The sequence below is a fragment of the Selenomonas sp. oral taxon 920 genome (assembly GCF_001717585.1).
GTDB lineage: Bacteria > Bacillota > Negativicutes > Selenomonadales > Selenomonadaceae > Centipeda.
Genome location: NZ_CP017042.1, coordinates 1,303,358 through 1,416,512, shown reverse-complemented (window position 1 = coordinate 1,416,512; position 113,155 = coordinate 1,303,358). Strand labels below are relative to the sequence as shown.

Here is a 113,155-nt window from a genome sequence, read left to right as displayed (position 1 = left end):
GGGGTGTCAAACCGTTTGACACCCCTGAGATACTCTCAAAAGAAAAAATGTGAGAGTTTAGGAAGCTATACGGGAACTGGTTTTGAAGTGGTAAACTAAAACTGGACACAGAGGGGGTAGAAAATGGACACTGTTTGCAGTATCCTGTACACAGGATGACAGGCAGCGGACAGCCTATCTCCCGATGCAGACAGGAGGTTGCCACGTGAAGTACACCAAGGAGCAACGTTTGGACATAGGCCGTCGGATCTACGACGGCGAGCTTACGAGATATGAAGCAGCAGAAGAATATGGGATCAGCGAGCAGACCGCACGGGATTACATGCGCCACTACCGGGATGCCAACCAGCTCCCGCCGAAAAGGGGTGTGCGCAGCTGCTTGGGTCTTGCCAAGACCAAATCCATACCAGTTCCCACCGGCCTGGAAGATCTCCAGTCCATGACGAAAGAAGAACTCATCGACGCCCTCGTTATGGCAAGGATCACAGAGGCACGCTTAAAAAAAGGTTATCTGGTGGAAGGAGTTGGTGCGGAAAAGACGTTCATTCCTATCGGCAGGAAGAATACCAAGTAGTCATGGAGCTTTCCGGACAGTTCCCCATCCGGCTGCTCTGTACAAAGACCGGAATCCCACGCAGCAGCTTCTACAACTGGAAGAAGAGCGTGGAACATCCACCCGAACAGAAGAAACGGCTTGTGCAGAGCATCGGATTGTTTCAGGAATACCATGGGCGCTTTCCCTCCCATGGCTACCGCTGGCTGAATGCCAAGATCCGATTGGACAAAGGAATCGTATTTTCCGATCCCTATGCCCATAAATGCTGTAAGATCGCAGGGATCAAGAGCCTTTGCAAACATTACAGCTACAAGAAGGAGGGCGATCCGTCCAGAACCTATCCGAACTTGTTGCTTGCAGGAATCAACATCACCGGCCCCATGGAATGTGTGGTGAGTGATATGACCGCTTTTTATGTGGAGCGCACATACTACGAGCTCACACTATATATGGATTTGTGGAATGACGAGCTCATTGCCCACGCGCTCTCATCCAAGCGCGGCGATCGCATGACCTACCTCGACGGCTTGCAGGACGTGCTTGCGTTCAAGAAGCAGTATCCGAATCAGAAGCTCATCCTGCACAGCGATCAAGGCTCTGTTTACGCATCCAAGAGCTACAACGAACTCCTGCCCATGTACAACATTGTCAGGTCAATGTCCAGAGCCGGCACACCGACAGACAATGCCGCGATGGAGGCGATTAATGGTTGGATCAAGGCCGAACTCTTTACAGATTTCCATATTACTTCGCCGGAGAATGTCCCCGCTCAGGTATCCGACTACATTCGCTTCTTCAACGCGGAGCGCCCTGCATATGCCCTTGGATACCTTACGCCGAAGCAGTATCGGGAGCAGTTCGCGCCAAAGCACGAAGGTGCGGCTCCTTGATACGTGTCCTTTGAATGGAGGTCATGGATATTCTGTGTATCACATCTTCGATGAATATGTACAGTATCTCAATTCTAATGACTAATTTTTAGGTTTTTGTGTCCAGTTTTTGTTGACTAGTGCAATATTGGAAAAACACCAACTCCGGGATACGAATATAAGCCTATTATCTATACAAAAGCAGATGGCACAAAATTTGTTAGAATCGTTGAAGTAGAAAAGAACGCCTCTACGAAAACTCCAGATGAGGATGGGTTTACTAAAACAAATATTATTGATGACAAAAATTCTAGCCACACCGAAGAAAGGATATATTGGGGACCATGGCGACGTACTACACAGATCGCAGAGAACCCAAAGGAAGACACAGAACAAGAACATTCGGATGAAGACAATACCGCAACGACAATCCAAAAGAATGATGTAAACAACAAGGATAGTAAGGGTAACCGATCAAATGATAAACAGGGTGAGAAGACTCGTGGGAATAGCACAGAAACTACAGGAAATCCGAAGGACAATTCTAAAAAAGAAAATACAGATCCAAATAGAGAGAGACGTGTTGAATTAGGGAAAACAATAGGAATAGAGACCTTTAAATTTGGGGGAGATTTACCTGTTACACTACTAAATAAACAGGCAGATAGTCTTGCAAAGGAGTATAGAAGCCTACAAAAAGAAATCCCTGCGTATGTAGTGAAACAGGGACGTCTGACAAAAGTAGGTGTGTTAAGTCCACTAGGGCTTATTTATGATACTTATCAAGATGCACAAAAGTATAATGGTGAGAAGTTTGTTGTAGCCACAGTGATAAACGGTGCCTCTTTTGCGTTTACATTGGTGGTTGATAACGCCTTAGTAGGAACTGGAGTTGGGGCGCTTGCCGTCCCTATTGCTAATAGTAGTATCGCAATACTCACAAATTCTACAAAAGAGTTTTTATTGGGAGATACTAATAAAAAACAAGGGAGAAATTGATGGAACTCGCATTAGACGTATTTTTCCTCATAGTAGGAGGATTATCTTTTAGGAATTTATATAATCGGCATATTGATTGGAAATATAAAGATGAGCGAGGATATCTTATAAATGTTTGGATATTCTTCATCAACTATCCAATCATGTTTTATCTTATGGATAGGATGGTCTTTTTTGCAATGACGAACAATATGCATGAAGGTTTTTTCTGGCTAAGCATGATGTGTTTTAGTTTTAATCTTCATGTCATATCTTTCTTTAATGCAAAAATCATTGCAATGAAACATGGAGCAGAAAGCAACTGGCCACCTTCAATTTTATTTTCTTTTGAAACAAAAAAAGACATAAGGAGATATCAAATCGTTGCAACGTTTTCTTCCTTGGTGGGTGCTTTGGGGATGCTGTATGTGTATCTAAATTATTGAGAATAATTGTATCTATGATGGGGCGGCTATAGATATTATTGCAAATACAGCGGAATAGCACACCTCTCAAAGAGGCTGTCAAAGAGTGGTTCCAACTGAAACAGATGAAGGGAAAGCTGCTGAAAAAACAAAATAGAGATAACAAGGACGATGCTACATGGATATCCTTATAGGTTTGTTTTATTCTGTCTTGATATTAAGATTCATTCAAACAGTATATTGGTATAGAAGAGGTGAGGCTAGTATACAAGTGTTGCAATGTATGACAGGAATAGCTATTGCCTTTCTTTTAATGGCGCTATTTCCTATTTTGCCCCTTGAATTGTTGTTAGGCGGCCGTCTCGTACAGATAGGCGCGGGAAAGGGGGGCGGGTCTTTTTTACAGGGAGTGCACTAGTCAACAAAAACTGGACACAAAAACCTAAAAATTAGTCATTAGAATTGAGATACTGTACATATTCATCGAAGATGTGATACACAGAATATCCATGACCTCCATTCAAAGGACACATATCAAGGAGCCGCACCTTCGTGCTTTGGCGCGAACTGCTCCCGATACTGCTTCGGCGTAAGGTATCCAAGGGCATATGCAGGGCGCTCCGCGTTGAAGAAGCGAATGTAGTCGGATACCTGAGCGGGGACATTCTCCGGCGAAGTAATATGGAAATCTGTAAAGAGTTCGGCCTTGATCCAACCATTAATCGCCTCCATCGCGGCATTGTCTGTCGGTGTGCCGGCTCTGGACATTGACCTGACAATGTTGTACATGGGCAGGAGTTCGTTGTAGCTCTTGGATGCGTAAACAGAGCCTTGATCGCTGTGCAGGATGAGCTTCTGATTCGGATACTGCTTCTTGAACGCAAGCACGTCCTGCAAGCCGTCGAGGTAGGTCATGCGATCGCCGCGCTTGGATGAGAGCGCGTGGGCAATGAGCTCGTCATTCCACAAATCCATATATAGTGTGAGCTCGTAGTATGTGCGCTCCACATAAAAAGCGGTCATATCACTCACCACACATTCCATGGGGCCGGTGATGTTGATTCCTGCAAGCAACAAGTTCGGATAGGTTCTGGACGGATCGCCCTCCTTCTTGTAGCTGTAATGTTTGCAAAGGCTCTTGATCCCTGCGATCTTACAGCATTTATGGGCATAGGGATCGGAAAATACGATTCCTTTGTCCAATCGGATCTTGGCATTCAGCCAGCGGTAGCCATGGGAGGGAAAGCGCCCATGGTATTCCTGAAACAATCCGATGCTCTGCACAAGCCGTTTCTTCTGTTCGGGTGGATGTTCCACGCTCTTCTTCCAGTTGTAGAAGCTGCTGCGTGGGATTCCGGTCTTTGTACAGAGCAGCCGGATGGGGAACTGTCCGGAAAGCTCCATGACTACTTGGTATTCTTCCTGCCGATAGGAATGAACGTCTTTTCCGCACCAACTCCTTCCACCAGATAACCTTTTTTTAAGCGTGCCTCTGTGATCCTTGCCATAACGAGGGCGTCGATGAGTTCTTCTTTCGTCATGGACTGGAGATCTTCCAGGCCGGTGGGAACTGGTATGGATTTGGTCTTGGCAAGACCCAAGCAGCTGCGCACACCCCTTTTCGGCGGGAGCTGGTTGGCATCCCGGTAGTGGCGCATGTAATCCCGTGCGGTCTGCTCGCTGATCCCATATTCTTCTGCTGCTTCATATCTCGTAAGCTCGCCGTCGTAGATCCGACGGCCTATGTCCAAACGTTGCTCCTTGGTGTACTTCACGTGGCAATCTCCTGTCTGCATCGGGAGATAGGCTGTCCGCTGCCTGTCATCCTGTGTACAGGATACTGCAAACAGTGTCCATTTTCTACCCCCTCTGTGTCCAGTTTTAGTTTACCACTTCAAGAGAGATTCCATTCGCCCCACCTAGCGACTGGAATCTCTTTTTTGTTGCAAAGAATCATTAGGCAACACACCCTCTCTTGTGTTATAATTTTCTTATATTTGAAACGTAGGAGGGAAGGCCGTTGTTTGCAAAGACCTATGGTGCGACGACCCTCGGGATTGATGGACGAATTATCGACGTTGAGGTGGATGTGTCGCCCGGGCTGCCGGGCTTTGAACTGGTGGGGCTTCCCGATACATCGGTGAAGGAATCGAAGGAGCGGGTACGCACTGCGATTCGGAACTCGGGCATTCAGCTGCGGCAGGAGCGGGTGACGGTGAATCTTGCGCCCGCCGATGTGCGAAAGGACAGTTCCGGGCTTGATCTGCCGATTGCCGTCGGACTCCTTGCATCCTACGGTATGGTTCCGGAGGCGGCGGTGCAGAGTGCACTTTTCTCAGCGGAGCTTTCTCTTGACGGAAACTGCCGTCCAATCAGCGGCATTCTCCCAATGGCAATCAGGGCGCGGGAACATGGTCTCACAGAGTTTTACGTTGCACCGTCCAACGCAGATGAGGCACTCCTTATTGACGGGCTGAAGGTCTATGCGGTCGAGAATCTGGCGCAGCTTGTGCGGCATCTGACTGGTACGGAGACGCTGACTCCTGCAACACCGAATCATATCGAAACACAAAAAGACGCCGCTTTCACCGATGACTTTGCAGATGTGCAGGGACAGTATCAGGCGAAACGTGCGCTTGAGATTGCAGCGGCAGGAGGGCATAATGTTCTGATGGTCGGTGTACCCGGTTCCGGCAAGACGATGCTCGCCCGTCGGATGAGTTCGATTCTGCCGGAGCTGACGAAGGAAGAAGCCATTGAGATCACAAAGATCTACAGTATTTCGGGACTGCTCGGCAAGGATACAGGGCTTGTGACGACGCGTCCCTTCCGCAGTCCGCATCATACGTCATCGACGGTGGCGATGATCGGCGGCGGGAGCATCCCGCGTCCGGGCGAGGTGACACTTGCGCATCACGGTGTGCTCTTTCTGGATGAGCTGCCGGAGTTCAGCAAGAAGACGCTTGAGGTGCTGCGCGAGCCGATTGAGGATCGCCAGATTACGGTATCGCGTGCAAACGCGACGCTGACCTTTCCCTCTAGTATCATTTTGGTAGCGGCAATGAACGACGTAACGTCGATAACGATACAATGTAATGATGAACGAGAGACTGCTTGATACTTCATCAAATTTTTATTTCTTGGGGAAATTATAGGACGATTTATGGGGAACAATTTACCCATAGAATCCACACTCAAAAACGGCGCGTAGCTTTTAGCTGCACGCCGTTTGGTTTATCTTCATGGTTTCGGTGGTTTTTCTTGTATTGCCGCTTCACCGGGCTGTGAATGTCTTTTCACAAATGTGCCAGAAGTTCCTGTAGGAGAGCCTCATCTTGCAAAAGCGTGATGGCAAAACATTTCTTTCCGGCATCTTTGAGCGATGCGCCGATGTGATATGCCTCTTGGTGGTCAAGAATAAGGAAACGATCGTGAAAGGCATTGGTGTGATTAATGGTAAGCGTTGGATATTGACGGTTGAAGGTCGCAACATCTGCTGCCGTCAATCTCGTATTGTTGAATGTGTGGATTTCCACGGAAACATTAGCTTGTTTTTTTGCCAACAGATTGAGCGTCCCTATATCCACATAGCCGTCAATGAGAATGATGTCCTTGGCAGCCTTTTGAATCAAGCTCGCCAACAAACTGAAGGCGTCGTAGATTTGCCCGTTGAAGAATATCTTTTGACTGGACTCTGTATGGGCATGGATAAAGTCAAAGACTTGCTCGAATTTTTCATCGGTTTCTTTTTGATAGGTGAGCTGCTTCAACTCTACCCGCTCTATGCGCTCGAAAAGGTGAGCGTTGCCCGCGATGAAATGCCGCATCTCTACAAAAGCATCCATAATATGGATACTGACATCAATGGCAACATCACTGCGAAGAACTGCCGACAGCATAGCTATGCCCTGTTCGGTAAAGGCGTAAGGAGGAATGCGCCGCCCGCCATGTGAGGAACTTGACATCACAATTTGTGATGTCAAGTTTTCCGCTTCCTCTTTGGTTAACTGGAAACAATATCTTTCGGGAAATCTTTTCTGATTCCGCTTCACAGCCTGATTCAGGACTCGTGTCTCCACTTGGTAGAGCATAGCTAGGTCGCTGGCAAGCATTACCTGTTGATTGCGTATGGTGTAAATAAGTCGGCTGATATTTGGAGTGTCCGTGGCCGATGAGATGGACACAGGCTGAATTTCATTCATATTACTTTATCTCCTCTTGAGGTGCCAAAATGGGATCTCAAATTCTGCTGTTGAATAGCAATTAACCAAATTTCCTTGAGGTAGCTTTTACTAATTCTACAGAAATATTGTTGCGGAGAATTGCTGACAGCATAGCTATATCGATGTACCAATGGAGCGTATCTCCTCATTCGAAAATCGTGCTACAATGTCGTGAGTTCCTGCTACGCCTTTATTGTTTCCATCATCATGCGGTAGTGTTGATCTTGCCCCATAATCTCAAACACTTTCTCAAAGGTAGACTTGAGGCTTTGAATATCTTCGGTATCTTCCACGTAGTCGAATCCTGCATTAAATCCCTGTGTGTCAGAGCCGACATATTGTAATAATGCATTGATGGATTGGACAAGTTCTTCATCTCTGTTCCCGTCAGCATCGTTGAATACGGTTTCGTCCTTGAAGATGCGTTCGCGGAGAACTTGCCCCTCGAACCCGCTGATCTGCAGGAAGTAATAGTCCAATATGTGCCGCATAACCCGTTTTAAGGCAATGGCAGACTTTACCTCGCCATATTCATGCCAAAGTGCCGCATAGGAGTTTTGGACAGGATTGTAATTATGGGGGATGGTTGGTTCTTTAGAGTGTGGATTATGCTTGGTGCAGCAGAGAACTTCAGAGATGTTATTGGTCTTTTTTACAAGATAGAAATTCACACATTCCCATTGCTTTATTCTATCATAGGAAATCCCGTGCAGGAAATAGGCGTTGTGAGTCAGAATGAACATTTGCCTGATAAATCGTTTGGCATCCGCTCTTGCCGGATATCCATTGTTGTAACAAATGCCGATCAACTCACGGATAATAGTGCTGACGATGAAAAGCGAGCTACTGTCCATACTGGACACAGGGTCGTCGATGACCACGATCCTGTCTTTGAAAACGGCATCGGCGGATTCTCTTCCCCATACCTTGTGATAGAAATACAGAAAGGCAATAAAGTTTTTCTCGCCCTCACTCAAGCCACGGGCAGGGGAGTTGTCATCACGGACGATGACATACCTGTTTTTATCCTCATCCTTGTTGCCCTTCTTCCTAAGATGGAAGCCTTGGAAGCCCGAGTCGGACAAAGTTTTGTTTATGGCAAGCATGGTGGAATCTATTCCCTTGATCTCCTTGGCAAGGTCGGTTATTTCGTCACTGAGAGCCTTCCCTTTATCAGTAAGGGTTTTTAATTCAGCATTCAAAGCGTCTATTTCGTTTTTATTGTCATGTATCTTCTTTGTGTAGTCTGTCTTGACAGATTTTACCAAGAAGGCCATGTGCTGCCATACGGCAGTCACGCATTCAGTCTGTTTCGTTGCACGGGATTTTACAATTTCGTTGTAAGATTTGATGTCTTGGTTAAATCCATCAATCAACGCAGCTATCTCAGTTATTTTGTCATCAAGTGGTTCTATGCTTTTGACAGTACCCGGAGTTTCGACCTTATCCGCCAAGTGTTCCTTATTCAACTTGATGGCAGTTGCCAGCGCACCAACTTTATCATCATATGCCGAGAAGTCGATTTGAGGAAACGCACCGAGTTTGTTATTTTGCAGCAGGGTAATGAGTGCCGTAGTTTTCTGCTCGTATTCCGATATGAAGCCTTGAAGTTTCTGTATATCTTGCCGATAATGTTCGTCAAAGCAGGCAGCAAATTGCTCTTCAAAATCATCATCGAGCTTCTTCATACAATATGGGCATTTCCCATCCGCCTTATGGGCATAGGTATCATGACTGCGTCTAAGCCAGTCGGTAGCACCGATTCTTTTGATGAATTTGGCATATTCGTTGTCGGAACTGCTGATAATTTTCTCATCTAGCAAGTCAAAGCCGTCGATCTTGTCCTCAGCGAGCAGCTGGGGCTTTTTTAATTCCGTATAGGTAGTGGAGTCGCTTCCGAAAGCAATATCGTAAAGACGATGAAGTTCGTCGAGATTAGCTTCCTTGGCTGTGATGCTCGTTAGCAGTTGGTCACATACGGTTGCTTTTGTAATACGGTTGGAAATCTTTGCTTTGACAGCCTTTGGAAAATCCGCTCTTGGAGCGACCGTGAGACTCCAGAAACGGCTCTCTAACTCTCCCCGTAAAGAAGCAGGTAGTTTTTCTTTCCCTTCTTTGGTTTTCTTTTGGGTAGCATATTGTCCCCGGAGTTTATCGAGTTCTTCCTGTTTGGCAGCAATTTGGTTTTGCTTTTCAATATCCTCGGCATTCATGCTGAATACACCCGGCATGGATCTGTCTTCCTGCAAATTCTCACGAATGAAGTCTTGATTATACACCAACACCTCATAGGCAGATACATCGGGAAAAAGTCCTTCTCTTTTTCCCTTGAAGCACTGAGCAATGGTTGATTTCCCCGCACCGTTCTTACCGAAGAAGAAGTTGATAAGTGTCGGCTCTATGCTCCGATTCTGATAGGTATTGGTGTTTAGGGTGATCTTTTGGACAACTCCGGGTAATTTTTCATCCATGATGCGTACTCCTATTCGGATATCTTTCCATTCCTTACATAATCATCCACTTCAGATATTTTAAACTTGTAGCGTTTTCCCGCTTTATAAAACGGTATCTTATTTCCCCTTATCCATGCTCTGACCGTATCCTTGCTAACGCTGAGATATTCAGCTACATCTTCCAAGTTTACCCATTTTTCAAGTTGCGTATCTTTTTCCATTGGTTGCCTCATAATAGTGGGAATCCCATATCAACAAGTTCAGCGATTAAATCGATTTTCTTTATGCTCCAATGAGAACGATTGAATTCGTTATAAGATGGACTTCCGTATAAATCTAACTCAAATATCGCTTCGTTTATTCTCTGCTGCGGAAGGCGATAAATGACGTGAGGATAGATCATCACGCCGTTTCTTCGGACCTTGATCTGTTTAATATAGCCAAAGCCGACAGCCTGATCCGTATCTGCCCATCCGCCATGTCTGTTCTCATTGGCAAACAGGCATGGAAAGGAAAGCACCTTCTGTACCGTCAAGTCATCCTTCAAAGTCGAAAACATCTCTTTTACATCGCTGTCCATAAACTCCGTCAAGGCTCTGTCAGAAGCCACCTTGAAGGGGGTGAGGTGTTCAATCTCTAAATCTGCGCCCCATACGAACAGGTTGTAATAATCGCGGTTAAAATTTATTCCTTGTGCATTGGGTGTAAGAAGGGGTGGTGGCACATCAGACAATGGAATATTAAGGTGTAGATGGTCGATTTTATTATTGGCAACAAGGTTGTTGATTCCTACAGCAACATTCCTTTGAACATCCGGCACATACGTATTCAGAAGTGGAGGAAGAACGGTTTGCAGTTCATTTGCCAATTTCAAGTTCCTCCTATGATAGCGTCAGATTTTGAATCGTATTTCCGTGGATGTTGTTTTTTATCTTAATGTCGTAGTAGTTGTTGATTGTTGGCTCTTGTGGCTCAATATGAGCAGTAAATTCCTGCGAGTCAAATATCCCATCAGTTTCGGTCTCAGTAGGCTCTTCGATTTTTGCCGATGTTACGTTTATAGACATCGTTATGTCACTTCCAACAGTCCCTCTGTAATCGTTACGTTTAGGATACCACGATTGATATGTTTCCGCTCCCAGCTCGTTTTTCTCGGCGCGGTTCATGATAACGTAGTGCCACACGCCGAGGAGGAATGGCTCAATGTAGATTTTGTCCGTGCTGTCAATATCCTTCTTTGAGATCGGGCTTCCGTCCGGCAAAATATAGAATTCATCTGTTGATTTTATGGTGCCGTCATCCTTAATCATGCCGAGGAGACAACGCACCAATTGCTCTCCGTTTTTGGGAATATCGATGCATTCTGAAACAAAATTGGACATCATATAGAGAGCCTTGGAACGCTCGCTCCGTACGTCTCGGTCAAATTTCATGCGGGAATCGTTGTCGGCGAAACCCGTAAAGGAAACTAAGGAGTTCTGACACACCTTGAACTGGCTGGCGTATGTTTTAATGCTGCCTCCGGCATCGGCAGGAAATTCACCAAGCCTATATATTGACAACAGCCTCCTGAACACTTCACGTTCAGGGAGGCTTTCTTTTTGCCCATTCATATGGTCGGTAGAAGTAGTGGTGCGCTCCATCGCCCGCAAAATCTGGGCGAGAAATGTGCCGCCGCATAAATATGGAATCATGTTTTTCCTGCCTTGTCGCTGCGTGTCAGAAATTAACTCAATTAACTGGATTAACACTTGTAGGGGATTGCAATTAACCCAATTAACAATAATCTGAAGTCAAGAGCTACGGTTAAGAAGCAATCATTTTGTTTCATAACAAACCGTACTTAATCATTATATCACAGATTTACATTTTGCCCACACAGTGAGTGAAATTTCTGTGAGATTCGCCACCTCAATGCTCACCCTTTCCGGAGAGGGTGCCCAGAGCGGAGAGGCGGCAAAATATTAGTCAACGCCAACCTACTGGGGTGGTTGGTCATCAGGAAATGAGGATTCGTTCATGATGGCCAACAAAATACATATGGTGGACTTGTCCTCATTCAGAGGAGTACAAGTCCAATGGAAAATCAGAGTAAAACCGAGAACCTTTTTGTTATTATGGAGCCGGGCTTCGAGTCGCTTTGCGGCTTCGACCCTGCCAATGTTGTAATGTACAAGCCGTACTATGCCAAGGGAACAAGGGCAAAGGCGTATAGGTGCTACAAAACGCAGGGACCTGTCGGCTCCAATCGGGAGTATTGGAACGGAGTGCGTCGGGAAATGCAGCAGGAGGCGCGTGAGAGCCGCTGCATGGTCAGAAGCCCCAAAACGGGGCGGCTCATCCGTTGCGAAAAGGACTGCGACCAATGCCCGGGATTCTTGAACGGCGACATCATCAAGGAGAAAAACCGCTCGGCTTCTACGGAATACATTGCGGAAAAAAACCTTGAAGCCCATCGTGGCGAGTTCAGTGATTCCTGTGGAAAGAGGTCGATTGACAGCCCTTTGGTAACAGGGATGGAGGATGAAGTGCTGGACAGGATTTTGTTGGACGCATTGATTGAAAAGGCGGCTACGCTCAGTCCCAAGCACGGTGAGATTTTCAAGCTGCTCCTTGACGACAATACCCAGCAGGCAATTGCCGACAGGTTGGGTATGAAGCAGCGGACGGTATCGGACAAAATCAAGGCGATCCGCGCCTTGCTTGCACCGGATATGAGGTAAACAGAATAAAGAGGGGGCATCCTATCGCTTTGACAGGATGCCCCTTTTCAATTTTTCTGATAGAAGTGGCACTCGAAACCCTCGGTGCGAAGCAGGAGCCCTTCCGCCCAAGGTGGGGTTCTTTCCATCTGCTCACAAATGAGAGGAAGGGAGACCTGCTCGTCGCATTCGATGATGAGTTCATCATGGACGTGTGCAACAATGTCCATCGTCCGCAGCGTTTGCATGGCATAGCAGAGAATGTCGCGACTGATCGCCTGCGTGACATTCTCCACGAGCTTCGGTCCGTAAGATTCAATCCGTGCCCACTTTTTCGAGAGATCGAGTCCCATGTAAGTGACGGATTCGCCGCCGAACTGATTCTCTCCAATGCGCGGCTTCACATAGGAGAGCCGTCTGCCGCTCGGTAATTCGATGAACATCATACCGCTCTGATAGATGAATCGGATGCCGTGCGTGACCTTTGTGCTGCGTTCCTTGATGCAGTCCTTTGCGGCTCGGTCGACTACCCACCAGAACTCTACAATGTTCGGATTTGCCGCACGCCAAGCATCCACGAGCGGTTTCAATTCATCTTCCTTCATCCCGGATTCCAATGCGCCGAACGCTTTCAGCGCACCGACGGATCCGCCATAACCACAGGCCAGTTCTGCCTGTTTCCCTTTTTGCCGAAGATGCCCGTTCTCGCCATGCTTGACTACATTGCAGTGAAACATTCTGCTTGCCGTGGCGCAGTAGATGTCGCCGTTGCTTTCGAAAACATCCATGCGCCATCGCTCCTTGGCAAGCCATGACAACACTCGCGCCTCGATGGCTGAGAAGTCAGCGACAATGAATTTTCTTCCCTCCTTCGGAATAAAGGCTGTGCGGATAAGCTGCGACAAAACATTGGGAACAGAGTCGTAGAGGACGTTGAGGGATTCGAAATCGCCTCGTCGGACAAGCGTGCGGACATCTTCCAAATGCTCCATGTAATTTTGAGGAAGATTTTGGAGCTGGATGTTCTTGCCGGAAAATCTCCCCGTACGGTTCGCGCCGTAAAATCTGAATGTCCCTCTGGCGTGATGATCCGCACAGGATACATTCTTCATGGCAATGTATTTCTTCACGGAGGACTTGGCAAGCTGCTGCCGCAGGGACAGAACCTCGGCAAGTTCCGGTGGCGCATTCTTCAGAAGTTCCAGCACAGCCTTTTTGTCGAGAGAATCCGTCTCCGCTCCATGCTGAGATAGCCATCCTTTCATTTGCTGCACAGAGTTGGGATTGTCCAGACCTGTGAGTTGTTTCATTCGCCCGGACAGCTCCTCGCGAGATCGGGCATCGATAGCGATGGCGTTATCCACGAACGCCATATCAATGCGGATGCCGCGATCGTTGATTTCCTGGTCGAGATGATATTCATTCCAAAGGAAGTTCGGGACGGGGAACTTGGCGAGCCGATGCTGGATTGCCATCTCGACCTTGACATCGCGCTTGTTGTACGCCTTGAACATTGCCCACTTGTCCGGGGCATGGCTGGGGAGATTGCGGACTCTGCCGCCGTTCGTTTTGGTGGCTGTGCAGGGCGTGCAGAAATAACGGATGAGAGATTTCCCTTCGGACATTTTCTGTTCTTCAAGTCCGAGAACGCGGCCTACGGCGGCAAGGGAGAGGGGAAGACCCATGTACGCCGCCCAAACCATCGTGCAGCGCCAGCTTTCGGGGCTGAGGAAGGCATCCCGGAGTAATCCCATGTCTGAAAGATAGCGTGACAGGCAGATGCGCTCGAAGTTGGCGTTAAACGCCCATTTGATGACATTATCATCGGTCAGAGCCGCCAGAATCTCCTGCGGAATCTTCTCGCCAGCCGCAAGGTCGACGACCTGCACTTCGCCGCCGTCTGCTGCATAGGCAAAGAGCAGTATCTCGAAGCTGGATGATTCTGCATATTTGTATGCGCCGCATTTGGAAATGTCCACATCGGAAAATGTCTCTACGTCAATGGAGAGTGTATTCATTGCGCGTCCTTTCTTGCCAAAAGGCAGCGAGGATTTCTCCCCGCTGCCTTGGCAGAAGCATAGTCTAATCAGCTGAGGAACTCCTCGTCCTCGTCGGCGAAATCGTCCTCGGCGCGAGTCTTGCCTCCCAGCGGCTCACCATCGGAAATCTTCTGCAGGTTGTTGAGTCCGCAAGCGATGCCCTTGTTCCCATTGCTGTTGAAGGCATAGAAGTTGATGCTGGCGCGACCGTAAACACCGGAATACACCTCGGAGCGTTCGAGAATCGGCTGGCGAGCTGCGTCCACGATGCCAGGAGCCGTGGCACTGTTGGCATTGATAAAGTAGCAGCCCTTGTACGTTGCGTCATCGGGACGATCAAGGTCGCCATCGCGCAGAGGCGTCTTGATGCTCGAGAGGGCGGGGACGGACTTGTTGTTGCCTTTCAGCTTGCTCTGGCCTTCCTCGTAGGCGGCCTTGATAGCATCCTTGATCTTTCCCACCGTTACCGTGTCGCTCTTGGGGATGATGAGTGACACGCTGTACTTGGGTGCGCCGCCGTTGATGCTCTTTGGCTCCCAGACGTTGGCGTAGCTCCAACGAGTCTTAACGCCCGTGATAACTTTTGTGGGGGTTGCAAATTTTGCCATGGTGGTTTCCTCCTCAATTTTCCTTGAAATCATCTGCGGCGGTGTTCATGGCCGGACGCTTGTCGCTTTCGGGGACAAGCACCGGCTTTCCGGCCGGCTTATAGATCAGCCCGCCTAAAAGCTCCTCAAACTTCTTTTTGCCAAGAGTTTGGCTCATGGCGGTGATACCGAGGAGCTTCTGTTCGTATGGATCAAAGCCTGCATTCTGCACGGTCTTTGCGACGGTATCCTCATCGGTGTACTTCCTGTTGGAGCGTCCCTCCACCACCTTGAAGCCGTCAAACTTGGTGCCGGAAAGAGCCTTTTGCAGGGCATAGTCCTTGACATCGCTCGCCCAAGATGCCAAATCGTCGATCCTCGGCAGGATGGCGGCGATTTCGCTGTCATCCAAGGTGGCGGGCATCTCGAAGTCGTATTTGGCGAGTTCCAAGTTGTATTCGGCACGTTTTCGGCAGTTCGTCTTGGCTTTGCAGAACTGGCAATGGTCTCCCGCCTTGAATTCACCTTTGCCTTCCTGCGCCAGTTTGGCAGCGGGAGCGAGGGTGTCATTTGCCCATGTGAGCAATTCGTTTTTTTCCATTTTGTATAGGCTGATGTTCGCCCGGCGAGGCTGGTAGATGACGAGGGTGATGCGCTCGATGTTGTAGATTCCGTCGAACAAGTCCACTGCGCCGAGGGCGTAGCAACAAAGCTGGCTGTTCTTCTCAGCTGACACAAGTACACCGAGACCGTGCTTGTAGTCAATGACATACAGCATACCGTCGGCAACAATCACGCAGTCTCCCGTACCGAAACTTCCCTCGATGCCCACATAGCGGGAGTAGTCCAGTCGTTGCTCCACGAGAACGAGCGGATCGTCACAGGATTCCTTGACCTTAGCTACACACTCCATGACGAAATCTCGGTAGCCATCGGAGCATTCATCCATCTCCTCGTCGTAGAAGGAGAGTTGCTTGGTGGGATTTCTTACCTTCCAGCCCAGAGCTTTTTCTACCTTGTAGGCGCAAAGTTCGTGGCAGTCGGTTCCGGCTTGCGCGTATTCACTGGGCTTGTCTGCATATTCCTCACAGAGCCTTGCCGATGGCGGGCAGGCAATCCAGCGTTGGCTCGCCGATGCCGAGAGCAGGGAATGTTTAGCCATCGACTTTCGCCTCCCTGATACTCTCAGCCTCCTTGAGAAGTGCTGCATAGTGGGATGCGTCGATTTCCGACAGGCGGTCGGCTCCGTATTTGGTGATGAGTGCCTTGACCTCTGCACTGAATCCCGCCTGCGCTGCAAGAATAAGTTTGTGCCGAACATCCTCAAGGGACGGCGGCTTTGGCTCTTCCACCTGCAGGCTTTTTGACAGTTCGTCGGCGATGTCCATGATGGATTTCGCCGAGAGCCGCAGGGTTTCAATCTTTGCTGCAAGGTTTTCCATCCTCGCTCCCTCCTTCCGACACTTTGTTCGCGAGTCGCCTAGCAATGACGCTGATGGCGATCAGCACCTCTGCCAGTTCCTTGTCGCTTTGAGTTTCCATGTTGATGTACCTCTCTTTCCGAGGGGCTTTCCCGCCCCTTCACTATTGAAAGGACAGAAACCTGAGTTTTCAGCGGATAAAATTTAAATATTTTTGCCGTTTCTGCCTCTCGCTATTGAAAGGACAGAAACGGCTGTTTTTAGCGAAAAAAATAGAGCCGTTTTTGGCTCTGGAGATTATAAGGAAAGAAAAAATTTTGCGGTTGTATCCGCTAAGAATCCGATCTTCTGTCCTTTCAATAGTGAAGGGCGATGCTGCCCGGTAGTTTGAAGGAGGAAAGCCTTTATGTTCTATGTCAAGGAAAACATCAATGACGCTCTGGAGGTCACGGTGGAAATCAACGATGAGAATGTCTTTTGCCATTGTCCGCGCTGCGGAGCAGAAGTGCCTGTCGACCTCAACGAGTTTTTCGGCGATGCGGAGTTCGACCTGTTCGGCACCGCGATCTGCTGCACGGAATGCAGCCGAAAGGTGCGGTGTGAGAAATGATCGAGCGCAGAAACCACGAGGGCTATGCCGACCCTACGGCATACGCCGCTCTGACTAAGGTAAGCAGGGAGGGCAGATTCGTCTACATCTGCTCACCCTATCGGGACAGCCCGCGGGTCAACGTCATGCGGGCGCGGCAGTACTGTAAGTTTGCTGTCAGCAGGGGGCGCATTCCGATTGCACCGCATCTGTACTTTCCGCAGTTCCTGTCCGAAACGAACGAGCGCGGGACGGCAATGTCCATGAACTTTGAGCTTTTGCGGCTGTGCGGCGAGGTCTGGGTGTTCGGCGAGCGAGTCACCGAGGGGATGGAAGCGGAGATCGCTCATGCCGAGCGGCTACAGAAGAATATCCGTTATTTCACAACGAAGTGTGAGGAGGTTTCGCCATGAAGGTGATTGAGACAGAATACAAGGGCTATCTTTTCCGTTCACGACTGGAGGCGCGATGGGCAGTGTTCTTCGATGCCTGCGGTGTTCGATGGGAGTATGAGCCGGAGGGGTATGTGCTCAATAACGGGCAGCACTATTTGCCTGACTTCCTGCTCCATGATGTAGACGGAAGAGTAGGCGGCGATCTCCATGTGGAGGTCAAGGGGAAGATGAGCAGAGCCGATGCCGCCAAAATCAACCAGTTCAGCGAAGGAAAGCACCCGCTCCTCGTTGTTCCCGGAATCCCCGACGGAGACGATATCGGAGATATTGAATGTTACTGCCAAGAGTGGGGCTATTACGGCTTCCCCAGCTTTGGCGGCGGGCCCTATCCCTTCAACTTTCAGACCATCGACGGAGATTACTTCGTTGCTCACCCCGGCATCAACAAACAGGGCAAATTTGAGCTTTTTGGCGATGACAGCAACTATACGATGGACAGAGATGACGCTGCTACCGTACAAGCGTTCAAGCTGGCAAGGCAGGCAAGATTTGAATATGGACAGACACCGAGGGTGAGGAAGGTGCGTGTATGAGGGAATTAGCATTTTGCCTTGGCAACAGCCGTGCGGCACTCGTTTGGCATCCTGGAAAAATGACGATGGAGGCTCTTTGGGAAAAACTGCAGAATCCCATCCGAACCGCCGAAACCGCTGCGGAATACCGCGCCATGAAGAAAAGCGAAAGGGATGCCGTGAAGGATAAGGGCGGATTCTTTGCGGGAACGCTGAAAGGGACCCGTCGGAAAGCAGACGAGGTCATCAGCCGTTCCATGATTACTTTGGATCATGACCGGCTGAAGCCGGGCTGTTTCGATTCCTTCGCCTTTCAGCATTGTGCCATTGTCTACACAACCCACAGCCATATCCCAGAAGCTCCACGGGCGAGAATCCTTGTGCCTTTGACGCGGGATGTCACCCCGGACGAATACAATGCCATCGCCCGCTATCTTGCAGATGAGATTGGCATGGATACGGTTGATCTCTGTTCCTTTAAGATCAATCAGCTGATGTACTGGCCGACCTGTTCTTCTGATGGGGAGTACATCTGCCGCAAATATGAGGGCAACTGGCTCGATCCCGATGTGTTTTTGGCAGCGCATCCGAACTGGCAGGACTGCAGCTCCCTGCCGACTGCGCAGGGCGAAAAAGAAGCGGTGGAACGGGAGCGCAAAAGGCAAGCCGACCCTCTGACCAAGGAAGGAATTGTAGGAGCGTTCTGCCGAGCGTACTCCGTCCAGGAAGCAATACAGACGTTCCTCTCCGATGTGTATGAGCCGACTGCCGACGAGAATCGGTGGGGCTATACGAAGTCGGCGAGCATCCCCGGCGTGATGATCTATGACGGCAAATTCGCCTACAGTCACCATGCCTCCGATCCTGCCTACGGAAAACTCCTCAATGCCTTTGATTTGGTTGGGACACATATCTTTGACGGTGATTTTACCCGGATGGCTGAATTTGCCGCCAAGGATGAAGATGTGCGTACCCTTGCACTCAAGGAGCGGCAGGAACGGGCTGTCGAGGACTTTGCCGAGGAGGAAGATTGGAAGGCAAAACTGGTGCGGCAGAAAAAGTCCACACAGCTTGAGAACTCCCTCTACAACATCAAGCTCATCATGCAGAATGATCCCTATATGAAAAATATTGTCTTTAATCAGCTGGCAGACGGCATGGAGATCAAGGGCGAAGTGCCGTGGTCACATCCCGGTAAGTTCTGGCGCGATGCGGATGATGCCCAGCTCATCTGTTATGTGGACGATCACTACGGTACGTTTTCGGCACGGAACTATGACATCGCCGTAGCGAAAGCCGTGGACGACCGCTCCTACCATCCGATACGGGAGTATTTTGCCGCGCTGCCTCCTTGGGACGGTGTGGCGCGCGTGGACACGCTTCTTATCGACTACTTAGGCGCAACCGACAACGCATATACCCGTGCCGTCAGTCGGAAAGTGCTGTGCGCCGCCTATCGGCGGATCAAAGAGCCGGGCATCAAGTTTGACTATATGCCCGTTCTGAACGGCGCACAGGGCATCGGAAAATCCACCTTCATTGCCAACCTTGGCATGGATTGGTTCTCCGACAGTCTGACCTTATCGGATATGAACGACAAGACCGCCGCCGAAAAGTTGCAGGGGTACTGGATTCTTGAAATCGGCGAGCTTGCCGGAATGAAGAAAGCCGACCTTGATAAGGTGAAAGCCTTTGTGTCGCGGGTAGATGACAAGTATCGTGCTAGTTTCGGCAGACGTGTGACATCCCATCCGCGTCAGTGTGTGTTCTTCGGCACGACCAACAGCGAGAACGGGTATCTGCGGGACATCACAGGAAATCGCCGTTATTGGAACATCAAACTGAGCGGCAGCAGCAAATATAGGCCGTGGCAGATGACCTCGGAGCTTGTGCAGCAAATCTGGGCAGAAGTGATGATTCTCGCCGATGCCGGAGAAAAGCTGTATCTGCCCCCGGAATTGGAGGAATACGCCAAAGAGGAGCAGCGGGAAGCGATGGAGCACGATGAGCGTGAAGGTTTGGTGCGTCTCTATCTCGATACGCTGCTTCCCGCCAACTGGGACGAGATGGATCTCTATCAGCGGCGGGAGTTTCTGCGGGGCGATGATACGACTCCCGTGGGGACAGACGTGCGCGTGATTGTCAGCAACATGGAGATTTGGTGCGAGTGCTTCAGCAGGAAAAAAGAGGATTTGCGTTCCATGGACAGCTATGCGATAGCAGCCATCATGTCCAGACTTCCTGAATGGGAAAAGCAGCCAACACCCCAGCGCATCGCAATTTACGGACTGCAGAGGATCTATCGCCGCTTGTAACTTGTACGGAAGTTGTAACTTGCAGCAAAGCCCGTACGGTAAGGCTTTGTTACAAGTTACAAGATTTATATATGTAAATAGAAACATAATAATTCCGTACATGAAAAACGCGAATACGCGCATATATGCGTATATAGGGATTTTCTGTAGCCTTGTAACAAGAAACAACGCGAATCCTTTGATATGACTGGATTTAGAGGTGATACAACCTCATGTTACAGGAGGAAAAGTTGTACGAACGGACGATTGAGCAGGAACTTGCAGCACGAGTCAAAGTGATGGGCGGCATCGCACCAAAGTTTACCTCGCCGGGATTCGATGGGATGCCTGACCGTTTGATTCTCCTGCCCAGTGGGAGAATCGGCTTTGTGGAACTAAAAGCACCGGGCAGGAAGCCGAGACCACTTCAGATGGCACGGCACAGACTGCTTCGACGGCTTGGATTCAAGGTGTTTGTGATTGACGGCATCGAGCAGATTGACAGCGTATTGGAGGAAATCGACCATGAATGAACTTACGGTATTGGAACATAACAGCATCCGTGTCATGACCACGGAGCAGCTTGCCGAGGCGTATGGATGCGCTTCGAAGCAGATTCAGCAGAACTTCAGCAACAACCGTGCGCGGTTTATTGCGGGAAAGCATTTCTTTGTTCTGGAAGGGCAGGATTTACAGGCCTTCCGCTTGCAGGTCGAAAATATCGAACTGCAAATTTCCCCGAAAACACGTCATGAATATAGCTGAGATTGGAGGTGATTCCCTATGAAGTTCATACCGCATGATTACCAGCAGTACGCCATCGACTTTATCGAGAGCCATAAAACTGCTGCCGTACTCCTCGATATGGGACTTGGAAAAACGGTGATTACTCTCACAGCCCTCAATGACTTGCTCTTTGACCATTTTGAGATTTCTCGCGTTCTCGTTATCGCGCCGCTTCGTGTGGCACGGAACACATGGCCGCAGGAGATCGAAAAGTGGGAACATTTGAAACACCTCCGCTATTCCGTTGCAGTCGGAGCGGAGAAAGAGCGGATTCAGGCACTTCGGCAGCAAGCCTCCCTCTACATCATCAATCGTGAGAACGTGTCGTGGCTCATCGAGAAAACAGACTTCGCCTACGATGCCATCGTGATTGACGAACTCTCGTCCTTCAAGAATTGGAGCAGCAAGCGATTCAAGGCACTCATGAAGGTTCGTCCCTTGGCAAAGAGAGTCATAGGCCTTACGGGAACGCCATCCGGCAACGGTCTGATGGATCTCTTTGCGGAGTTCAAGGTTCTGGACATGGGACAGCGTTTGGGGCGGTTCATTACGAAATATCGGCAAGATTACTTTGTGCCGGACAAACGAAACGGACAGGTGGTCTTCTCCTACGTTCCCTTGCCCGGAGCCGAGGAGCGGATTTATGAGAAGATCGCTGACATCACCATCTCCATGAAAGCGTCGGATCACCTCAATATGCCGAAGCTGATCGAGAGCGAATACAGCGTCCGCATGGATGAGGCTGAGAAAAAGATGTACGACTCGATGTGTGAGCAGTTGGTTTTGCAGATGAAGGGCGACGAGGTGACGGCGGCAAACGCAGGTGTCCTGTCCGGGAAACTCGCGCAGATGGCAAACGGCGCAGTCTACACCGACGATGGAGCTACGCTGCATATACATGACCGCAAACTCGATGCCTTGGAAGACATCATCGAGAGTATGAACGGCAAGCCGCTCCTCGTTGCGTACTGGTTTCGGCATGACGCAGAACGAATCGAAAAGCGCGTACCGTGTGTCCGACTGGATACAGATGACGCAATCGCCCGATGGAATCGCGGAGAAATCCACGTTGCCCTCATCCATCCAGCGAGCGCAGGTCACGGTCTCAATCTTCAGAGCGGTGGATCGACCCTTGTCTGGTTCGGCATCACATGGAGTCTGGAACTCTATCAGCAGACCGTGGCACGGCTCTATCGGCAGGGACAGAGTGCAAACACTGTGGTGGTGCGGCACATCATTGTCGAGGGCACGATTGACGAGAGAATCCTCCGTGCCTTGAAACGGAAGGACAAGACACAGACGGCACTGATTGAAGCCGTCAAAGCGGAGGTAACATCATGAACTATGAGATTCTGGCAAACGCCATCGTCGAACAGGCGGCAAAGGATTATCGGTGGGCGCGGGCGGCTCTTGCCAAAGACGCAGAGAATGTTGCAGCGACAGCGATGCGCTCTGAGACAGAGCGGTTCTTTCGTTCCGCATGGTTCGGACAGTTGACGCGCATAGATGGAGAATGGCTGCTTGAAAAGTTGGAGGGGGAATTTGCATGACGGCAAAAGAGTATCTGAGTCAGGCATGGAACATTGACCGACGCATCAATGATAAGGTCGCCCATGTGTCGCGGTTGCGTGACATGGCAACAAATGTGAGCACCGTCATCAGCGACATGCCAAAGAGTCCAAGTCCGAATAATCAGCGGATGGAGACCATCATTGCGCGGCTGACTGACACGGAAGATGAGATCAATGCAGACATCGACCGTCTGATCAATCTGAAACTCGAGATCATGAATACGATCTGGCAGATTGAGGACGAAAACGCTCAGATGGTACTAGAGCGTCGCTACCACAGCTTCAAATCGTGGGAAGATATTGCAGCGGATATGAGCGTCAGCATTCGGTGGGTACACAAGATTCATGCGAAGGCACTGGATGAAGTTGAAAAAATTTTAGAAAAAAGACAGCAGAGTTCATCCGAGTTCACATAAGTTCACAAAGGTTCACGTTGCGTTCATAGGGTTGACAGTGATATGATAGACTCAGCAAAAATAGGATATGGAATCAGCCTTCTCGGGGAAGCAATTCTCCGCGAGGGCTTTTTTGATGGAGAAACGCGATGCCGAGAAAGCCGAAGCGTCCCTGTCGCATGATGGGATGTCCGAACCTTACAGACCGAAAAAGCTGCTACTGTGAGGAGCACGAGAAAATGATGCAGCGGCACTATGACCACTTCACGCGCGGGTATGATCAGCACGCCAGATATGGCAGCGCATGGCGCAGGATTCGTGACAGACACTTGTCGGGGCATCCGCTCTGTGAGATGTGCAAAGAGCAGGGCAGATATGTCCTTGCGACGCTCGTCCATCATATCAAGCCGCTTTCTGAGGGTGGCACACATGACGAAGGCAACTTGATGTCGCTCTGCGTATCGTGTCATGAGCGGATTCACCAACGTGGCAGTGGCGACCGCTAGACCCCTAGGGGGCGGTCAAATCTCTAAAACCGCGCCGTTACTGGACCGGGGAGGGGGCGCACGCACAAAAACGTCAGTTCAAACGGGGTATTAAAGGAAGGGGGCGAGAAGATGGCGCGTGACGGAACAAATCGCGGAGGACGACGCATCCGGGCGGGAGACAAACCTGAAGCACTCGCAGACAAAATCGCAGGCGGGCGCATGGCGCACATCATGGAGTTCCCCATGACAGAACTGGACGGCACAGACCTTGTGGATGCCGCCGATCTCTACGGCGAGGAGATGCCAACGCCGAGCGAGTTCCTGTCTGCACGGCAACGCAACGGCAAACCGCTCGGTGCGGATGAGATTTTCCGCGAAACGTGGTTGTGGCTAAAGGAGCGTGGCTGTGAGCGGCTTGTGAATCCTCGCCTCATTGAAAGCTATGCGCAGGCATTCGCCCGCTTCATTCAGTGTGAGGAGGCAATGAGTCAATACGGGCTTATTGGCAAGCATCCAACCACAGGCGGGGCGATTGCAAGCCCTTTTGTTCAAATGGGACAGGCGTTTCAGAAGCAGTCCAATCTGCTCTGGTATGAGATGTTCGACATTGTAAAGCAGAACTGCACGACTACATTCGTCGGCTCGCCGCAGGAGGATCGAATGGAGCGGTTGCTGCGCTCGAGGAAGTAAGGGGGAAGTGATTTGAACAAAACAACATCGGAGATGAAGCTCGTTCCGATTGGCAAACTCGTACCGTATGCAAACAATGCACGGACGCACTCGCCTGAGCAGATCAACAAGCTGCGCGGAAGTTTGCGGGAGTTCGGATTCGTGAGTCCCGTCATCATCGACAAGGACTACGGCATTCTCGCAGGACACGGTCGTGTCGCGGCGGCGCGGGCAGAGGGCATGGAAAATGTGCCATGCGTTTTCGTCGATCATCTGACGGAAGCACAGAAGAAGGCGTACATCCTCGCAGACAACCGCTTCGCACTCGACGCAGGGTGGGACGAAGATATGCTGCGCGTCGAGATGGAAGCCCTGCAAGGCATGGACTTCGACATCGCACTCACGGGCTTCGACGAAGCCGAGATTGCCGATCTGCTCTCTCTGGATGATGGCGAGGCGCAGGAAGATGACTTCGACGTGGAGGCAGAACTGCAGAAGCCTTGTGTTGCTCGGTCGGGTGATGTCTGGCATCTCGGAAAGCACCGTGTCATCTGCGGAGATTCCACACTGCCGGAGACGTACGAGCGTCTGCTCGGCAGTGAGAAGGTCAACCTTGTCTGCACGGACCCGCCTTATTTTGTGGCTCTGGAAAGTTCCTCCGGGAAAATCAAGAATGACGATCTAAATGACAAGGATGCCTACGAGTTCCTGAAATCCGCCTTTACCGCCTTCCACTCGGCGATGGCAACGGACGCTTCCATCTACGTTTTCTACGCAACAGCAAAAGCCCGCATCTTTCATGACGCTTATGAGGATGCGGGCTTTAAAGTTGGCGCAGGTCTGGTGTGGAAGAAAGATCGTCTTGTCCTTACGCGCACGGATTGGAAGTACATTCACGAGCCGATCATCTGGGGATGGAGGAAGGACGGGCGGCACAGATGGTATGGCGATCAGAAGCAGACCACCGTCTTTGCATTCGACCGCATTAAGGACTCGAAGAAGGACGGCTGCGGTCATCCGTCCTCGAAGCCTGTGCCGCTTATTGCGTATCTCATTAAGCAGTGTACGCAGACGAATGGCATCGTTCTCGACGGCTTCCTCGGTTCTGCCTCAACGCTGATTGCTTGCGACCAGTTGGGGCGTATCTGCTACGGTGTGGAGCTTGAGCCGAAGTTTGTGGATGTCGCCGTCGAGCGGTACATCCAGAGCAAGGACGGCAATGCAGAAGATGTGTTTTTGGAACGTGATGGTGAGCGCATTCCGTATGTGGATGTGCCGAAACCAAAGGAGGAAGCATAATGCGTGTGTTTTTGAATCCGGGTCATGCACCAGACGGAAATCCCGACCCCGGCGCGTACGGCTATGGACTGCGTGAGTGCGATGTGGCAAAGAGTGTCGCCGATCTTGCGGCGGACTATTTGAGTGCCGCAGGCGTTGAGGTGGTTGGCTGTCTCCAATCCGACAGCCTCCATGAAGTCGTATCGGCTTCCAACTGTGCGGATGCCGATGTGTTTATCTCCATCCACTGTAATGCCTATAACGGCATGGCACAGGGGACAGAGGTTTGGCACTACTACGGAAGCGGCGAGGGGGAGAAGCTGGCACAGTGCATCCAGAACCAGATTGTGGATGCGCTCGGAACTTTGGATCGTGGAATCAAAGCCGCAAAGCCCGGTGTCAACGGCTTGTATGTTTTGAGCAACACAGATGCGGTCGCTGTGCTTGTGGAGCTTGCGTTTATTGACCATGCGAGTGACGCAGAATTGCTCCGCAGCCGGCAGGATGAATTTGCCCGCGCCATTGCGCGTGGGGTAACGGACTATGAAGGAGCGTGTTGAAGATGAAACTGGAACACATTCAAAACGAACTGAAGAATCATGTGGGAGATTTCGTGCGGACGGAGGCAAAGGAAGCGACCGTCCTCTGGCTGCATGAGAAAGGACTCCCGGCAGCGCGTGAAGTATCGGCGGCATATACGGCAGCACTTCGTGAGAGCGCCGAGAAGGAGACGGGATGGTGCAGATTCCGCGACCGCATATTCCTGCCGCTCGTCATCGACGGGGCAATCTGGATGACGGGCAAGATGCTTGAGCGCATGACCGCACCACGTTCTGTGAAATGATGACACGCTGTGGTTTATCTCACTGAAGCTATGGGTGTATACAACACAATCCGCTTGCTAATTCTTCCCATACGAGTGATGAATGTAATGACCAAAGTTCATAAAGGAGGTTTTCAAAATGAAGGTCAATTACAACATCCAGAAGGAAGAGCGCAAGGCGATGGTCGGGATCGTCAGCAAGGCACTGGGCATCAAGTCCGCTTATTGCGGTGCACCGAGCTTTTCCTACAAGGTCGGCGCATTCGAGATCACGAAGGAGGGCAGCCTTTGCTTCGACGATTCCCTTGACGAAGCAACCGTTGCGCGTGTGCGCACGACACTGCGCGAGGCGGGCTTCATGTCCGAGGATTGGGAGAACGAGGCTTCCTACGCGGACACAGGAGCAGATGATCCGATCCAGACGGGGGCGTCAGTGGAAGATCCTAGCGAAGTTGATCCGGCAGAGGATAAGCTGGCACCAACAGAAACGCCGGCAGAAGTTACTGCGATGGAGGAAGTCGTCGCAGCAACCGATGAGGACAGCCTTTCCATCAGTCTTCCGCGCAGCTTTTTCACTGAGACGGCACTGCAGAATCTCGATGCACTCCTCCTGAGCAAGGGGAGACTTATCCGTCACGCCTTTGACATTCAGGAAGCGACCTACACGCTGGAGGGCGACCGCATCACTTTCGCATGGCTGCATGGCACGATTACCGACGAGACGGCAAAGGCATACGCCGAGTTCATCAGCAAGCTCTGCCTGATGGCGCGGACGCAGAAGCGCGTCACGGCAAAGGAGAAGATTGTGGACAACGAGAAATACGCATTCCGCTGCTTCCTCCTGCGTCTTGGCATGATCGGAAACGCCTACAAACAGTCGCGTAAGATTCTCCTGCAGAACCTCACGGGCAGCAGCGCGTTCAAGAGCGGACATCGGAAGGAGGCTGAGCATCATGCGATTTCCGAGTAGAGAGCAGATCACCGCACTGCGGCAGAGATATCCACGCGGGACAAAGGTGGAACTCCTCGGAATGGACGATCCGCAAGCCCCTCCGACAGGAACGATGGGCGAGATTCTGGGCGTTGATGATGCGGGACAGCTTCTTGTTCGGTGGGAGACAGGATCGTCACTCAGCCTGATCCCCGGCATAGACTCCTTCCGCATCGTACAGAAAGGCGGCAGGTCATGAATGAGAAAGTTTTCGCACAGATCATGGACATCCGCGAGAGCGGACGGGTGAATATGTTCGACGTCCCCGTTGTTCAGCGGATGGCGTTTGAGATGGGATTCTACGAACTGGTCTGCTTCATCGAGGAAGACCGTGCGGCGTATGTACGGTTTATCCTCACGGGTGAAAAATAGCCGACGATTCTAGCGATTCAGCACAGCCTTTCGGGGCTGTGTTTCTCTCGAAAAATAAGTGTAGTTTATCCAAAATATGACTTGCTATATCCTGCGTTTAGAGACATATATGTACATGACCGAAGGGAACAACCTACACACAGAAAGCGAGGAACACAAAATGAGAAAAGCAGAAGCAAGATGGCCGAAGACCACCACGATGGAGCACCTCGATGAGATGCGGTTCGGAACGAGCGGCGCGATCCTTTGCTACGGCGAGCAGATCCTTGTCGTCGGGATGGAGTGCTGGGGCTTCCACGCAGCCATCTACGAGATGGTCGAAACGCCGGAGGAGACGGGACTTGCGGACATCGAATGCCGCCTGAACCTCGTCGAAGCCGCCACGGAGCTTTTCGAGGACGGCGGACACGCGATGGCTTGGTGCATGAAGCGCATCTAAGCCGCACCAAACAACAAAACAGCCCTTCGGGGCTGCTTCTCGTTTCTGTGTTTTTGAGTCGCTGACAGCGGCTCTTTTTTGATGGGGGTGATTGCTTGCGAAAACTGACGGACTACACACCAACGAAGTTCATGGCAGAGGACGCGCACTATGACAAAGCCGCTGCGGATTATGCCGTAGGCTTTATCGAGTGTCTGCGCCATACGAAGGGGACGTGGGCAGGAAAGCCCTTCGAACTCATCGACTGGCAGGAGCGCATTATCCGAGACATCTTTGGAATTTTGAAGCCGAATGGCTATCGTCAGTTCAACACGGCGTATGTTGAGCTGCCCAAGAAGCAAGGAAAATCAGAGCTTGCCGCCGCCGTTGCACTGCTTCTCTGTTGTGGCGATGGCGAGGAGCGTGCCGAGGTGTACGGCTGTGCCGCTGATCGTCAGCAGGCGAGTATCGTATTCGAGGTCGCAGCAGATATGGTGCGTATGTGTCCCGCACTCAGCAAGCGGGTGAAGATCCTTGCCTCCCAGAAGCGGATGGTGTATCTGCCGACGAACAGTTTCTATCAGGTACTTTCGGCAGAGGCATACTCGAAGCACGGCTTCAATATTCACGGCGTTGTGTTTGATGAGCTGCACACGCAGCCGAACCGCAAGCTCTTTGATGTCATGACAAAAGGATCCGGCGATGCGCGTATGCAGCCGCTCTACTTTCTCATCACCACAGCAGGGACGGATACGCAGTCCATCTGCTACGAGACGCACCAGAAAGCAAAAGACATTCTGGAAGGGAGAAAGATTGATCCGACCTTCTATCCTGTAATTTACGGAGCGAAGGAGGATGAGGACTGGACAGACCCGGAGGTCTGGAAGCGCTCGAATCCGTCGCTCGGCATCACGGTCGGTATCGACAAGGTACAGGCGGCTTGTGACTCTGCACGGCAGAATCCTGCCGAGGAGAACAGCTTCCGTCAGCTGCGCCTGAATCAGTGGGTGAAGCAGTCCGTTCGGTGGATGCCGATGGATAAGTGGGATGCGTGTTCCGCCCCTGTTGACGCTGAGTCCTTAGAGGGCCGTGTCTGCTACGGCGGTCTTGACCTTTCCTCTACGATGGACATTACGGCGTTTGTACTCGTGTTCCCTCCGACGGAGGAGGATGATCCGTTTGCCGTGCTTCCGTACTTCTGGATTCCCGAGGAGAATATCGACCTGCGTGTACAGCGCGACCATGTTCCCTATGACGTGTGGGAGAGGCAGGGCTACCTGCAAACGACAGAGGGAAATGTAGTTCACTACGGATTTATCGAGGCGTTCATTGAGCGACTTGGTGAGAAGTACAACATTCGCGAGATTGCCTTCGACCGCTGGGGCGCAGTGCAGATGGTACAGAATCTCGAAGGGATGGGCTTCACCGTTGTTCCATTCGGGCAGGGCTTCAAGGATATGAGTCCGCCGACCAAGGAGCTGATGAAGCTGACCTTGGAAAAGAAAATAGCGCACGGCGGGAATCCCGTCATGCGCTGGATGGCAGACAACATCTTCATTCGCACTGACCCTGCGGGGAACATCAAGGCGGACAAGGAGAAGTCCACCGAGAAGATCGACGGCGTAATTGCCCTCATCATGGCTCTGGATCGTGCGATTCGCTGTGGGAATGATACCTCCGCGTCTGTTTATGATGAGCGAGGAATTTTGTTGCTCTGATGTCTGAATCGTGTTATTCTGAGAATGTCAAAGAATAGATGGGCAAGGGGCAGCTCCACTTTCCCTCCTGTTTTTGCAGTAATGCATAATGACCGCGACCGCCACAATAGAGCCTCTGTTGAGTTGACCGGGCGGATCATTTTCTTTGATGCGCACTTGCGCGTGATGGGAGGCGTTCATTGTGGAAGCCTTGCATGTCTGCGTATGCGTGCTCTTGTCTCCGCCCTGAAATAAGGGGACCGAGCGACCCATCACAAAATCGCACTTTGACGTCTACCGATCTTGGTAGACGTTGTTTTTATGTGCAGGAGCGAGGGCTTTGAGCACGTTCTATGCTTATCGATAATACTCCTTTAGCTGATCCAAACTTAAGTCAAGGCCACATTTTCTAAGGGCTTCAATGCGCTCATAATATAGCTTCTCCAAAATAGGTTCTTTATCCTCGAATCTACCATAATGAAGCAAATTATGACAATGGCTACAAAGAGATACAATGTTTTCCATTACATCCAGACTATAGTTAAAATCTTTGTATCTGCTAATAGGGATGAGATGATGTGGCTCAGTATAACCCTTGCCATTTTTTCTTAGGAAGATTCTATCCTCAGCATTTACTTCACAAATATAGCCAGCACGCTTTAATGCATCGGCTGCTCGTTTTGGATCTCTTTTTGGCAGCTCCCTTCCTGTCGTGGATGATGTTGTAGTTTCCTGTGGGGCCATTTCACCGGACCATTCAGGGGGCTCTGTTTCATCGTCAAGTAAGCTGTTGATCTCTTCTTGCTCTATGACATTATATTCAGGATCTTTATCGCCTAGAATTTCTGTTAATGCGGCTTGAATCGTTTTAAGTAGGCCCGTCTCCTTTTGAATTGCAGCAGCTTTCTCAAGAATAAATACTGCATGTTCAGGTGCAAGGTGACACATGTACTGTTGCTTGCCTCTTCCACTGACCATGAACGCACTGTCTTTTTGGTAATGCTGGCTGAACCATTCTTTATAGTTGGTAATTTTTAGAGGTGTATCAAAAGTGAAGTAACTTGTATCGATCCGATACCCTTCGTTATCCCAATCTACAGATGTATTTGCTGCTTTTAGTGCCGCTGGTTGCATCGCTTCATAACAATCGACCTGAGCAATACTGATTGCCATAATCTTTGTGTTTGAGTTATGTAGAATAAAATCTCCTTTTTTTACATGCGTCATCGTTGTATAGCCAGCATTATTTTTACCGGATTTATTTCTTTGCGGGGACCATACATATCCTCCAGAACATTCTTCATTATACGTTTCCCCTTGAAACACATAAAAGACAGCCATGATTACCCTCCTGAAAATAGCTATTGTATCGTTTCTTTTTGATCGCTAGGATATGGCATTCCGGATATTTGCTCATAAACAATGTTGAACATACTTCGCGCGTAAAGATGGTAGTGCTCTATATATTCTGTATAGCCATATTGCTCAATATATCTCTGACCTTCGGACTCACTATAGGATTGGAGTGTGATCCATTCTCCATTTTCATAAACTTGTGGAGGTTGCGTTCGATTTTTCCTAAAGCGAAATGTTCGTGTTTGATATGTGCTGGTATCACCGGTTATATCCATCGTATACGCAATATATCCAGATGAGCAGGTCTCGTATGTTTCATCCTCATCGTTGTAGGTACAGGAAATTAAATCTACGTATTCGCAATAGTTGGCATGGGCATAAGAGAGCCGGTAGTTTGGATTGTTATCCAGATATTGGGGGGTAGCCTCGACATGAACGGACATAGAAATAAGCGACAAGATAACGAGCAAGAATGGGTATCGGAGTAATTTATTCATAAGATCATCTCCTTTATGGAGAGATTTCGTTAAACAGAAAAAAAATCCTTTTTATAAAGAATGGATGGTGTATATGAATCTATTCAGCAAACTCTTCCGTTCGCGGGACAAGCCCAGAAATCATCTTGGCGGCTTGTCCTTTTTGTTTGGGCAGACTGCGGCGGGCAAGGCGGTCAACGAGCGAACGGCAATGCAGACAACGGCAGTTTATGCTTGTGTGCGCATCCTCGCCGAATCCATCGCAGGGTTGCCGCTCCATGTTTATGCCTACCAAGGGCAGGGCAAGGAGCGTGTGCCGGAGCATCCGCTGTACTTCCTGCTTCACGATGCGCCGAATCCCGAAATGACGAGTTTCGTCTTTCGTGAGACGCTTATGTCGCATCTCCTCCTGTGGGGGAATGCTTACGCACAAATTTTGCGGGATGGCAGAGGACGTGTCCTTGGACTCTATCCGCTCCTTCCGGACAAGATGGAGGTCAGCCGCGACAGCCGCACGTGCGAACTCTACTACACCTACACGAGAAGTACGGAGGAGAATCCAAACTTTGCGGATAAGGGGCAGATTCGGCTGCGGCGTGAGGATGTGCTGCATATTCCGGGACTCGGCTTTGACGGACTTGTGGGTTATTCACCCATCGCTATGGCAAAGAATGCCATCGGCATTGCTCTTGCGACGGAGGAATATGGTGCGGCGTTCTTCAAAAACGGTGCGCGTCCGGGCGGTGTTTTGGAGCATCCCGGTGTCCTCAAAGACCCGTCGAAGCTCCGTGAGAGCTGGCACGCCGTCTACGGCGGTACGATGAACACGGGAAAGATCGCTGTCCTCGAGGAGGGCGTGAAGTATCAGCAGATTGCCATTCCGCCCGAGGAGGCGCAGTTCCTTGAGACGAGAAAGTTTCAGATCGACGAGATTGCTCGGCTCTACCGTGTGCCGCCGCATATGGTCGGAGATTTGGAGAAATCTTCGTTTTCCAACATCGAGCAGCAGTCTTTGGAGTTCGTAAAGTACACCTTGAATCCGTGGGTGGTTCGATGGGAGCAGTCGCTGCAGAAAGCACTGCTGACGGACAAGGAGCGGAAGGATTACTTCATCCGCTTCAACGTCGATGGATTACTGCGCGGGGACTACAAGAGCCGTATGGAGGGATACGCCATCGGGCGGCAGAACGGATGGCTCTCCGCGAACGACATCCGCAGTCTTGAGGACATGAATCCCATCGAAGCGGAGGAGGGCGGCGATCTGTACCTTATCAACGGAAATATGACAAAACTGAGGGACGCAGGGCTGTTTGCCGCTAGGCAGAAGGGAGTAAGTGATGAAACGTAAATTTTGGAACTGGGTACGGAACGAGGGAGAGAAGCGTGTCTTGCTCCTGGACGGTGAGATTTCGGACGAAACGTGGTGGGGAGATGAGGTCACACCTCAGATGTTTCGCGCTGAACTGAACGCCGCCGAGGGAGATATTGACCTCTGGATCAACTCACCCGGCGGAGACTGTTATGCGGCGGCGCAAATCTACAATATGCTCATGGAGTATCCCGGCGAGGTCACGGTCAAGATTGACGGGATTGCCGCTTCTGCCGCATCCGTTGTGGCGATGGCAGGATCAACCGTTGAGATTTCACCCTTGGGGATGTTGATGATCCACAACCCGATGACTGTTTCCATCGGAGACACGCACGAGATGGAGCGGACAATCACATTCCTTGCCGAGATCAAGGAGAGCATCATCAACGCCTACGAGATCAAGACAGGACTTTCCCGTGCGAAGATTTCACGGCTGATGGATGCCGAGACGTGGATGAACGCAAAGAAAGCCGTGGAACTCGGCTTCGCGGATTCCGTTCTCTATGCGGACGTTCAGCGTCCTATGACGGATACGGCAGACGGGCTGATCTTCTCCCGCGCCGCCGTCACAAACTCCCTGCTCTCGAAATTCGGGCAGGGAACGCAAAATACTAATGTCGATGCAGAGCCGTTTAAGAAGCGGCTCTTTTCTATTTCACATTAACGGAGGGAAAAAGATCATGGATAAGATCATGGCAATGCGCGAGAAGCGTGCAGAAATGTGGGAACAGGCAAAGCAGTTTCTGGCTTCTCACGAAAAGGACGGTCGTCTTACGGCAGAGGATGCCAAGGCGTATGAGCAGATGGAGAATGAGGTGCTCGCACTCGGCAAGGACATCGAGCGCATGGAGCGTCAGGCGATCCTCGACGCGCAGCTTGCAAAGCCTGTGACAGCGGCAATTACCAACATGCCGGGGGCAGGTGCAGGATTGCCTCCTGAAAAGACAGGGCGTGCAAGTGAAGGCTATCGCTCGGCAATGCTCAAAGCACTTCGCACGAATTTCCGGCAGGTGGAGAATGTTCTGCAGGAAGGCGTGGATGCAAACGGCGGCTATCTCGTTCCCGAGGAATACGATCAGCGTCTGATCGACGTACTCAGCGAAGAGAACGTCCTGCGTCCGCTTGCGACGGTGATTACCACGAGCGGGGAGCACAAGATCAACATTGCCGCTACAAAGCCTGCGGCATCGTGGATTGAGGAGGGGGCACAGCTCACCTTTGGTGAGGCGACCTTTGACCAGATTGTCCTCGATGCGCACAAACTCCACGTTGCAGTCAAGGTGACGGAGGAACTGCTCTACGACAATGCCTTCAAGCTCGAAAACTACCTCATCGAGCAGTTCGGCAAGGCACTGGGCAACGCCGAGGAGGATGCGTTTCTCAATGGCGATGGGACGCACAAGCCGAAGGGGCTTCTCATTTCGGCAAAGACATCCGTCACTACGACGGCGGCAGACCTCAAGGCGGATGAACTTGTGACGCTCGTCTACAGCCTCAAGCGTCCCTACCGCAAGAATGCGGCATTCATCGTCAATGACCAGACGCTTGCAAGCATCCGCAAACTCAAGGATGCGAACGGAGCGTATTTCTGGCAGCCGTCGTACCAGATGGGCGAACCCGACCGTCTGCTCGGCTACCCAGTGTACTCCTCGGCATATATGCCGGCTATTGCAGCAGGCAAGACCGTCATCGCATTCGGTGACTACTCCTACTACAACATCGGGGATCGCGGCACCCGCTCCCTGCAGGAACTCAAGGAGCTGTTTGCAGGCAACGGTATGGTCGGATATGTCATGAAGGAGCGCGTGGACGGGAAGCTCGTGCTCGAAGAGGCTGTGCAGACGCTCAAGATGAAGGGCTGATGTATGGAATCGCTGATAAATTCAGCACCAAATTGATGGATTTTCGTTTTTGCGGCAAAGAGGGAGGTGGTTCTATGCTTGTGCCGCTTGCAGCAGTCAAGCAGTATCTGCGGATTGACGGGGATGAGGAGGACGATCTCCTCACACATTTTACGGAAACGGCAGAGCAGATTTGTACTGCATTACTGCGCGTGAAGAAGCTGTCCAAGGTTGAAGATCAGGCAATTGTGCGTGTCGCGGTGCTCTATGCCGTGTCCTATCTCTATGAACATCGGGAGGAAGCGGATCACAGAGGGCTTGCCTTGACACTGCGGTCGCTCCTCTTTGGTGTGCGGAAGGAGGTCTTTTAGATGCAGGTGTCTATGAGCGAACTGCGTCACCGAATTTCCATCCTGCGCCCCGTGATGGATACGGACGATGAGGGGAATATCCTTTCATCGTCGGTGCAGGAAGTCGGTAAAGCCTGGGCACTCGTTCTGCCCTTTGCCGCGAAAATCTCCGACGGTTATGCGGAGAAGGTGCAGGAGGTGGATTATCGCATCGTTGTTCGTTACCGTGCGGATGTACGTGTGACGGATATTGTGGAGTGGAGTGGGAAGCGGCTCATACCTATTGCGCCACCGTATCCGCTCGGCGGGAAGAAACAGTGGCTTGTCATAGAATGCAGGGAGTTGGTGGAAGATGGCTAGATATAGAGGATTCGTCTCTGCCGAGAAGATATTGTCCGAGCTTGGCGCGGAGGCGACGGCTGCAGCAAAGGCAGCACTCGCACATGGCGCGGATGATGTGGTCGCGGAGGCAAAGAACCGCTGTCCCGTCTATACGGGAACAGATAAGCGTGTGGTCAAAGGCGCACTGCGAGATTCCATCCACAAGCGACTGCGCAGAAAAGACGGCTCTGTTTGGAGGATTGCAGCGGATGCAGAATCCAGTGACGGCGTATTCTATGGCGTGCTTGTCGAGTTCAGCCCGAGGATTAACAAACCGTTCCTCTATCCGGCACTCGATGCCAAGAAGGACGGTATCCGCTCTGCCATCGTCGATGCCGTGCAGTCTGCCATTCGGAGGCGAGGGAAATGAGTGTCGCAAGGATGGTGTATCAGGCTCTTGTGCGCTCCAAGGCACTGTCTCAGCTTCTCGCACACGGGAAGAAGAGCATCTACCACGGGTGCAGTCCCGACGCAGGGACGTATCCGATTCTCGTCTATTCGGTGATCTCGGATGTTCCCGCCCTTTCGGTAGATGGCACGGAGATGGAACGACGAATCACGGTGCGTATCCACATCCTGACGAAGGACGGACGGTTTCGGGAGATTCACAGAGCCGTGCAGAACGCGCTTCTGCCTCTCGGGTTTGTCCGTGTGCAGACGCAGGAACTGACAGAGAAAGATATATTCGTGGAAATCACAGACTATAAAACAGCAATGGAGGGAGAATAATATGCCAAGTCCAACACCAACAGCAAAGCCTGCAGGGAATCTGACAAGCGGGCAGTTCATCAACATCCAGAAACTTCACATCGCCAAGATGCTCACCGACGAGTCGGGCGGCACAGCGACCTACGAGAAGCCGATTCCCCTCGGAAAACTTCTGCGCAAGGTAGACATCAAGCCGCAGACGAATCAGGCGGAACTATTCGCCGACGGTCAGTCCGTGGATACGGCATCCAATACCGCATCCTACGATCTGACCTTTGACACTGCCGCGCTTCCTTTGGAATACACGGCTTATCTTTTGGGACACAGTATCGAGAACGGTGTGATGAAGGCGGGCAAGGACGATGTTGCGCCATACTTCGCCGTCCTATTCCAGTCGGACAAGCGCAACGGCAAGAAGAGGTTCACCAAGTTCTACAAAGTCCAATTCACAGAACCCTCGGAATCCGGCAACTCGAAGCAGGAGAGCATCCAGTTCGACACGCCGACACTGACGGCAAAGGCAATCTATCGTCTCTCGGACGGGCTGTCCTACGCCAAGGCGGATGAGGAGGCGGCGGGATTTGCCGCAGAGACAGGAACGAAGTGGTACGAGCAGGTCTGAGGGAGGACATGATGGAAACACCGATACTGCATATTGCGGGCAGGGAGATCATGCCGAAACCTCCGAAGATGAAGGTGTGGCGCGAGTTCCTTGCCTTTTTTGATGCCGACAAGGAAGGTCTGAGCCTTGAAGATTTTCTGGACGAGCACGTCCGTCTGATCGTTCTCGGATTCGGACGTGATGATGTCACAAAAGAGGTCATCGACGAAAATGTGGATATCGCAGACATTGTACCGCTTACCCGTGCACTCTTTCGATGGATTCAGTCGTTGACGTTTTCCAAACTGGTGAACCTCCCAAACGGAGAGACGGGGAAAGAGGCGTAGTTCTTTCTCCGTACCAGAATCTACTGCGCTATTATGAGCGGCTGCAGTCCGCCTATGGGTGGACGATGCAGGAAATTGACGCACACGAGGTTGGCTTCCTGCTCGATCAGCTTGTTGTGACCGCTCTTTGTGAGCAACAGCAATCCGAGCGATTTATTGACGACGTGATGTAGGGAGGGAGATGGAGTGGCAAAGCGCGGACAGAAGATTGATGAACTCTATCTCGACATCGGTCTCAACATTGCACAGCTGCAGCTGGACTTTGACACGGCGGGCAAGACCGTCTCGGATTCCATCGCACGGCTCAACAGCAAGGCAAACAACATCCATCTGAAACTCGATGCCGACCTCGCCAAACTCGACGGTGTGGGTACGGAACTCGACAAGATCAAGGTTCGTCATCAGGCGATCAACCGTGAGTTGGACATTCAGCGGCAAAAGGAACAGATTCTTGCCGCTGTTTTGCAGTCTGTCAAGAAGAATGACGGCGTGGACAGCGCATCCTATCGGCGTGCCGAAAGCAATCTCCTGCGTCAGCAGAGAACCGTCGCGCAGACCGAAGCCGAGGTGCGGAAACTGAATAACCGCCTCAAGGAGAGCGCAGTGCTTTCCGGCACGCTCGGTGGGCGTATCTCAGCGGGAATGACGGCGGCGCAAGCGGGTGTTAAAAACCTTACGAGCGGATTCAACGTCCTCTCGGCAAAGATGGCTGCCGTTATGGTTGTGGCTGCGACAGGTGCGGGATTGTTCAATATCACCAAAGACGCGATGCTTGCGGGCGAGAACGTCTACAAACTCACACAGCGGCTTCACGTCTCGGCAGGTGAGGCGGCGACACTCAATCGGGTGTTTCAGCTTGCGGATACGGACATTAAGAGTGTCATACCTCTGATTGCACGTCTGGACAAGCAGGTATCTGCTGCGGGGGAGAGCGGGAATGACACCTCTCGCGCCCTCTCTCGTTTCGGGATTGCCCTCAAAGACCAGCAGGGAAATCTCCTGCCGCTCAACGAGCAGCTGGCACAGCTCGCCAAAGGGTACAAGACAGCAAGCGAAGCGGGGATGGAGGAAGCATATACCGCCGAAGTCCTCGGAGCACGCGGGGCTGCGCTCATCCCCATTCTCGAACAGTATGACGATCTGATGACCATATCTTCTCGCGTCAAGACCACGGGACTGCTTGACCCGGAACAGGCGCATGAGACCTATCTCAAGTGGCGTGCGATGGAGATGGAAGCGGGGCAGTTGAAACTTGCCCTTGGCGCGGCACTGCTTCCTGCCGCCGAAGAACTCATGCCGGAGATCAATGACGGTTTCCAGACGTTCATCGAGACAATTCGCGACAACAAGGACGAGATCAAGGATGCCGTCCTTGGTTGGGGTGAAGCACTCAAGACCGTTGCAGAACTTGCGGGCTTTGTTGGTGAGCAGATTCATAAGGTCAATGAGCACGCTGAGGCGAACAGCTGGCTTGTGAAAAATCACCCCGTGGCATCTCCGCTGATTGCTGTTCCGTTCCTCGGCGGTACGGTTCTTGACGCTATTTACGGCGATGAGTACAAGCAATATCTGGAACAGCAGAAGATTGCCAAAGAGAAAGCTGTGGCAGAGGAGAGCGCCCGTGTCGAGGCGGAGAAGAACGCCAAGGCGCAGGAGCAGAATGCAAAGGCGGCGAAAATCCGTGCGGCAGCCGAGAAAGATGCCGCAAAGATGGTCAGTGAATCTGCAAAGGCGACCGCACAATTGACGGACAACCTGTATGCACTGACACACACGGACATCCAGAACACTCTACACGCTCTGGATCGTGAATCCTTTGAGTTCTTCCGGAAGGGCGCCGATCCGCATCTGATCGACGAATACCGCTTGGCAAAGGAAGCGAAGATTTATTCCGACTTTCAGCGGGATGTTGTGGACAAGGCGAATGCTCTCTACAAGACGGATCTCCAAAACAAGCTGGATTCCATCGCCCGCGAAGCCGATGCCTTTCGTCAGAAGGGACTAGATGAAGTCCAAACGCAGACGTGGCTCAGTGAGAGCAAGGCGCGTGTCATGGAGCAGTGGGAGCGGGATGTTGCCACCAATATTGACTCCATCTGGAAAACAGAACTCGAGAACCGTCTTGCCGAGATTGAGCGTGAGAAGGATGCGTGGGTACAGAAGGGGCTGGATGAGGTCGAAGCGACGCGGTGGGCAGAGAAGGAAAAACTCGATGCCAAACGTAACGCCGCCTTGGAAGTTCTCCGCTCCCAGAAAGAGGAACTGCAGGTGTTCAAGAAGTCCGGGCAGGTCGGATTGATGCAGTACCTTCGCAAAAAGAACAAGTTTACGGCAGAGGACTTGGGGCTGACACCGGAGCTTCTCCAACAGTTTCAGTCCGGGCGTAAATGGGCGATGGAGAATCTCCTGCCGAATTTTGCCCCCGAGAAGCGTGAGGACAATTCACGCATTCGTGTCAATGGACAGGAGTTCTCCTATGCGGGAATGATGTCGGAACTCGGGCGGCAGGTGCAAGGCGTTTCTTCCGCATCCGACGCGCGGAACAGCGGTCAGACTGCTCCATCCATGACAGACAACCGTCAGATTCACATACAGGTGCAAATCGAGAACGCCGTCACGGAGGATAACGAGGGAATGCGTATGCTCGCCGATCATGTCGCCGACCGCATCCGTCCTGCCGTTGAAAATGCCCTAGGGGGTGATTCCAATTCATATTCACATTGGTGAGGTACGGACATTATCCGTTGAAAACTGGCAGACCATTCCCGACGACCGTCAACAGCTTTTGGAAATTGTCGGCGGAGCGGTCGTGCAGGATTTCGGGCATATTGCAGAGGGCGATCGTATTTCCTGTTCGGTCACGGTCACTTCTGCCGCATGGGAAAAGATCAAGGGCTACTGGGACAGCCGTGCAATGGTGAGCGTCACGGATGAGGGCGGGAACATCCTGCCGTCCATGCGTGTGGTGGTGAAGTCTTACGAGTATATGGCTCATTTCCCGAAGGTATATAAACTGTCTCTTGAATTTTGGAGGGTATGACAATGGCAGAACTGCTGCATATCTATATGAACAATCCGACCGAGGGCGGCAAGGACGGGACGGAGGTCAGCTCCGGCACGGAACTTGCGCCCATCTTCGTCCTGCTCGATGCGGGCAAGGGCGAGCAGAAAGTCGTCAAGTGCGCCGTACGCTGCGAGAGTGGATTCCATATTGACGGAACACTTACAATCAAATTCGTCGGCGGTCATGCGGATAAGTGGAAGGTCGCGATGGATAACAAATACACTGCTCAGACGGCGTTGGATTCTGCCGAATGGAAAGACAGTATCTCATTATCCAATGTTGCAGACAGGAATACGATTTTCTGGGTAAAGGCAATCAGCACAGCGGACGAGAAACCGCAGCAGGATGTGAGTGTGGACATTCAAGCAGAGGGCCTTTTGGTGTCGGACTGAGGAGGTTCGTATGGCGTTCAGATACATTAATCCAGGCTATGCAGAGCTGCTCTCGACCAGTGGCGGTACAACGGTGACGGGTAAGCAGTACAGCAAGACGGGTGTATCCTTCTGGCAGCCGGAGGATCATAAGGGCCTCACATTTTCTGAAGTACCCACCGAGTTTTATGCAAAACTAGATATGTACCTCAAGAATCCACAGAACGCATCGGATGTTCGCCTTGAGATTGGTATTGGATTCGGCAACTGGGTCAGAGTGTACCCGCACCGAGGGAAATGGGACATTGAGGGACACGATGCCAGTACCGTATTTGATATTTACGAAACAGCCGATTTTGTGCGCTCAGATGCAGTCAATACGCTGTGGTTTCACATTAAACAGGGAAGAAACAATGACGGCATCTTTCATGTGATCGTCAATGAGCGAGAAATTTGCAACAAACGGGACAGAAATTTTTGGTATGCCAATGATACATATGCGAATACCATCACAGTTCTCAGTAAGAATGATGACATCCTTATCTCGAATCTCATCTTCTCAGATGAGGAAATCAATCCGAAAGAGCAGGTCGTTATGCTGCCAGTCAAAGAGACGCAGACAAATATGACCGACTGCGGGGACGGGAGTTATGAGGCGACGGCTGCGAATCAGGAGCTTTTGCAAACGGTCGATATTGCCGCCCTGTCCACGCAGTATGGCGCAGATTCGCGTGTGACGGGGATTTCACTCATTGGGAATCCTGCCTACCGCACGGCAGAAGGGTTGTGCGCTCTGACGGCGATTGAAAAGAGCGGGGGCACTGTCACCGAATACAGGAGACACGTTGTCGAACAGAATCCGAATTCCACCGTTATGGACACGCGCACTGTCTCCATGACGATTGCGGAAGTCGCAGGGCGGCAGTTTGGATGGAGAGCGGGAACATGAGCATCAAGCTGAAACCTGCCGTCTGCATTTCGTGGCTGCCGATGGGGCGTATTCACCTCAAACCGATTATATACGCCACAGTGATTCCCGTATTCCGTCAGCCCGTGCAGGTCAGCGGAGATACGTCGCGCCGTCTCAACACATCCATCGCCATGCGTGCAGATACCCTGCGCGATATTCGGATTGTCAAGAAAATCACAGTAACGAGTGACACACAGCGGCGCATCGGTCATTGCGAAGCAGCGTTGGCAGATACGAAGCGGGCGCTCATTAAGCAGTCACGTATTGTTGCAGATACGAGGATAGAGATTCCTCATACACTGACCTATGCAGAGTTTAGAGAGCGCGGCATTCGCTCATTCTCCGTGACGCTCGGCGAACTCAGTCTCTCGGATAACATTCAACTCGAAACGGTGAATCCTCTCTCCATTGGCGCGACTGTAGAGGGGCGGGTGATGGACTATGCCTTTCGCTTTCTCGTGGAGGAAACGAGTCAGCGCGGAATCGTGCAGTCTGTCAAGGGAACGTACAGTAAAGACACACTCCTCTACACGCCCATCCATATCTACGTCGAGCGGGCGAAGGTCTCGCGCTATGCGGCGGAAATTGCATCGGCACTCGGGCTTCGGCTTCATCGTCTGACCGATGATTTCACACCGTCGCAGAACTTCGAGGGGAGTGGAATGACGTATCATGACTTTATCTCCGCACTCTTCGGATGGACGGCAAAACTGCCGCAGCGTCAGATCAATGTGTTCATACGGGGCGACACACTCCATATCATTCAGCGCGGTATGGAGGAATCCGTGGTCGATATTACGAACTGGCCGCACGCACAGCCGACCGTAGAGCGAAAACTCCTGCGCTCCGTCTGGCACAGCGCGAACAACAATCATGAAAGTGGAGCGCACAATGAGGAGGATGCCACGCCTGTTCCCTTCACAGGTACGATTTCATTCAAAGAAATCAGCAGAACGTATTCCAACGGCTTCCTCGTGCGCGAGACGAATGAGAACGGATACAGCACATACTCCTATGATGGCGAATATCTTGCCGAGAAACGCACGCACAACACGGACGGCTCGACAAGCCGCACAGATTACGCCTACGCCACTACGGGGCGCGATGTCTATCTCTTCAAGGAGTGGGAACGTACCACCGAGGCGGTCAATGATGGGAAGAAGCACAATGAATATGACTGGGAGGACTGGAACAGAGAAAAGGGAACGGAACGCATCACCTACCACGCGCCGCTCGGCTACGGATGGTATGCGACTACCGTCTATGTGGACGGCGTATTGGAGGGCAGCAGCTTGTCGCAGGGCAAGCCCGGCGGCAAGGCAAGTCAGTTCACCGTCGAACAGTCGAATCTCAGCCTTGGTGCTCATTATGCCAGTGATGATACGCTGCCGTATTCCTCGCTCATCGACACCGAGTTTCCCGTTGTGGGCGCAGAATATTTACGGATGCTGACGAGCGAGATCGAATGGCTCAATCGCAAAACACAGGAGACGGTTACGGTGGAGATTCACGCACGGATTCGTAGCGGCGTTCCGGATATTGACCACATCGTTGATTTCACCGAGCGCATCCGCTTCGAAGGACACGAGTATTTTTTGCAGTCCAATACGGTGGAGCTTACGCCGCGCCTTCTGCGGCAGACCATCAAGATGGTGAGGTGGTTTTGATGCACGGCGTTATGGGGCTTGCGTCAGCAATACGGACGGGGATAAAGAACGCACAAGTGGGTGAATCACAGGCGCGGCGCGGCAGGATTCAGAATGGACGTGTTCATATCGGCGAGCGGTCGTATCCTTTCCGTGCGGCAGTAGACTGCAACACCAGTGACGGATGTCTTGTGTGGGTACAGATTTCTAGGGGCGGTACCGCCGTTATCGTGGGAGCGTGAGACGATGCACAGGGCTAGAGTGAAAGCTGTGAGCGGAAATAAAGTGCTTGCTGACGGATCGTGGCTTACCTGCATAGGGAATCGTTCTGTTTATCCGGGTGAATGGATCTGGACGGATGGTCGCTGCGTCTACGGGCATGAAGCCGAGGGCGGCGGCAGTTATGTTCCGACGAATGTCCTTTCCGGCATACCGCTCCTCCAGATAAAGTGGAAGGATCAAAAAAACCAGATGCTCCATTCATACTATGCAAAAGGAAAGATTCATCCGCTCGGTTTTTCCCAAGAGGATATATGGATGGTCAACAGCAGTCGCCACTTCGCGTATGTTACAGGCTATGGAATGCTTGATGCCGAAATGGATGAGCGGGGAAATCTCTATACCCTTGAAGCTGTCAATGCTCTCGTGTTCCCGCTCATCGGGGCAGATCAGCGTGACAGTATTCTCTCTGTCAAACGCAACGGAGAGATCATCGCCGCATACGATCTTGTGCAGATGTTTGGTGCTCCCGCCGTATCCGGTCCCACTGACCTCTATAGCTGTCAAACAGAAGGCGGGCGGGTGGATAAAGCTGGGAACTTCAAAGTGATGATATGGCACGCAACATCAGAGCATGGGGGAGGCGGAAGTCATGTCAGCACAGACCGTTATGTGTTCTTCGATGGCAGCAATCTTGAGCCTTGGATGGAGAAAACCAAAACAACGTCAAGAGACTCTGTTACAGGGGAATCTCATACTTCGGAAAGCAGATGGAGCGCACCGGATTACAGCATCCGCTATCCTCTCCATGACGGCATGTATATGCGCTTTCCTGCAAATCTTGACTATCTTATCTCTGGGAAAAAGTACATTTCAAAGATTTACAGTGCAAAGGACGAGCTGCTCATGGAACTGGAAACGAATCCGACTGCCCGTACAAGTCTCTGCCCTCTGGGACAGGGGAAATATCTTGTCAGCACGGGATCGCCATTATATTTATGGAAAGACGGTCAGTTTACAGAACTAATGCGTGGATGCTATAACTACCGTCTGCGCAGGATGAGCAATCTCAATAAATGGAAGAAAGCAGGAGGTGTCTGATATGGATCAGATTTTGACAATACGTCTCTATGCGGCGGGCATCGGCATCGTAGTCGGGGAGTTCCTCGGCAGCTTTGACGATCTGCTCTATGCCCTCGTCGTATTTGTTGCGACGGACTACATCACGGGAGTTCTCCGTGCGATTGTGGAAAAGAAACTGTCCAGTACCATCGGCTTCAAGGGGATCTGCAAGAAGGTCTGCATCTTTACTCTTGTGGGTGTGGCGAATGTGTTAGATGTTCACATCATTGGAAGCGGATGCGTCCTGCGCTCTGCGGTGATCTTCTTCTACATCTCGAACGAAGGAATCTCGATCATCGAGAACGCAGCACGGATGGGGCTTCCCGTCCCACAGAAATTGCAGGACATGATGCATAGTCTTAAAAATCAGTAAGATACATAACAACCTCAACGCCCGGCGAATGATCGTCGGGTTATTTTTTTACTTTTTGGGTGACCACAAGAGCCGGTTTTGTCCGCTGCTTCATGAAGGGAGATGTTGAGATGAGCAAGGAAGAAGGGCTTCGGGAAATGACGTATCAGATGGTGATGCGTGCTTCATGGAAAATGCTGCAGAGCGGGCTTTTGTCAGAGGACGAGTATCTTGCGTTTGAAGCGAAAATGCGCGAGAAATATCGTCCCGTCATCGGGCTTCTATTTTCAGATATTGACTTGCTATCGTGCGGATAGTACGGGAATATGGGAGTGGAAAGGAGGGACTAGCATGAAGATACGACGGGTTCAACCAAGCACTGTATTGCAGAAAAAGCTGCGTGTGGCTGCTTATGCGCGCGTTTCTGTGGATACGCTTCACCACTCCCTTGCGGCGCAGGTCAGTTACTACAGTGCTCTCATCCAAAACAATCCTGCGTGGGAATATGCCGGCGTGTACGCAGACGAAGGAATCACAGGGACAAGCACTACACACCGAGATGAGTTCAAGCGACTGATCGCCGACTGCAACGCCGGGAAGATTGATTTGGTGCTCGTCAAAAGCATCAGCCGTTTTGCCAGAGATACCGTGGATTGCCTTCATACCGTTCGACGACTGAAAGAGAAGGGGATTGCCGTCCGCTTTGAGCGCGAGAACATTGATTCCACATCCGAGGACGGAGAACTCCTCTTGACGCTGCTCGCATCTTTTGCGCAGGAAGAGAGCAGAAGCATTGGTGACAACATTCGGTGGGGCGTGCGGCGACGGTTCGCAGAGGGGATTCCGAACGGACATAAAGCACCGTACGGCTACACATGGGACGGAGAGATGTTTCGCATTGTTCCTGCCGAGGGCAAGGTCGTCAAGGAGATTTACCGAAGATACCTTGCCGGGGAATCTGCCTATGCCATCGCAAATAGTCTCGCAGAGCATGGAATTATGGGACGGCAGGGGAGACCCATCGAGCAGACCACGGTAAAGGACATCCTCTCAAATTGCTCCTACACGGGCACGATGGCGTTGCAGAAGAACTACATCACAGAAGGTCATATCCGCAAGCGGAATAAAGGGGAACTTCCCATGTATCTGGTGGAGGGGACGTTCGAGCCTCTGGTGTCAAAGACAGACTTCGATAAGGCGCAGGAGATACGGAAACGGAGAGCCGAACGGGCTGTGAATCGGAATCCTGTTCTTCCGTTCTCCGGAATGGTGAAATGCGGATGTTGCGGAGGCGGCTTCAGCAGAAGAACCGCCGGGAAGTACAGACGGTGGGGCTGCAATACGAGAGAGCGGAAGGGTAGGGAATCCTGTGGTAGCCGTCCAATCAAGGAAGAGGAACTTGTGGCTGCGGTCAGAACCGTCATGCAGAAGGATGAGTTTGATGCCGCAGAACTCAGACGCAAAGTCTCTAAGATCGTCATTCACAATGACTGTGTGGAATTTCACCTAACCAATGGTCGCATAAAAAAGACTGCCCGAATCTACAACGGGCAGCGCGGCAGCAATCCCTTCACGAACAAAGTGTATTGCGCTTCCTGCGACAGCAAGTGTGAGCGCGATACATGGACAAAGAGAACTAAGGTGTGGTCTTGCAGTCAGCCGCGAACAAAGTGTCGACTGAAGCGGCTGCCCGAATCCGAACTCAAAGAAGCGGCAGAATCCTTGTTCGGCGATGGCTACGAGGGAAAGATTGTGCAGAACGTCGAGTGGATTGCCATATCCGATGATGAAGTCATATTTCACCTCAAAGAAGGAGGCGCATACCGATGGCAAAGACAGTGAGGGTCATCCCAGCAAGCCCTAAAATCTTTCGTTCTGAGGTTACGGCAGAACCAAGGCGGCGCAGAACGGCAGGATATGCCAGAGTTTCCACTGACCATGAAGAACAGGCTTCCAGTTATGAGATGCAGATGGCGCATTATAAGAACTACATCGAGAGCCGTGCAGACTGGGATTTCGTCGGCATGTATTCGGATGAAGGGATCAGTGGAACCAACACAAAGAAGCGGGATGGGTTCAACCAGATGATCGAGGATGCCCTTGCCGGTGAGATTGACCTCATCATCACAAAGTCTGTCAGCCGCTTTGCAAGAAACACTGTGGATTCACTTCAGAACGTCCGAAAGCTCAAGGAACATGGCGTAGAAATTTACTTCGAAAAGGAGAACATATGGACGTTCGATTCGCGCGGAGAACTCCTTATCACGATTATGTCCAGCCTGGCTCAGGAGGAGAGCCGCAGCATCTCGGAAAACACCACATGGGGCAAGCGGAAGCAGTTCGCCGAGGGCAAGACCAGTGTGGGCTACAGCGCGTTCCTCGGCTATGACAAGGACTTCGAAATCAACGAGGAGCAGGCGAAAATCGTAAGGCTCATCTACAAACTCTTCCTTGGCGGGCGATCCTTTTATGCCATTACCAAGGAGTTGGAGAAGCGGGGAATCAAATCCCCGTCGGGAAAGGACAAGTGGTACATCTCCACAGTGCGCTCCATTCTTACCAACGAGAAGTATCGTGGCGATGCACTGATCCAGAAAGAGTATACGGCGGATTTCCTCGATAAGACGCGACGGAAGAATACGGGCGAGATTCCGCAGTATTATGTGGAGGAGCATCATGAGGCGATTATCCCGCCGGACTTGTTCGACTTTGTGCAAGCGGAGATAAAGCGTAGAGAGCAGAACGGCAAGCACAGCGGTGTGAGCATCTTTGCGAACAAAATCAAATGCGGCTGCTGTGGCGGTTGGTACGGGGCGAAGGTATGGCATTCGACGGATAAGTACCGCAGAGTCATCTACCGCTGCAACAAGAAATATACCCACAAGGGAAAGCCATGCAATACAAGACATCTGACAGAGGATGAGATCAAACAGATTTTCGTCAAAGCACTGAACTCCTTGGTGGACGTGAAAGAGAACGTAATTGCGGAACTCCGATCCCTGATTGACGACGTTTGCCAAACGGTAGAGCTGACGGAGGAACGTAACAGAGCAGAGCAGGAACTCGGTGTTTTGGCAGAACGGCTTGAAACACTGATTCGTGAGAATGCACGGGTGGCACAGGATCAGAATGCGTATCTGAAACAGGAAAATGAGATTCGCGCACTCTATGTGGAAAAGCAGGGGCATCTAGCGAGGTTGGACGAGCAAATTGCCGAGAGGGAGGGCAAGAGAAAGACCTTGGAGACCATGATTCAAGTGGTATGTGGTATCGACGGGGAGCAGCTTGCGTTTGACGAGGAGCTATGGAGTGGACTGCTCGATCACATTGTAGTTAAGGAGGACGGCGCGGTAGTTGTTGTTTTCAAGGGCGGGATTGAGAGCGGCGTTGATGGATGTAGAGGTTTGTTCTATTTAAGGAAACAAAGCGGATGAAGATTGGTACTCTAAGGGGGACATTGGCAGGGAAAAGATGCGCTGAGAGAAGTTGGACTACAGTTATCAGCGTTTCTTACAATACAGTCAACAAATTAATTAGGAAGTGTTATCCTTAAAGCTTTTCGAGTTGTTTTAAATGATCTTGCACTAATGTGCGTGAATACATTTTAGGTTGATCGGAATCACGAACAATTCGCCATAGGATAGCAGCTGCCTTTAATTTTGATTTGAACTTGTCATTTATGGGATCAGCGCAGAAATCTTTTAAGAAGCGGTTCCATTCGCATACAGAAGAATCATACTTTGCATACGTCGATATCCCCTTATATACATTCAACATGTCCTGTATAGTAAACGATGTGTCGTGATCCGCTTTCACCTTTCGCCATGCGGTCGCCATATCTGCTGTAAATTTAAAGGGAGAAACCCTCGTCAGATTTGAGAAATATGTTCTAAACTTTGTGTTGAACGAAAAGTTGCAAGCAAGTAATGGTGTGTCCAAGGAAATCGCTCCAGATGATATCATCTGCTCTTTTTGGGGAGTGGCTTTGACTATGTTCCCTTTAAAGTATTCTGCAATGTTGTGATTGAGATCTTTTTTTACCCCCCTGTGTGCAATTCCAAGCTTTTTGCAAATCTCTACGAGTTCTGTTCGATACCAATAATATTTTATAAACTCCTCATATGAGCGAATCTCATCAAATGCAGGACGCTGTGTCATAATGACATCTCCTCGTAAATAGCAGGTCAGACGAATAGATGTCTATCATTATATCACATTTATGGTATGACACAACGCATGATTTCGAGATGGAGCAGGCGCGTGTCTTTCGGTGTGGCCGCATCACTGTGGTGGAGGAGTGTACGGATGTGACGGGGATGCCACTTTTATCCTTTGCTCATCCCGCAGAGGATCTCTATTGCCGTGTCGATGCACTCTCCTTTGTCGTCGAGATTACGGCACAGGGACGGGATTTCTTTTATAAAGAACACTATCCATCCATGCGACTTGTGGAGGAGAATGGGCGGTACTATATCCATGGATTTTACAATGTGGGCGAGGAGGAGTTCATCGCGGATTACTTTATCCACTATGGGGATGCAGTGCAAACAGTCGAGCCTTTGGCACTCAGAGATGTGATCCGCACAAGACTGCATACGTTGACGGTGCATTATAAGGAGATAACGTAATTCTTCATTATGTGTAGAGCCTCCCGCATGGGGGCTGCTACAGGCAGATTTTTTCACAAAGAATCATTAGCCATCTTCCCCTATCCTGTGTTATAATTTTCTTATATTTGAAACGTAGGAGGGAAGGCCCTTGTTTGCAAAGACCTATGGTGCGACGACCCTCGGGATAGATGGACAGATTATCGACGTTGAGGTGGATGTGTCGCCGGGGCTGCCGGGCTTTGAACTGGTGGGGCTTCCCGATACGTCGGTGAAGGAGTCGAAGGAGCGGGTACGCACGGCGATTCGGAACTCCGGCATTCAGCTGCGGCAGGAGAGGGTGACGGTGAATCTTGCGCCCGCCGATGTGCGAAAGGACAGCTCCGGGCTTGATCTGCCGATTGCCGTCGGACTCCTTGCATCCTACGGTATGGTTCCCGAGGCGGCAGTGCAGAGCGCACTGTTCTCGGCAGAACTCTCTCTCGATGGGAACTGCCGTCCGATCAGCGGCATCCTTCCGATGGCGATTACGGCACGGGAGAACGGTCTGACGGAGTTCTACGTTGCACCGTCCAATGCAGACGAGGCACTCCTGATTGACGGACTGAAGGTCTATGCGGTTGAGAATTTGGCACAACTTGTGCGTCATTTGACGGGTACGGAGAAGTTGACTCCTTCTGCGCCAAAACCAATCAAAGACACAAAAGACAATGCCTTTACCGATGACTTTGCGGATGTGCAGGGATAGTATCAGGCGAAGCGTGCGCTTGAGATTGCAGCGGCAGGAGGGCATAACGTCCTTATGGTGGGTGTACCCGGCTCGGGCAAGATGATGTTGTATAAATAAAGTTGACAACTTCTCTGCAAGGATTTTAGATAAAGTCAAAGAGGAGAAGGAGAGATCAAAATGGCAACAAACAGACAATACGATCACGAATTTAAGGTGCAGGCAATCAAGCTGGCGCAGGAAATCGGTCAGGCGAAAGCCGCCAAAGAGCTGGGAATTTCCAAGAACACAATGTATACATGGATGCGTGCTCATCGGCTTGGATATTTGGATCTTGGGTGTGGCACGCAAACACCGCAGAGTGCCCTAAGTCTGCACGAGGAACTCGTACAGCTTCGTGCACAACTCAAAGCACAGGAGAAGGAAATTCGACGGCTAAAGAAAGAGAATGACTTTCTGGAGGAAGCAAGCGCTTTTTTCGCCGCGAGCCGTCTGAAGTCAACAAAAACGAACGCATGAAGTTGATTGCGTTCAAGACCTCAGATGGCGCCCTCAAAGGAAATATCAGCTTCTGCTGCAAGATGCTCCATGTCACGAGACAGGGATTTTATCAGTATTTGACGAGCAAAGACCGCCCATGGAAATATCAGGAACTTGCCGACGCCATGATGCAGATTCATGCAGAGGACGAATGCAACGACACCTACGGAAGAATCCGCATGTATCAGGCACTCAAGATCAAACAGCCGGAAGGCGTCCGTATTCCGAGTGAACGAACTGTTTACCGTGTTATGGAAGAGATTGGCTTAAGTCATCGCCCCAATCATAGACCGAACGGTATCACCAAAACAGATCATAAGGCACAGATGTCAGAGGATCTCATGGGGCGCGATTTTACTGCCGACACACCTCTTTCCAAGTGTGTCACTGACATGACAAAGATTCCGGCGTATGACGGAAAACTCTACATTTCAGCACTCTTTGACTGTTATGATGCCAGCGTGCTCGGACTGTCTATGGACACGAACATGAAGGCTTCTCTATGCGTAAGGATGCTGGATAACGCTATGCTCTCCTACCCAAAGCTCAGGGGAGCAATCCTGCACTCGGATCGCGGCAGCCAGTATACGAGTCAGCTGTATCGGGAGGCAATTCATACCTATGGGATTCGTCAAAGCATGAACAGTGCCGGTGGACGCTGTCATGATAATGCGCGCTGTGAGAGTATGTGGGCGCGCATGAAGTCCGAGCTGCTCTATGGACGCTATGACACAAAGAAGATGACAATCGAAGAGTTGAAGGTACTGGTTTGGCGATACTTCATGAGCTATTGGAACAACCGTCGGATTTGTTCAACAAACGGGGGGCTTCCTCCGATGGTGAAGCGGCGTCAGTTCTATGACTCTATTGCCGCAGCTACTTAAGCGTTCATTCCCTTGTGAGAAATTTGTCAACTGTTCTTGACAATATCATCCGTTGTGGTAGAATGGGGGTAATCCATAGTGCTCCTTTGCTGATGTTTTGTAGCAGAACCATTATAGCACGGGATGTCACTATGGATTTTGTTTTTGTTTAGCTGTTCAACTTCATTTTACAACGAACCGAATTATAATAACATGGAATATTTCAACCAATGATTGTACGAGAGGAGAAAACGTGATGAGCAAGGCGATTACAAACGATTTCGAGACACGCCGTTATCGTCTCGCCGAAGTGGCGAAATCGGGCGATGTCGCGACGCGCACACCGATCTACGCGACGGAGTCGACGAGCGGGGTTGTTTGGGTGCTAAAGCCGGGGCAAACAATCAAGCCGCACGGACACGCCAAAGCGGACGATATCTGGATCTGCATTCAAGGTGAGGGCGTTTTCTATCCAGCAATCGGCGAGGAACGCCCTATCGAAAAGGGGGATGTCATCGTCTCTGCAAAGGGGATGTGCCACGGCATGAAGAACACGGGCACAGAGGACTTCATTTTCGTTGGCATCCTTGCCCCCGTTCCGGCAGACTACTTTCCTATCGAAAAATAGCTATTATTTTAATCGCTTAATTTTCTGTGGAAAATTCTCCAGTGGGAGTAGTAGAGCGTTCAAATAGCAAGGTTGAACTTTATTATCAGTATTTTACTAAGATTTCTCACCACAGAGATTCCATTCGCTCTACCTGGACGTCTGGAATCTCTCTTTTTTGTTGCAAAGAATCATTAGCCATCTTCCCCTATCCTGTGTTATAATTTTCTTATATTTGAAACGTGGGAGGGAAGGCCGTTGTTTGCAAAGACCTATGGTGCGACGACCCTCGGGATAGATGGACGGATTATCGACGTTGAGGTGGATGTGTCGCCCGGGCTGCCGGGCTTTGAGCTGGTCGGTCTTCCCGATACGTCGGTAAAGGAGTCAAAGGAGCGGGTACGGACGGCGATTCGTAACTCCGGCATCCAGCTGCGGCAGGAACGGGTGACGGTGAATCTTGCACCTGCTGATGTGCGAAAGGACAGTTCAGGGCTTGATCTGCCGATCGCCGTCGGACTCCTTGCATCCTACGGTATGGTTCCAGAGGCGGCGGTGCAGAATGCGCTCTTCTCTGCGGAGCTTTCCCTCGATGGAAACTGTCGACCGATCAGCGGGATTCTCCCAATGGCAATCACGGCGCGGGAACATGGGTTGACAGAGTTTTACGTTGCTCCCTCCAATGCAGATGAGGCACTCCTGATTGACGGACTGAAGGTCTATGCGGTCGAGAATCTGGCGCAGCTTGTGCGTCATTTGACAGGGGCAGAAACACTGACTCCCGCTGAGCCACAAGCAACAGAACAGAAAAAGGACGCTGCGTTTACCGATGACTTTGCGGACGTACAGGGGCAGTATCAGGCGAAACGTGCGCTTGAGATTGCGGCAGCAGGAGGGCACAATGTCCTCATGGTTGGCGTTCCCGGCTCGGGCAAGACGATGCTGGCACGTCGGATGCCTTCGATTCTGCCGGAGCTGACGAAGGAAGAAGCCATCGAGATCACGAAGATTTACAGCATCTCGGGGCTGCTCGGAAAGGATACAGGGCTTGTGACCACGCGCCCCTTCCGCAGTCCGCATCATACGTCCTCGACGGTGGCGATGATCGGCGGCGGGAGCATTCCGCGTCCGGGCGAGGTGACGCTTGCCCATCACGGCGTGCTCTTTCTCGACGAGCTGCCGGAGTTCAGCAAGAAGACGCTTGAGGTGCTGCGTGAGCCAATCGAGGATCGTCAGATTACGGTGTCGCGTGCGAACGCAACACTGACCTTTCCCTCTAGTATCATTTTGGTAGCGGCAATGAACGACGTAACGTCAATAACGATACAATGATAAAAACATGATATACGAGTAACTGTTATGTAGGTGGACGTAATGAGTCAACAAGAAAAGATGAAAAATGATTTCCTGAAAGAAGTGGAAGGGTATATTTTACAATTATTATACACACAGGATCTTATTTCTGTGCTCAAGGATATTAGAGACCTAGAGCATAAAATGGCTGCTGCACCTAATTTCACCTTAATTACAGAATGTGCTTTATCAGATAGCTATATGTTGGTGTTGATGAGACTGTACGATAAATCAAAGAAAAGCAAAAACATATATTCGTTAATTGAAAAATGTAAGAAAAATAGTTTTCTATTTAAAAATAAAAAGGATGTTCTATCTAAGATTGATGAATTTCAAGATGAACTTGAAAAGGACGAATTTATTTCTCATACGGTAAATGTTCTTAGAGAGCGTCGTGATACCATTTATGCACATAATGACAGTAAATACTTTGGATATAAAATAGAAGAAGATAAGACATATTTGAAAACATTCCACATACAAATTCTAGTTGATTTTACAGAGAGAATATTAACATATATTTTTTCTCAGTTAAGTTCAGAGGTGATGAATAAAGTAAAATATGACAATGATTTAAAGAAAATATTCAAAAAACAGTCATCGAGTATAAATGATAAGGAATAAACAATGGCTCTGCTTTGCTAAAGACCTCGAATATGTCAAAAAAGAGGGGATGAGGTAATGAAAACTTAGATTTACTATTGACGATATAGAGGGGCTACAATCGATTTCTACGAATACTCAGATAGATAAAAAAATCCTCCTGTTGTGGTATAAAGCCACACTGGGAGGATTTTTCATATGGAAGAATTTAATGAAGATACTGTCCCACAATAAGGATTTAACGATTCCCTCTCATGGTGAAATAAAGAGTTTGATCGAAGCGTCTCTCGGGGGGGGTGAGTGTGTGAAAGACACTCTGTAAAAACTTCACACTCGAAGAAACATGTCTCTTCTCTTGAATAAAGCAATCCATTTTGCTATGCCATATGAACTGTCAATCTAGACTGGATGGCAGCGATGAATTTGTCATAAGTCAAATCCTTATCAGGTTCAACTATTTCACCGCTTTTCGGATCTACTCCGACAATCCAAACAGCCTGATAAAGTCTTTCTGATAACAGTCTTTTACACAGTATTCTCAATCTCTCGAAATAGGATGCATGCAAAAACACTTTGTCTATTGGATAAACACTCTTATGTGGCTCTCCGCTTTTCTTAAGACTCTCATTACACATTTTGACTACAAGAACATAACCTATAACAGGCGGCTGTGTATTGAACGGAATGAGTGAATTCTTTACAGCATGATCCAAATCTATAGCACTACCAAGTGACTCTTCTGATCGGTTATTAGCATTGTTTCCGAATGAGCTATTAATGCTTTTCAGCTCAACCGCTGCCAATAACTCGTCATCTCCAAAAGCCAACAGATCCCAATCTTTCGATGGCCTGAACCATCCTGGGAGCCGCAAGCATCCACCTTTATAGTAAACATCTTTATCCACAAAGCCACATGAAATAAGATCCTGCCGAATTGCTTCTGCAATAGGATTCATATGTTTTCCACCTGTTACTTTGCTCCGTTCGCCCTGATCATGGACACCGCGTTCAGCTTGTCTCGTTTCAGCCTCATTCAGATTTCTGTACATTTGAAGAAGCGCATCTTTCACTTTCTGATTCATTATTTACCCTCCAAACCATATGCAACAAGGGCTGCACGGCTTGCCGCAGCTCTATCATTCGTTTCAAATGCAAGTTTTAACTCCTCGGCGGTTTCATCAGGAATATCCTTTGGATTCGGAACATGAATCAAACGAAGATATTGCGCTTGGAAACGTTTTGTACCACCTCTCATCTTTACGCCCAATGCGTCAATAAAGGATTCGGCTATGTCACTCATTAATAAACCGCCGAGTACCTTTATATCCCAATGATCCGATACCAGCCAGTAGCAATTGTGGCATGGATATCTTGTTCCATCACTATATACAGGGTCAGCACTCATAGCCATATCAGGGAATAACAGCATTGGTGCTCCAAGGATCTGCCAGTTTATTTTGTCTATCGTCCTGTACCATGCTTTCTGGTTTTTCTTTGCTACATGCCTTCTTGTAATATCGGATTTATGGGTTTCAAAATATAGTTTTAATCTTGGGAAGTCTGACAAATCAACTAATGAACCATCCTGATTCCATGGATTAACTAACCAATTTGAATCTGTGTTGCCGCGCCTTCTCCAATCTCTCATATTGAACATGGGCAGCATTCTCTCTTCTTCAACAAGATTTGGTGATTTTACGATATACACATCGTCTTTACCGGTGGCAAGACCAATACCAAGTTTTACCCCGGAATCCTCAAGAGATGGGAACTGGTTCATCAGGTTGAGAATGTTTTTAATCTTATTTGGCTCCGATAGCGGAATCATAGCAGTTCCCTTTGGACTGTTAAGTTTCATTGCGGAGAAATTTGTACCCACATAATCACTATCTCCGCTTTGAAGCCACATCTTTAATTCCGGAGCATCATCACTGCTGAAGGCTTGCTTACAATCTGCATATTTGATTTTGCCCTCTAGTTTATCAATGCGGATAATTGAAGGATACGCCGAAACCTCGGTTTCAAAAGCATCTATCCCATGCATTCTGACAATAGTATCCAGATGATATTTCTTAGAAATCAAACCTCTTAATTTTTTTCCATACTGATTCTGCATCCATCTATCCGCACAAATGAAGCCAAGGACTCCATTTTTGTCCTTAAGTGACTTTATTCCCTTTTCAATAAAGCCGACGAATATATCGCACCCTTTTGTCATCGTTGATAGCTGATAGCAGTATTTTTCTCTTGCTTCTGCAGGTATATCGGTCGCTCTTAGATATGGCGGGTTTCCTATCACATAATCGCAAGGAACTGTATCTGCTAAAAGATAATCTCCATGTATTACCCACATGCTTGAAAGTTTTTCAGCTTCTTCATGGTTCATCCCGTTCAAAATAAGAATCTCTTTGGCAATCGAATGCGAAATGGTGACGGAGTTTTCGTCTAACTCATAGCAGACAACGCAATTTTGCAGTGTATTAGCATTAAATTTACCATCTCTTTTGGCAGATTCAATCAGTCTCTCTACAATCTCTCTAACAAAAGAACCATGACCACAAGAAGGCTCAACCACAACGTTTTTCCAAAGAGGAAGATCAGACGTGTAGCCTGCAATATCCAAGACAAGTTTTACTACCCATTTTTTTGTATATATTACTCCGTTATTACCAGCCATCGTAACTCCTACTTTCAGGTAAACTAATGTGTTAGCTGAGCAAACCTAATGGGGTGGGGGAGAGACAAGACTTGACGCAGTCAGTAAAAATGTGCTTTCCATGCGTATATATTCTAACTGACCTTCATGGAAAGCATCTGTTCAATCATCTCATGCACCGACCGACTATTGCTGTGACCTTTGCCAGCTGCTTATCCTTACGGCATAGATATTGGATGGAGGGCGTGTTCATATCGAGGGGGGATCGAATCCTGCATGAGCTTACTCCTTCACGGACTCCATAATATCTTCAATATTGCAGTCGAGAGCCACGCATATCTTCAGCAGGATGTCAGTGGTGATATTCTCGCCCTTGCCCAGCTTGGCGATGGAGGCGGGGCTGATGCCCGTTATGCGCCTGAGATCCTGCCGATTCATGCCTTTGTCGATCAGGAGCTTCCACAGCCTGTTATAAGTTATTCGCATATCCGTCTCCGCTTACTCTACGCCATGCAGAAAACCGGGACGGCCTTCCGTCAGCCCCTTGGTGAAGGTGATGACATTGGCACCTGCTGCCTCGTAGTCCAAATCCGGCAGATTCTTGGAGTTCTCAATGATAATCAGCTGTCCCTCTTCTTGGTGGTTCATGAAATAGCGGAAGAGTCCGGAACACATACTTTCCGGCGCAGAATCCGCTACGCCTTGGTCAAGACCAAGAAGGGGCGTGTCAATGATGAGGAAGCCCGGATAATATTTTCCATGGTGAGCAAGATAGTGTCGGAAGGTAAGTGCAGTTACGCTGTTGACAAAGGACGTATATCCCTGCCCTTCATGGGTAGATTTTTTATGCCCATCAATCTCTATGTCAAAATCGGAGATGTTGAAATTGGCAGAAGTAGGTTCTGGCGAATAGCTGCATTCACGGAGGATTTCCATGTAATATTGGTTGATGAGCCTTTTGAAATCATCGTCAAAATGCTCTCTGGGATGATATTGCCGCACATTTTCTGTTTCGACCGGAGGATTCCGTAAATCTTTCTCCCAGACGGCTGCAAAATCATCGATCACGCTCATCTCACGTTTTAACTGCAGGAAACTTTTGTAGACTGCGAGGGATTTACGCATTTCCTCTGCCTTAGGGCGAAGTTCCTGCTGAATGAGGTTTTCGATGCTGTCCTTCTCGGCATCAAGTTTCGCCATTTCCACCGACATCCAGTTCATTTCCTCGGCGAGCGACTGTTCTGCTTTCGTCAAATCATTCATCTGAGCCAGTATGCGGGACAGTTCTCCACGGGCAGACTCGATGTAGGTTTCATCATCCTTGGGCGTGAAATGACTCTCGCAAAAGGGGCAGACGTTGTTCTTATCGTGAACACTCCGGCTCATCTCGCCGTCAGCAATGAAGGTCAGCCGTTTAATGTCGGCTGTGTACTGACTTTTGAGGGTGGCGTACCGAGACTTCATCAGCTCCGCCTCGGTAACTTTCTCCTGCAGGTCACTCATTTCCTGCACCAGATCCTGCCGGCGGGAGAGTGCTGCAGAGATTGCAGATTCCGTCTGCTCAATCCCTGCAATAAGGGAAGTCATCTGCTGCTCCACATCAATGCCCTGAAATGCCGTCATCTGTTTTTGCAGTACCTTCTTTTTCTCGGCGACGTTGCTGATTTGCCTGTTCACATATCTTGTAACGGCATTTTGCTCTGCAATGCGGATTTCCTTTTTGGTCTGCTCATCCTGCTCGGGAAAATTGAAGCCGGTCATCAGAAACAGCAGGGAGGAAAAGAAGACGGTCTTTTGAATACTTTCCTTCGGCTCCAACACGGATTTCACATTGCCAATGTCATTGTTGAGGAAGATCAGCATATGGAGGAAGGTTCGGAGTGTCAGCGGCGCCCGCTTGAAATCGATGTTCTTGATCACCATGCAGGGGGTGGGAATCCCCATCACGTTCAGGAGCAGATCACTCAGCACCGGTAAAGCGGTGGTTTTACTCTGACTGTGGTTCAGATTGTATTTGCCACTGTACACACCCGGGATGTCGGTCTTAACGTCCACTTGATTTTTGCCAAAATTGCGTGTGATGCCGATCGTTCCTGCGGCCGCCTGCACCAGAAGTTCCACTTGGTCGTAACCCAAGGGCTCGTCTATGGGAGGTTCGCCCATTTTGCCAAGCGCAAAATCAATGCACCGAGCAATGGCGGTCTTCCCAGTATTTGATCGCCCGCAGATGATATTCAGACCGGGGGTGAAATCCACGAAAGAGTCGCACTTGCCTATGCCTCTTGCCGTGACACGGCTAAAATATATTCCGGCCATCCATTTATCTCCTCTTTAGCGCGTCCATCGCCTGTCGCGTAATCTTTGAAAGCAAAGACGCATCGGATGTTTTTCCAAGCATCCGGTGTGTCTTTTTTACTGTCTCCATATATGCTGCAGCGTATTCGGACTGCATGGATTTCACGAACTCACGGCCGCGCTCATTCAGTCCGAACAAGAATCCTCTGGGGGAATGCTCTACGGCAGCAAAGCCGTCCAGCAGGAGGGATTTCAATGCGCCGTTCAATTGCTCCCGTTTGGCGGAGAATTCGCTGAAGCTGAACTGGTTTTCGCCATGCAGGTTTTGTTCTGCCATACCGAAATCCCGTCCATAGACTGTCATAAGGTCATACGCCGCGATGCGGTCAATGGTTATGGAACGGGGCTTTACGGCAGAGAGGATGAGCAAAATGCGAAGTGACACCTCAAAGGACGTATTGAACAGTTTAGGCATCGGTGTTCACCCACGATTTGATTCGCGCATCGTCCACCAAGATATGACAGATGCCCTTTCGGGTTTTGTTTGTGATAAAACCCTTGATATTGACGAGGTTCGACTTGGCAAGTTCCGTACTGGTGATTTTCTTCAATACTTCCTGCAGTCGGTCATAGCCTGTCTCATGATTCTCGTCGAAATACACCATTTCGATGCCGTCATAGGCATCGTCCTTCAGTGCATCAAATTGCCGCTCTCCATCCACAAAGGCATCCCGCACGCTGCGTTCGATGCTTTTTGCATCGAAATATGCCTGCCGCTGCAGCTCTAAATGCCGTTGCAGTTTTTCCGGCAATTCGCCTGTGGTCTTGGGCGTGACTTCCTTTGCGAGCCGCTCCGTATATACCTCGCAGAGCGCATGGATATACGGGAGCGTGGCTTCGTTGATATTCTTGTAGGGTTTCAGGGCGACAGACAGTTTAATGACATCGCCGTCGGGAAGATAGACCGCTCCATCCACAAAGCGGGCGGGTTGAATCGGCACAGGAGGAACAGCTTCGCCGACTTCGTTCCTTCCCTCAAAGAGATCAATTTGGGCGCCGGGGAGTTTTTGCAGTTCCGCTTTGATGATGCTGCAGAAAATCTCGGCGCACGTCTCGTCCACATTGTCTGTGGTGCAATCTACCCTGTATTGAGAGAGGTCGGTGCACAGATTTTTGCGGGCATCGAAGGGGATATCTGCGGCTGCTTCCAAGAAGCGGCTCTTGTCAAGATTGGCATGAACCGCCCGCAGGACAGATTCCGGGATGTCTCTCTTTCCCTTGTACATTTTGTAGGCGGCACTTTTCTCAGATTCCTTGCCGAAAGGGTAGTACTTGTCATCATCGTCCAGACCAACCTCGCGAGAAGAGATCGGTTCCTTCATAAAGAGGGCAAAGAAGTAGGCGCAGAAACTCGGTATCGATTTGTTCTCCGCACCAACGTACTTTCTCATGATCTGTAAAAACAGACTGATGGTTAACACAAAACTCCCCCTTCGCGAAAAGTGGACAGAGTCTGTCCGCTCCCGTCCATCGGAGTCCAATTTTTGAGGGAGCGGATTTGGTATGCTTTACCCGGATGGTGAGAGAACATCATCGCACATAAAACACAGTTTCTATTATATCAGCAGTAAGGGGGAAAAATCTACATTTTTGTTAATGGAATTTATGTGAATGTGAACATTCACAAGCCGTAATCGTAAATCTTGTAAATTTCTCAATGCCTTGAGATGGCCATTAGGGGCGGCGGGAACGCACGAAGAGACGAACTGCACGAGCAGTATTGGCACTTCGGTGTTTCCACCGTGACTTTTTGCGCCCATTTTCAGGCGAAAGAGGCCGGTGTACATCGCGTGCATCGGCCTTTTGTGTTCCTGCCGCCCGCATCCAAGGCGGAAAGGACACGACCATGAAAATCACTCTGTATTACGAAGACAAGCTCCATCCGACTGTTTTGGAAGTTCCCGAGGAGGAATGCACCGTCATGGTGGAGACGGACTATCGGCAGCGTCTGGATGAAGCCGAGGACAAGAACGCAGTTCAGCGGCGCACGGCACAGGAGATTTTGGATGCCGAGGTCAATGCTCCAACCTTCCGAAGGAATCGCACCGAGACGCGCCGTCATGTCCACTTGTCTGCCGATGATCTTGACCGCCGGAGGGCGGATGCCATGCCCGATGTGTCGACGGCTTTGCTCGGCGCGGATTATTCGGAGCTTCATCACGCCATTGCGCAGCTTCGTCCGCAGCAACGGGAGCTTCTGCGGCGTGTGTTCTGGGAAGGCGTGCGCCAGTCGGAGATTGCGCGTCAGGAGGGCGTATTGGAAAGCACCATATCGGAGCGGATGCGGCGCATCTATCAGCGGCTCAGGAAATTCTTGCCCGACAAGAAAAATTTTCTCTAAAAACCATGAAGTTTTGCATTTTCCGTGGCTCTTAGGTGAAGGGCAACATCAAACCGCCCTTCGGAAAGGATGAATCACGATGCATCACACACTCAACATCAAGGTATCCAGGGAGCGCCAGAGCGGTGGGATCATGGCCTGCCACCGGCTCACAGTGCGGGAGCGTCTGCTTCGCTTCTTCCTTGGTTGTCCCGTGAAGCTCACGGTGATCGTGCCGGGAGATTCCGTGGACGAGGTAGCCATCTTCGAGAAGGGGAAGGAGGGTGCATATGCCGGCACGACCGCTTTATGAGCTTGCTGCAGGTTTCAACGCGCTCTTTGACCTCGTCTTGGATGAAACGATGGACTTGGAACTTTTGGAAGAGGGGCTGCAGTCCATCGAGTGCGCCCTTGAGGAGAAATGCGCGGGCGGCATCGCGCTCATCAAATCGCTGGAAGCGTATGCGGAGGCATACAGGAAGGAAGAGAAACGCTTTGAAGCGCAGCGGCAGATTTTAGAGAACCGCATCAAACGAATCAAGGAGTGGTACCGGCAGAACCTCGATGCGATGGGGAAAACCAAAGTTCCCACCAAGTATGGTGTCATGAGCGTTCAGAAGAACGGCGGCAAACAGCCCCTCAAGATTGACGATGCCGCTCTTATCCCGGAGGCATACCTCGTCACTGTGCCGGCGCATAAGGAAGTGAATCGCGAGGCTCTCTATGAGGCATTAAGCGGCGGCGAGGAAGTCCCCGGCGCACGTTTGGAGCCGAGAGGACGGAGTCTTCGGATCAAGTAGGGAGGAAATAGATCATGCTGAACATTACGAAAGGGAAAATTGACCGCGCCCAAAAGGTGGTCATCTACGGGGCTGAGGGGATTGGAAAGTCCGGTCTTGCCGCAAAATTCCCCGATCCGCTCTTCATCGACACCGAGGGCGGCACGGCGCACATGGATGTGCGACGCATCGAGAAACCGCAGTCGTGGGAGGAAATGCTCTCCGTGGTCAAGGAAGTGGCAGCGACCAAGGATGTGTGCAGGACGCTGGTGCTGGATACCGCCGATTGGGCAGAGCAGTTGATCGTTAGCTACCTCTGCACAAAGTACAAGCAGAACTCCATCGAGTCCTTCGGCTACGGCAAGGGCTATACCTATTTGGGCGAGGAGTTTTCGCGGCTTCTCGGCGCATTGGATATGGTTCTGACTTCTGGAGTTCATGTGGTGGTCACGGCACACGCCAAGATGCGGAAGTTTGAACAGCCGGACGAGATGGGGGCATACGACCGCTGGGAAATGAAACTCAGCAAGCAGGTAGCGCCGCTTCTCAAGGAGTGGTGCGACATTCTGCTCTTTTGCAACTACCAGACCTTTGTGGTCACCTCGGAGAACAACACGCAGAAGGCACAGGGTGGCAAGCGTGTCATGTACACATCCCATCATCCCGCATGGGACGCAAAAAGCCGTGTGCCGCTGCCGGAGGTCTTGGATCTGGACTACAAACACATCGCTCATATCTTCTCGCGGGGGCAGACTCCGGCAGCCACAACCGTCAGGCAGACAGCAATGCAGGAGACACTGGCACCGCAGCAGCAGAACCTGCCGGAGGAAGAAAGCGCTGTCGATGTGTTTCGCAGCATTTTGAAGGAGAAGGGTGTCACCGAGGAGGAGGTGCGGCAGGTGGTCGCCGCGCGTGGGAAATACACAGTGGAGACCCCGATTGACTACTACCCCGACGAATTTTTGTACGGCTACGTCATCCGTTACTGGGATCAGATCTTTGACATCATTCAGCAAAACCGTAAGGCGAAAGGTTAAGGGAGGAAATACATCATGGCAGAATTTGTCAACAACAACGTGGGTATGGATTGGTCTGACACCATCGAGAGCGATGGTCAGGAATTCATTCTCCTGCCCGAAGGGGATTACAATTTCGTGGTGTCCGCCTTTGAGCGGGGGCGTTTTCCGGGGAGCGCCAAGATGCAGGCCTGCAACAAGGCTACGCTGACCCTGCAGGTGGAAACGAAGCAGGGCGTCGCCAGTGTCCGCACCGACCTCATTTTGAACCGCCTCGTGGAGTGGCGCATTTCAGCGTTCTTTCGGTGCATCGGCTGGAAGAAGCACGGCGAGCGGCTGGCGATGAACTGGAACAATCTCGAAGGCGCAAAGGGGCGGGCGCACTTCAAGCCCCGCAAATATACAGACCGGGACGGCAACGAGAAACAGACTAACGATGTGGATCGCTTCTACGATTATGACGAGAAGTTCTTTCCGGTCGAGGACTCTGCGGACTTCGGCGGGATTCCCGTCAGCGCGGCGGACATTCCGTTCTGATGGGAGGAGAAGCAAGTGGAACTTAGACCGTACCAGGTCGAGGCGAAGCAGGCAATCCTTTCCGCATGGAGCGAGGGGCATCGAAAGACGCTCCTCGTCCTCTCCACAGGGCTTGGAAAGACGATTGTGTTTTCCTCGGTGACAGAACATCAAGTGAAGTTGGGACACAGAGTCCTCATCATGGCGCATCGTGGGGAGCTTCTCACCCAAGCCGCCGACAAGCTGAAGATGCTCACAGGACTTGACGCTGCCTTTGAGCAGGGGGAAAACCGCAGCCTCGGCAGTTTCTTTCCCGTGACGGTAGGATCGGTGCAGTCTCTTTGCCAAGAAAAACGGCTCTCGATGTTCCCCAGGGATTACTTTCAGGACATCATCGTGGACGAAGCCCATCATTGTTTGTCGGAGAGCTATCAGCGTGTGCTTTCGCATTTTCCAAACGCCAATGTCCTCGGCGTAACGGCAACACCCGACCGTGGAGACAAGCAGACGCTCGGCACATTTTTTGACTCACAGGCTTATGAGTATTCCATGAGCCGCGCCATTCGGGAGGGGTATCTCTCTCCCGTCAAGGCACGGATGATTCCTTTGCAGCTGGACATCAGCAAGGCCGGAATCTCCGGTGTGGATTACAACGCGGCGGACATTGGCTGCGCCTTGGAGCCGTATCTCCATCAGATTGCAGACGAGATGGCGCGTTACTGCAGGGGCAGAAAGACCGTAGTCTTCCTACCGCTCATCGCCACATCGCAGAAGTTCTGTCGGATGCTGAATGACATCGGCATGAGGGCGGCGGAAGTCAATGGCATGAGCGATGACCGTTCGAAAATCCTCGCAGAGTTTGAGCATGGCATGTACGACGTGCTGTGCAACTCCATGCTCCTTACAGAAGGTTGGGACTGTCCCGCTGTGGACTGCATTGTAATTTTGCGCCCCACCAAAGTGCGGAGCCTCTATCAGCAGATGGTGGGACGGGGTATGCGGCTCTTTCCGGGCAAGGAGAACTTGCTGTTGTTGGACTTTCTCTGGCTGACGGAGCGTCACGATCTCTGCAGACCGTCGTCTCTCATTGCCAAGGACGCGAACATCGCCGCAATGATGGATGAAAACCTCCGAAATGACGAGGAAGTGGACATTCTCGAAGCTGAAGAGGAAGCGGAGCGGGACGTGCTGCGTGAACGGGAGGAGGCACTGGCGCGGGAACTTGCCGCGATGCGGAGCAAGAAGAAAAAACTTGTCGATCCCATCCAGTATGCGCTCTCCATCGCCGCCGAGGATCTCACCAGCTATGCACCGACCTTCCCTTGGGAAATGGGACCGCCGTCCGAAAAACAGCTTGCTTTCCTCGAGAATCGCGGCATCCTGCCCGATACCGTGGAAAATGCCGGTCTTGCCTCTCTCCTCATCGACCGTCTGAAACGGCGACAGGAGGAAGGACTCGCCACACCCAAGCAGATCCGCTGTTTGGAGCGTTACGGCTTTCGGCGCGTAGGCACATGGCAGTTCGACACCGCCAGTGCTCTGATCTCTCGCTTGGCGATGAATCATTGGCGCGTCCCCCAGGGGATGACGCCGTCCGTATATACACCGTGAAAGGACGTGATTTTTCATGGACAAGAATATCTTGTCGGCTTTGAAGTACATCAACGTTGCGGAGGTTGACCGCGCCGACTGGATTCAGGTAGGCATGGCACTCAAGGAGGAAGGTTATCCATGCTCCATCTGGGATGATTGGAGTCAGAGAGATCCTCGTTACCATCCCGGCGAATGCGAAAAGAAGTGGGCGGGCTTTAGCGGCACGGCCACTCCCGTCAAGGGTGGCACGATTGTGCAGATGGCGAAAGAGCGCGGCTGGATGCCCTGCGCTGAGGGAGCAATGGCATGGGACGACACCATCGAATATGACGGCAACGACGGCTTCAATGGATTTTCTCCGCCTGATGCGTGGAATCCCGTGCAGGATTTGATCGACTATCTTTCTCTGCTATTTGATCCTGCTGACCGAGTGGGCTATGTCACGGGTGACGTATGGCAGGATGGCGAGGGTAAGTGGCTGCCCAGTAAGGGCGTGTATGACCGCACGGCAGGGGAGCTGATCGCATCCCTCAAGAAGCACGCCAATGACATCGGAGCAACCGTGGGTGACTGGAAACCCGAGGTGGGCGGTTGGATTCGGTTCAATCCGCTGGATGGTGAGGGCGTGAAAAACGACAACGTCACCAAGTTCAAGTATGCCTTGGTGGAATCCGACACACTTCCCATCGCCGAGCAGGATGTCCTCTTCCGCAAGCTGGAACTGCCGATTGCAGCGCTCGTTCATAGCGGGGGCAAGAGCCTCCACGCCATTGTGCATGTGGATGCCATTGACTATGAGGAGTACCGAAAGCGGGTGGAGTTCCTCTATGACTTCATGGAAAAGCAGGGCGTACCCATCGACAAGCAGAACCGCAATCCCTCACGGCTTTCCCGGATGCCGGGGCTTACTCGAAACGGCAATCGCCAGTACCTCGCCGCAACGAACATCGGCAGGAAGTCATGGACGGACTGGATGGATTTCGTGGAGGGCGTGACGGATGAACTTCCACCGATGACCCCACTCTCGGCGTACAAGGACAATCCACCTTTGCTCCCCGAAGAGTTGATCCACGGAATCCTGCGGCGCGGGCATAAGATGCTCATTTCCGGATCGTCCAAGGCAGGAAAGTCGTTTCTCCTCATGGAGCTTTGCGTCTCCATCGCCGAGGGAATCCCGTGGCTGGGGTTCGCTTGCCGCCAAGGGCGGGTACTGTATGTCAATCTCGAAATTGATCCGGCAAGCTGCATCACCCGCTTCCTCAAAATTTACGATGCCCTTCATCTGTCTATGAACAAATCGGAAAACATCGTCATCTGGAATTTGCGCGGACATGCCGTTCCGCTCGACCAGCTTGTGCCAAAACTCGTCCGCCGTGTTCGTGACCTGCACTTTGATGCGATCGTCATCGACCCCATCTACAAGGTCATCACCGGGGACGAGAACAAGGCATCCGAGATGGGGCAGTTCTGCAACCAGTTTGACAAGATTTGCACGGAAACCGGCTGCTCCACGATTTACTGTCATCATCACAGCAAGGGCGCACAGGGAAACAAGCGAGCGATGGACAGGGCTTCCGGCTCCGGCGTATTTGCCCGCGACCCCGACGCCCAGCTCGACATGATCCAGTTGGAACTTGATGACGACATCAAGAACAACCTGCGCGATGGCAAGGCTACCGCTTGGCGATTGGAGTCGAGCCTTCGCGAATTCGAGAACATCGAGTCGGTGAACTTCTGGTTCGAGTATCCCATTCATCGGTTGGACACGAATGGAAATCTCGGTGAGATGCCCGCGCAGGGAACACTGGAGGCGGGACGCATGAAGAACAGTCACTCAAAGACTGCCGAGGCGTGTGCGGAGGAATTCCGAAACGCCTACCAGGCACTCAATATGGACGGAAACGTGACGGTTTCCGACATGATGGGTTATCTCAATGTATCGGACAAAACCGTCTACGCAAGGCTCAAAAAATTGGACGGCGAATTCATCCTCAAAAAAGGTCGTATTTTAAGGAATGACGGGGCTTCCAAGGATTTTGAGTAAATTCTTCTTCTACGCTGTTTATATATACATATAAACAGAAGAAACGTCGTTACCCTCCCAAAGTGGGAAGGACGTACTACGTCCTGTCCTTCCCCTTTGAGGAGAGTAACGTGACAAAACAGCCGAGAGGAACCAAAAGAAAGGCAGGTTTAGAAAATGATATTTTTCCTCGACATCAATCCTCCTACGGTGACCGCGCAGGAGAAATCCGTGCGGATCGTGGGCGGCAGACCGATATTTTATGACCCGACTCCCCTAAAGAAGGCAAAGGTGCTTCTGACCGCACATCTGGGGAAATATCGTCCGACCGCACCTCTGGACGGAGCCTTAGAGCTTCGCACCACATGGCTCTTCTCGGTGGGCAAATCCCATAAAAGCGGCGAGTGGCGCACGACCCGCCCGGACACCGACAATCTGCAGAAAATGCTCAAGGACTGCATGACCAGGTGCGGCTACTGGAAGGACGATGCCCAAGTCGTGCGGGAGATCGTGGAAAAACAGTGGGCGGCAGAGCCGGGGATTCACATTGAGATCAAGCAGCTGGGCTTGCAGCGTACCTCGAACCGCAATGGAGAAGGCTACAGCGACCCTACGGCAAGAGACGCGCTGAGGCACTGCAAGTAAGAAAGGAGCAGATCGCTATGAACATGATTTATATTTCCCATCCCTACACGGGGGCTGAAAAAGAGAACCGCAAGGCAGCAGCGGCGATTGCAGCAGAGTTTTCCAAGAAATATCCGCATATCTTGTTCGTTAATCCGCTCGATGGCATGCGGCACTTGAAGGCCGCCAAGATTCCCTACGATACGGTCTTGGAACAGTGCAAGACGCTTCTCGGCAAATGCAACGGTGTGATCATGGCAGGCAACTGGAAGAACAGCAACGGCTGCATGGAGGAATATCTGTACGCCGTTCATCATCGGCTGACAATTTGGGAAGGTACAGAGGAATTTGACAGCGAGGAAGTCATGCCCCATGACCGCTGCGGAACGCACGCGTCTTGCAAAAAATGTATCTGCACATCCTGCGCCCATCGACTTACATGCTGGAACTGCAACGACTGTGTGCAGGAGGCGGGGCAGACTGTTCCCATAGGATATACAGGTGGCGACGTTTGGCAGCCGGGCTGCTCCCGCTACGAAAAGAAGGGCTGATCATGATGACCGCTAAGGAATATCTGAGCCAGGCATTCAAGATTGACAGAAAAATAGACAGCATGCTGGAACAGTCCGTGCGGCTGCGCAGCATGGCCACCAAGACCACCACCGTTCTTAGCGATATGCCGGGGCGTGCAACAAAGAATCCGCACAAGCTCTCCGATGTGGTGGTGAAGTTGGTGGAGCAGGAGGAAGAGATTGATCGTGAGATTGATCGCTTGGTAAGCCTCCGCGCCGAAATCTATGGCGTGATACAGGCTGTGGAGGATATGGATGAGCGGTTGGTCTTGGAGATGCGCTACATGGGGTATCACACGGTCACGGAGATTGCCAGGCGCATGGAAGTCGGGGAACGGCAGATATACCGTATCCATGAGCGCGGTCTGCAAAGTGTGGTCGTTCCTTCGTGAAGAGAAGGAAATGTCATGAAATGTCAGGGAATGTCATGAAATGTCAAAAAGCGGAAAAATGTCACAAAATGTCAGTGAATGTCAGATTGATGTCAGTATGACCAATGTGATATGATAGACTCAGCAAAAATAGGATATGGAATCAGCCTTCTCGGAGAAGAAATTCTCCGCGAGGGCTTTTTTGATGCCACGAGGAGGTGCGCGATGCCGAGAAAGCCGAAGCGACCCTGCCGCATGACGGGGTGTCCGAACCTTACGGATCGAAAGAGCTGCTACTGCGAGACGCACGAGAAAACGATGCAGCGGCACTATGACCACTTCACGCGCGGCTACGATCAGCACGAGAGATACGGCAGTGCATGGCGCAGGATTCGTGATCGTCATTTGGCAGGGCATCCGCTCTGCGAGCAATGCAAAGAACGGGGGAGATACGTCCTTGCGACACTCGTGCATCATATCCGACCGATTTCTGAGGGAGGCACACATGATGAGAGCAATTTGATGTCGCTCTGCGTATCGTGCCATGAGCGGATTCACCAACGTGGCAGTGGCGACAGATAGACCCCTAGGGGGAGGTCAAATCTCTAAAACCGCGCCGTTACTGGACCGGGGAGGGGGCGCACGCACAAAAACGTCAGTTCAAACGGGGTATTAAAGGAATGGGGGCGAGAAGATGGCGCGTGACGGAACAAATCGCGGAGGGCGGCGTATCCGGGCGGGAGATAAACCTGAACCACTGACAGATAAAATTGCGGGCGGGCGCACGGCGCACATCATGGAGTTCCCAACGACGGAGTTGGATGGCACAAACCTTGTGGATGCCGCCGACCTCTACGGCGAGGAAATGCCAACCCCGAGCGAATTCCTGTCCGCACGGCAGAGGAACGGAAAGCCGCTCGGTGCGGATGAGATTTTCCGCGAGACATGGTTGTGGCTGAAGGAGCGCGGCTGTGAGCGTCTCGTGAATCCTCGTCTCATCGAAAGCTACGCACAGGCATTTGCCCGTTTCATCCAATGTGAGGAAGCAATGAGTCAATACGGGCTCATTGGCAAGCATCCGACTACAGGCGGGGCGATTGCAAGCCCCTTCGTCCAAATGGGACAGGCGTTTCAGAAGCAGTCCAATCTGCTTTGGTATGAAATTTTCGACATCGTAAAGCAAAACTGCACCACGACATTCAGCGGCTCGCCGCAGGAAGATCGTATGGAGCGGCTGCTGAGGTCAAGAAAATAAAAGAAGCATCCATAGATAGATGCTCCGTATTTTTAGTTTAGGTTAATCGAGATACTGGCTCAGATCAAGGACTCCGGCACAATACCAAAACAGACCATTCAAAAAGCCGTTGTCAGATCGGTATGTGCTTTCGGTATCATTCTTTCCGGTATTTGGAGAAACAGAACTCAAGAATTTTATGACCCGTTTATCTGTCTTGTAAGTGCTGAACCGAATGATCGTCGGAGAATGTTTCGCGGCATTTCCGTTACCGTCAGCACCTCCACTGCCATAATAAACAAGGCAAGAAATAATTGCTACACCATCTGCAATCTCGTACTTGCAACTTGTCTTATCAAGAAAGATAGCGCCATATGTAGTGAGTCCAACAAGAGGATAGTTTGTGTCCCCAAACATATAATTCTGCTTTGGAGGTTTGTTGGGCTTTGGCAATGCGGCAACAGTCCGTACGTCATCACCATATTGTTCGACTTTGTTTGTAATGTCATAGCCGTCATATGGACTAGCATATGCTGTTGCAATAAAAAGAATCCAACCGGCAATCAAAGAAAGTACTATCTTTTTCATCACATAATCCCTCTCTTTCCAAACTCTCAACTCTATTTAGTTGATTCGGTAAAACATATAAAAAATCCTGCTTAGTTGAGGAGGTTAAACATTGAACAAAACAACATCAGAGATGAAGCTCGTTCCGATTGCCAAACTCGTGCCGTATGCCAACAATGCGAGGACGCATTCGCCCGAGCAGATTAATAAGCTGCGCGGAAGTCTGCGCGAGTTCGGGTTCGTCAGTCCAGTCATTATCGACAAGAAGTATGGCATTCTCGCAGGACACGGACGTGTTGCGGCGGCACGGGCGGAGGGGATGGAGAGCGTACCGTGCGTCTTTGTGGATCATCTGACGGAGGCACAGAAGAAGGCATACATCCTCGCGGACAACCGTTTCGCACTTGACGCAGGGTGGGACGAAGATATGCTGCGTATCGAGATGGAAGCCCTACAAGGCATGGACTTTGACCTCTCGCTCACAGGCTTCGACGAAGCTGAAATCGCTGACCTACTCTCACTGGATGACGGTGAAGCACAGGAAGATGACTTCGATGTGGATGCAGAACTGCAAAAGCCTTGTGTTGCTCGATCGGGCGATGTCTGGCATCTCGGCAAGCACCGTATTATCTGCGGAGATTCCACTCTTTCGGAGACATACGAGCGGCTGCTCGGCGGAGAAAAGGTAAATCTCGTCTGCACGGACCCGCCATATTTTGTGGCTCTGGAAAGTTCCTCCGGGAAAATCAAGAACGATGATCTGAATGACAAGGATGCCTACGAGTTCCTGAAATCTGCCTTTATTGCCTTCCACTCGGTGATGGCGACCGATGCTTCCATCTACGTTTTCTACGCAACAGCAAAAGCCCGCATCTTTCATGACGCTTATGAGGATGCGGGCTTTAAAGTTGGCGCAGGTCTGGTGTGGAAGAAAGATCGTCTCGTTCTTACACGGACGGACTGGAAGTACATTCACGAGCCGATTATCTGGGGATGGAAGAAGGACGGTCGGCACAGATGGTATGGCGATCAGAAGCAGACCACCGTTTTTGCATTCGACCGCATTAAGGACTCGAAGAAGGATGGCTGCGGACATCCGTCCTCGAAGCCCGTGCCGCTCATCGCCTACCTTGTCAAACAGTGTACGCAGACGAACGGTATCGTTCTCGACGGATTCCTTGGCTCTGCTTCAACGCTGATTGCGTGTGACCAGTTGGGGCGTATCTGCTATGGTGTGGAACTTGAGCCGAAGTTCGTGGATGTCGCTGTTGAGCGGTACATCCAGAGCAAGGACGGCAATGCAGAAGATGTATTTTTGGAACGTGATGGTGAGCGCATTCCGTATGCGGATGTGCCAAAGGAGGGAGCATAATGCGTGTGTTTTTGAATCCGGGTCATGCGCCGGACGGGAATCCAGATCCCGGTGCGTGCGGGTATGGGCTGCGGGAATGTGATGTGGCAAAGAATGTCGCTGATCTTGCGGCGGACTATTTGAGTGCCGCAGGTGTTGAGGTGGTCAGCAACTTGCAGTCCGATAGTCTGCATGAGGTCGTTTCGGTTTCCAACTGTGCGGAAGCCGATGTGTTTATCTCCATCCACTGCAATGCGTGCAACGGTGTGGCACAGGGGACGGAGGTCTGGCACCACTACGGTAGCGGCGAGGGGGAGAAACTGGCACAGTGCATCCAGAACCAAATTGTGGATGCGCTCGGAACTGTGGATCGAGGTACAAAGGGAGCGAAGCCCGGTGTCAACGGTTTGTACGTTCTGAGCAACACGGATGCGGTCGCTGTGCTCGTGGAGCTTGCGTTTATTGACCATGAAGGGGATGCAGGATTGCTTCGCAGCCGGCAGGATGAATTTGCCCGTGCCATTGCGCGTGGGATAACGGACTATGAAGGAGAGTGTTGAAGATGAAACTGGAACACATTCAAAACGAACTGAAGAATCATGTGGGGGATTTTGTACGGACGGAGGCAAAGGAAGCGACCGTCCTCTGGCTGCATGAGAAAGGACTCCCGGCAGCGCGTGAGGTGTCGGCGGCATACACGGCAGCACTGAAGGAGAGCGCGGAGAAGGAGACGGGATGGTGCAGATTCCGCGACCGCATCTTCCTGCCGCTCGTCATTGACGGCGCGATCTGGATGACGGGCAAGATGCTCGAGCGCATGACCACTCCTCATTCTGTGAAATGATGACACGCTGTGGTTTATCTCACTGAGGCTATGGTGTATACAACACAATTTGCTTGCTAATTATCCCGGCTAGAGTGATGAATGTAATGACCAAAGTTCATAAAGGAGGTTTTCAAAATGAAGGTCAATTACAACATCCAGAAGGAAGAGCGCAAGGCGATGGTCGGGATTGTGGGAAAGGTGCTCGAGACAAAGCCCGCCTACTGCGGCGCACCGAGCTTTTCCTACAAGGTCGGCGCGTTCGAGATCACGAAGGCGGGCATCCTTTGCTTCGACGATGCCACCGACGAAGCGACTGTTGCGCGTGTGCGCACGGCACTGCGTGAGGCGGGCTTCATGTCCGAGGACGGCGAGAACAAGGCTTCCTGCGCGGACACAGGGGAAGACAAGCCGATCCAGACGGAAGCGGCAGAGGATGAACTCGCCGCAGTAGAAACGGCAGAGATCGAGCCGAGCCAGACGAAAACAGCTGCGGATGAGCCGACCGTAGTAGAAACGGAAGCAGACAAGCAGATTCAGACGGAAACGGCAGCAGAAGTTGCTCCGACTGAGGAAGCCGTCGCGGAATCCGGCGAGGACAGCCTTTCCATCAGCCTTCCACGTAGCCTTTTCACCGAAACGGCACTGCAGAATCTCGACGCACTCCTTCTGAGCAAGGGGCGGCTCATTCGTCACGCCTTCGACATCAAAGAGGCAACCTATACGCTGACCGACGACCGCATCACCTTCGCGTGGCTGCACGGCACAATCACCGACGAGACGGCAAAGGCTTATGCTGAATTCATCAGTAAGTTCTGCCAGATGGCGCGTACGCAGAAGCGCGTCACGGCGAAGAAGAAGATTGTGGACAATGAGAAATACGCTTTCCGCTGCTTTCTCCTGCGCCTTGGTATGATCGGAAACGCCTACAAACAGTCGCGTAAGATTCTCCTGCAGAACCTTACGGGCAGCAGTGCATTCAAAAGTGGACATCGGAAGGAGGTTGTGGATCATGCGATTTCCGAGTAGGGAGCAGATCGCCGCACTTCGAGAGCGGTATCCGCGCGGGACGAAGGTGGAACTCCTTGCGATGGACGATCCGCAAGCTCCACCGATGAGAACGATGGGCGAGATTATGGGCATTGACGATGCGGGGCAGCTTCTTGTCCGATGGGAGACGGGCTCCTCGCTCAGTTTGATCCCCGGCGTGGACTTATTCCGCATTATGCAGAAGGGCGGTCAGTCATGAACGAGAAGGTTTTCGCACAGATCATAGACATCTGCAATTCGGGGCGAGTGAATATGTTCGACGTTCCCGGTGTTCAGCGCATTGCATTTGAGAAGGGCTTCTACGAACTGGTCTGCTTCATCGAGGAAGACCGTGCGGCGTATGTACGATTTATCCTCATGGGTGGAAAATAGCCGATGATTCTAGCGATTCAGCACAGCCTTTCGGGGCTGTGTTTCTCTCGAAAAATAAGTGTAGTTTATCCAAAATATGACTTGCTATATCCTGCGTTTAGAGACATATATGTACATGACCGAAGGGAACAACCTACACACAGAAAGCGAGGAACACAAAATGAGAAAAGCAGAAGCAAGATGGCCGAAGACCACCACGATGGAGCACCTCGATGAGATGCGGTTCGGAACGAGCGGCGCGATCCTTTGCTACGGCGAGCAGATCCTTGTCGTCGGGATGGAGTGCTGGGGCTTCCACGCAGCCATCTACGAGATGGTCGAAACGCCGGAGGAGACGGGACTTGCGGACATCGAATGCCGCCTGAACCTCGTCGAAGCCGCCACGGAGCTTTTCGAGGACGGCGGACACGCGATGGCTTGGTGCATGAAGCGCATCTAAGCCGCACCAAACAACAAAACAGCCCTTCGGGGCTGCTTCTCGTTTCTGTGTTTTTGAGTCGCTGACAGCGGCTCTTTTTTGATGGGGGTGATTGCTTGCGAAAACTGACGGACTACACACCAACGAAGTTCATGGCAGAGGACGCGCACTATGACAAAGCCGCTGCGGATTATGCCGTAGGCTTTATCGAGTGTCTGCGCCATACGAAGGGGACGTGGGCAGGAAAGCCCTTCGAACTCATCGACTGGCAGGAGCGCATTATCCGAGACATCTTTGGAATTTTGAAGCCGAATGGCTATCGTCAGTTCAACACGGCGTATGTTGAGCTGCCCAAGAAGCAAGGAAAATCAGAGCTTGCCGCCGCCGTTGCACTGCTTCTCTGTTGTGGCGATGGCGAGGAGCGTGCCGAGGTGTACGGCTGTGCCGCTGATCGTCAGCAGGCGAGTATCGTATTCGAGGTCGCAGCAGATATGGTGCGTATGTGTCCCGCACTCAGCAAGCGGGTGAAGATCCTTGCCTCCCAGAAGCGGATGGTGTATCTGCCGACGAACAGTTTCTATCAGGTACTTTCGGCAGAGGCATACTCGAAGCACGGCTTCAATATTCACGGCGTTGTGTTTGATGAGCTGCACACGCAGCCGAACCGCAAGCTCTTTGATGTCATGACAAAAGGATCCGGCGATGCGCGTATGCAGCCGCTCTACTTTCTCATCACCACAGCAGGGACGGATACGCAGTCCATCTGCTACGAGACGCACCAGAAAGCAAAAGACATTCTGGAAGGGAGAAAGATTGATCCGACCTTCTATCCTGTAATTTACGGAGCGAAGGAGGATGAGGACTGGACAGACCCGGAGGTCTGGAAGCGCTCGAATCCGTCGCTCGGCATCACGGTCGGTATCGACAAGGTACAGGCGGCTTGTGACTCTGCACGGCAGAATCCTGCCGAGGAGAACAGCTTCCGTCAGCTGCGCCTGAATCAGTGGGTGAAGCAGTCCGTTCGGTGGATGCCGATGGATAAGTGGGATGCGTGTTCCGCCCCTGTTGACGCTGAGTCCTTAGAGGGCCGTGTCTGCTACGGCGGTCTTGACCTTTCCTCTACGATGGACATTACGGCGTTTGTACTCGTGTTCCCTCCGACGGAGGAGGATGATCCGTTTGCCGTGCTTCCGTACTTCTGGATTCCCGAGGAGAATATCGACCTGCGTGTACAGCGCGACCATGTTCCCTATGACGTGTGGGAGAGGCAGGGCTACCTGCAAACGACAGAGGGAAATGTAGTTCACTACGGATTTATCGAGGCGTTCATTGAGCGACTTGGTGAGAAGTACAACATTCGCGAGATTGCCTTCGACCGCTGGGGCGCAGTGCAGATGGTACAGAATCTCGAAGGGATGGGCTTCACCGTTGTTCCATTCGGGCAGGGCTTCAAGGATATGAGTCCGCCGACCAAGGAGCTGATGAAGCTGACCTTGGAAAAGAAAATAGCGCACGGCGGGAATCCCGTCATGCGCTGGATGGCAGACAACATCTTCATTCGCACTGACCCTGCGGGGAACATCAAGGCGGACAAGGAGAAGTCCACCGAGAAGATCGACGGCGTAATTGCCCTCATCATGGCTCTGGATCGTGCGATTCGCTGTGGGAATGATACCTCCGCGTCTGTTTATGATGAGCGAGGAATTTTGTTGCTCTGATGTCTGAATCGTGTTATTCTGAGAATGTCAAAGAATAGATGGGCAAGGGGCAGCTCCACTTTCCCTCCTGTTTTTGCAGTAATGCATAATGACCGCGACCGCCACAATAGAGCCTCTGTTGAGTTGACCGGGCGGATCATTTTCTTTGATGCGCACTTGCGCGTGATGGGAGGCGTTCATTGTGGAAGCCTTGCATGTCTGCGTATGCGTGCTCTTGTCTCCGCCCTGAAATAAGGGGACCGAGCGACCCATCACAAAATCGCACTTTGACGTCTACCGATCTTGGTAGACGTTGTTTTTATGTGCAGGAGCGAGGGCTTTGAGCACGTTCTATGCTTATCGATAATACTCCTTTAGCTGATCCAAACTTAAGTCAAGGCCACATTTTCTAAGGGCTTCAATGCGCTCATAATATAGCTTCTCCAAAATAGGTTCTTTATCCTCGAATCTACCATAATGAAGCAAATTATGACAATGGCTACAAAGAGATACAATGTTTTCCATTACATCCAGACTATAGTTAAAATCTTTGTATCTGCTAATAGGGATGAGATGATGTGGCTCAGTATAACCCTTGCCATTTTTTCTTAGGAAGATTCTATCCTCAGCATTTACTTCACAAATATAGCCAGCACGCTTTAATGCATCGGCTGCTCGTTTTGGATCTCTTTTTGGCAGCTCCCTTCCTGTCGTGGATGATGTTGTAGTTTCCTGTGGGGCCATTTCACCGGACCATTCAGGGGGCTCTGTTTCATCGTCAAGTAAGCTGTTGATCTCTTCTTGCTCTATGACATTATATTCAGGATCTTTATCGCCTAGAATTTCTGTTAATGCGGCTTGAATCGTTTTAAGTAGGCCCGTCTCCTTTTGAATTGCAGCAGCTTTCTCAAGAATAAATACTGCATGTTCAGGTGCAAGGTGACACATGTACTGTTGCTTGCCTCTTCCACTGACCATGAACGCACTGTCTTTTTGGTAATGCTGGCTGAACCATTCTTTATAGTTGGTAATTTTTAGAGGTGTATCAAAAGTGAAGTAACTTGTATCGATCCGATACCCTTCGTTATCCCAATCTACAGATGTATTTGCTGCTTTTAGTGCCGCTGGTTGCATCGCTTCATAACAATCGACCTGAGCAATACTGATTGCCATAATCTTTGTGTTTGAGTTATGTAGAATAAAATCTCCTTTTTTTACATGCGTCATCGTTGTATAGCCAGCATTATTTTTACCGGATTTATTTCTTTGCGGGGACCATACATATCCTCCAGAACATTCTTCATTATACGTTTCCCCTTGAAACACATAAAAGACAGCCATGATTACCCTCCTGAAAATAGCTATTGTATCGTTTCTTTTTGATCGCTAGGATATGGCATTCCGGATATTTGCTCATAAACAATGTTGAACATACTTCGCGCGTAAAGATGGTAGTGCTCTATATATTCTGTATAGCCATATTGCTCAATATATCTCTGACCTTCGGACTCACTATAGGATTGGAGTGTGATCCATTCTCCATTTTCATAAACTTGTGGAGGTTGCGTTCGATTTTTCCTAAAGCGAAATGTTCGTGTTTGATATGTGCTGGTATCACCGGTTATATCCATCGTATACGCAATATATCCAGATGAGCAGGTCTCGTATGTTTCATCCTCATCGTTGTAGGTACAGGAAATTAAATCTACGTATTCGCAATAGTTGGCATGGGCATAAGAGAGCCGATAGTTTGGATTGTTATCCAGATATTGGGGGATAGCCTCGACATGAGCGGACACAGAAATAAGCGAAAAGATAACGAGCAAGAATGGGTATCGGAGTAATTTGTTCATAAGATCATCTCCTTTATGGAGAGATTTCGTTAAACAGGAAAAAAATCCTTTTTATAAAGAATGGATGGTGTATATGAATCTATTCAGCAAACTCTTCCGTTCGCGGGACAAGCCCAGAAATCATCTTGGCGGCTTGTCCTTTTTGTTTGGGCAGACTGCGGCGGGCAAGGCGGTCAACGAGCGAACGGCAATGCAGACAACGGCAGTCTATGCTTGTGTGCGCATCCTCGCCGAATCCATCGCAGGATTGCCGCTTCACGTTTACGCATACAAAGGACAGGGCAAGGAGCGTGTGTCGGAGCACCCGCTATACTTTCTGCTCCACGATGCACCGAATCCCGAGATGACCTCCTTTATATTTCGCGAAACCATGATGAGTCATCTCCTCCTGTGGGGGAATGCCTACGCACAAATTTTGCGGGATGGCAGAGGTTCGGTCATCGGACTCTATCCGCTTCTCCCGGACAAGATGGAAGTCAGCCGTGACAGCCGCACGGGTGAGCTTTACTACACCTACGCGAGAACTACGGAGGAGAATCCAAATTTTGCGGACAAGGGACAGATTCGGCTGCGGCGTGAGGATGTGCTGCATATTCCGGGACTTGGCTTCGACGGCTTGGTCGGCTATTCTCCCATCGCTATGGCAAAGAACGCCATCGGCATTGCTCTTGCGACGGAAGAATATGGCGCGGCGTTCTTCAAAAACGGTGCACGTCCGGGTGGTGTCTTGGAGCATCCCGGTGTCCTCAAAGACCCGTCGAAGCTCCGTGAGAGCTGGCACGCCGTCTACGGTGGTACGATGAACACGGGCAGGATTGCCGTCCTCGAGGAAGGTGTGAAGTATCAGCAGATTGCCATACCGCCCGAGGAGGCACAGTTCCTTGAAACGAGGAAGTTTCAGATCGACGAGATTGCACGGCTCTACCGTGTGCCGCCGCATATGGTCGGAGATTTGGAGAAATCCTCGTTTTCGAACATCGAGCAACAGTCCTTGGAGTTCGTCAAATACACTTTGAATCCATGGGTAATGCGATGGGAGCAGTCGCTGCAGAAAGCACTTCTGACAGAGAAGGAGCGGAAGGCTTATTTCATCCGCTTCAACGTGGACGGGCTGCTGCGCGGGGATTACAAGAGCCGTATGGAGGGATATGCCATTGGTCGGCAGAACGGATGGCTCTCCGCGAACGACATCCGAAGTCTTGAGGACATGAACCCAATCGCAGCGGAGGAGGGCGGCAATCTTTATCTCATCAACGGGAATATGACAAAACTGAGGGATGCAGGATTATTCGCCAACAAGAAAGGAGACGGCGATGAAACGTAAATTTTGGAACTGGGTACGGAATGAGGGAGAGAAGCGTGTTTTGCTTCTGGACGGTGAAATCTCAGATGAAACGTGGTGGGGAGATGAGGTCACGCCTGCGATTTTTCGCTCTGAGCTGAACGCCGCAGAGGGAGATATTGACCTCTGGATCAACTCGCCGGGCGGTGACTGCTATGCAGCGGCACAGATCTACAATATGCTCATGGAATATCCCGGCGAGGTCACGGTCAAGATTGACGGGATTGCCGCTTCTGCTGCATCCGTTGTTGCGATGGCAGGAACGACCGTTGAGATTTCTCCCTTGGGGATGTTGATGATCCACAACCCGATGACCGTCTCTATCGGAGACACGCATGAGATGGAGCGGACGATTACGTTCCTTGCCGAAATCAAGGAGAGCATAATCAACGCTTATGAGATCAAGACGGGGCTGTCCCGTGCGAAGATTTCACGGCTGATGGATGCCGAGACATGGATGAATGCAAAGAAAGCCGTGGAACTCGGCTTCGCGGATTCCGTTCTCTATGAAAATAGGGAACATCTCACAGGCGAGGCGGCAGATGGGCTGATCTTCTCCCGTGCCGCCGTCACCAACTCTCTGCTCTCAAAATTCGGGCAGGGAACACACAATGTCGATGCAGAGCCACTCAAAAGACGGCTCTTTTCTATTTCACACTAACGGAGGGAAAAAGATCATGGATAAGATCATGGCAATGCGCGAGAAGCGTGCAGAAATGTGGGAACAGGCAAAGCAGTTTCTGGATTCTCACGAAAAGGACGGTCGTCTTACAGCCGAAGATGCCAAAGCATACGAGCAGATGGAAAGCGAGGTGCTTGCGCTCGGCAAGGACATCGAGCGCATGGAGCGTCAGGCGATTCTCGACGCGCAGCTTGCAAAGCCCGTGACGGCAGCAATCACCAACATTCCGGGGGCTGCGCTCAACGCTGAAAAGACGGGACGTGCAAGCGAGGCATACCGTGCGGCAATGCTGAGGGCACTCCGTACGAACTTCCGTCAGGTGGAGAACGTCCTGCAGGAGGGCGTGGATGCAAACGGCGGCTATCTCGTTCCCGAGGAATACGATCAGCGTCTCATTGACGTACTCAGCGAAGAGAACGTCCTGCGTCCGCTTGCGACGGTGATTACCACGAGCGGGGAGCACAAGATCAACATCGCTGCTACGAAGCCCGCAGCATCGTGGATTGAGGAGGGCGCACCTCTTACCTTTGGTGAGGCGACCTTTGACCAGGTTGTCCTCGACGCACACAAACTCCACGTTGCGGTCAAGGTGACGGAGGAACTGCTCTACGACAATGCCTTCAACCTTGAGAACTATCTCATCGAGCAGTTCGGCAAGGCACTCGGCAATGCTGAGGAGGATGCGTTCCTGAACGGCGACGGGACGCACAAGCCGAAGGGGCTTCTCACCTCGGCAAAGACATCCGTCACTACGGCGGCAGCCGACCTCAAGGCAGACGAACTCGTGACACTCGTCTACAGTCTCAAGCGTCCCTACCGCAAGAATGCGGCGTTCATCGTCAACGACCAGACGCTTGCAAGCATCCGCAAACTCAAGGATGCCAACGGAGCGTACTTCTGGCAGCCGTCGTACCAGATGGGTGAACCCGACCGTCTGCTCGGCTACCCCGTCTACTCTTCTGCATATATGCCCGCTATTGCGGCGGGTAAGACCGTTATCGCGTTCGGCGATTACTCCTACTACAACATCGGAGATCGCGGCACCCGCGCCCTACAGGAACTCAAGGAGCTGTTTGCGGGCAACGGCATGGTCGGCTACGTCATGAAGGAGCGTGTGGACGGCAAGCTTGTCCTCGAGGAAGCTGTACAGACACTCAAGATGAAGGGCTGATATACAATGAAAAGAGGGGCAATACATAGCGTTGCTCCTCTAAAGTATCTGTCTGCTATTTGACGTGAAAAAAATTTGTCGGACTAGATCCCCAATGTTCGATAGAAACTTTCTTCGATGACACGGCGTTGTCGTTTGAGTAAGGGGCTGTAGCCCATTTTATCGTTATAAAAGCGCATATTGTAGGCAGACACAAAAGCGACTTCTGCACATAGGGGGATTAATGGATTTCCGTCTGCGTGACAATAATCACGATTTATATTCCAGTCCATCCAACCGTTTCTCGTAAGATAAGATACAGACTTCCTATCCCAGTTGTAGCGGAAATACAGTGTGGATGGTCCTTTTATTTTATAGGGGCCACCTATATATGTTTGATGTTGTCGCCAGAAATCATCAGAAAAGTCGACAAAGACAACATTTATGGCAATTTGATAGTTGGGAGGATCGTAGGTTTGGACCGATACAGACGATTTATCTGCATAAATGCCTTCCCCCATACCACCATCCACAAGAACATAATTGCCAGTGTCCATTGTTTCTGGATAGATATCTTCGGCATTGGCAATCATGCATGGAAGTATGATAAGCATGGTTAGCGACAAGGTTTGCAGTGTTTTTCGCATGAGAGTACTCCTTTCATGTAAAAAAATCCCTATGTGCTTATGTAAAATATTTCTATAACATTAGAAAATATCCTGCAAACACTATGAGAATAGAAAGGGAGGTGGTTCTATGCTTGTGCCGCTTGCAGCAGTCAAGCAGTATCTTAGGATTGATGGAGATGAGGAGGACGATCTCCTCACGCACTTTACGGAAACGGCAGAACAGATTTGTACTGCATTACTGCGCGTGAAGAAGCTGTCCAAGGTTGAAGATCAGGCGATTGTGCGCGTTGCGGTGCTTTACGCTGTGTCCTATCTCTATGAACACAGAGAGGAAGCCGACCATCGAGGTCTTGCGCTGACATTGCGGTCGCTGCTCTTTGGTGTGAGGAAGGAGGTCTTTTAGGTGAGAGTGTCCATGAGTGAACTACGCCATCGAATTTCCATCCTACGCCCTGTGACGGATACGGACGATGAGGGAAATATTCTCGCGCAAACAACACAGGAAGTCGGTAAAGCGTGGGCACTCGTTCTGCCCTTTGCGGCGAAAATCTCCGACGGTTATGCGGAGAAGGTGCAGGAGGTGGATTACCGCATTGTGATCCGTTACCGCATGGATGTGCGAGTGACGGATCGTATCCGTTGGGGCGACAAAATACTCACGCCGATTGCGCCGCCGTATCCGCTCGGCGGGAAGAAACGGTGGCTTGTCATAGAATGCAGGGAGTTGGTGGAAGATGGCTAGATACCGAGGTTTCGTTTCTGCTGAGAAAATATTGTCAGAGCTTGGCGCGGAGGCGACGGCTGCGGCAAAGGAAGCCCTCGCGCATGGCGCGGACGATGTGGTCGCAGAGGCAAAGAACCGCTGTCCCGTCTATACGGGAACAGATAAGCGCGTGGTGAAAGGCGCACTGCGGGATTCCATCCACAAGCGGCTGCGCAGGAAGGACGGCTCTGTTTGGAGGATTGCGGCGGATGCAGAATCCAGTGACGGTGTGTTTTACGGCGTGCTCGTTGAGTTCAGCCCAAGGATCAACCGACCGTTTCTCTACCCTGCACTCGATGCCAAGAAGGACGGTATCCGTTCTGCCATCGTTGATGCTGTCCGAGCGGCGATACGGAGGCGAGGGAAATGAGCACGGCGCGGATGGTGTATCAGGCACTTGTGCGCTCCAAAACACTGTCTCAGCTTCTTGCACATGGGAAGAAGAGCATCTACCATGGGCGCAGTCCTGATGCGGGGACGTATCCGATAATCGTCTATTCGGTGATCTCGGATGTTCCCGCACTATCGGCAGACGGCACGGAACTGGAACGGCGTGTGACAGTGCGTATCCACATTCTGACGAAGGACGGACGGTTTCGGGAGATTCATAAAGCCGTGCAGAACACGCTTTTGCCGCTCGGATTTGTGCGGGCGCAGACGCAGGAACTTGTCGAGAAAGATATTTTTGTGGAAATTACAGATTACAGAACAGCAATGGAGGGAGAATAAAATGCCAAGTCCAACACCAACAGGAAAGCCCGCAGGGAATCTTACAAGCGGGCAGTTCATCAACATCCAGAAACTTCATATCGCCAAGATGCTCACCGATGAGGCGGGCGGTACGGCGACCTACGAGAAGCCGATTCCCCTTGGGAAACTTCTGCGCAAGGTGGACATCAAGCCGCAGACGAATCAGGCGGAGCTTTTTGCCGACGGGCAGCCCGTGGATACGGCATCCAATACCGCATCCTACGATCTGACCTTCGATACCGCCGCACTTCCTTTGGAATACACAGCCTATCTTTTGGGGCACAGTATCGAGAACGGCGTGATGAAAGCAAGCAAGGACGATGTTGCATCGTACTTCGCTGTGCTCTTCCAGTCGGACAAGCGCAATGGGAAGAAGAGGTTCACCAAGTTTTACAAAGTCCAATTCACGGAACCCTCGGAGTCCGGCAACTCGAAGCAGGAGAGCATCCAGTTCGACACGCCGACACTGACGGCAAAGGCAATTTACCGTCTCTCGGACGGGTTGTCCTATGCCAAGGCGGACGAAGAGGCGGCGGGATTTGCCGCAGAGACAGGATCGAAGTGGTACGAGCAGGTCTGAGGGAGGTCACGATGGAAACACCGATGCTGCATATTGCGGGCAGGGAGATTACGCCGCATCCTCCGAAGATGAAGGTGTGGCGCGAGTTCCTTGCCTTTTTTGATGCCGACAAGGAAGGATTGAGCCTTGAAGATTTTCTGGACGCGCACGTTCGTCTGATCGTCCTTGGATTCGGACGGGAGGAAGTGACAAGGGAATCCGTGGAGGAGAATGTAGACGTTGCGGACATTGTGCCGCTCACTCGTGCACTCTTTCGATGGATTCAGTCACTGACGTTTTCCAAACTGGTGAACCTCCCAAACGAGGAGATGGGGAAAGAGGCGTAGTTCTTTCTCCGTACCAGAATCTACTGCGTTACTACGAGCGGCTGCAGTCCGCATATGGGTGGACGATGTACGAGATTGATTCACATGAGATTACGTTTTTGCTCAATCAGCTTGTTGTAACGGCGATCTGCGAAGAAAGATTGTCCGAGCGATTTATTGATGACGTGATGTAGGGAGGGGATAGGGTGGCAAAACGGGGACAGAAGATCGACGAACTCTATCTCGACATCGGTCTCAACATCGCACAGCTGCAGCTGGATTTCGATACGGCGGGCAAGACTGTCTCGGATTCCATCGCGCGGCTGAACAGCAAGGCAAACAACATTCACCTGAAACTCGATGCCGACCTCGCCAAACTTGACGGCGTGGGTACGGAGCTAGACAAGATCAAGGTACGCCATCAGGCAATCAATCGCGAACTGGATATTCAGCGGCAGAAGGAACAGATTCTTGCCGCTGTCCTCCAATCCGCAAAGAAGAATGACGGCGCGGATAGTGCGTCCTATCGGCGTGCCGAGAGCAATCTTCTGCGTCAGCAACGAACCGTCGCGCAGACCGAAGCAGAGGTGCGAAAACTGAATAACCGCCTCAAGGAGAGCGCAGTGCTTTCCGGCACGCTCGGCGGGCGCATCGCCTCGGGAATGACGGCGGCACAGGCGGGTGTCAAAAACCTAACGAGTGGATTCAATGTTCTCTCGACAAAGATGGCTGCCGTTATGGCTGTTGCAGCAACCGGCGCAGGACTGTTCAACATTACCAAGGACGCAATGCTTGCGGGCGAGAACGTCTACAAACTCACACAGCGGCTTCACGTCTCGGCAGGTGAGGCGGCGACACTCAATCGAGTGTTTCAGCTTGCGGATACGGACATCAAGAGCGTCATACCTCTGATCGCTCGTCTTGACAAACAGGTATCCGCTGCGGGAAATTCGGGTAACGATACCACACGCGCACTCTCGCGTTTTGGTATTGCGCTCAAAGATCAGCAGGGCAATCTCCTGCCGCTCAATGAGCAGCTGGCGCAGCTTGCCAAGGGCTACAAGACAGCAAGCGAAGCAGGAATGGAGGAAGCGTATACCGCCGAAGTCCTCGGTGCGCGTGGCGCGGCACTCATTCCGATTCTTGAACAGTATGACGATCTGATGACCATTTCCTCACGTGTAAAGACTACGGGACTGCTCGACCCAGAACAGGCGCACGAGACGTATCTCAAATGGCGCGAAATGGAGATGGAAGCGGGACAGCTGAAACTTGCCCTCGGCGCGGCTCTCCTTCCTGCCGCCGAAGAGCTGATGCCTGAGATCAACGATGGTTTCCAGACGTTCATCGAGACAATTAGCGACAACAAGGACGAGATCAAGGATGCCGTCCTTGGTTGGGGTGAAGCACTCAAGACCGTTGCAGAGCTTGCGGGCTTTGTGGGCGAACAGATTCATAAGGTCAATGAACACGCCGAGGCAAATTCGTGGCTCGTAAAGAATCACCCCGTGGCATCTCCGCTGATTGCGATCCCCTTTCTTGGCGGTACGGTTCTTGACGCTATTTACGGCGATGAGTACAAACAATATCTGGAACAGCAGAAGATTGCCAAAGAGAAGGCTGCGGCAGAGGAGCAGGCGCGTGCAGAGGCAGAAAAGAATGCCAAGGCACAGGAGCAGAATGCCAAAGCGGCACAAATCCGTGCAGCGGCTGAGAAGGATGCCGCAAAAACCGTCAGTGAATCCGCAAAGGCGACCGAACAACTGACGGACAGCCTATATACACTGACACATACGGACATCCAGAACAGCCTTCATGCATTGAATCGTGAATCCTTCCAGTTTTTCCAGAAGGGTGCCGATCCGCACCTCATCGACGAATATCGTCTGGCAAAGGAAGCGAAAATCTACGCCGACTTTCAGCGCGACGTTGTGGATAAGGCGAACGCGCTTTACAAGACTGACCTCCAAAACAAACTGGATTCCATCGCCCGTGAAGCCGATGCCTTTCGGCAGAAGGGCTTGGATGAGGTGCAGACACAGGCGTGGCTCAGTGAGAGCAAGGCGCGTGTGATGGAGCAGTGGGAGCGGGATGTCGCGTCAAACATTGACTCCATCTGGAAGACCGAACTTGAGAATCGCCTTGCGGAGATTGAGCGTGAGAAAGAAGCGTGGGTACAGAAGGGACTGGACGAGGTCGAAGCGACGCGCTGGGCGGAGAAGCAGAAGCTAGATGCCAAACGCAACGCCGCTCTGGAAGTCCTCCGCTCCCAGAAAGAGGAACTGCAGGTGTTCAAGAAATCCGGGCAAGTTGGGTTGATGGAGTACCTTCGCAAGAAGAATAAGTTCACAGCGGAGGACTTGGGGCTGACACCGGAACTCTTGCAGCAGTTCCAATCGGGACGGAAATGGGCGATGGAAAACCTCCTGCCGAATTTTGCTCCCGAGAAGCGTGAAGACAGTTCCCGCATCCGTGTCAATGGGCAGGAGTTCTCGTATGCACAGATGATGGCAGGGCTTGGACAACAGGCACAAATTGTGCAGGGAGGGAGACAAAATATCCCGTCCTCCCCAAATACTGCGCAGTCCGCGCCATCCATGACGGACAATCGGCAGATTCACATACAGGTGCAAATCGAGAACGCCGTCACGGAGGACAACGAGGGAATGCGTATGCTTGCCGATCATGTCGCCGACCGCATCCGTCCTGCCGTTGAAAATGCCCTTGGAGGTGATTCCAATTCATATTCACATTGGTGAGGTTAAAACACTGAGTGTCGAGAACTGGCAGATCGTTCCTGATGACCGTCAGCAGCTCTTGGAGATCGTCGGCGGTGTGGTCGTGCAGGATTTCGGGCATATTGCAGAGGGAGACCGTATCTCTTGCACCGTTGTTGTAACTGCCGCTGACTGGGAGAAAATCAAGGCATATTGGGATAGCCGGGCAAGGGTGTCCGTAACGGACGAGAGCGGGAGCGTCCTGCCCTCGATGCGTGTTGTGGTGAAGTCCTACGAGTATATGGCGCATTTCCCGAAGGTCTATAAGGTTTCACTGGAATTTTGGAGGGTGTGAAAATGGCAGAACTGCTGCATATCTATATGAACAATCCGACCGAGGGCGGTAAGGACGGAACGGAGGTCAGCTCAGGGACGGAACTCGCGCCTATCTCCATCCTGCTCGATGCGGGCAAGGGCGAGCAGAAAGCCGTCAAGTGCGCTGTGCGCTGCGAGAACGGCTTCCATATTGACGGAACACTTACGGTCAAGTTCATTGGCGAGCATGCGGACAAGTGGAAAGTGGCACTAGATAACAAATACACTGCTGAAACGGTGTTGGATTCTGCCGAATGGAAGGATGTTATTTCGCTGCAGAACGTCCGCGACACGAATACCGTATTCTGGGTCAAGGCAGTCAGCACAGCAGACGAAAAACCGCAACAGGATACGAGCGTGGACATTCAGGCAGAGGGGCTACTTGTGTCGAATTGAGGAGGTTCGTATGGCGTTCAAATATATCAATCCGGGCTATGCGGAGCTGCTTTCGGTCAAAGACGGTGCAACGGTCATCGGGGAGCAGTACAGTAAAACAGGCGTATCCTTCTGGCAGCCGACCTATTACAAGGGACTCAACCTTTCCGAAGTGCCGCCGGAGCTTTACGGCAGATTTGATATGTACATCAAGGACACAGAACAAGGGGGCAATGCTAAACTTTCATTTGCAATCGGCGGCTACAAAATTATTGAAGCAGAGAAATTCTGGAGCACATGGAAGATTCGTGGGAGCAACAACAACGAGATGCTTGCCGTAGGCGATGCTGTTCGTGTCAAAGAAATCTGTAGTGTGTGGTTTCACATCAAGCCGGGAGAGAACGGTAACGGTGTTTTTCATGCCTTGATAGACGAACGTGAGGTTTGCAATATGTCGAATGCGTATGTTGGCTATCTCACGAACTCGGATGCAAAAACTATCGCCATTCTCACGAATAATGACGATATTCTTATCTCAAATCTCATCCTCTCAGATGAGGAAATCAGCCCGAGGGAACAGGTCATTACGCTTCCTGTCAAGGAAACGCAAACAAATATGACCGACTGTGGGGACGGGAGTTATGAGGCGACGGCTGCGAATCAGGAGATTCTGCAATCTGTCGATGTTGCCGCCCTGTCCGCGAAGTATGGCACAGACTCGCGTGTGACGGGGATTTCCCTCATCGGGAATCCTGCCTATCGCACGGCAGAAGGGCTGTGTGCTTTGACGGCGATTGAAAAGAGCGGCGGGAATATCACGGAATACGGAAGGCACATTGTAGAGCAGAATCCGACTTCCGTTGTCATGGACGCACGATCCGCCTCTATGACGATTGCAGAACTCACGGGACAGCAGTTCGGATGGAGAGCGGGGACATGAGCATCAAGCTGAAACCCCATGTCTGCATTGCGTGGCTGCCGTTCGGGCGCATTCATCTAAAATCGCTCATATACGCCACGGTGATTCCCGTTTTTCGACAATCTGTGAAGGTGCGCGGAGATACGTCGCGCAGTCTCAACACATCCATCGCCATGCGTACAGATACCCTGCGCGATATTCGGATCGTCAAGAAAATTACGGTAACGAGCGACACACAGCGACGCATCGGTCGCTGCGATATGGCTCTTGGAGATACGAAGCGCAGACTCATTAGGCAGTCGCGGATTCTTGCAGATACTAGGATTGAGATTCCCCACACGCTTACCTACGCAGACTTCAAAAACCGTGGCATTCGCTCGTTCTCTGTGACGCTTGGGGAACTCTCTCTTTCCGACAACATCCAACTTGAAACCGTTCAACCGCTGTCTGTCGGCGCGTGTGTAGAAGGGAGGGTGATGGACTATGCCTTTCGCTTTCTCGTGGAGGAAACCAGTCAGCGCGGCATTGTGCAGTCTGTCAAGGGAACGTATAGCAGGGATGTGTTGCTCTACACACCCATCCATATCTACGTCGAACGGGCAAAGGTGTCGCGCTATACGGCAGAAATTGCATCGGCACTCGGGCTTCGGCTTCATCATCTGACCGATGATTTCACACCATCCCAGAACTTTGAGGGCAGCGGAATGACCTACCATGACTTCATCTCCGCGATCTTCGGCTGGACAGCGAAACTGCCGCAGCGGCAGATCAACGTCTTTATTCGAGGAGATACGCTCCATATCATTCAGCGCGGCATGGAGGAATCCGTCATTGACATTACGAACTGGCCGCACGCACAGCCGACCATCGAGCGGAAACTTCTGCGTTCTGTCTGGCACAGCTCACACAACGATTCCACCGGGGCGCACAACGAGGAGGACACTGTACCCGTTCCCTTCACCGGCACGATTTCCTTCAAAGAGATCAGCCGCACTTACTCCAACGGCTTTCTCGTCCGTGAGACGAATGAGAACGGCTACAGCACCTATACCTACGATGGGGAGTATCTCGCGGAGAAGCGCACGCATAATGTGGACGGATCCACAAGCCGCACGGATTACGCATACGCCACTACGGGGCGTGACGTGTATCTCTTCAAGGAATGGGAGCGTACCACAGAGGCGGTCAATGACGGGAAAAAGCATACGGAATATGACTGGGAGGATTGGAGCAACGAGAAGGGAACGGAGCGCATCACCTACCACGCGCCGCTCGGCTATGGCTGGTATGCAACCACGGTTTACGTCGATGGCGTATTGGAGGGGAGCAGTTTGTCGCAGGGAAAGCCCGGCGGCAAGGCAAGCCAGTTCACCGTCGAGCAGTCGAATCTCAGCCTTGGTGCAAGTTACGCGAGTGACGATGCGCTTCCGTATTCTTCCCTCATCGACACCGAGTTTCCCGTTGTGGGTACGGACTATCTGCGTGCCTTGACACGAGAAATAGAGTGGCTCAACCGCAAAACGCAGGAAACAGTTACGGTGGAAATTCGCGCACGGATTCAAAACGGCGTTCCCGACATTGACCACATCGTTGATTTCACCGAGCGCATCCGCTTCGAGGGGTACGAGTATTTCCTTCAGTCCAATACGGTGGAACTCACGCCGCGTCTTTTGCGGCAGACAATCAAGATGGTGAGGTGGTTTTGATACACGGCGTTATGGGGCTTGCGGCGGCCATTCGAGCGGGAATAAAGCACGCGCAGATGGATGAGTTCAAGGCACAGCGCGGAAGGATTCAGAATGGGCGTGTTCATATCGGCGAGCGATCCTATCCATTTCGTGCGGCAGTGGACTGCAATACGTCAGACGGCAGTTTGGTGTGGGTACAGATTTCAAAGGGCGGCACTGCCGTTATCGTGGGAGCGTGAGCTTATGCACAGGGCGAGAGTGAAAGCTGTGAGTGGGAATCGGGTGCTTGCGAATGGCGCATGGCTTACCTGCATTGGAAACCGATCCGTTCGAGAAGGAGAGTGGATCTGGACGGACGGTCGCTGCGTCTATGGGCATGAATCCGAAGGAGACAGCAGCTATGTTCCGACGAATGTCCTCTCCGGCATACCTCTCCTCCAAATAAAGTGGAAGGATCAAAAAAACCAGATGCTCCATTCGTACTATGCAAAAGGAAAGATTCATCCGCTGGGCTTTTCCAAAGAGGACATATGGATGGTCAACAGCAGTCGCTACTTCGCGTATGTCTCGGGCTATGGAATGCTCGATGCCGAAATGGATGAGCGGGGAAATCTCTATACCCTCGAAGCAGTGAATGTCCTCGTGTTCCCGCTCATCGGGGCAGATCAGCGTGACAGTATTCTCTCTGTCAAATGCAACGGAGAGGTCATCGCCGCCTACGATCTTGTGCCGATGTTTGGTCCTCCCGCTGTATCCGGTCCTACTGACCTCTATAGCTGCCAAACAGTAGGTGGACGGGTGGATAAAACGGGAAAATTCAAAGTGATGATATGGCACTCTGTATCAGAGCATGGGGGAGACGGAAGCCATGTCAGCACAGACCGATATGTGTTCTTCGACGGCAGCAATCTTGAGCCTTGGATGGAGAAAACTAAAACAACGTCAAGAGACTCTGTTACAGGGGAATCCCATACTTCGGAAAGCAGATGGAGTGCACCGGATTACAGCATCCGCTATCCGCTCCATGACGGCATGTATATGCGCTTTCCTGCAAATCTTGACTATCTTACCCTTGGGAAAAAGTACATTTCAAAGATTTACAGCGCAAAGGATGAGCTGCTTATGGAACTGGAAACGAATCCGACTGCCCGTACAAGTCTCTGCCCTCTGGGACAGGGGAAATATCTGGTCAGCACGGGATCGCCCTTATATTTATGGAAAGACGGTCAGCTTACGCAGCTGCTGCGTGGATGCTATAACTACCGTCTGCGCAGGATGAATCATCTGGGGAAATGGAAAAAAGCAGGAGGTTTTTGATGATGGATCATATTCTTACCATACGTCTGTATGCGGCGGGCATTGGCATCGTAGTCGGTGAGTTCCTCGGCAGCTTCGACGATCTGCTCTACGCGCTCGTCGCATTCGTCGCGACGGATTATGTTACGGGAGTTCTGCGTGCGATTGTAGAAAAGAAACTGTCGAGTGCCATTGGCTTCAAGGGAATCTGCAAGAAGGTCTGCATCTTCACTCTTGTGGGCGTGGCGAATGTCCTCGATGTTCACATTATCGGCAGCGGCTGTGTTTTGCGTTCCGCCGTGATCTTCTTCTACATCTCGAATGAGGGAATATCGATCATAGAGAACGCAGCACGGATGGGGCTTCCCGTTCCGCAGAAACTGCAGGACATGATGCACAGCCTTAAAAATCAGTAGGATACATAACAACTTCAACGCCCGGCGAATGATCGTCGGGGTATTTTTTTGCCCGAAAAGGTGACCACAAGAGCCGTTTTTGTCTGCTGCTTCATGAAGGGAGATGTTGAGATGAGCAAGGAAGAAGGACTTCGGGAAATGACGTATCAGATGGTGATGCGTGCTTCATGGAAAATGCTGCAGAGCGGACTTTTGTCAGAGGACGAGTATCTTGCGTTTGAAGCGAAAATGCGCGAGAAATATCGCCCCGTCATCGGGCTCCTATTTTCAGATATTGACTTGCTATCGTGCGGATAGTACGGGAATATGGGGGTGAAAATTAATCATTTTTGTTTTTTATCGAAGAGACATTATACTATACTTTGCCATGAGAGCAACCTTTAAGTATTAGCTTGCTCATCGATATCCTGCTCTATATAGTAATGGCGCTCAATGAAGGAAATTTCGTGACCCATGAGCAGTGAAATGGGTTCTTCTTTATACCTTATTTTTCTGCGCAGATCCTCAATGGGGGAGGGGGAAAAGAGGAGGGGCTTAAACTGTGCAATAAAGTCGTTTTCATTCTCATAAAACCTTGTTTCCTTTACCGTTTTCACATGATCTCCTTCGACAGCCTTCAGACGCATGGGAGAATTGGTAAGGATATTATAAAACAGATTTATATCTACTACAGGAATTTTCTTAGTGTTGAAACCCGTATATAGTGGATAGTTGGTTATGACAACGGGAATTATCTCCTTCTGATCAGCCATAGGATATGCTGTCAGCAATTCGTGCCGGTACTCAGCAATGAATTGGCTTTTTATCTCAGCCTGTTCTATGCCTTTATGCAATTCCTTGAACGCATTGTGCCAGCCAGTACTGCTGATAGGATAGGACAGTGCCTTCAGTTCTCCCACCACAATGTAATTTTTCAGTACCAACACTAAATCTATTTCCTGTGCTTCTCCTTCGACTTCATATTTCGTTCTTTCATCAATAAGCGCATCTTTCAGCACAAAGCCACTACCACTCCTCAGTCGTCCTTTGCAATACCGCTCAAACTCATGGCCGCGATCAGATAGTGGGAGGCCGCAATCTTCTAGCCAACCTTCTATCAATTGGCATATATTGCAGCACTGGAGGGGAAATACCGCAAAATAATAATATCCGTCAAGAAAAATGAACATTTTTCGCCAAGAGTTAAAACGTCCATAGACTTTTTTTTCAGTTTTCTGATTGACTATCAAATCCAGAAAACGCTTAATTTGACGTTCTTGAAAACGAGTTGTTCCTTTTAGGTAATCTATCAACGAACTTTCCTTTATCCTATAGCTATATTTTGCTAGGTGGATGAGTTCATCATTCGGGATCGCTCCATTCTGAGGATAATATTTTAGTACGCTTTTGGACAGCGCTTGCAACCTAGCAAACAACATAGCAGTCTCAAAGATGTTCATTCTATATAAGAAATCTATGGGCTTATCATAATGAGCAAAAAACAGGTTTGCCTGCATGGCATAGAATCGTCCGCCCATTTCATCAATCATTTCCTGACTAATTGGGTGGGGAAATGAGCCTCTCTTAAGAATAATTTCTCCATTCTGTACATCAACAATGCGATATGTCTTATCTCGTTTTTCCATACTTCTGCTTTTTTTTTGATACACAAATCGTGCCATTTTCATTATCTCTGGATCACCTATAGGTTCTTCCTCCATAAAGCGTCTAGTTCGTAGTAAGCCTATACATTTTTTGATGGGATAATCTTCCTGATAAAGGATGTGATACTGACCTTTAACTTTGTCGGAAGGTTTCAGATAGGCATTTTCCCAAATTATGCTATCAAAAATATTTTTAATGACTATGTAATGGCTAGTCAGAGCATATACTTCCTTAATTTGGGCAAGATCAAATTCTAGACTAGATACTTCTCCATGAGAAAAGTATCTGTAAAAGCTCATAATGCAATCGATGTCATCAATAGAGGTTTCTAAAGCCTCTATGCCAAGGAGACTATTGCCAAATACTGAGTCTATAGAGATATTTCTGAGATCCTGCAAATGTACATTCTTTTTCTTCTCCAAATAGTGTGGCAGGACTTGAAAGAAGGTTATGAATTCACGATTAGCCAAGGCCAATAAATATTGATTTAAAGTGGATGGAGTAAATTTGTATTTTTCTTGCAATTTCTTCAAGTAGGCATAGTAAGCCTTATAGCACTGATGAAAATGAGGAAGAAGGGTAAGCAATTGATTATCCGTCGTCGAGAGAGGAATACTTGTTTCTCTAGCATAGCTCTGAATCCGTTCATAGTCGAACTTGTCGTTGAAAGGCTTAAAGAAATTTTCACTCTGTATATTCATTATTAAGGAACGAGTAATGATTTTTGACCAATTCATGGATAATCCTCCTAGATGTCAATGATTTGTTCTCTTAGTATAGCATAAAACTACTTAAGAACAGATAAAATTTATATGTAAATTCATGGCTTTTGAATGGATGGATTGATGTGTATGATACAAGATTGAAAATAAAATAGTGGAGATGATGCATGATGAAAAGAAATGGTGATGCGTGCTTCATGGAAAATGCTGCAGAGCGGGCTTTTCTCAGAAGACGAGTATCTTGCGTTTGAAGCGAAAATGCGTGAGAAATACCGCCCCGTCATCGGGCTTCTATTTTCGGATATTGACTTGCTATCGTGCGGATAGTACGGGAATATGGGGGTGGAAAGGAGGGAGCACCATGAAAATACGAAGAGTCCAACCAACCCAGACATTGCAGAAAAAGCTGCGTGTGGCTGCCTACGCCCGTGTCTCTGTGGACACGCTTCACCACTCTCTTGCGGCGCAGGTCAGTTACTACAGTAGTCTCATCCAGAAGAACCCCGCATGGGAATACGCCGGCGTGTACGCAGATGAAGGTATCACAGGCACAAGTACTACTCATCGAACGGAGTTCAAGCGGCTGATCGCGGACTGCAACGCCGGGAAGATTGATTTGGTACTCGTCAAAAGCATTAGTCGCTTTGCCCGTGACACCGTGGATTGTTTGCACACAGTACGAAAACTGAAGGAAAAGGGGATTGCCGTCCGCTTTGAGCGCGAGAACATTGATTCCATGTCCGAAGACGGGGAACTTCTCTTGACGCTGCTTGCATCCTTTGCCCAAGAGGAGAGCAGAAGCATCGGCGACAACATCCGATGGGGCGTGCGGAGACGCTTTGCCGAGGGGATTCCGAACGGGCATAAACCGCCTTACGGCTACCGATGGGACGGTGAGATGTTCTGTATTGTTGAAGTAGAGGGCAAGATCGTCAAGGAGATATTCCGTAGATACCTTGCCGGGGAATCTGCCTACGCCATCGCAAAGAGTCTCGCATGGCGCGGAGTCACGGGACGGCAGGGGAGACCAATCGAGCAGACCACGGTCAAAGACATCCTCTCCAACATCTCCTACACGGGGACGATGGCCCTCCAAAAAAACTACATCAGCGAGGGACATATCCGCAAACGGAATAAAGGAGAATTGCCTCTTTATCTCGTGGATGGAGTGTTTGAGCCGCTCGTGAGCAAGGATGACTTCGATGAGGCACAAGAGATACGGAAAATGAGAGCCGAACGGTCTGCGAATCGGAATCCTGTGCTAATGCCGTTTTCCGGGATGGTGAAGTGCGGATGTTGCGGAGGCGGCTTCAGCAGAAGAACCGCCGGGAAGTACAGACGGTGGGGCTGCAACACAAGAGAGCGGAAAGGTAGGGAATCCTGTGACAGCCGTCCGATCAAAGAGGAGGAGCTTGTGGCTGCGGTCAGAACCGTCATGGAGAAGGATGATTTCGATGCCACAGAACTTAGGCATAAGGTGTCAAAGATCGTCATTCACAATGACTGTGTGGAATTTCATCTTACGAACGGTCGCATAAAAAAGATTGCTCGAACCTACAGCGGGCAGCGCGGCAGCAATCCCTTCACGAACAAAGTGTACTGCGCTTCCTGCGGCAGCAAGTGTGAGCGGGATACATGGACGAAGGGGACTAAGGTGTGGTCTTGCAGTCAGCCGCGCACAAAGTGCCGACTGAAACAGCTGCCCGAATCCGAACTCAAGGAAGCGGCAGAATCCTTCTTCGGCGATGGCTACGAGGGCAAGATCGTACAGAATGTCGAGCGGATCACCATATCCGATGATGAGGTCATATTTCAACTCAAAGAAGGAGGCGCATACCGATGGCAAAGACAGTGCGGGTAATCCCTGCAAGCCCTAAAATCTTTCGTTCTGAGGTTACGGCAGAACCAAGACGGCGCAGGACGGCAGGATATGCCAGAGTTTCGACCGATCATGAAGAACAGGCTTCCAGTTATGAAATGCAGATGGCGCATTACAAGAACTACATCGAGAGCCGTGCAGACTGGGATTTCGTCGGCATGTATTCGGACGAGGGGATAAGCGGAACGAACACCAAAAAACGCGATGGATTCAACCAGATGATCGAGGATGCCCTTGCGGGTAAGATTGACCTTATCATCACAAAGTCCGTCAGCCGCTTCGCGAGAAACACGGTGGATTCTCTTCAAAACGTCCGAAAACTCAAGGAACATGGTGTAGAGATTTACTTTGAAAAAGAGAACATCTGGACGTTCGACACACGCGGAGAACTCCTCATCACGATTATGAGCTCGCTGGCTCAGGAGGAGAGCCGCAGTATCTCGGAGAACACCACATGGGGCAAGCGGAAGCAGTTCGCCGAGGGAAAAACCAGTGTGGGATACAGCGCATTCCTCGGCTATGACAAGGACTTCAAAATCAACGAGGAACAGGCGAAAATCGTAAGGCTCATCTACAAACTCTTCCTTGGCGGGCGATCCTTTTATGCCATTACGAAGGAACTGGAGAAGCGCGGCATCAAATCTCCGTCTGGAAAAGATAGATGGTACATTTCCACGGTGCGCTCCATCCTTACCAACGAGAAGTATCGTGGGGATGCGCTGATCCAGAAAGAGTATACGGCAGACTTCCTCGATAAGACGCGACGGAAGAACACGGGCGAGATTCCGCAGTATTATGTGGAGGAGCACCACGAGGCGATTATCCCGCCGGACTTGTTCGACTTTGTGCAATCCGAGATAAAGCGTAGAGAACAGAACGGCAAGCACAGCGGCGTGAGCATCTTCGCGAACAAAATCAAATGCGGATGCTGCGGCGGTTGGTACGGGGCGAAGGTGTGGCACTCGACGGACAAGTACCGCAGGGTGATCTATCGCTGCAACAAGAAATATGCCCAGAAGGGAAAGCCCTGCAGCACAAGGCATCTGACGGAGGAGGAGATCAAACGAATTTTCGTCAAGGCTCTGAACTCTTTGGTGGAGGTCAAAGAGAACGTGATTGCAGAACTGCGATCTCTGATTGACGACGTTTGCCAGACAGAGGAGCTGATGGAGGAACGCGATAGCGTAGAGCAGGAGATTGTTGTTTTGGCAGAACGCCTTGAAACGCTGATTCGAGAGAATGCACGGGTAGCACAGGATCAGACGGTGTATCTGAAACAGGAAAATGAGATTCGCGCACGCTATCTGGACAAGCAGGGGGCTTTGGAGAAGTTGGACGAGCAACTTGCCGAGAGGGAGAGCAAGAGAAATATCTTGGAGACCATGATTCAAGTGGTATATGGTATCAACGGAGATCAGGTTGAGTTCGATGAGGCGTTATGGGGCGGACTGCTCAATTACATCGTGGTCAAGGAGGACGGGCAGGTGGTTGTTGTTTTCAAGGGTGGGATTGAGATTGGTGTTGATGGATGAAACGCTAGAACTTCATCCCGAGGGAGAATCCATACGTCACATCCGGTGTACGGAATCCCTCGGGTTTTTGTATGGGCGCGGCGGCGAATACGTCATAGGAGAGCGTATCCATTGCGCCGCGCAGCCCGAGCACTGTGCCCGCAATCACGTGTCCGTTGTAGACCTCCGTGCCGTACCCATAGACCGCACCGACATCAAGCCCGAGGTAGAGTTCTGCCTTTTGTTTCGGGAACCGTGTCGAAAGCTCATTTCGGAGATACCAGCCGTTTGTTCCCATCAATGTCACTTCGCCGTCGAAGCCGCGCACCGTATAGCGATTGCCCATGCTGATCATATCCACACCGTAGAGCCGCATATCATCCATCGTCCATTGTCCGTGAAAGGATGTCGTAAATGTTGCGGGATGATGACCAAGCTCAAACGGATGCACGAAGTCCACATCGAGCAGCCACATCCGATAGAGCGTCTTAGGCGCGTCATCATAGGGCTTCTCTTTCTGTGCCTCCAACCATCCGAGACCAAAACGGTGTGCCAGGCGGAAATAAAGCGTATTGTGCTGCAGATAAAGCCGCTCGGCAAAGCCGACCTCCATCGAAGTCTGATGCATTGCTTGAATGGGAAGCTCGACATCGTTGAGGAAGCTGTGTGAGTTCCGTTTCCGCAGACGAATGTCCATGCTTGTCTTCATCGCAGCCGAGCGATGAAGTACATAGTCCCATGACAGTGTAGAAATATTGGAATCTCCTGCACTGATGAAATTATAGGGAATACTCTCTACCGTCTGATGATATTTTGAACGCTGATAGGAAAACGAAAATGTATGCCGTCCATAGGGATAGGTGTAGCTGATATTGTATCCGCGCGTTCCTTTTTCGTATCCATCCTGTGCGCCGTCGAGATTCATACCGATGCGGAGCATATCGTTCTTGTGAAAGGGCTGATCGATACCAATGGAGGTATACCATTGGAGCTTTCCCGTATCTTCAAGACCTGAATCATCCACCGAGATTGTACCGTAGAAATTCTTCCCACGTTTTACCGTGAGCACCACATCCGTCCGTTGTGGCTGCTCCGAGGGGAGGAGCTGAACAGAGATATCCTGAGAGGGAAGGCGCTTTGCCTGTTCGATACCCTGCTCGATGTCACGTACGTTGAGGATATCTCCCTCGTGGAAGGGAAAGAGATTCTTCCAGTAGAGATTATCACTTCCCTCTGCGAAACGAACAGTGCCAATATAGCCGATCTGCAGAACGAGACGAAGTTCTCCAGATGAGAGATTCTGTTCCGGCACGACAATACGGCTCGTGGAGAACCCACGAGCCATGAGGGATTGATTCATCGCATTGATGAGCTTGTTGATGTCGCTGAGAGACAGCTTCTTATTCTTGTAAGGGCGAGCGATGCGTTCGAGGAAGCGGAATCGCTCCACTTGGTTCTCAATCCTGATATGAGAGATGTGGAATCGAACGCTCTCATCTGCGGGAAGATCAGCAGACGAGGGAGGGGCGACAATCGTCTCCACGCGCTCCTCACCGAGTCGCTCCTGCCGCTCCGCCTCCTGCGCTCGCGACTGATCGAGCTGTTCCTGCTGTGCAGGGGCAGCGATAGCAGGAGGAGCAGAGAAGGAGAGGAGGGGGATGAGGAGTAGTAAAGAGGGGCGTTTGAGTGTTTTCAAGTGGAGTCACCTCATGTGGAACAGGGAGAAACCGCCTTAAGATTTCCCTTTGCTATATTTTGATAGGGAATAACAGAGTAAGGGACGGTAAAAATTAATCTTCAAGGATGATGGAATTATCCATCCATTTCAATATTTTCAAATCCTTGGTTTACTGCATTCGTATACAAGGCAGATATTATCTTGTCATCAACAGAAGAAATATCTACATATACACTATCTGTTACAATGACTTCTAAATAAGGTGTATTCAGATTATCCTTTTTGTTTTCGATGGAAGATTTTAAGCTGAATATACCTGATACTATATAATACATACATGACTCGAGCAATGAGAAAAAATCTTGGTTTGAAAAATAATCGGAATCAAATAAATCAACCATTTCACCGTTTATATTTTTCCATGCCTGAAGATCAACAACTTCCCATGTACCATAAACCTCCCATGTACCATCGACGATATCCTTTATGGGGGAAAGTATACGATATAAATATTGTCCCCATTCATTTGGAATGATGAAACTTATTTTTTTATATGATTCAAAGTTCTCACCTATTTTCTGCTCGCATTACCATTTTTATCCCATTCCCATGTGTGTTCATGAGGAGCTTCGGGATGTGTTTTAGGATTTCCATGATCTGTAAAATCTACATCTTTTTTTGCACGACCATTTCCATCATACCAATGCCTTGTGATGATTCGGCCTTTTTCATCTACACGGTCTATAGATGAATTTGGCTTGCCGGTTCTCTCGAAATCTTTAGGATTGTTGGTAGATGAATGCTCATTGGCAGGAGGATAGGCTTTATCTGCTTTCTCTTTTTCAACTCCTTTCGAAAAGAACCTGTTACCATCAGAGAAATCTTGGCTACTCCATTGCTCCTTAAAGTCGAACAAGGGATTGGTATAGGGCTTGTATTTAAGATCCAGAATATTGGGAGAGAGATCAAAGGGGAAGTGCTCATGATCTGGCGGAGTCACTGTTATTGATTGATTATGAGATACCTAACGTAAAGAACACACCTCCACCCATCAAAATAGCACTCAACAAAGCCAATATAGTCCTAAACCGTATCCAGTATCTATCTCGATAATAATGCAGCGCTTCCAAGGGTTGTTCTCCACGACGAAGCTTTTCTTCTTCTAAAGCAATTTTTGATTCAAAGAAGAAAAATGCTCCCAATGCAAAGGTAAATAGACTGGGTCCCATCCAAAAGTATTTCGTACGCTCTATCCCTTCGGTCCAAGCATCGAAGGACAGTGCTGCACAGAAGCATGCAACAGCAAGCATGAGGCAGGAACCCCCATGGCTGAATACATACCATTTCCGATAGCTGTATTTTCTTTCAAATTTCTTATAGTAATAGAAATATGCCATTTTCCCAGCTGCCCAAAGAAAATAAAGATAAATAGCATATTTCATGGGAGTTCTCGCCTTTTTTCTTCATCACTTCTTGCCCAAATCTTTTTCAATTTATCTGCTGTTTCAACAATAATGGTGTTAGTCACAATTGTTGCTTCAACGGACATTCCTGCTGATCCTATCAACCAGGCATCTGCAACGCTACTAAAGGCAAATGCTCCACTATTGATTAATGTTACCTTCGCAAGGTCAGTGCCACTATATTTACCGTAATCTTGGTACATATCGTAGCCAAATCCCAAAGGAGCAAAAATCCCTATCTTTAACGCTTTGACCGGATTGTCATGGTATTTATTGTATAAAGTTACAGGAATATCTGCATCTGCCTTGAATGTCTCAATTGCAACAGTTTTCCCTAAAGCTACTTTGCTCTGGTCGTTAGCTTCACCTCCATGGTTCTCTTGCCTCGGGGTGGTGATAGCACCTGGAGAGGTTTTTTTCTCATGTGTCGTTAAAGGTGTATTTGGTAAAACAAGATTTTCTCCATTAAATACATCAGGAGGATAGGGCTCTATTAGCGTTTCCTTGCTAAGTTTTGGTCTTGGGATTTGTATATCTTCTATTGGTTTTTTTGTGCGTTCATCCACGCTGACATGAACATCATCTGTAATGATTGAATATACATTCCAGTTTTGTTTGCGTAGCAGGGTGTTATACTCTTTGAAAAAATGGATTGCACTCTCTTTTGTAACCCCCGAACTCATGAGGTAGCTTATTGCTTTTGGATAGTTATTGATATTTTCAGATTGCATATTCTGAGCATTTGCGCGTTCAGGCTCTGCTTCAGAAAAGACGTTATTCATTCCTTGGACAAGTGACAATACTTCTTCAGGGGAAAATTCTTTTCCATCCTCCCTTATGAGTATATGCTGGGCGAGTGCTCCAACTCCATGAAAATTTGGATACTCCATAAAAAAGAAGTTCCACTTCGTCCCGCTTGCGGCTGCTGCGGCACCTGCACCGGCATTTCCACCAACGGCCTTTGCCGCGGCCGCACCGACGATAGCACTCACGATTTGTGCCATGCCGGGATCATGCTTGGCAATCTTGTCAATTTCTTTAATCACGGCTTCGTTGAGTCCCGCACCCGCGGCGCCCGATGTGAAGCCCGCCCCCGTGATGCTGCTCATGATGCCGCCGATAGCCGCGTGGACAAGGATTTACAAATAATATAAAATTATAGTTATTCCACCAATCATGAATAAAGCTCCCACTACCCACAACCAAGCAACACGTTCAAATGCAAACTTAACTCGGAGATTCTTTTTATCCGCTTTTAGCAAAACTTCGGGATCTGTTTTGTTCAAATATTGAGTATATCTATAAGTAAAATATGAGCCAATGAACAAAGTTGCTCCTATATAGAAAATCTGAACACCAAATCCCACATCTGTTTCCAAAAATATCCTTGTCTTTAAGAAAAAATGATCTACAACGCAGGGTCCAGTTCCTAATACTATTAAACAAAAGATCCCAACTATAGATTGCAAGCCTTGTAGACTTATTTCCTTCCTTTTATAATAGTACATTGTTCTAAAGATTACTGCAACACCTAATATAACTAATAAGATAAGGCTCCACACTCACCGTTACCTCCTTTCACTATCCTTATATGCTGCTGCCGCCTTTTCTTTATCCTTTTTTATACCTTCTCGTAGCCAACTCTTAACATATGCTCCGCCGACACCACCTAAAACCCCTCCTACATAGGCTCCGGGCAGTCCTAATAAGGTGCCACCAATAGCACTTCCGCCAAATCCAATAGCAAGAGCAAAAGCATCAGTCCCCCATACTTTTACCAAATCTCTCCCACTATACTCATGATAGTCCTTAACGAAGTCCATCCCAGATAATATTGTACCTGAAATGCCACCAGCACTGCCAAATATCTTAAGGCCTATTCGTGCATTCTTCGAAAGCATCCCTGTTTTATCAGAATCTACAATCCCACCATAAAGGATTCCTTCTTTATTCGTCAGTGCATTTTGCACTGTTTCTTTTACTGGATCAAAATTTCCCTTAAACTCGTGGTTTTCATTTGTCCCTTTCTGCTCTTCAAGCGGAGATGTGTGACTGTGACTTTCTAGCTTATCAGACGGTTGCCCATCTTGTAGAACACTTCCCTTACTATCTTTTTTATTTACATCACTCTTTCGAATTGTCGCCGCTGTATTACCTTCATCTGCGCGCTCTCCTTCTCTCTCTTCCTTTGGGTTCTCTGCGATCCGTGGATTATGTTGCCACCCTCCCCAGTGTATTCGCTCTTCCGTGTGATTAGGATTTTTATCATCAATAATTTTGGTTCTAGTAAACCCATCCTCTGTTTTGAGGTCAATGCCCCAAAACTTCTGTGGACGATATGCTTGAATCCATTGGTTGTAGGATCGTTTAAATACATAATTACCGCTAGCATCAAAATATCCAATTGCATCCTGAGTTACATTCCAATCAATTTGCTCACGAAGATATGTATTATAGCTCATTAAGAAATCATTTGCACTTTCCCCAGTTATACCTTGGTTCATTAGATACTGAACTACATACTTATAATTTTTTATGTTTTCTGATTGGCCATTCCAGGCGTCTGAAAGCACCGGTTCATGTTCCGCAAAGATATCAGATACGCCTTGGAGCAGCTTCAAGACTTCATCTTCAGAAAGCTCTTTGCCATCTTTTCTTTTTAACGTTTTTTGCGCCAATTTATCAAAGGCAAATGACTCCGGGTGCTCTATGAGAAAGTAGTTCCACTTCGTCCCGCTTGCCGCCGCAGATGCACCAGCTCCTGCCGTTCCTCCAACTGCTTTTGCTGCCGCCGCACCGACGATAGCGCTGACGATTTGTGCTGTGCCGGGATCTAGACCCTTTAGGTTCTTAATGAGTGCCTCGTTGAGTCCTGCACCGATGGCACCTGAAGCAAAGCCGGCACCTGTGATCGCACTCATGATGCCGCCAATAGCGAAATGAATGGCGATCTTGCGTCCGCTGCCATCGTCCTTCAAGTTATGGGCGAGACGGAATGCCTCCTCACCGAAGACTGCGGCAAGCTCCTGTTGTTCTTCGATTTTTGCCTTGTCGAAGATACGTCCGAGTTTGTTGAGCGAGTTTGCAGTGTCACGGCTGAGGGCAGATATGTCCTGTGTCGGATTCTCACGGATGTCGATGGTCGCTGGTGCAACGGCAGATTTTGTGGTGCTGTCGGCACTTCCGACAACGGGCATGGGGAGAACCGGCGCAAGTCCTTTGGTGTTGTAAACCTTGTCTTGCTCGTCCTTGGTCATGTCGTCATAATTGCCATATTTGTGGTAGGAGGCACCGATACTCTTTGCACTGTAATCGGCTTCGTTTTTGAGATCGCTAAAGGAGAGTGTGCCCGTGGAAAGATGGTTCTTGTCGGGAGTTGCGTTGCTCGCGATAACGCCGCCCTTGAGATCCGTATTCTTCTCGACGTAAATGTCAAAACCGCCGCTGCCCGCATAGAATCCTGCCTGCTCGCGTGCACTGCGGTAGTGGGAGTCGATATTGCCTTTGTTCCAAGATGCGCCAATGGTGGGTGCGAAGAATTTTCTCCCGGTGGGAGAGGTGACTTGCGTGCCGTTGGGCTTTGGCGTACTCTTCGTTGCGTTTGTGGGTGGAGGATTTTGTGTCTGACCCGTGGATTTGGTTGAAGTTGCTTTGTCCTTTTTCTTTACGCCCCACGAGATGCCGAAGCCCATAGAAGAGTTTTGTTCCTCGTAGGTCTCTTTCTCCTGCAAGGTTTCGATGTTCAGGTTCCCGCCGACCTTTGCGGTGATCTTATCGCCCTGTGCCCTGCTCCCGAGGATGTCCATATCCTTGCCCGAGGTGAGGCTGAGATTGTTCTCTGCAACAACGAGGGTAGGGGAGTAGGCGGTAAGAGTCTCTTTGCTGTTGCCGTTTCCTTTGCTTGCATTGACGCTGATATTCGACAGCCCCTGCGGGGTAAAGGATGCACCGACGCTTGCAGAGCTGAACTTGTTCTCGGTCGAGGTGATATTTGTATTCTCACCCGCTTCAAGGCGCACGTTCCCCTTTGCCGTAAGAGATACATCACGTCCTGTGATGGCACTGCCCGTGACGGTCAGGTCACGCTCACCCGCAGTGACGTTTGTATTTCCACCCGACGCGATCCGGCTTCCTGCGTATTCGTGGGTCGTATTCTCCATACGGCTGTAGGATTTACTCGTACCAAAGCTGACATTCAGGGAGAATGTTGCATTGGTCAGCGGATTTTTCTTGAACGCATCGTGAATCATCCGCCCCGTTTGGTAGGCGTAAGCAGCTTTGAGTCGGTCGTCCTGCACCTCGCCGATGCGGCTGATCGGTGCATAGAGCGATTGACCAAGATCAAGGAGACCGTGACTGAAGCTGACGGTAAGCCCTGTCGTCTTGCTTTCCTGTGTGATGCTCTCGCGGTAGATGTTATACTTGCCATCGATGCTCGTTTCCTTCGCTGTGATGGTTGCATCTTTGTCCGCGAGGATATTGCTCGATGAGATATGTGCCTTCTCTCCGGCAGAGATGGAGACGTTTCCACCGAGTGCGGCGATATTCGTTCCCTGCTGGGTAATGGCATCGCTGTCACGCGTGGTCTTTGTCTGCTGCGTGCCGATGGTGAAGCCGAGTCCACCGCCAGAACCGAAGATGCCGGACTTCTTGACCTCTTTGTAGTTTTCCGTATGCGAATAGTTCTCTGCCGAGACCGCAGAGAAATTTCGTCCGGCGGCGATGTTTACATCGCTGTCCGAAGCAATATTCGCTGCCGTAAAGGTTGCGTCACGTTTTGCCGCAATGTTGACATTCTGCCCCGTGATATTCGTTGTACGCGCAATATCTGACTCTGTGTCAATGCGGATGGTTGTGGTCTTGGTTGAGAGCAGTCCGCTTTCTTTGTACCGAATGCCGTAGTGATCCTCGGATATCTCTCGTCCTGCCGTGAGGGATATATCGTTTCCGGCGGAGAGCGATGTTGTGCCATTTTTACTCGCAATATCTGCCGCGCGTGCCGTGAGGTCGTTTCCTGCGGCAATTGAGATGTTCCCGTCCGCGCGAATCTCTGTGCCAAGTTCCGTACCGCGCTTTGTACGAAGATAGTTTGCGGCATCTGCCGTCATATCCTTCTCGCTCTGGAGTTTCTTGGTATCAAGCGAGATGTTTTCACCCGCAGAGAGAAGGACACTTCCGTTTTTGCCGAGTGCCGCAAGTGTCGCTCCTGCAAGTGCTGCATTCTTTCCTGCGCTCACAACAAGAACGCCCTCATCGCCCTTGACGGCGATCCCGGCGGTCGTATTCAGGACATCCTGATGGGCAAGACGCTCAGTTGTGCTGCTTACATCAATATTGTTTTTTGCTTCAAGGACAACGGCTTTATCGCCGATGACAGAACCCTGCACACGGATATCCCGCTCAGACTTCAGTCCGATCTTCAGTCCGCGAATCAGTCCTGTGTTTTCGATGTCTCCCGCATGGGCAAGGATATTCTCACCATAGAGAGTCCCCGCATTCTTGAGTGCGTCCTTGGTCTCGATGGCGATATTCTTTGCCGAGATGAGACTGCCGCCCGCCGTGAGCCTCAGACCGTTCGTATTCTTGGTGTAGAGAACAGGATAGACGGCACGTTCCTTTTTACCGTTTACATAGACTTCGCGCTCTTCGAGCCAGATCATATCCGAGGTGAGGGCGGCGACCTGTTCTTTGGAGAGGGCAATGCCGGGAGAGAGATTCATCTCCTTTGCATACGTAATACCCGCATCCATAAGTGCGCGGAATGCGGTTTCATCGTCGGTATATCCTTCGAGATGGCGTTTGCCTGTTTGTCTTAGGATTTGGTCTGCGAGAAGCTGCTGTTCATAGAATCCGTCGCCGATGCGTTTGGGGATTTTGTCGGGATCCCATTTGAGCAGCCGATACATATAGTCGGAGGAGAGAAATTTCTTGCGGTTGGTAAAGGCGGGATCGGTCTCGACGAGATACGTTGCCGTGCTTTCGGGATGGACGCGGTAGAGTGCACTGAGGGAGAGATGCTCCGTGCCGCCCGTGCCTGTTCCTGCCGTTTGCGGAACGGAAACAAGTCCAAAGGGGGAGAGTGTCTCTGCGATGCGCTGTCGCTGCTTCTCTGATATGGATTCTGCAGCGGCATTTTCTTCGATCACATGGACACCGATTGGCGTGGGATTCGTACGTACGACTTCGGGGGTCATGTAGACTTTGCTGTGGAACTTCCGTACTTTTCCCTTATGAATCCAGCTTCTTCTTTCCGTATAGCTTCCCTGCGTCGTTCCGAGGGTGACGGTCTGTTCCTGCTGCTGATGTGCATTTTCGGTGAGCGCACCGTCGATGTGAAGTGTCTCCCCGGCACTGATGGTGCTGTCCGTGTTCTCTGTGTCGCCGTGCAGCGTGATGCTGTTTCCGGCACGAATTGCGGCGGGCAGGGAGGAAGTGACGTTTTCTGTCGAATGGATATGTGCACTCTCAATGAAGGTCAGCAGGTTGATCTTCTGTCCTGCCGCCTGTGCGGTCGTGCGGTTGTATTCCTCTGCCTCGCGGTTATATGCGTCGATCTTTGTGTTCAGTGTATCAAGGACGATGCGATACTGTGCATCCCATGCAGCGCGCGCGGGATCTCCATGAGGAGGGCGCGGTGTACTCATGGACGCAACACCGAGTTCTTTGAAGATGGGATCGTCATAGTCATAGTTCGGGGCATATGTGCCGATGAGTTCTGCGGGAATCTGTTCTTCTCCTGCGGCAATTTCGGCAGGGGAGAGCGGTTTGATCTCCTCATAGGCGGCATGCTCATAGATGGGCTTTTGGGCGATGTGACTGTGGTATGCCCCATAGCCGCTGTCGATGTCCCGAAACTCCCATTCCGGGAATGCCTTGCCCCGCTCCATATGTCCCGGCTCGTCGATGCGGATCTTGGTGGGATTCATGGTCACATTCGTGATGCTGCGTTTTGCGGCAAAGGCGACGTTCTCATTCTCTATATGAGGTGCGGTAATGACGATGCTGCCTTGTGCCTCGATGCGTGCGCCGCTGTTTTTGAGAGTCTCTCCTGCGGTAAGAGCGATGTCCCCACCGGAGTAGAGCAGGGCGTTTCCGGTATTTTGAATCGTGTTGGCACTGACATCGAGTTGACGGTGTGCGGCAATGACGCCCGAAGGCTTTGCATCGAGTTCAGCGCGGAGGGCATCCACTACATGCTGCTGTGCATCGTAGGCTGCTTCCGCCTCCCTAATCCTCTCCTGATAAGAATTAAGCTGCTTGGACAGGTCTGCACGTCTGCCGAAGATCCCTCCTGAGGAGGGTGGTGTGAGATTTCGATGTGCGGCTTCGATCCGGGGAGCGTACTGTGAAAGGATCTGTGCCTCGCGTGCAAGACGTGCTTCCAGAGCCGCATCGGTCTCGTTCGTGACGCGCTCTGCGTTGATGGTAACGGTATCGCCATAAATTCTGCCGCCGCTTTTGTTGGTCAGTTCTTTTGCACGGATGGAGGTATTCTTTCCTCCGTAGATGAGATTTGTGTTTACGATCTCATCGGCGCGTACGGCAACATCTCCGTCACTGTAGAGTGAGCCTGTGGTTTTGAGGTTGCCGCTTACATCAAGGGAGACGGCATGTGTGGCGGAAAGCTGTCCCGTGAGATTGACACCGAGACCTTTTTCCGTACCGATCATCGTGATGCGGTTTGCATACATACCGCCAATCTCTGCAAGATCAATGGCGTACTGCGGGGCAGTGGATGTTGTTTCAGAGGGGATGGGGGAGATGCTTCCGTCCTTGGCGATGCTGTTTTGTCCTGTGACGATCTTTGCATGATTCGCCCAGAGTCCTGCGTTCACTTCGACGGCACGGGCATAGATCTCGGCACTGTCCGCGCCGCGAGCATCGAGCCCCTTGCCCGTGATGTATGCCCTGCCGTCCTCGATGCGAAGCCCCGCATAGCCACCTGCGGCATCGCGTTCCGTGCGGCCTGAGGCAAGAATGGCACGGGAGGTATTCAAAAAGCCGGCACCATCGGCGTAAATCCCATTTGGATTTGCAATGACGACGTCGGCTTTTGTGCCCGCCACTTCGAGGAAGCCGCGCAGCTCCGAGGGGCGGTCGCTCATGACCTCGTTCACGATGATGCGTGCGGGGCCTCCACTGAGGTTCGGATTGCCCTCGATGTATCCGGCAAGCTGTGTATTCGAAAAGAGAAAGGCATTGTTGAGGATCGCACCACGTTCGGGGACACTGAATGCGTCGTAACGGTTTACAGAGACATCACTGCCGTCTGGACGCGCGATCTGCACGAGAGGAATCCCGTTTGCCGTCTCCGTCACATAGGGACGCTGCGCCTCGGGAGCGGAGGCGTCGGCGACGATGTCGGCGGCAAAAGTAAGAGCCGGCTGCAGTGAAAAAATGCCAAGCGTCATCCAGCAGGTAATCTTTCGCACGAGATCTTTCTTCCTCATCTTCGGTATCCTCCTTGAAACTATGTCCCTACACAGTATAACGAAGCAATGATAACACGAATCTATGAATTCTTACAAGGAGATTATTTCAATGAGGTGAAAGAAGTAATTCTCACTGAATTTGTAGGATTGTGTATTTTCAAGGACGTAGGAAATCGGTGTTTGGAATCTCTTTTCTTTTGCAAAGAATCATTAGGCAACAAGCCCTCTCTTGTGTTATAATTTTCTTATATTTGAAACGTGGGAGGGAAGGCCGTTGTTTGCAAAGACCTATGGTGCGACGACCCTCGGGATTGACGGACGGATTATCGACGTTGAGGTGGATGTATCGCCGGGGCTGCCGGGCTTTGAGCTGGTCGGGCTTCCCGATACGTCGGTGAAGGAGTCGAAGGAACGTGTGCGGACGGCGATTCGGAACTCCGGCATTCAGCTGCGGCAGGAGCGTGTGACGGTGAATCTTGCGCCCGCCGATGTGCGAAAGGACAGTTCGGGGCTTGATCTGCCGATAGCCGTTGGCCTCCTTGCATCCTATGGCATGGTTCCAGAGGCAGCGGTGCAGAATGCACTCTTCTCTGCGGAACTTTCTCTTGACGGGAACTGCCGTCCGATCAGCGGCATTCTACCGATGGCGATTACGGCGCGGGAAAACGGATTAACGGAGTTTTACGTTGCACCGTCCAATGCAGACGAGGCACTCCTGATTGACGGGCTAAAGGTCTATGCGGTTGAGAATTTGGCGCAGCTTGTGCGTCATCTGACGGGCACGGAGACGCTGACTCCTGCTGTACCACACCCAACAGAGCAGAAAAAGGACGCTACTTTTACGGATGACTTTGCGGACGTACAGGGGCAGTATCAGGCGAAGCGTGCACTTGAGATTGCAGCAGCGGGAGGGCATAATGTCCTGATGGTCGGTGTACCCGGCTCGGGCAAGACGATGCTGGCACGTCGGATGCCGTCGATTCTGCCCGAGCTGACAAAGGAAGAAGCCATCGAGATTACGAAGATTTACAGTATCTCGGGCTTGCTCGGCAAGGATACGGGGCTTGTGACGACGCGCCCCTTCCGCAGTCCACATCATACGTCCTCGACGGTGGCGATGATCGGCGGCGGCAGCATTCCGCGTCCGGGCGAGGTGACACTCGCCCATCACGGCGTACTCTTTCTCGACGAGCTGCCGGAGTTCAGCAAGAAGACGCTTGAGGTACTGCGTGAGCCGATTGAAGATCGCCAGATTACGGTGTCACGTGCCAACGCAACACTGACGTTTCCCTCTAGTATCATTTTGGTAGCCGCAATGAATCCGTGTCCCTGCGGCTATTACGGTGACAAGAATCACGGATGCGAATGCTCTGTTGGGGAGATCAAGCGTTATACGCGTAAGCTGTCGGGCCCTCTGCTGGATCGCATTGACCTTCATCTTCGTGTCGCACGCGTGGACTATGCGGATCTTCATACTACGCGCCGGGCGGAGTCCTCCGAAGCGATTCGTCAACGTGTTGTAGCGGCTCGCATCATTCAACGCGAGCGATTGCAGAGACACGGGCTGTTTTGCAATGCCCAGATGAACCACAGTATGATAAAAAAATATTGTCGTCTCGAAAAGGATGCAGAAAACCTGCTCGAGGCAGCATTTCACCGCATCAACCTCTCGGCACGTTCGCATGACCGTATCATCAAAGTAGCACGGACGATTGCCGATCTTGCACAATATCCGACCATTACGGCGACTCATATCGCGGAGGCGATACAGCTGCGTTCTGATGTCGGACTGAACATTGAATGACATAATAAATAGGGAGCGTATATATGACTGACCATATAGAGGATGTAAAACTCGAAATTTTTATTCCAGAGACACATCTCACACAGCTGCGGCAGGCGCTGCAGTCTGTGGACGCGGGACGTCTTGGGAACTATGACGGCTGTCTTGCGTACTCTCACGTAACAGGATCATGGCGTCCGCTTGCGGGAGCTTCACCATACGAGGGAACCATCGGGGAGCTGTCCGAGGCGCCGGAACTCAAAGTCGAACTGCGTGTGAAAGCGGCTCGTGTGGAGGAGACTCTTTCCGCGATCCGTGCAGTTCATCCCTATGAGATGCCTGAGATCTTCGTTATTCCACTTTTGAGCTGAAAAAGGGAGATACGAGCTCTTTACATTCTGTGATATAATAGAAGATATCTGTGTCCCTCTGTGGGATCACCTGTCATCAAATGGAGGAGCACACTTGGCTGAAAAAATTCGTCCCAAACTGCTCTCGTTTCTAAAGCCAAATGCTGCGCCGCTGCGCATCCTAGTTGTCGAGAGCTTAACATATCTGCATGAACTGCGCAGAATGTTTCCGCAGGCAGAACTCTATGCCGTTACAGCTGAGCCGGATGAGATGGAGCGGGATGCTCCTGTTGGGATTCGCTGGCAGATTCTCGACTATCTTTCGGTTCCGCTTCCGTACACGCGTGGATTTTTTGACTATATTATTTCAGATCTTGCCTTGGAGCAGGCAGATAATCCGCAGGATATTGCTGCGGGTTTTTCCCTGTTTCTGAAAGAAACAGGGGCATTCCTTACCAGTTTTCGCAACATTAGACATTGGTCTGTACTGCAAAATCTAATGGAAGGGCATTATTATAATATTGTTTCACGCCTCTATGCGAGAGCTGAGTTTGAAAATCTGCTCTATGCCTCGTTTTATAAGAGTGTACGTGTGCATCAACAAAAGCGTGAGGCTCCAGAGGGACTCATTGCGCACCTCGTCACTGCTGGTTTTGAAAACGAGTGTGACGATCTTGAGACGGAGTTCTACCTTGTTCGTGCAGATCGCTCCATGCCGGAGTTGGCGCTTCTCAAATCCATGTATACGGCAGCGGAGCGTGAGCAGATGGTGCGGTTGATTCATCGGATTGAGTACAATGTGGAAGCTTTGACAGCCGTCCGTGAATTGTGGGAGATATTGGATCGACTTGCGGTATTTCCTGACTATCTGGCGTCATTGGTTCGTGAGACGGTTGTTCATACGGAATCCTTCTATCAGCGCTTATCAATGTATTCGGATGCCCGGAATGATTTCATTCAGGCGGTACTGAGCGTGAGTGCGGTGGAGAGCGTTGACCCATTGGAGCAAGAGTGCTATCGCGGGTTACAAAGATATATGCAAGGAAAAGAGATCGAAGGATGATGGAGCTGGATCGAAATAAAGTTGCCTTTATCTCCTGTGTCAATGATGAAGATATGTATAGTGAGTGTTTGCTGTATCTAAAATCACTGCACATTCCCGATGGAATTACGGTGGAATATATTCCCATACGCAATGCTTGTTCCATGTGTGCGGGGTATAACGAGGGCGCACGCAAGACAAAGGCACGTTACAAAATTTATCTGCATCAGGATGTGCTGATCGTCAACAAGAATATCATTGCTGATCTGCTTGCGATCTTTGAGGACAGGACGGTCGGACTTGTCGGCATGATTGGATGCCGCAGTCTGCCGCGTTCCGGTGTCTGGTGGGATGGATTGCGCACCTATGGGCGCGTTCTGCATCACTGTGAGCCGGAGAGCGTGGTGGAC

126 protein-coding genes and 3 pseudogenes (1 of these 129 only partly in view) are annotated in these 113,155 nt (G+C 50.7%); 97 read left to right on the top strand and 32 right to left on the bottom strand.

Going from position 1 to position 113,155, the window contains the following annotated elements:
* Nucleotides 1-205 precede the first annotated feature (205 nt).
* From BCS37_RS06690 to BCS37_RS06680, 4 genes and pseudogenes are all read left to right on the top strand, one after another.
* Complete coding sequence (locus BCS37_RS06690; RefSeq protein ID WP_006696607.1) at nt 206-574, top strand: hypothetical protein; 369 nt, start codon at nt 206-208, stop codon at nt 572-574.
* Nucleotides 538-1,446, top strand: a pseudogene (locus BCS37_RS06685) (IS3 family transposase); the annotation flags it as partial. The gene BCS37_RS06690 and the pseudogene BCS37_RS06685, both read left to right, overlap by 37 nt.
* A gap of 696 nt (nt 1,447-2,142) precedes the next feature.
* Nucleotides 2,143-2,424: a hypothetical protein gene (locus BCS37_RS12055; protein WP_159057713.1), complete on the top strand. Its 282-nt coding sequence runs from the start codon at nt 2,143-2,145 to the stop codon at nt 2,422-2,424.
* Nucleotides 2,424-2,849, top strand: coding sequence for a hypothetical protein (locus tag BCS37_RS06680; RefSeq protein WP_069180721.1), 426 nt, complete (start codon nt 2,424-2,426; stop codon nt 2,847-2,849). The genes BCS37_RS12055 and BCS37_RS06680 overlap by 1 nt, the downstream gene beginning before the upstream one ends.
* Before the next feature lie 513 nt (nt 2,850-3,362).
* Here the strand turns inward: BCS37_RS06680 and BCS37_RS06670 are convergent.
* Nucleotides 3,363-4,271: pseudogene (locus BCS37_RS06670) on the bottom strand (IS3 family transposase); the annotation flags it as partial.
* Nucleotides 4,235-4,603 carry a hypothetical protein gene (locus tag BCS37_RS06665; protein ID WP_006696607.1) on the bottom strand — a complete coding sequence of 123 codons (369 nt, stop codon included), beginning with the start codon at nt 4,601-4,603 and terminating at the stop codon, nt 4,235-4,237. The gene BCS37_RS06665 and the pseudogene BCS37_RS06670, both read right to left, overlap by 37 nt.
* Nucleotides 4,604-4,848: 245 nt before the next feature.
* Here BCS37_RS06665 and BCS37_RS06660 point away from each other — a divergent pair, with 245 nt between their 5' ends.
* Nucleotides 4,849-5,946, top strand: a complete 1,098-nt coding sequence (locus BCS37_RS06660; protein WP_083205779.1) for a YifB family Mg chelatase-like AAA ATPase — start codon at nt 4,849-4,851, stop codon at nt 5,944-5,946.
* A gap of 178 nt (nt 5,947-6,124) precedes the next feature.
* Here BCS37_RS06660 and BCS37_RS06655 read toward each other — a convergent pair whose 3' ends face one another.
* From BCS37_RS06655 to BCS37_RS06635, 5 genes are all read right to left on the bottom strand, one after another.
* Nucleotides 6,125-7,030, bottom strand: coding sequence for an ORF6N domain-containing protein (locus BCS37_RS06655; RefSeq protein WP_069180719.1), 906 nt, complete (start codon nt 7,028-7,030; stop codon nt 6,125-6,127).
* 203 nt (nt 7,031-7,233) lie between these two features.
* Complete coding sequence (locus tag BCS37_RS06650; RefSeq protein WP_069180718.1) at nt 7,234-9,522, bottom strand: AAA family ATPase; 2,289 nt, start codon at nt 9,520-9,522, stop codon at nt 7,234-7,236.
* An 11-nt stretch (nt 9,523-9,533) separates the two neighbouring features.
* On the bottom strand, nt 9,534-9,725 hold the full coding sequence (locus tag BCS37_RS06645) for a helix-turn-helix domain-containing protein (RefSeq protein WP_069180717.1): 192 nt from the start codon (nt 9,723-9,725) through the stop codon (nt 9,534-9,536).
* An 8-nt stretch (nt 9,726-9,733) separates the two neighbouring features.
* Nucleotides 9,734-10,372, bottom strand: coding sequence for a hypothetical protein (locus BCS37_RS06640; protein WP_069180716.1), 639 nt, complete (start codon nt 10,370-10,372; stop codon nt 9,734-9,736).
* A 13-nt stretch (nt 10,373-10,385) separates the two neighbouring features.
* On the bottom strand, nt 10,386-11,198 hold the full coding sequence (locus BCS37_RS06635) for a hypothetical protein (RefSeq protein WP_069180715.1): 813 nt from the start codon (nt 11,196-11,198) through the stop codon (nt 10,386-10,388).
* 384 nt (nt 11,199-11,582) lie between these two features.
* Here BCS37_RS06635 and BCS37_RS06630 point away from each other — a divergent pair, with 384 nt between their 5' ends.
* Nucleotides 11,583-12,227, top strand: a complete 645-nt coding sequence (locus tag BCS37_RS06630; RefSeq protein ID WP_069180714.1) for a helix-turn-helix transcriptional regulator — start codon at nt 11,583-11,585, stop codon at nt 12,225-12,227.
* 47 nt (nt 12,228-12,274) lie between these two features.
* Here the strand turns inward: BCS37_RS06630 and BCS37_RS06625 are convergent, their stop codons facing one another.
* The 4 genes from BCS37_RS06625 to BCS37_RS06610 form a co-directional block, all read right to left on the bottom strand.
* Complete coding sequence (locus tag BCS37_RS06625) at nt 12,275-14,224, bottom strand: DNA polymerase (protein WP_069180713.1); 1,950 nt, start codon at nt 14,222-14,224, stop codon at nt 12,275-12,277.
* A 68-nt stretch (nt 14,225-14,292) separates the two neighbouring features.
* Nucleotides 14,293-14,853, bottom strand: a complete 561-nt coding sequence (locus BCS37_RS06620) for a DUF2815 family protein (protein WP_069180712.1) — start codon at nt 14,851-14,853, stop codon at nt 14,293-14,295.
* A 13-nt stretch (nt 14,854-14,866) separates the two neighbouring features.
* Complete coding sequence (locus tag BCS37_RS06615; protein WP_069180711.1) at nt 14,867-15,994, bottom strand: DUF2800 domain-containing protein; 1,128 nt, start codon at nt 15,992-15,994, stop codon at nt 14,867-14,869.
* Complete coding sequence (locus tag BCS37_RS06610; protein ID WP_069180710.1) at nt 15,987-16,274, bottom strand: hypothetical protein; 288 nt, start codon at nt 16,272-16,274, stop codon at nt 15,987-15,989. Before BCS37_RS06610 ends, BCS37_RS06615 begins: the two co-directional genes overlap by 8 nt.
* Before the next feature lie 385 nt (nt 16,275-16,659).
* On the opposite strand from BCS37_RS06610, the gene BCS37_RS06605 reads away from it, so the two are divergent.
* The 19 genes from BCS37_RS06605 to BCS37_RS06515 all read left to right on the top strand — a co-directional run bounded on the left by BCS37_RS06605 (nt 16,660) and on the right by BCS37_RS06515 (nt 29,612).
* Nucleotides 16,660-16,863: a hypothetical protein gene (locus BCS37_RS06605; protein WP_069180709.1), complete on the top strand. Its 204-nt coding sequence runs from the start codon at nt 16,660-16,662 to the stop codon at nt 16,861-16,863.
* The gene (locus tag BCS37_RS06600; RefSeq protein ID WP_069180708.1) at nt 16,860-17,255 is read left to right on the top strand and encodes a DUF7768 domain-containing protein; all 396 of its coding nucleotides are present in this window, start codon (nt 16,860-16,862) and stop codon (nt 17,253-17,255) included. The genes BCS37_RS06605 and BCS37_RS06600 overlap by 4 nt, the downstream gene beginning before the upstream one ends.
* Entirely contained in the window at nt 17,252-17,830 is a 579-nt protein-coding gene (locus BCS37_RS06595) for a hypothetical protein (protein ID WP_069180707.1), read from the top strand. Before BCS37_RS06600 ends, BCS37_RS06595 begins: the two co-directional genes overlap by 4 nt.
* Nucleotides 17,827-20,124, top strand: coding sequence for a virulence-associated E family protein (locus BCS37_RS06590; protein ID WP_069180706.1), 2,298 nt, complete (start codon nt 17,827-17,829; stop codon nt 20,122-20,124). The genes BCS37_RS06595 and BCS37_RS06590 overlap by 4 nt, the downstream gene beginning before the upstream one ends.
* A gap of 230 nt (nt 20,125-20,354) precedes the next feature.
* Nucleotides 20,355-20,636: a VRR-NUC domain-containing protein gene (locus BCS37_RS06585; RefSeq protein WP_069181569.1), complete on the top strand. Its 282-nt coding sequence runs from the start codon at nt 20,355-20,357 to the stop codon at nt 20,634-20,636.
* The gene (locus tag BCS37_RS06580) at nt 20,629-20,868 is read left to right on the top strand and encodes an ORF6N domain-containing protein (RefSeq protein WP_069180705.1); all 240 of its coding nucleotides are present in this window, start codon (nt 20,629-20,631) and stop codon (nt 20,866-20,868) included. The genes BCS37_RS06585 and BCS37_RS06580 overlap by 8 nt, the downstream gene beginning before the upstream one ends.
* 18 nt (nt 20,869-20,886) lie before the next feature.
* Nucleotides 20,887-22,230 carry a DEAD/DEAH box helicase gene (locus BCS37_RS06575; RefSeq protein ID WP_069180704.1) on the top strand — a complete coding sequence of 448 codons (1,344 nt, stop codon included), beginning with the start codon at nt 20,887-20,889 and terminating at the stop codon, nt 22,228-22,230.
* Complete coding sequence (locus BCS37_RS06570) at nt 22,227-22,439, top strand: hypothetical protein (RefSeq protein ID WP_069180703.1); 213 nt, start codon at nt 22,227-22,229, stop codon at nt 22,437-22,439. Before BCS37_RS06575 ends, BCS37_RS06570 begins: the two co-directional genes overlap by 4 nt.
* On the top strand, nt 22,436-22,876 hold the full coding sequence (locus BCS37_RS06565) for a DUF1492 domain-containing protein (protein ID WP_069180702.1): 441 nt from the start codon (nt 22,436-22,438) through the stop codon (nt 22,874-22,876). Before BCS37_RS06570 ends, BCS37_RS06565 begins: the two co-directional genes overlap by 4 nt.
* A gap of 128 nt (nt 22,877-23,004) precedes the next feature.
* Nucleotides 23,005-23,361 carry an HNH endonuclease signature motif containing protein gene (locus BCS37_RS06560; protein WP_069180701.1) on the top strand — a complete coding sequence of 119 codons (357 nt, stop codon included), beginning with the start codon at nt 23,005-23,007 and terminating at the stop codon, nt 23,359-23,361.
* 111 nt (nt 23,362-23,472) lie between these two features.
* Entirely contained in the window at nt 23,473-24,033 is a 561-nt protein-coding gene (locus tag BCS37_RS06555; RefSeq protein ID WP_069180700.1) for a P27 family phage terminase small subunit, read from the top strand.
* Nucleotides 24,034-24,045: 12 nt separating this feature from the next.
* Nucleotides 24,046-25,311 (top strand): site-specific DNA-methyltransferase, encoded by a 1,266-nt coding sequence (locus BCS37_RS06550; protein WP_069180699.1) that lies wholly within the window; start codon nt 24,046-24,048, stop codon nt 25,309-25,311.
* Nucleotides 25,311-25,850 carry an N-acetylmuramoyl-L-alanine amidase family protein gene (locus tag BCS37_RS06545; protein WP_069180698.1) on the top strand — a complete coding sequence of 180 codons (540 nt, stop codon included), beginning with the start codon at nt 25,311-25,313 and terminating at the stop codon, nt 25,848-25,850. The genes BCS37_RS06550 and BCS37_RS06545 overlap by 1 nt, the downstream gene beginning before the upstream one ends.
* Nucleotides 25,851-25,852: 2 nt before the next feature.
* Nucleotides 25,853-26,134 carry a prevent-host-death protein gene (locus BCS37_RS06540; RefSeq protein WP_069180697.1) on the top strand — a complete coding sequence of 94 codons (282 nt, stop codon included), beginning with the start codon at nt 25,853-25,855 and terminating at the stop codon, nt 26,132-26,134.
* 118 nt (nt 26,135-26,252) lie between these two features.
* Nucleotides 26,253-27,083 carry a virulence protein gene (locus BCS37_RS06535; RefSeq protein WP_069180696.1) on the top strand — a complete coding sequence of 277 codons (831 nt, stop codon included), beginning with the start codon at nt 26,253-26,255 and terminating at the stop codon, nt 27,081-27,083.
* A complete protein-coding gene (locus BCS37_RS06530; protein WP_069180695.1) occupies nt 27,067-27,303 on the top strand; it encodes a DUF4314 domain-containing protein in 237 nt (78 codons plus the stop codon). Before BCS37_RS06535 ends, BCS37_RS06530 begins: the two co-directional genes overlap by 17 nt.
* Nucleotides 27,300-27,476: a DUF5049 domain-containing protein gene (locus BCS37_RS06525; protein ID WP_069180694.1), complete on the top strand. Its 177-nt coding sequence runs from the start codon at nt 27,300-27,302 to the stop codon at nt 27,474-27,476. The genes BCS37_RS06530 and BCS37_RS06525 overlap by 4 nt, the downstream gene beginning before the upstream one ends.
* 160 nt (nt 27,477-27,636) lie before the next feature.
* Complete coding sequence (locus BCS37_RS06520) at nt 27,637-27,915, top strand: hypothetical protein (protein WP_069181567.1); 279 nt, start codon at nt 27,637-27,639, stop codon at nt 27,913-27,915.
* A gap of 95 nt (nt 27,916-28,010) precedes the next feature.
* Nucleotides 28,011-29,612, top strand: coding sequence for a terminase large subunit (locus BCS37_RS06515; protein ID WP_069180649.1), 1,602 nt, complete (start codon nt 28,011-28,013; stop codon nt 29,610-29,612).
* Between the two features lie 336 nt (nt 29,613-29,948).
* Here BCS37_RS06515 and BCS37_RS06510 read toward each other — a convergent pair whose 3' ends face one another.
* Nucleotides 29,949-30,932 carry an HNH endonuclease gene (locus BCS37_RS06510; protein WP_069180648.1) on the bottom strand — a complete coding sequence of 328 codons (984 nt, stop codon included), beginning with the start codon at nt 30,930-30,932 and terminating at the stop codon, nt 29,949-29,951.
* 20 nt (nt 30,933-30,952) lie between these two features.
* Nucleotides 30,953-31,444 carry a hypothetical protein gene (locus tag BCS37_RS06505; RefSeq protein ID WP_069180693.1) on the bottom strand — a complete coding sequence of 164 codons (492 nt, stop codon included), beginning with the start codon at nt 31,442-31,444 and terminating at the stop codon, nt 30,953-30,955.
* 73 nt (nt 31,445-31,517) lie between these two features.
* On the opposite strand from BCS37_RS06505, the gene BCS37_RS06500 reads away from it, so the two are divergent.
* From BCS37_RS06500 to BCS37_RS06410, 20 genes are all read left to right on the top strand, one after another.
* Nucleotides 31,518-32,771: a phage portal protein gene (locus tag BCS37_RS06500; RefSeq protein WP_069180692.1), complete on the top strand. Its 1,254-nt coding sequence runs from the start codon at nt 31,518-31,520 to the stop codon at nt 32,769-32,771.
* Complete coding sequence (locus BCS37_RS06495; protein WP_069180691.1) at nt 32,761-33,456, top strand: head maturation protease, ClpP-related; 696 nt, start codon at nt 32,761-32,763, stop codon at nt 33,454-33,456. The genes BCS37_RS06500 and BCS37_RS06495 overlap by 11 nt, the downstream gene beginning before the upstream one ends.
* Before the next feature lie 16 nt (nt 33,457-33,472).
* Nucleotides 33,473-34,654, top strand: coding sequence for a phage major capsid protein (locus tag BCS37_RS06490; RefSeq protein ID WP_069180690.1), 1,182 nt, complete (start codon nt 33,473-33,475; stop codon nt 34,652-34,654).
* 74 nt (nt 34,655-34,728) lie between these two features.
* Nucleotides 34,729-35,004 carry a head-tail connector protein gene (locus BCS37_RS06485; protein WP_009657058.1) on the top strand — a complete coding sequence of 92 codons (276 nt, stop codon included), beginning with the start codon at nt 34,729-34,731 and terminating at the stop codon, nt 35,002-35,004.
* Nucleotides 35,005-35,343: a head-tail adaptor protein gene (locus BCS37_RS06480; RefSeq protein WP_069180689.1), complete on the top strand. Its 339-nt coding sequence runs from the start codon at nt 35,005-35,007 to the stop codon at nt 35,341-35,343. It abuts the gene before it with no gap.
* Nucleotides 35,336-35,734, top strand: coding sequence for an HK97 gp10 family phage protein (locus tag BCS37_RS06475; RefSeq protein WP_069180688.1), 399 nt, complete (start codon nt 35,336-35,338; stop codon nt 35,732-35,734). The genes BCS37_RS06480 and BCS37_RS06475 overlap by 8 nt, the downstream gene beginning before the upstream one ends.
* A complete protein-coding gene (gp17, locus tag BCS37_RS06470; protein ID WP_069180687.1) occupies nt 35,731-36,093 on the top strand; it encodes a tail completion protein gp17 in 363 nt (120 codons plus the stop codon). Before BCS37_RS06475 ends, gp17 (BCS37_RS06470) begins: the two co-directional genes overlap by 4 nt.
* Nucleotide 36,094: 1 nt before the next feature.
* Nucleotides 36,095-36,694, top strand: coding sequence for a major tail protein (locus tag BCS37_RS06465; protein ID WP_069180686.1), 600 nt, complete (start codon nt 36,095-36,097; stop codon nt 36,692-36,694).
* Nucleotides 36,695-36,705: 11 nt separating this feature from the next.
* Nucleotides 36,706-37,020: a hypothetical protein gene (locus BCS37_RS06460; protein ID WP_069180685.1), complete on the top strand. Its 315-nt coding sequence runs from the start codon at nt 36,706-36,708 to the stop codon at nt 37,018-37,020.
* 186 nt (nt 37,021-37,206) lie between these two features.
* On the top strand, nt 37,207-39,747 hold the full coding sequence (locus tag BCS37_RS06455; protein ID WP_069180684.1) for a hypothetical protein: 2,541 nt from the start codon (nt 37,207-37,209) through the stop codon (nt 39,745-39,747).
* Nucleotides 39,719-40,060, top strand: coding sequence for a phosphoribosylformylglycinamidine cyclo-ligase (locus BCS37_RS06450; protein WP_069180683.1), 342 nt, complete (start codon nt 39,719-39,721; stop codon nt 40,058-40,060). The genes BCS37_RS06455 and BCS37_RS06450 overlap by 29 nt, the downstream gene beginning before the upstream one ends.
* 2 nt (nt 40,061-40,062) lie before the next feature.
* Entirely contained in the window at nt 40,063-40,476 is a 414-nt protein-coding gene (locus tag BCS37_RS06445; protein ID WP_069180682.1) for a hypothetical protein, read from the top strand.
* A 10-nt stretch (nt 40,477-40,486) separates the two neighbouring features.
* Nucleotides 40,487-41,404, top strand: coding sequence for a hypothetical protein (locus BCS37_RS06440; protein WP_069180681.1), 918 nt, complete (start codon nt 40,487-40,489; stop codon nt 41,402-41,404).
* A complete protein-coding gene (locus BCS37_RS06435) occupies nt 41,401-43,092 on the top strand; it encodes a hypothetical protein (RefSeq protein ID WP_069180680.1) in 1,692 nt (563 codons plus the stop codon). Before BCS37_RS06440 ends, BCS37_RS06435 begins: the two co-directional genes overlap by 4 nt.
* Entirely contained in the window at nt 43,092-43,313 is a 222-nt protein-coding gene (locus tag BCS37_RS11780) for a hypothetical protein (protein ID WP_083205778.1), read from the top strand. Before BCS37_RS06435 ends, BCS37_RS11780 begins: the two co-directional genes overlap by 1 nt.
* Before the next feature lie 4 nt (nt 43,314-43,317).
* Nucleotides 43,318-44,391, top strand: a complete 1,074-nt coding sequence (locus BCS37_RS06430) for a hypothetical protein (RefSeq protein ID WP_069180679.1) — start codon at nt 43,318-43,320, stop codon at nt 44,389-44,391.
* A 1-nt stretch (nt 44,392) separates the two neighbouring features.
* Nucleotides 44,393-44,785: a phage holin family protein gene (locus tag BCS37_RS06425; RefSeq protein WP_069180678.1), complete on the top strand. Its 393-nt coding sequence runs from the start codon at nt 44,393-44,395 to the stop codon at nt 44,783-44,785.
* A 110-nt stretch (nt 44,786-44,895) separates the two neighbouring features.
* A complete protein-coding gene (locus tag BCS37_RS06420; RefSeq protein WP_009438368.1) occupies nt 44,896-45,081 on the top strand; it encodes an SHOCT domain-containing protein in 186 nt (61 codons plus the stop codon).
* Between the two features lie 34 nt (nt 45,082-45,115).
* On the top strand, nt 45,116-46,606 hold the full coding sequence (locus BCS37_RS06415; RefSeq protein ID WP_069180677.1) for a recombinase family protein: 1,491 nt from the start codon (nt 45,116-45,118) through the stop codon (nt 46,604-46,606).
* On the top strand, nt 46,591-48,198 hold the full coding sequence (locus BCS37_RS06410; protein WP_069180676.1) for a recombinase family protein: 1,608 nt from the start codon (nt 46,591-46,593) through the stop codon (nt 48,196-48,198). Before BCS37_RS06415 ends, BCS37_RS06410 begins: the two co-directional genes overlap by 16 nt.
* 115 nt (nt 48,199-48,313) lie before the next feature.
* Here BCS37_RS06410 and BCS37_RS06405 read toward each other — a convergent pair whose 3' ends face one another.
* The gene (locus BCS37_RS06405) at nt 48,314-48,922 is read right to left on the bottom strand and encodes an SAP domain-containing protein (protein WP_021685511.1); all 609 of its coding nucleotides are present in this window, start codon (nt 48,920-48,922) and stop codon (nt 48,314-48,316) included.
* Between the two features lie 38 nt (nt 48,923-48,960).
* Here BCS37_RS06405 and BCS37_RS06400 point away from each other — a divergent pair, with 38 nt between their 5' ends.
* The 7 genes and pseudogenes from BCS37_RS06400 (at nt 48,961) to BCS37_RS06370 (ending at nt 54,085) form a co-directional block, all read left to right on the top strand.
* Nucleotides 48,961-49,392: a WYL domain-containing protein gene (locus BCS37_RS06400; RefSeq protein WP_069180675.1), complete on the top strand. Its 432-nt coding sequence runs from the start codon at nt 48,961-48,963 to the stop codon at nt 49,390-49,392.
* A 130-nt stretch (nt 49,393-49,522) separates the two neighbouring features.
* Nucleotides 49,523-50,209, top strand: a pseudogene (locus BCS37_RS06395) (magnesium chelatase domain-containing protein); the annotation flags it as partial.
* A 69-nt stretch (nt 50,210-50,278) separates the two neighbouring features.
* Nucleotides 50,279-50,617, top strand: coding sequence for a transposase (locus tag BCS37_RS06390; RefSeq protein WP_006696190.1), 339 nt, complete (start codon nt 50,279-50,281; stop codon nt 50,615-50,617).
* On the top strand, nt 50,614-51,522 hold the full coding sequence (locus BCS37_RS06385) for an IS3 family transposase (RefSeq protein ID WP_006696189.1): 909 nt from the start codon (nt 50,614-50,616) through the stop codon (nt 51,520-51,522). Before BCS37_RS06390 ends, BCS37_RS06385 begins: the two co-directional genes overlap by 4 nt.
* Nucleotides 51,523-51,757: 235 nt before the next feature.
* Nucleotides 51,758-52,129 (top strand): cupin domain-containing protein, encoded by a 372-nt coding sequence (locus tag BCS37_RS06380; protein ID WP_006696188.1) that lies wholly within the window; start codon nt 51,758-51,760, stop codon nt 52,127-52,129.
* A gap of 237 nt (nt 52,130-52,366) precedes the next feature.
* The gene (locus tag BCS37_RS06375; protein WP_083205776.1) at nt 52,367-53,440 is read left to right on the top strand and encodes a YifB family Mg chelatase-like AAA ATPase; all 1,074 of its coding nucleotides are present in this window, start codon (nt 52,367-52,369) and stop codon (nt 53,438-53,440) included.
* Between the two features lie 42 nt (nt 53,441-53,482).
* Nucleotides 53,483-54,085 (top strand): AbiU2 domain-containing protein, encoded by a 603-nt coding sequence (locus BCS37_RS06370; protein WP_069180674.1) that lies wholly within the window; start codon nt 53,483-53,485, stop codon nt 54,083-54,085.
* 356 nt (nt 54,086-54,441) lie between these two features.
* Here BCS37_RS06370 and BCS37_RS06365 read toward each other — a convergent pair whose 3' ends face one another.
* The 6 genes from BCS37_RS06365 to BCS37_RS06340 form a co-directional block, all read right to left on the bottom strand.
* Nucleotides 54,442-55,146: a PaeR7I family type II restriction endonuclease gene (locus BCS37_RS06365; RefSeq protein ID WP_069180673.1), complete on the bottom strand. Its 705-nt coding sequence runs from the start codon at nt 55,144-55,146 to the stop codon at nt 54,442-54,444.
* Nucleotides 55,146-56,741 (bottom strand): Eco57I restriction-modification methylase domain-containing protein, encoded by a 1,596-nt coding sequence (locus BCS37_RS06360; RefSeq protein ID WP_069180672.1) that lies wholly within the window; start codon nt 56,739-56,741, stop codon nt 55,146-55,148. Before BCS37_RS06360 ends, BCS37_RS06365 begins: the two co-directional genes overlap by 1 nt.
* A 261-nt stretch (nt 56,742-57,002) precedes the next feature.
* A complete protein-coding gene (locus tag BCS37_RS06355; RefSeq protein ID WP_069180671.1) occupies nt 57,003-57,206 on the bottom strand; it encodes a helix-turn-helix domain-containing protein in 204 nt (67 codons plus the stop codon).
* Nucleotides 57,207-57,218: 12 nt separating this feature from the next.
* Nucleotides 57,219-59,036: an ATP-binding protein gene (locus BCS37_RS06350; RefSeq protein WP_069180670.1), complete on the bottom strand. Its 1,818-nt coding sequence runs from the start codon at nt 59,034-59,036 to the stop codon at nt 57,219-57,221.
* 4 nt (nt 59,037-59,040) lie between these two features.
* Nucleotides 59,041-59,490 carry an ABC-three component system middle component 2 gene (locus tag BCS37_RS06345; protein WP_069180669.1) on the bottom strand — a complete coding sequence of 150 codons (450 nt, stop codon included), beginning with the start codon at nt 59,488-59,490 and terminating at the stop codon, nt 59,041-59,043.
* Nucleotides 59,483-60,496 (bottom strand): ABC-three component system protein, encoded by a 1,014-nt coding sequence (locus BCS37_RS06340; protein ID WP_069180668.1) that lies wholly within the window; start codon nt 60,494-60,496, stop codon nt 59,483-59,485. The genes BCS37_RS06345 and BCS37_RS06340 overlap by 8 nt, the downstream gene beginning before the upstream one ends.
* Before the next feature lie 425 nt (nt 60,497-60,921).
* Between BCS37_RS06340 and BCS37_RS06335 the strand changes: the two genes are divergently transcribed.
* The 12 genes from BCS37_RS06335 to BCS37_RS06280 all read left to right on the top strand — a co-directional run bounded on the left by BCS37_RS06335 (nt 60,922) and on the right by BCS37_RS06280 (nt 70,144).
* Nucleotides 60,922-61,416 (top strand): RNA polymerase sigma factor, encoded by a 495-nt coding sequence (locus BCS37_RS06335; RefSeq protein ID WP_069180667.1) that lies wholly within the window; start codon nt 60,922-60,924, stop codon nt 61,414-61,416.
* A 79-nt stretch (nt 61,417-61,495) separates the two neighbouring features.
* Nucleotides 61,496-61,708: a hypothetical protein gene (locus tag BCS37_RS06330; protein ID WP_069180666.1), complete on the top strand. Its 213-nt coding sequence runs from the start codon at nt 61,496-61,498 to the stop codon at nt 61,706-61,708.
* Entirely contained in the window at nt 61,686-62,195 is a 510-nt protein-coding gene (locus tag BCS37_RS06325; protein ID WP_069180665.1) for a siphovirus Gp157 family protein, read from the top strand. Before BCS37_RS06330 ends, BCS37_RS06325 begins: the two co-directional genes overlap by 23 nt.
* A gap of 14 nt (nt 62,196-62,209) precedes the next feature.
* Nucleotides 62,210-63,211 (top strand): ATP-binding protein, encoded by a 1,002-nt coding sequence (locus tag BCS37_RS06320; RefSeq protein WP_069180664.1) that lies wholly within the window; start codon nt 62,210-62,212, stop codon nt 63,209-63,211.
* Nucleotides 63,212-63,226: 15 nt separating this feature from the next.
* A complete protein-coding gene (locus tag BCS37_RS06315) occupies nt 63,227-63,727 on the top strand; it encodes a hypothetical protein (RefSeq protein WP_069180663.1) in 501 nt (166 codons plus the stop codon).
* A 15-nt stretch (nt 63,728-63,742) separates the two neighbouring features.
* Nucleotides 63,743-65,317: a DEAD/DEAH box helicase gene (locus BCS37_RS06310; RefSeq protein ID WP_069180662.1), complete on the top strand. Its 1,575-nt coding sequence runs from the start codon at nt 63,743-63,745 to the stop codon at nt 65,315-65,317.
* 16 nt (nt 65,318-65,333) lie between these two features.
* Nucleotides 65,334-67,343 (top strand): AAA family ATPase, encoded by a 2,010-nt coding sequence (locus tag BCS37_RS06305; protein ID WP_069180661.1) that lies wholly within the window; start codon nt 65,334-65,336, stop codon nt 67,341-67,343.
* A gap of 156 nt (nt 67,344-67,499) precedes the next feature.
* Nucleotides 67,500-67,967, top strand: coding sequence for a RusA family crossover junction endodeoxyribonuclease (locus BCS37_RS06300; RefSeq protein ID WP_069180660.1), 468 nt, complete (start codon nt 67,500-67,502; stop codon nt 67,965-67,967).
* A gap of 17 nt (nt 67,968-67,984) precedes the next feature.
* Complete coding sequence (locus BCS37_RS06295; protein WP_069180659.1) at nt 67,985-68,497, top strand: DUF4406 domain-containing protein; 513 nt, start codon at nt 67,985-67,987, stop codon at nt 68,495-68,497.
* A gap of 2 nt (nt 68,498-68,499) precedes the next feature.
* Complete coding sequence (locus BCS37_RS06290; RefSeq protein WP_083205775.1) at nt 68,500-68,910, top strand: DUF1492 domain-containing protein; 411 nt, start codon at nt 68,500-68,502, stop codon at nt 68,908-68,910.
* A gap of 204 nt (nt 68,911-69,114) precedes the next feature.
* The gene (locus BCS37_RS06285; RefSeq protein WP_069180658.1) at nt 69,115-69,471 is read left to right on the top strand and encodes an HNH endonuclease; all 357 of its coding nucleotides are present in this window, start codon (nt 69,115-69,117) and stop codon (nt 69,469-69,471) included.
* Nucleotides 69,472-69,583: 112 nt separating this feature from the next.
* Complete coding sequence (locus BCS37_RS06280) at nt 69,584-70,144, top strand: P27 family phage terminase small subunit (RefSeq protein ID WP_069180657.1); 561 nt, start codon at nt 69,584-69,586, stop codon at nt 70,142-70,144.
* A 42-nt stretch (nt 70,145-70,186) separates the two neighbouring features.
* Here the strand turns inward: BCS37_RS06280 and BCS37_RS06275 are convergent, their stop codons facing one another.
* A complete protein-coding gene (locus BCS37_RS06275) occupies nt 70,187-70,711 on the bottom strand; it encodes a hypothetical protein (RefSeq protein ID WP_069180656.1) in 525 nt (174 codons plus the stop codon).
* A gap of 91 nt (nt 70,712-70,802) precedes the next feature.
* Here BCS37_RS06275 and BCS37_RS06270 point away from each other — a divergent pair, with 91 nt between their 5' ends.
* The 8 genes from BCS37_RS06270 to BCS37_RS06235 all read left to right on the top strand — a co-directional run bounded on the left by BCS37_RS06270 (nt 70,803) and on the right by BCS37_RS06235 (nt 76,422).
* Nucleotides 70,803-72,062, top strand: coding sequence for a site-specific DNA-methyltransferase (locus tag BCS37_RS06270; RefSeq protein ID WP_069180655.1), 1,260 nt, complete (start codon nt 70,803-70,805; stop codon nt 72,060-72,062).
* On the top strand, nt 72,062-72,601 hold the full coding sequence (locus BCS37_RS06265; protein WP_069180654.1) for an N-acetylmuramoyl-L-alanine amidase family protein: 540 nt from the start codon (nt 72,062-72,064) through the stop codon (nt 72,599-72,601). The genes BCS37_RS06270 and BCS37_RS06265 overlap by 1 nt, the downstream gene beginning before the upstream one ends.
* A gap of 2 nt (nt 72,602-72,603) precedes the next feature.
* Complete coding sequence (locus tag BCS37_RS06260) at nt 72,604-72,885, top strand: prevent-host-death protein (RefSeq protein WP_069180653.1); 282 nt, start codon at nt 72,604-72,606, stop codon at nt 72,883-72,885.
* A gap of 117 nt (nt 72,886-73,002) precedes the next feature.
* Entirely contained in the window at nt 73,003-73,893 is an 891-nt protein-coding gene (locus BCS37_RS06255; RefSeq protein ID WP_069180652.1) for a virulence protein, read from the top strand.
* Entirely contained in the window at nt 73,877-74,113 is a 237-nt protein-coding gene (locus tag BCS37_RS06250) for a DUF4314 domain-containing protein (protein WP_069180651.1), read from the top strand. The genes BCS37_RS06255 and BCS37_RS06250 overlap by 17 nt, the downstream gene beginning before the upstream one ends.
* On the top strand, nt 74,110-74,286 hold the full coding sequence (locus tag BCS37_RS06245) for a DUF5049 domain-containing protein (protein WP_069180650.1): 177 nt from the start codon (nt 74,110-74,112) through the stop codon (nt 74,284-74,286). Before BCS37_RS06250 ends, BCS37_RS06245 begins: the two co-directional genes overlap by 4 nt.
* Nucleotides 74,287-74,446: 160 nt before the next feature.
* The gene (locus BCS37_RS06240; protein ID WP_069181567.1) at nt 74,447-74,725 is read left to right on the top strand and encodes a hypothetical protein; all 279 of its coding nucleotides are present in this window, start codon (nt 74,447-74,449) and stop codon (nt 74,723-74,725) included.
* A 95-nt stretch (nt 74,726-74,820) separates the two neighbouring features.
* Complete coding sequence (locus tag BCS37_RS06235; RefSeq protein WP_069180649.1) at nt 74,821-76,422, top strand: terminase large subunit; 1,602 nt, start codon at nt 74,821-74,823, stop codon at nt 76,420-76,422.
* Nucleotides 76,423-76,758: 336 nt separating this feature from the next.
* Here BCS37_RS06235 and BCS37_RS06230 read toward each other — a convergent pair whose 3' ends face one another.
* Together BCS37_RS06230 and BCS37_RS06225 are read right to left on the bottom strand one after the other, a co-directional pair.
* The gene (locus BCS37_RS06230; protein ID WP_069180648.1) at nt 76,759-77,742 is read right to left on the bottom strand and encodes an HNH endonuclease; all 984 of its coding nucleotides are present in this window, start codon (nt 77,740-77,742) and stop codon (nt 76,759-76,761) included.
* A gap of 20 nt (nt 77,743-77,762) precedes the next feature.
* On the bottom strand, nt 77,763-78,254 hold the full coding sequence (locus BCS37_RS06225) for a hypothetical protein (protein WP_069180647.1): 492 nt from the start codon (nt 78,252-78,254) through the stop codon (nt 77,763-77,765).
* A 73-nt stretch (nt 78,255-78,327) separates the two neighbouring features.
* Here BCS37_RS06225 and BCS37_RS06220 point away from each other — a divergent pair, with 73 nt between their 5' ends.
* Genes BCS37_RS06220 through BCS37_RS06210 form a run of 3 tightly spaced genes read left to right on the top strand, consistent with a single transcriptional unit; the run spans nt 78,328 to nt 81,449 of the window.
* A complete protein-coding gene (locus BCS37_RS06220; protein ID WP_069181566.1) occupies nt 78,328-79,578 on the top strand; it encodes a phage portal protein in 1,251 nt (416 codons plus the stop codon).
* Entirely contained in the window at nt 79,568-80,257 is a 690-nt protein-coding gene (locus BCS37_RS06215) for a head maturation protease, ClpP-related (RefSeq protein WP_069180646.1), read from the top strand. Before BCS37_RS06220 ends, BCS37_RS06215 begins: the two co-directional genes overlap by 11 nt.
* 16 nt (nt 80,258-80,273) lie before the next feature.
* Nucleotides 80,274-81,449, top strand: a complete 1,176-nt coding sequence (locus BCS37_RS06210; protein ID WP_069180645.1) for a phage major capsid protein — start codon at nt 80,274-80,276, stop codon at nt 81,447-81,449.
* Between the two features lie 83 nt (nt 81,450-81,532).
* Here the strand turns inward: BCS37_RS06210 and BCS37_RS06205 are convergent, their stop codons facing one another.
* Nucleotides 81,533-82,075, bottom strand: coding sequence for a hypothetical protein (locus BCS37_RS06205; protein WP_069180644.1), 543 nt, complete (start codon nt 82,073-82,075; stop codon nt 81,533-81,535).
* Between the two features lie 109 nt (nt 82,076-82,184).
* Between BCS37_RS06205 and BCS37_RS06200 the strand changes: the two genes are divergently transcribed.
* From BCS37_RS06200 to BCS37_RS06130, 15 genes are all read left to right on the top strand, one after another.
* Nucleotides 82,185-82,460 (top strand): head-tail connector protein, encoded by a 276-nt coding sequence (locus BCS37_RS06200; RefSeq protein ID WP_009657058.1) that lies wholly within the window; start codon nt 82,185-82,187, stop codon nt 82,458-82,460.
* 12 nt (nt 82,461-82,472) lie between these two features.
* Nucleotides 82,473-82,799, top strand: coding sequence for a phage head closure protein (locus BCS37_RS06195; protein ID WP_069180643.1), 327 nt, complete (start codon nt 82,473-82,475; stop codon nt 82,797-82,799).
* Nucleotides 82,792-83,190, top strand: a complete 399-nt coding sequence (locus BCS37_RS06190; RefSeq protein WP_069180642.1) for an HK97 gp10 family phage protein — start codon at nt 82,792-82,794, stop codon at nt 83,188-83,190. Before BCS37_RS06195 ends, BCS37_RS06190 begins: the two co-directional genes overlap by 8 nt.
* Nucleotides 83,187-83,549, top strand: coding sequence for a tail completion protein gp17 (gene gp17 / locus BCS37_RS06185; RefSeq protein WP_069180641.1), 363 nt, complete (start codon nt 83,187-83,189; stop codon nt 83,547-83,549). The genes BCS37_RS06190 and gp17 (BCS37_RS06185) overlap by 4 nt, the downstream gene beginning before the upstream one ends.
* Nucleotide 83,550: 1 nt before the next feature.
* The gene (locus BCS37_RS06180; protein ID WP_069180640.1) at nt 83,551-84,150 is read left to right on the top strand and encodes a major tail protein; all 600 of its coding nucleotides are present in this window, start codon (nt 83,551-83,553) and stop codon (nt 84,148-84,150) included.
* Nucleotides 84,151-84,161: 11 nt separating this feature from the next.
* Nucleotides 84,162-84,476, top strand: coding sequence for a hypothetical protein (locus BCS37_RS06175; RefSeq protein ID WP_069180639.1), 315 nt, complete (start codon nt 84,162-84,164; stop codon nt 84,474-84,476).
* A gap of 185 nt (nt 84,477-84,661) precedes the next feature.
* The gene (locus BCS37_RS06170) at nt 84,662-87,214 is read left to right on the top strand and encodes a hypothetical protein (protein WP_069180638.1); all 2,553 of its coding nucleotides are present in this window, start codon (nt 84,662-84,664) and stop codon (nt 87,212-87,214) included.
* On the top strand, nt 87,186-87,527 hold the full coding sequence (locus BCS37_RS06165; protein WP_442983858.1) for a phosphoribosylformylglycinamidine cyclo-ligase: 342 nt from the start codon (nt 87,186-87,188) through the stop codon (nt 87,525-87,527). The genes BCS37_RS06170 and BCS37_RS06165 overlap by 29 nt, the downstream gene beginning before the upstream one ends.
* A 2-nt stretch (nt 87,528-87,529) precedes the next feature.
* The gene (locus tag BCS37_RS06160; RefSeq protein WP_069180637.1) at nt 87,530-87,943 is read left to right on the top strand and encodes a hypothetical protein; all 414 of its coding nucleotides are present in this window, start codon (nt 87,530-87,532) and stop codon (nt 87,941-87,943) included.
* Nucleotides 87,944-87,953: 10 nt separating this feature from the next.
* Entirely contained in the window at nt 87,954-88,862 is a 909-nt protein-coding gene (locus BCS37_RS06155; protein ID WP_069180636.1) for a hypothetical protein, read from the top strand.
* Nucleotides 88,859-90,547, top strand: coding sequence for a hypothetical protein (locus BCS37_RS06150; protein ID WP_069180635.1), 1,689 nt, complete (start codon nt 88,859-88,861; stop codon nt 90,545-90,547). The genes BCS37_RS06155 and BCS37_RS06150 overlap by 4 nt, the downstream gene beginning before the upstream one ends.
* Nucleotides 90,547-90,768 (top strand): hypothetical protein, encoded by a 222-nt coding sequence (locus BCS37_RS06145; protein WP_069181564.1) that lies wholly within the window; start codon nt 90,547-90,549, stop codon nt 90,766-90,768. The genes BCS37_RS06150 and BCS37_RS06145 overlap by 1 nt, the downstream gene beginning before the upstream one ends.
* 4 nt (nt 90,769-90,772) lie before the next feature.
* Nucleotides 90,773-91,846 (top strand): hypothetical protein, encoded by a 1,074-nt coding sequence (locus BCS37_RS06140; RefSeq protein ID WP_069180634.1) that lies wholly within the window; start codon nt 90,773-90,775, stop codon nt 91,844-91,846.
* A gap of 2 nt (nt 91,847-91,848) precedes the next feature.
* Nucleotides 91,849-92,241 carry a phage holin family protein gene (locus BCS37_RS06135; RefSeq protein WP_069181563.1) on the top strand — a complete coding sequence of 131 codons (393 nt, stop codon included), beginning with the start codon at nt 91,849-91,851 and terminating at the stop codon, nt 92,239-92,241.
* Nucleotides 92,242-92,352: 111 nt separating this feature from the next.
* Nucleotides 92,353-92,538, top strand: a complete 186-nt coding sequence (locus tag BCS37_RS06130; RefSeq protein WP_009438368.1) for an SHOCT domain-containing protein — start codon at nt 92,353-92,355, stop codon at nt 92,536-92,538.
* 83 nt (nt 92,539-92,621) lie between these two features.
* Here the strand turns inward: BCS37_RS06130 and BCS37_RS06125 are convergent, their stop codons facing one another.
* The gene (locus BCS37_RS06125; protein WP_069180633.1) at nt 92,622-94,622 is read right to left on the bottom strand and encodes a hypothetical protein; all 2,001 of its coding nucleotides are present in this window, start codon (nt 94,620-94,622) and stop codon (nt 92,622-92,624) included.
* Nucleotides 94,623-94,787: 165 nt separating this feature from the next.
* Here BCS37_RS06125 and BCS37_RS12370 point away from each other — a divergent pair, with 165 nt between their 5' ends.
* The 3 genes from BCS37_RS12370 to BCS37_RS06115 are packed head-to-tail and all read left to right on the top strand — an operon-like array spanning nt 94,788 to nt 98,018.
* A complete protein-coding gene (locus BCS37_RS12370) occupies nt 94,788-94,934 on the top strand; it encodes an SHOCT domain-containing protein (RefSeq protein WP_442983857.1) in 147 nt (48 codons plus the stop codon).
* Nucleotides 94,935-94,968: 34 nt separating this feature from the next.
* A complete protein-coding gene (locus BCS37_RS06120; protein ID WP_069180632.1) occupies nt 94,969-96,468 on the top strand; it encodes a recombinase family protein in 1,500 nt (499 codons plus the stop codon).
* Nucleotides 96,447-98,018, top strand: a complete 1,572-nt coding sequence (locus BCS37_RS06115) for a recombinase family protein (protein ID WP_069180631.1) — start codon at nt 96,447-96,449, stop codon at nt 98,016-98,018. The genes BCS37_RS06120 and BCS37_RS06115 overlap by 22 nt, the downstream gene beginning before the upstream one ends.
* Before the next feature lie 4 nt (nt 98,019-98,022).
* Here the strand turns inward: BCS37_RS06115 and BCS37_RS06110 are convergent, their stop codons facing one another.
* The 7 genes from BCS37_RS06110 to BCS37_RS06085 all read right to left on the bottom strand — a co-directional run bounded on the left by BCS37_RS06110 (nt 98,023) and on the right by BCS37_RS06085 (nt 109,588).
* Nucleotides 98,023-99,693: a ShlB/FhaC/HecB family hemolysin secretion/activation protein gene (locus BCS37_RS06110; RefSeq protein WP_069180630.1), complete on the bottom strand. Its 1,671-nt coding sequence runs from the start codon at nt 99,691-99,693 to the stop codon at nt 98,023-98,025.
* A gap of 116 nt (nt 99,694-99,809) precedes the next feature.
* Nucleotides 99,810-100,163 (bottom strand): DUF2691 family protein, encoded by a 354-nt coding sequence (locus BCS37_RS11770; protein WP_237142750.1) that lies wholly within the window; start codon nt 100,161-100,163, stop codon nt 99,810-99,812.
* Between the two features lie 83 nt (nt 100,164-100,246).
* Nucleotides 100,247-100,591, bottom strand: a complete 345-nt coding sequence (locus BCS37_RS11765) for a polymorphic toxin type 24 domain-containing protein (RefSeq protein ID WP_216818847.1) — start codon at nt 100,589-100,591, stop codon at nt 100,247-100,249.
* Between the two features lie 97 nt (nt 100,592-100,688).
* Nucleotides 100,689-101,117, bottom strand: a complete 429-nt coding sequence (locus tag BCS37_RS06100; protein ID WP_069180628.1) for a hypothetical protein — start codon at nt 101,115-101,117, stop codon at nt 100,689-100,691.
* Nucleotides 101,114-102,247: a hypothetical protein gene (locus BCS37_RS12245; RefSeq protein ID WP_237142693.1), complete on the bottom strand. Its 1,134-nt coding sequence runs from the start codon at nt 102,245-102,247 to the stop codon at nt 101,114-101,116. Before BCS37_RS12245 ends, BCS37_RS06100 begins: the two co-directional genes overlap by 4 nt.
* A gap of 30 nt (nt 102,248-102,277) precedes the next feature.
* On the bottom strand, nt 102,278-102,700 hold the full coding sequence (locus BCS37_RS06090) for a hypothetical protein (protein ID WP_069180627.1): 423 nt from the start codon (nt 102,698-102,700) through the stop codon (nt 102,278-102,280).
* A gap of 6 nt (nt 102,701-102,706) precedes the next feature.
* Nucleotides 102,707-109,588, bottom strand: a complete 6,882-nt coding sequence (locus BCS37_RS06085; RefSeq protein WP_069180626.1) for a hemagglutinin repeat-containing protein — start codon at nt 109,586-109,588, stop codon at nt 102,707-102,709.
* Nucleotides 109,589-109,844: 256 nt separating this feature from the next.
* On the opposite strand from BCS37_RS06085, the gene BCS37_RS06080 reads away from it, so the two are divergent.
* The 4 genes from BCS37_RS06080 to BCS37_RS06065 form a co-directional block, all read left to right on the top strand.
* Entirely contained in the window at nt 109,845-111,374 is a 1,530-nt protein-coding gene (locus tag BCS37_RS06080; RefSeq protein WP_069180625.1) for a YifB family Mg chelatase-like AAA ATPase, read from the top strand.
* Nucleotides 111,375-111,397: 23 nt separating this feature from the next.
* Nucleotides 111,398-111,724: a divalent cation tolerance protein CutA gene (cutA, locus tag BCS37_RS06075; protein ID WP_069180624.1), complete on the top strand. Its 327-nt coding sequence runs from the start codon at nt 111,398-111,400 to the stop codon at nt 111,722-111,724.
* Between the two features lie 94 nt (nt 111,725-111,818).
* On the top strand, nt 111,819-112,766 hold the full coding sequence (locus BCS37_RS06070) for a hypothetical protein (protein WP_069180623.1): 948 nt from the start codon (nt 111,819-111,821) through the stop codon (nt 112,764-112,766).
* Nucleotides 112,766-113,155: the 5' portion of a glycosyltransferase family protein gene (locus BCS37_RS06065; protein ID WP_083205812.1), read on the top strand. It continues 297 nt past the right edge of the window; 390 of the gene's 687 nt are visible here — the first part of the coding sequence; it begins with the start codon at nt 112,766-112,768; its stop codon lies beyond the right edge, outside the window. Before BCS37_RS06070 ends, BCS37_RS06065 begins: the two co-directional genes overlap by 1 nt.

Excerpts from the sequence above, each read along its gene's own strand:
- BCS37_RS06680 (WP_069180721.1), top strand. The coding sequence starts at position 2,424 with ATGGAACTCGCATTAGACGTATTTTTCCTCATAGTAGGAGGATTATCT.
- BCS37_RS06655 (WP_069180719.1), bottom strand. The coding sequence starts at position 7,030 with ATGAATGAAATTCAGCCTGTGTCCATCTCATCGGCCACGGACACTCCA.
- BCS37_RS06650 (WP_069180718.1), bottom strand. The coding sequence starts at position 9,522 with ATGGATGAAAAATTACCCGGAGTTGTCCAAAAGATCACCCTAAACACC.
- BCS37_RS06645 (WP_069180717.1), bottom strand. The coding sequence starts at position 9,725 with ATGGAAAAAGATACGCAACTTGAAAAATGGGTAAACTTGGAAGATGTA.
- BCS37_RS06635 (WP_069180715.1), bottom strand. The coding sequence starts at position 11,198 with ATGATTCCATATTTATGCGGCGGCACATTTCTCGCCCAGATTTTGCGG.
- BCS37_RS06630 (WP_069180714.1), top strand. The coding sequence starts at position 11,583 with ATGGAAAATCAGAGTAAAACCGAGAACCTTTTTGTTATTATGGAGCCG.
- BCS37_RS06625 (WP_069180713.1), bottom strand. The coding sequence starts at position 14,224 with ATGAATACACTCTCCATTGACGTAGAGACATTTTCCGATGTGGACATT.
- BCS37_RS06620 (WP_069180712.1), bottom strand. The coding sequence starts at position 14,853 with ATGGCAAAATTTGCAACCCCCACAAAAGTTATCACGGGCGTTAAGACT.
- BCS37_RS06615 (WP_069180711.1), bottom strand. The coding sequence starts at position 15,994 with ATGGCTAAACATTCCCTGCTCTCGGCATCGGCGAGCCAACGCTGGATT.
- BCS37_RS06610 (WP_069180710.1), bottom strand. The coding sequence starts at position 16,274 with ATGGAAAACCTTGCAGCAAAGATTGAAACCCTGCGGCTCTCGGCGAAA.
- BCS37_RS06605 (WP_069180709.1), top strand. The coding sequence starts at position 16,660 with ATGTTCTATGTCAAGGAAAACATCAATGACGCTCTGGAGGTCACGGTG.
- BCS37_RS06600 (WP_069180708.1), top strand. The coding sequence starts at position 16,860 with ATGATCGAGCGCAGAAACCACGAGGGCTATGCCGACCCTACGGCATAC.
- BCS37_RS06595 (WP_069180707.1), top strand. The coding sequence starts at position 17,252 with ATGAAGGTGATTGAGACAGAATACAAGGGCTATCTTTTCCGTTCACGA.
- BCS37_RS06590 (WP_069180706.1), top strand. The coding sequence starts at position 17,827 with ATGAGGGAATTAGCATTTTGCCTTGGCAACAGCCGTGCGGCACTCGTT.
- BCS37_RS06580 (WP_069180705.1), top strand. The coding sequence starts at position 20,629 with ATGAATGAACTTACGGTATTGGAACATAACAGCATCCGTGTCATGACC.
- BCS37_RS06575 (WP_069180704.1), top strand. The coding sequence starts at position 20,887 with ATGAAGTTCATACCGCATGATTACCAGCAGTACGCCATCGACTTTATC.
- BCS37_RS06570 (WP_069180703.1), top strand. The coding sequence starts at position 22,227 with ATGAACTATGAGATTCTGGCAAACGCCATCGTCGAACAGGCGGCAAAG.
- BCS37_RS06565 (WP_069180702.1), top strand. The coding sequence starts at position 22,436 with ATGACGGCAAAAGAGTATCTGAGTCAGGCATGGAACATTGACCGACGC.
- BCS37_RS06560 (WP_069180701.1), top strand. The coding sequence starts at position 23,005 with ATGCCGAGAAAGCCGAAGCGTCCCTGTCGCATGATGGGATGTCCGAAC.
- BCS37_RS06555 (WP_069180700.1), top strand. The coding sequence starts at position 23,473 with ATGGCGCGTGACGGAACAAATCGCGGAGGACGACGCATCCGGGCGGGA.
- BCS37_RS06545 (WP_069180698.1), top strand. The coding sequence starts at position 25,311 with ATGCGTGTGTTTTTGAATCCGGGTCATGCACCAGACGGAAATCCCGAC.
- BCS37_RS06540 (WP_069180697.1), top strand. The coding sequence starts at position 25,853 with ATGAAACTGGAACACATTCAAAACGAACTGAAGAATCATGTGGGAGAT.
- BCS37_RS06535 (WP_069180696.1), top strand. The coding sequence starts at position 26,253 with ATGAAGGTCAATTACAACATCCAGAAGGAAGAGCGCAAGGCGATGGTC.
- BCS37_RS06530 (WP_069180695.1), top strand. The coding sequence starts at position 27,067 with ATGCGATTTCCGAGTAGAGAGCAGATCACCGCACTGCGGCAGAGATAT.
- BCS37_RS06525 (WP_069180694.1), top strand. The coding sequence starts at position 27,300 with ATGAATGAGAAAGTTTTCGCACAGATCATGGACATCCGCGAGAGCGGA.
- BCS37_RS06520 (WP_069181567.1), top strand. The coding sequence starts at position 27,637 with ATGAGAAAAGCAGAAGCAAGATGGCCGAAGACCACCACGATGGAGCAC.
- BCS37_RS06510 (WP_069180648.1), bottom strand. The coding sequence starts at position 30,932 with ATGGCTGTCTTTTATGTGTTTCAAGGGGAAACGTATAATGAAGAATGT.
- BCS37_RS06505 (WP_069180693.1), bottom strand. The coding sequence starts at position 31,444 with ATGAATAAATTACTCCGATACCCATTCTTGCTCGTTATCTTGTCGCTT.
- BCS37_RS06500 (WP_069180692.1), top strand. The coding sequence starts at position 31,518 with ATGAATCTATTCAGCAAACTCTTCCGTTCGCGGGACAAGCCCAGAAAT.
- BCS37_RS06495 (WP_069180691.1), top strand. The coding sequence starts at position 32,761 with ATGAAACGTAAATTTTGGAACTGGGTACGGAACGAGGGAGAGAAGCGT.
- BCS37_RS06490 (WP_069180690.1), top strand. The coding sequence starts at position 33,473 with ATGGATAAGATCATGGCAATGCGCGAGAAGCGTGCAGAAATGTGGGAA.
- BCS37_RS06485 (WP_009657058.1), top strand. The coding sequence starts at position 34,729 with ATGCTTGTGCCGCTTGCAGCAGTCAAGCAGTATCTGCGGATTGACGGG.
- BCS37_RS06480 (WP_069180689.1), top strand. The coding sequence starts at position 35,005 with ATGCAGGTGTCTATGAGCGAACTGCGTCACCGAATTTCCATCCTGCGC.
- BCS37_RS06475 (WP_069180688.1), top strand. The coding sequence starts at position 35,336 with ATGGCTAGATATAGAGGATTCGTCTCTGCCGAGAAGATATTGTCCGAG.
- gp17 (WP_069180687.1), top strand. The coding sequence starts at position 35,731 with ATGAGTGTCGCAAGGATGGTGTATCAGGCTCTTGTGCGCTCCAAGGCA.
- BCS37_RS06465 (WP_069180686.1), top strand. The coding sequence starts at position 36,095 with ATGCCAAGTCCAACACCAACAGCAAAGCCTGCAGGGAATCTGACAAGC.
- BCS37_RS06460 (WP_069180685.1), top strand. The coding sequence starts at position 36,706 with ATGGAAACACCGATACTGCATATTGCGGGCAGGGAGATCATGCCGAAA.
- BCS37_RS06445 (WP_069180682.1), top strand. The coding sequence starts at position 40,063 with ATGGCAGAACTGCTGCATATCTATATGAACAATCCGACCGAGGGCGGC.
- BCS37_RS06440 (WP_069180681.1), top strand. The coding sequence starts at position 40,487 with ATGGCGTTCAGATACATTAATCCAGGCTATGCAGAGCTGCTCTCGACC.
- BCS37_RS06435 (WP_069180680.1), top strand. The coding sequence starts at position 41,401 with ATGAGCATCAAGCTGAAACCTGCCGTCTGCATTTCGTGGCTGCCGATG.
- BCS37_RS11780 (WP_083205778.1), top strand. The coding sequence starts at position 43,092 with ATGCACGGCGTTATGGGGCTTGCGTCAGCAATACGGACGGGGATAAAG.
- BCS37_RS06430 (WP_069180679.1), top strand. The coding sequence starts at position 43,318 with ATGCACAGGGCTAGAGTGAAAGCTGTGAGCGGAAATAAAGTGCTTGCT.
- BCS37_RS06425 (WP_069180678.1), top strand. The coding sequence starts at position 44,393 with ATGGATCAGATTTTGACAATACGTCTCTATGCGGCGGGCATCGGCATC.
- BCS37_RS06420 (WP_009438368.1), top strand. The coding sequence starts at position 44,896 with ATGAGCAAGGAAGAAGGGCTTCGGGAAATGACGTATCAGATGGTGATG.
- BCS37_RS06415 (WP_069180677.1), top strand. The coding sequence starts at position 45,116 with ATGAAGATACGACGGGTTCAACCAAGCACTGTATTGCAGAAAAAGCTG.
- BCS37_RS06410 (WP_069180676.1), top strand. The coding sequence starts at position 46,591 with ATGGCAAAGACAGTGAGGGTCATCCCAGCAAGCCCTAAAATCTTTCGT.
- BCS37_RS06405 (WP_021685511.1), bottom strand. The coding sequence starts at position 48,922 with ATGACACAGCGTCCTGCATTTGATGAGATTCGCTCATATGAGGAGTTT.
- BCS37_RS06400 (WP_069180675.1), top strand. The coding sequence starts at position 48,961 with ATGTCTATCATTATATCACATTTATGGTATGACACAACGCATGATTTC.
- BCS37_RS06390 (WP_006696190.1), top strand. The coding sequence starts at position 50,279 with ATGGCAACAAACAGACAATACGATCACGAATTTAAGGTGCAGGCAATC.
- BCS37_RS06385 (WP_006696189.1), top strand. The coding sequence starts at position 50,614 with ATGAAGTTGATTGCGTTCAAGACCTCAGATGGCGCCCTCAAAGGAAAT.
- BCS37_RS06380 (WP_006696188.1), top strand. The coding sequence starts at position 51,758 with ATGAGCAAGGCGATTACAAACGATTTCGAGACACGCCGTTATCGTCTC.
- BCS37_RS06370 (WP_069180674.1), top strand. The coding sequence starts at position 53,483 with ATGAGTCAACAAGAAAAGATGAAAAATGATTTCCTGAAAGAAGTGGAA.
- BCS37_RS06365 (WP_069180673.1), bottom strand. The coding sequence starts at position 55,146 with ATGAATCAGAAAGTGAAAGATGCGCTTCTTCAAATGTACAGAAATCTG.
- BCS37_RS06360 (WP_069180672.1), bottom strand. The coding sequence starts at position 56,741 with ATGGCTGGTAATAACGGAGTAATATATACAAAAAAATGGGTAGTAAAA.
- BCS37_RS06355 (WP_069180671.1), bottom strand. The coding sequence starts at position 57,206 with ATGCGAATAACTTATAACAGGCTGTGGAAGCTCCTGATCGACAAAGGC.
- BCS37_RS06350 (WP_069180670.1), bottom strand. The coding sequence starts at position 59,036 with ATGGCCGGAATATATTTTAGCCGTGTCACGGCAAGAGGCATAGGCAAG.
- BCS37_RS06345 (WP_069180669.1), bottom strand. The coding sequence starts at position 59,490 with ATGCCTAAACTGTTCAATACGTCCTTTGAGGTGTCACTTCGCATTTTG.
- BCS37_RS06335 (WP_069180667.1), top strand. The coding sequence starts at position 60,922 with ATGAAAATCACTCTGTATTACGAAGACAAGCTCCATCCGACTGTTTTG.
- BCS37_RS06330 (WP_069180666.1), top strand. The coding sequence starts at position 61,496 with ATGCATCACACACTCAACATCAAGGTATCCAGGGAGCGCCAGAGCGGT.
- BCS37_RS06325 (WP_069180665.1), top strand. The coding sequence starts at position 61,686 with ATGCCGGCACGACCGCTTTATGAGCTTGCTGCAGGTTTCAACGCGCTC.
- BCS37_RS06320 (WP_069180664.1), top strand. The coding sequence starts at position 62,210 with ATGCTGAACATTACGAAAGGGAAAATTGACCGCGCCCAAAAGGTGGTC.
- BCS37_RS06315 (WP_069180663.1), top strand. The coding sequence starts at position 63,227 with ATGGCAGAATTTGTCAACAACAACGTGGGTATGGATTGGTCTGACACC.
- BCS37_RS06305 (WP_069180661.1), top strand. The coding sequence starts at position 65,334 with ATGGACAAGAATATCTTGTCGGCTTTGAAGTACATCAACGTTGCGGAG.
- BCS37_RS06300 (WP_069180660.1), top strand. The coding sequence starts at position 67,500 with ATGATATTTTTCCTCGACATCAATCCTCCTACGGTGACCGCGCAGGAG.
- BCS37_RS06295 (WP_069180659.1), top strand. The coding sequence starts at position 67,985 with ATGAACATGATTTATATTTCCCATCCCTACACGGGGGCTGAAAAAGAG.
- BCS37_RS06290 (WP_083205775.1), top strand. The coding sequence starts at position 68,500 with ATGATGACCGCTAAGGAATATCTGAGCCAGGCATTCAAGATTGACAGA.
- BCS37_RS06285 (WP_069180658.1), top strand. The coding sequence starts at position 69,115 with ATGCCGAGAAAGCCGAAGCGACCCTGCCGCATGACGGGGTGTCCGAAC.
- BCS37_RS06280 (WP_069180657.1), top strand. The coding sequence starts at position 69,584 with ATGGCGCGTGACGGAACAAATCGCGGAGGGCGGCGTATCCGGGCGGGA.
- BCS37_RS06275 (WP_069180656.1), bottom strand. The coding sequence starts at position 70,711 with ATGAAAAAGATAGTACTTTCTTTGATTGCCGGTTGGATTCTTTTTATT.
- BCS37_RS06265 (WP_069180654.1), top strand. The coding sequence starts at position 72,062 with ATGCGTGTGTTTTTGAATCCGGGTCATGCGCCGGACGGGAATCCAGAT.
- BCS37_RS06260 (WP_069180653.1), top strand. The coding sequence starts at position 72,604 with ATGAAACTGGAACACATTCAAAACGAACTGAAGAATCATGTGGGGGAT.
- BCS37_RS06255 (WP_069180652.1), top strand. The coding sequence starts at position 73,003 with ATGAAGGTCAATTACAACATCCAGAAGGAAGAGCGCAAGGCGATGGTC.
- BCS37_RS06250 (WP_069180651.1), top strand. The coding sequence starts at position 73,877 with ATGCGATTTCCGAGTAGGGAGCAGATCGCCGCACTTCGAGAGCGGTAT.
- BCS37_RS06245 (WP_069180650.1), top strand. The coding sequence starts at position 74,110 with ATGAACGAGAAGGTTTTCGCACAGATCATAGACATCTGCAATTCGGGG.
- BCS37_RS06240 (WP_069181567.1), top strand. The coding sequence starts at position 74,447 with ATGAGAAAAGCAGAAGCAAGATGGCCGAAGACCACCACGATGGAGCAC.
- BCS37_RS06230 (WP_069180648.1), bottom strand. The coding sequence starts at position 77,742 with ATGGCTGTCTTTTATGTGTTTCAAGGGGAAACGTATAATGAAGAATGT.
- BCS37_RS06225 (WP_069180647.1), bottom strand. The coding sequence starts at position 78,254 with ATGAACAAATTACTCCGATACCCATTCTTGCTCGTTATCTTTTCGCTT.
- BCS37_RS06220 (WP_069181566.1), top strand. The coding sequence starts at position 78,328 with ATGAATCTATTCAGCAAACTCTTCCGTTCGCGGGACAAGCCCAGAAAT.
- BCS37_RS06215 (WP_069180646.1), top strand. The coding sequence starts at position 79,568 with ATGAAACGTAAATTTTGGAACTGGGTACGGAATGAGGGAGAGAAGCGT.
- BCS37_RS06210 (WP_069180645.1), top strand. The coding sequence starts at position 80,274 with ATGGATAAGATCATGGCAATGCGCGAGAAGCGTGCAGAAATGTGGGAA.
- BCS37_RS06205 (WP_069180644.1), bottom strand. The coding sequence starts at position 82,075 with ATGCGAAAAACACTGCAAACCTTGTCGCTAACCATGCTTATCATACTT.
- BCS37_RS06200 (WP_009657058.1), top strand. The coding sequence starts at position 82,185 with ATGCTTGTGCCGCTTGCAGCAGTCAAGCAGTATCTTAGGATTGATGGA.
- BCS37_RS06195 (WP_069180643.1), top strand. The coding sequence starts at position 82,473 with ATGAGTGAACTACGCCATCGAATTTCCATCCTACGCCCTGTGACGGAT.
- BCS37_RS06190 (WP_069180642.1), top strand. The coding sequence starts at position 82,792 with ATGGCTAGATACCGAGGTTTCGTTTCTGCTGAGAAAATATTGTCAGAG.
- gp17 (WP_069180641.1), top strand. The coding sequence starts at position 83,187 with ATGAGCACGGCGCGGATGGTGTATCAGGCACTTGTGCGCTCCAAAACA.
- BCS37_RS06180 (WP_069180640.1), top strand. The coding sequence starts at position 83,551 with ATGCCAAGTCCAACACCAACAGGAAAGCCCGCAGGGAATCTTACAAGC.
- BCS37_RS06175 (WP_069180639.1), top strand. The coding sequence starts at position 84,162 with ATGGAAACACCGATGCTGCATATTGCGGGCAGGGAGATTACGCCGCAT.
- BCS37_RS06160 (WP_069180637.1), top strand. The coding sequence starts at position 87,530 with ATGGCAGAACTGCTGCATATCTATATGAACAATCCGACCGAGGGCGGT.
- BCS37_RS06155 (WP_069180636.1), top strand. The coding sequence starts at position 87,954 with ATGGCGTTCAAATATATCAATCCGGGCTATGCGGAGCTGCTTTCGGTC.
- BCS37_RS06150 (WP_069180635.1), top strand. The coding sequence starts at position 88,859 with ATGAGCATCAAGCTGAAACCCCATGTCTGCATTGCGTGGCTGCCGTTC.
- BCS37_RS06140 (WP_069180634.1), top strand. The coding sequence starts at position 90,773 with ATGCACAGGGCGAGAGTGAAAGCTGTGAGTGGGAATCGGGTGCTTGCG.
- BCS37_RS06135 (WP_069181563.1), top strand. The coding sequence starts at position 91,849 with ATGGATCATATTCTTACCATACGTCTGTATGCGGCGGGCATTGGCATC.
- BCS37_RS06130 (WP_009438368.1), top strand. The coding sequence starts at position 92,353 with ATGAGCAAGGAAGAAGGACTTCGGGAAATGACGTATCAGATGGTGATG.
- BCS37_RS06125 (WP_069180633.1), bottom strand. The coding sequence starts at position 94,622 with ATGAATTGGTCAAAAATCATTACTCGTTCCTTAATAATGAATATACAG.
- BCS37_RS12370 (WP_442983857.1), top strand. The coding sequence starts at position 94,788 with ATGGTGATGCGTGCTTCATGGAAAATGCTGCAGAGCGGGCTTTTCTCA.
- BCS37_RS06120 (WP_069180632.1), top strand. The coding sequence starts at position 94,969 with ATGAAAATACGAAGAGTCCAACCAACCCAGACATTGCAGAAAAAGCTG.
- BCS37_RS06115 (WP_069180631.1), top strand. The coding sequence starts at position 96,447 with ATGGCAAAGACAGTGCGGGTAATCCCTGCAAGCCCTAAAATCTTTCGT.
- BCS37_RS06100 (WP_069180628.1), bottom strand. The coding sequence starts at position 101,117 with ATGAAATATGCTATTTATCTTTATTTTCTTTGGGCAGCTGGGAAAATG.
- BCS37_RS12245 (WP_237142693.1), bottom strand. The coding sequence starts at position 102,247 with ATGAGCAGCATCACGGGGGCGGGCTTCACATCGGGCGCCGCGGGTGCG.
- BCS37_RS06085 (WP_069180626.1), bottom strand. The coding sequence starts at position 109,588 with ATGAGGAAGAAAGATCTCGTGCGAAAGATTACCTGCTGGATGACGCTT.
- cutA (WP_069180624.1), top strand. The coding sequence starts at position 111,398 with ATGACTGACCATATAGAGGATGTAAAACTCGAAATTTTTATTCCAGAG.